This window comes from Shewanella sp. SM74, assembly GCF_025653725.1.
In the GTDB taxonomy this organism is placed as follows: Bacteria; Pseudomonadota; Gammaproteobacteria; order Enterobacterales; family Shewanellaceae; genus Shewanella; species Shewanella oncorhynchi.
In genome coordinates this window covers 57,672-173,014 of sequence record NZ_JAKKRZ010000001.1, presented here as the reverse complement: position 1 = coordinate 173,014, position 115,343 = coordinate 57,672, and the positions used below count along the sequence as shown (strand labels likewise).

The window sequence follows — 115,343 nt, the reverse complement described above, 5'->3', positions numbered from 1 at the left end:
CGATAATGATGCTGACTCACCTTGGGTTGGCGCGTTAGCGACATGCTCAAAGGTAGACCAAATCCATTGTGGTTCACCCGTGGTTTTGTGAGCAATGTGAAACCCCACTAGACCGACTTGTTCAAGCGCACACGCGGGCTTGACCCCGTGTTGCTCTTCGGGATTGTTATAAACAAGCGCGTAAGTTGTATAGTAATTCGTCGAATCAAACTTGCCGCCCATTTTTATCCATGAGGCTTTAAGCATGATAGAACCTACCTGCCCGGTTTTACTGTCGCTCGCGGTAAAGTCGACATCGGCATTAAACTGTTTCTGACCTTTTTTACTGTAGAGGTTATTGTCCAAAATAAAATTGAACATGGTTTCATTGGTTAATATTTCATAACGGGTATAAAGCCCGTTTTGATCAATCAATGGACCCGTTGTAAAAGGCTCACCACTTTCATCCAACACATTCGGGGTCTTCCCTACTTGCGTTAAATAAATAGTCCCTTCAGGAATGGACTTTGGATCAATACTTTTGCAAACATCCGGCACATTATTGGACTGATCCCACCCAGGTGGTTTTACGCCATCGGGTAAAAAAATCTCCCGGCTTTCCTTCCAATGCAGCCACACGACTGGCTGGTTAGTTTTTTGCCCAATGGTGGACATAGTATTGGGTGTGCCATCGGCATTTGCTGGCCAGTTAAGTGCAATAAACGATTGCCAAGAAAAATCATCAAAATCATGTTGCAGGCTTTCGAGTGAGAACGGGGGTTTTGCTGTAATTTCCAGCGGCATAACAGGGCTTAATGTGGGTAGCGTTATAGCTGCTTTTGTCTCTACTGGTGCTTCTGCATATACAGCAGCACTCATACACAAAAAAAGCGCTCTATAGCTAAAAATTTTGATAGACATGAAATTAACTCTCCTTGTTATTGGGACTTATTCAATGCTTAAAACGTTTACGACTCCACTTTCTTTAACGACTTAAAATCAGGGCTTTCACAACACCCGCCACTGCAGGCGTGATGTCACAATACAAATAGCGTACAAGACTTGACCTCAACCAAATCCAAATAAATGGGTTTCGATATTAAAATTGAAGTTTGCTGTTTTGATCGCAGTCTCTGGCTTACTGAGCCGGTCTGAACAGATTGATTGATACAGATAAATATTAACGTCTTTCATTGAAATTCCTTTTCATGATTGCGTTTTATCACGATACCTTGAGTCTAGATAATCCATTGAGGATCACCTCAAATGAAACCTAATTATCTCAATGGAAGGGTTAAACACTCCTGTGTTCCCGTAGTGAAAACAATTCTATGCTGCAGAAAGAAAAGTAACCTTCTGAAAATGTTCCATGTTAAAAGATTGTTTACGTTTCACTTATTGTCAAGCGTGAGGCTGGAGGTTTATTTTATTTGCAAAAAAGCCCGCCGCACGAGACGACGATAACAGCGATAACAGCATAATGTGATATCAAGAGTTCAACATTGATCTGAAGTCTGCGAGGGCCAAGCGTGGGCAGTGCTCCAACACTGACTAAGCGATCGTAAAATCGGTCGCAACTACGCACGGCCTATTCTTATTTGGTAGCCATTGATTCAACAATAACTGTCAAAGTTTGGAAGATTTCGACTCATTTTCATCATTAGATTCTGTAAAGAGTCACTCAGCATCTGATTATATGGCCCTGCTAATAACTTTATAAACACTTTGACTGAAACAGAACACAACTGGTTCTTACTGTTGAAACAGGAAATCCATTTTCTTGTACTGACTAAAATTCTAAGATTAAAAATGATGCCATTTGGGGATGCTTTGACCGACTTAGGTAGCCCTGTGAAATATGACCATGTCGTTCCACTTGCTTCCCTCAATTGAGCCGCAGAGTACCTTCACAAACTTGTTATTCACCGATGTTTGTGCCCATAACCAATACATTTATACCTTTATAATTCACTTGTTCTATAGGCTTAAACCCATGATGTAAGTACAAACCTCCAGTTAAATCTTCTGTTTGAAGATATAATTTTTTCACACCTATTTTATGTGCTAGCGATATTATCTCTTTCACAAGTTTTGAGGCGACCCCCTGTCCCCTAGCCTGCTGAGTGACGTAAACACCACCAAGCCAAAATTCAAATTCTGGGTATATGTCCATTTCTCGAATTTTTAGCTCTGCTGAACCAGCAAGAACACCATTTACTTTTCCAATGATCAGAATAGGCGCGGTATCTCGATTTATTGATGCAGAGACTTTTTCAACGACTTCCTCCTTGGTATAGCTACCATTGTCTTGGCACCATTCGTTGAAATACCAACTAGCTACCGTGTCTATCGCAGAGGGATTATCGGCAAGTAATGAAATTTCCATATATGTCCTTAGATGTACAACGATTTGATTTTCTTTATGAACAACATCTTACCAACTTAACCTTGTAAGGCAAGCAGCCCACAACCATTGATGTTTGTAGTCAAACTATACTGATATCTATTAATGACTTTATGATGATGTTTACTTTGCTGTGGCTTTATTGAAAGTTCGGACTGGCATGACTTCTAGGTTGAAAGTAACCTCATCACATTAGCTTTTTTATAGCCACAACTTTATTCGCCCTACTTGCATTTTAAACTTTGAAACAAGCTTTGGGGCATTTTAGAGTTAACCGATTTTAAGCACGCCACGCTTTAATCGCTTCTGTTGCTAAACCAGCTAGCTGTTTTGAAACTTCACGACCTTTGTAAATTGACGTTGTGTCTTTTGCGATTGGAACAGAATAATGAATATCGTGAGCAAGATTATTTAGATACTCGCGGCCACCACCTTCATAATTTTGCAGTTCCTGACCATTGAGCTGGATCATATAGCTATAGCCAAATGCACTCATGTTGCAATTTGCATTCAAGTACAAGCGACCTTCATGCTCCAAAAAGAACCATACTCGGTTTTCAGAATCCATTACTTTCATCGTCATCTCGCATAAGGGGATTTACCCGAACTTATCATAAAACCCAAACCGTAAATGGAAATACGCATCTCAACGGAACTTTTCGGTCAATTGATCTAATAAAGCTTCCATACTCTGCTCGAGGAGATCGAGCACTAGTTCAAAACCCTGTGCGCCGCCATAGTAAGGATCTGGTACTTCCGTTATTTGCGTATCAGCATAGGACAACATTAACTGTAACTTGTGTTGATACTCAACCGGACAACGGCTAAGCAGATCCGCCAAATTGGTATTATCCGCAGCTAGAATTAAATCAAAATGCTCAAAATCAGCATTCACCACCTGCCGCGCCCGCATGCCCTCGAAACTAAAACCCCGCTTTTTACCAGCCTCAATAGCGCGGCTATCGGGCTTATCCCCTTGGTGATAACCAATAGTACCCGCCGAATCCACCTCAATATTAAGCCTGCGCTCAGCAATCTTAAAACGACAAACCGCCTCTGCCGTCGGTGAGCGACAAATATTACCCATACAAACCATCAATATTCGCCGTACACTTTGATTTTTAACATGAATACCTCATAGCTTAGTATTATCAATAATTTATCTAATGTGCTTAAACCTAGATGTAAACTTAATATGATAAGCAGCTTAATACATTAATTATTTACCTATAAATACAAAATGTTAAACCTAGAAATACAAAATATTCTTACGCCAAACCATTATCAAAAATAAAATGCGCGCTACGATCCGAAAGTTAAGGGTGTCACCTCAGCTAAAATATTCCCCTTGAGCCATATACATACCAAGCACGCACAAAATTTAACCTAACCCGTAAAATATACGATAAACAGCACAGAAACAAATTAGCCTCCTTGCTAAGGATTTTTTATCGACTAGGTTTATATGTCAGAGTACGGTTTAAAATAAAACTGAATGTTCACCGCATACTCGCTCAAATAAAAAATACACCACAAAGTACAAGAAGAGGAAAAGTAAAATGGATTTTATTGAACGAATCGATGTTCTATCAAAACGCATCCCTCAAATTGCTAATAGCCTTCAAACTGAGGAAGCGACTAAGAATGCCTTAGTTATGCCATTTTTGCATACAGTTCTAGGATATGATGTTTTTAATCCTAGCGAAGTTGTCCCAGAATTTACGGCAGATACTATAGGTAAAAAAGGTGAGAAAGTTGACTACGCATTAATTAAGGAAGGTGAAGTGCAAATCCTTATTGAATGCAAAAAGTACAATGAAAAGCTGTCCATAAAGCATGCGTCACAACTATTTCGTTATTTTTCTGTCACAAACGCACGCTTAGCTATTCTTACAAACGGTACTGAATATCAATTTTATACCGATCTTGATGCTCCTAACAAAATGGATGAAAAACCATTTCTGATCTTAGATCTTGAAAATATTGATGAACACTTAATTCCTGAAGTTAAAAAGCTGACTAAAAACTCGTTCGACGTTAACTCAATAGTCAGCGCGGCAGGAGAACTAAAATACTTGAGTCAGATAAAACGTATTATTAGTGAGCAATTTAAAGAACCTGAAGAAGAGTTTATTCGCTTTTTTGCCTCAAGGGCTTATGATGGGGTTCTTACACCTAAAGTAAAACATCAATTTGCTGAAATTACTCATAAAGCACTAAGACAATTTCTCAACGACAGCATTAATGAACGTTTAAAATCCGCTATTGGCAATGATAAACCAACTGATGAAAACAAAAATTTAATCGATACCCCAATCCCATCCAATGATGAAAAAATTAAAGTAGTTACTACTGAAGAAGAAATTGACGGTTTCAATGTGATAAAAGCTATATTGAGGCAAAAAATAGAAGTTAATCGAATCATCGCAAGGGATACCCAAAGTTACTTTGGCATACTATTGGATGATAATAACCGAAAACCCTTATGCCGCTTACACTTCAATGCTAAACAAAAGTATCTCGGATTAGTGGATGAAAATAAAAATGAAACTCGTCATCCTATTAACTCTGTAGATGATATTTTTAATTTCAGTGAACAACTATTATCGACAGTCGCCTATTACGAATAACACTATCAAAATATCAATTGCGCATTACTCAGCGTAAAGACTAATGCGCAATTTGATTTACTAGGTACGGCTACTCAGTTTCAACATCGGTTCTTACCCGTAAAAAACTGGCAAACCGCGGTAAACCGTTAACGGTAAGACCAAGATATTTATAGGTAATGATAGTGCCCACTGCGGGGGGATGTTGGCGCTCTGCGAGACTAAAACCTGTGCCAATACTAAAAATTCGGCCGTCTGGCGTTTGCACTTTTAATGCGCCCATCTGCCCTGCAAATTGACCTTTACCAGGGATATAAGCGATAACAGTAGCTTCAGCATCATAATAGGGTTTTAGCTTCATCAAATGAGGATTGCGGCCACTGATATAAGTCGCAGAACTGCGATGCAGCATCAAGCCTTCGGCGCCTTTTGCAACTAAGGCATCGAGTTTTTGATACAGGGCTTCAAGGCTTTCTACTTGGAACTGCACTATGACTTCAAGATAATTCGATTTGCCACTCAGTTCAGTCAGCGCAAATTGATAGCGATGCTGAAAGTCGCCACTCGCCTTGGGGACATCGAACACCATAAATCGCACTTTGCGCCAATCATCATCCTTAGCTGAGGTTTGTCGAACTAAACTCGACATCGCTTCAAACTGACCTCGCCCAAGCCATAATTCACCATCGAGGGGATAATTCGGAAAATTCGCAGTAAACCAAATGGGTGTGGCGATGGCATTTCCCTGCCGAGTGAATAATTCCTTGCCATTCCAGTAACCTCGAACCCCGTCGAGTTTCTCACTAATCAAAAAATTTTGAATATTAATATCTTGCGAAGTTCGAGTCGCATCAAACTCGGTAGCAAGTTGTATAGCAGGTGGTGAGGTTTGTGCGTTAACCGAAAGAGTTAAACCGCAAAGTATGAGCAAGCTGAGCTTAAAAACACTAAAACGGATGAACTGATTAAATGTTAAATTTCGTAACGGGTTAGTATGAGTCATTCCCTTGCCCACGCTGCAATATATCCTTCATCAAGCTTAGGCCGCACGGCTAAAGTTGCACTAAAATAACCGCAAAAGTCACTAACTCCCTAAGTTAACAACGAATGTTGATGATCAAATTTGCTCAGTTAATTGTTTATGCACTTTTCATCTCAGGCTATACTGCGGCCAAATTTATGACTCAGTCAAATGTTAACAAAGACAACAGTAGGATTTATCCACCCTGTTTTGAATGAGCAGAACCTCAGCGCTTTGTCGCTAACGTCAATTGGAAACACTATGAAACCAGCCAATAATCACGGTATTAATCGCATATTCAGAGCGACGGGATTTTCGATGAAGGGCCTAAAGGCCGCTTGGATCCACGAAGCCGCCTTCAGACAGGAATTAATCTTGACGATAGTCATGTTACCCGTAGCCTTATGGGTTGATATCAGCACTATTGAACGCCTTATGCTGATTTTCACGTTGTTTATCGTGTTGATTGTTGAGCTATTAAACTCGGCGATTGAAGCTGTGGTTGACCGTGTCGGCAGTGAAATACACCCGTTAAGTGGCCAAGCCAAGGACATTGCCTCGGCTGCCGTCTTTATGAGTCTTGCACTTTGTGGATTAACTTGGCTGGTTGTATTAACGCCGCTAGTGCTTTAATTCTTAGTTTCTAAACCGTCGCATGAACAACCATTGAGCCATCGTCCCTTAAAAAGTCGATGGCTTGTTTGATCTGGGCTAAGCGGTCATTCTCAGCCCAATACGCAAGATACACATTTCGTGAAATGGCATTCGCGCCGCTGACGAGATGCAATTCGCCGCCGCGCAATGCATGTTGCACTAGATGCTCAGGTAAAAATGCGCAGCCGCCATTATTCAAGATGAAATCTAACGCAATACGTGCTGAACTCGTGTGCAGCGTTGGCACTGGCAGCGAGGCATATTCCTGCGCGTGAACAATATTGAACGCCGTACCCCAATCAACTTTTACATATTGCCCCGGCACAACCGCTTTTACCGTTTGACCTTTTAAGCTCGACACCAACAACAAATTAATTTGCCCCAGTTGTACTATCTCAAATTGATCAAGCTTTGGCGGATCGAATGAAATCGCAATATCTAAGGTGCGGTCCATTAGCTGACGCGTCATTGCATTCGCGGGTAGCACTTCGGTGCGCAACGCCACGCCTGGTAAACCGACATGCAATCCCTGTAAATAACCTTGCAAGTAAGCGTCCCAAATATTTGGCCCTGCACCAATGGCAAGCTGCGTTGTCTGTAACTGGCTGAGGGAAACATCTTGCTTAGCCCGCTCCCATGCTGTTAACACCGCTTCGGCATGACCAAGCATACGTTCGCCTGCTGGCGTGGGCTGAATATTATTACGTTGCCGTTCAAATAAGGCGACACCCAAAATGCTCTCAAGCTGTTTCACCCTAAAGCTCACTGCGCTTCGGGTGAGATAAAGATTCTCAGCCGCTTTACCAAAATGGCGAGTACGGGAGACTTCGAGAAAGGTTTTTAGTAAATCGGTATCCATAAAAATTCTTGACCAACATAGGCAAATTTTTTTGATTTATAAATCAATAATACTAGCCAATACTCCAGTTGCAAATCTTTGTATATCAAAAACTAGAGGGTATCTGCCATGTCTGAACAGTCTTTTTTTAACGCTAACAAGGGTTCTGAGACGTTTAACGGCTCAGTTGCTGCCAGTTTTGTCTCTCAAAAACGTTTCTACGACGACGCTAATTTCCCCAAAGGCTTTAAACGAAGCGGCGATTTTACCAATAAAGAAGCTGAACTCCTTGAATTGCATGGTCATGCGATGAAGAATTTAGCGGAAGGGAAAACGCTGCCTTGCACCTCTGATGAAGCCCAATTTGTGGAAGTCGCCAAAGGAAATATCGCCCCCAGTAGCTTGTTAGAGCAGATCTGGGTAAAGTATCGCAGGCTCGCCATGGGGAAACCCTTTTATGCCGTGGTTGGTACAGTGCATTTGCCTGCAACCAAGCCCGAGATAGAAATAGAGGCTGAGGCTGTATTTGATATTGAAGATGATGTTCAGGATGAACCTGAACCCGAGGATAAAGAATGAAGATTAAGGTTTGCTACTAAATGCGTGGTTGGATTTTATATAAAGAAACCGCGACTCAGCTAAAACCTGAATGGTATGAAATTGAGCGTCTACTGGCGGCAGCAAAAGCCGATAACATAGAGTTGGAAGTTTACGCACCTGATGAATTTGATCTGACTGTCACCAGAGAAGATAACAAGAGTATTTTATTGAATGGGCAAGCCGTCGAGCTGCCCGATTTTATCATTCCGCGAATGGGCTCAGGCACGACCTACTTTGCTTTAGCCATTATTCGTCACTTAGAAAGATTAGGGGTATATTGCCTCAATCCATCTAAAGCCATTGAAATCGTTAAAGACAAGTTATTCTCCCAACAATTGTTGGCCGAGAAGAATCTGCCTACGCCTAAAACCATGTTGGTTAAATTCCCCGTCGATATCGCCCTCGTAGAACGCCATCTCGGTTTTCCTGTGGTGATAAAAACACTTTCAGGCTCACAGGGCAGTGGTGTGTTTTTATCCCATAAGGCGCGTGAATTTGACGATTTAATGCAGTTGATTGAAGCGACCAATAAAAACGCTAACATCATTCTGCAAGAGTTTATCGCTAACAGTCATGGGCGCGATCTACGCGTATTCACTATTGGTGGTCGTGTGGCGGGTTGCTATGAAAGACGTGGTCAAGAAGACAGCTTCAAAGCCAATGTCAGTGCCGGTGGTTCAGCGCGTCCATTTCAGATCACTCCTGAAATTGAATGGCTTGCCACCCAAACAGCCAATATTCTCGATCTTGATGTTGCAGGTATCGATTTATTGTTTGATAACGGCCATTACAAAATTTGTGAGGCTAACTCATCTCCAGGGTTTGAGGGCTTAGAGTCCTGTTTGAATGTGGATATTGCCGCGCAAATTTTGCATTTTATTCGCATCCGTTTAGGCATGTTTAATAAAGATGAACCAAGTAGCCCAAAAATCGTAGCTGATAGCGTAGAGGCTGAGACTTCTACCCCGTCACTTCTATCGTCTGCGTCCTCTATCGAGACGAAATAGAAGCACTAGGACATATCAATATCTAGCGGAATCGTACCGCTAGATATTCTCAATATCGATGATTCTCCACCATGTTTGTGTCTATATCCATTTGTATCTTGCCCCATTAACAACGCAACAATCCTAAAGCCGTTCAGGAAGGAAATACTTGCCCTGAGTCTTTCAATCCACAATTGATGTGATCGCTCACTCAAATTTCATTCAACCTCACGAGAACCAGCCCTACTTTTGTTTTGAATCACAATTTTTTGCATTTTTTAAAACATTTTGTTCACATTGAAAAATTTGCTGTTAAACTCCAAATGTTGTTTTTTTATGGCACTAAATTCTGACCTTATCGCTAAACATAATAAGAATAATGCAGGAGTCACTCCTTAACATGTCGATACGCCTATTACCCCTAATCATAGCGTCACTGCTCAGCACTCAAGTGCAAGCCGATGATTTTACTATTCAGTTGGGCGGCTTTTATTCGCAATCAGACACCAATATGGAAGTCACTAACCCTATTTCGGGTAATAATTTCACTTTAGATTATGAGTCCGATCTACAACTTGCAGAAAACGAATTTTTACCCTTTATCGAGTTAAATTATCACTTTAACGAACGGCACAATATCTACCTAGACTGGAAACAGCTTCATCGTAACGCCGAAACCCAAGCCTTAACGAAACCCTTCCAGCTCGAGATTAACGACACCATTTATGATATCAAAGCAGGCGGTAATCTAAATTCAACCTTAAACATTGATGTACTGCGCTTCGGCTATGGCTATGATGTATTTCAAGGCAGTAACTATGATGTCGGTCTATCACTTGGTTTACATACTATGTTTATCAAGACAGGTTTTGAAGGGGTGATTGGTGTTTGCGCTTCATCGGAATTACTCAATAATGTCTGCGGTAGCCAAGCAATTCCGCGCATTGTTGACGAAAATGTCACTGCACCACTGCCCGATATTGGCATATATGGTCAGTATGAATTTGTTCCCGGTTGGCAAATCACCAGCCATGCACAGTATTTCTATATCAAACTCAATGATGTCAAAGGCGAACTGGTTGATATTAAAGTGGGGGTTAATGCACAAATCACCCCAAACTGGCGTATGAGCGTGGCCTATAACTACTATAAAGTTGACGTTGATATCGCCCAAAATTCGCCGAATAAAGATACTCAAATCGCCGATTACAACATCTATTACAATTTTATTGGCCCTATGCTTTCTATCAGCTATTCCTTTTAATTTTAATTCTATAAAAAATCTCTTCCCATATTGTATTAAACACCCCTTCTAGCTCAAACAGTTGCCCGAACCCTAGCCCAAATTAGTGCTAAAAAATAAGGGCGCCTACTGGACGCCCTCATGATCCAACCCATTAAACCTATTTACGGCCATCCTGCTCACGTTTGGCTTTAAAGTCTGATGATTCAAGCCAATGGGGCCAATCTGAACCATTCGCTAAGGTGGTTATCATACTGGCGATCAAATCTAGGTCTTGACTCACCCCCTCCAACGTCCAATTTGGATCATAATCATCGGCTCCTTGGTGATATTTATGCGCAATATAGTCAGGATCTGTATCCCCAAGACTCATAAATAACAATCCTGGTACACCTTGCTGGGCTAGCGCAAAATGGTCTGATCTAAACATCAATCCATTCTGTGGTCTTGGATCCGCTTTTACCGAACGGTCTTGGGCTTTGGCGGCTTTATCTAAGTATTGCTCCAACTCAGATACCCCTTCCCCATAGCGCAAAATGTAATCAACGCCTTTATTTACATTCATGCCATCGATATTTAAAAAGGCGACGATATTTTTGGTTGGCACACTGGGATGCTGAGCAAAATGCTGTGCACCAATCAGACCCGTTTCTTCTGCAGTAAAGGCACTGAAGAGCACCGAGCGATCCAGTGGCCCCGTGCTAGCTTGCTGTTTGAAGTAACGCGCTAACGCTAAAACCCCCGCCACACCGCTGGCATTATCGACAGCTCCGTTTAAAATCTCTGACTTACCGTCTTCAATCACAGTGCCAAGGTGATCCCAATGGGCATGCATCATCACCACTTCCTCGGGGCGCGTTTTACCGGGCAGTAAAGCCGCAACGTTATGGGACTCGGCGCGTTCAATTTTATTGTTTAACGTGAGCTGCGCGCTCAGCTTAAGTGGGATAGCCTTAAAGTTTGGCTTGGCTGCTTGCTGTTTTAAGGTATCAAAATCCAATCCCGCTTTGGCAAAGATTTTTTGTGCGGTTTCGTGCTGAACCCAGCCCATCACGCCCACTTGACCTTGGTTATTATTGGCATCGACCAGAGTAAACTTAGTGCCCGTGTTGGAGTTTTGCACCACTCCCCAGCCATAGGCGGCTGGCGCGGTTTCATGGACAATAAACACGGCCTCAGCGCCTTGACGCGCCGCTTCCTCATATTTATAAGTCCAGCGACCATAATAGGTCATAGCATTGCCTTTAAATATTGTTGGATCTTGGGTCGCAAAGCCGGGGTCATTCACGAGTACGATGACCGTTTTGCCTTTTACATCTAACCCTTGATAATCATTCCAGCCATATTCGGGTGCATTGATACCATAGCCAACAAATACCACATCGCTTTTATTCAGGCTCACGGTGTCAGCGATTCTTTGGGTTCTCGCGGTAAATTCACTGCCATTGGCAAATTTAAGTCCGCCAATATCAAGCTGCATGTTTTGATCGGCACTAATTTGCGCCAAAGGAACCGCCTGTAAATAGCTATCGCCAAATCCGGGTTTGAGACCCATATCTTTAAATGCTGTCACTAAATAGTCTAAAGTTAACGTTTCACCTTCAGACAAGGGCGCGCGTCCCCCAAAAGCATCACTCGCTAAGGTTTTCACATCGGTTCGGTATTGCACGAGATCGAGACTTTTCACAAATGCCGTTTCAGCAAAGGCTGGTAATGAGATAGTGGCCAACAGACTTGTGGTTATGATTAAATTTTTCACAACTTTCTCCCAAGTTATTATCATTATTTGGTTTTAAGGATAGACTTTACCATATCATCTTTAATTTATGATGGAAGTCTTAGCGCAAACGGAGTCGCTGCATCCAAGAGTAAACGGTAATCATGTCTCCATCTGACCGATATTCTTGTCGTTGACCTAAATCTGACTGCAACAGAATAAAAAATAGCGAAAATTTTAAAATATCCGTGTATTTTCATTGAGTAAGGTAACAATATGTCGCTAGAGTTATTACAAGCCGCTGCACTGAACCTCAAAAAAGCAGTGCCTCTGATGCTCAAACATAAAATTCCGACCACCCCCGTTAACTATGCGCTTTGGTACACTTATGTTGGTGAACAAAATCCGGAGTTAAATCAACAACTCGATACTGTTATTGCCCAATACAATACTTGCCCTCCTGTCAGTAGCGAAATCTTGTATCGCCAATATGTTGCCGACCCAGTTGAACTCGATGTCAGAGAAATGCGCCAAAATCTGGATGCTATGGTGACTGAGCTTTCCCAATCACTCAAAGATACCAATCTAGATGCCAATGACTTCCAGTCACGTATCGAAAGTAATTTTGAAAAGCTCAACCGCATCGAAGACGAAGGCTTTAGCGTTGAGCAAGTACTCGATCTGGTCCGCAGCTTAGTGAAAGAGTCGGACAATATTCGCTCGAGCACAGAGTTCTTTACCGGTCAGCTGCAGAAGGCTCAAACCGAAATAGACGCACTAAAGAAAAAACTTGAACAAACAGAAAAAGACGTTCTCTACGATGCACTGACGGGCTGCTTTAATCGCCGCGCCTTTGACACTGATTTTGCAGGAATGATAGCCCAAGCCCCCTTAGGCACTTGTGTGATCTTGGCCGATATCGACCATTTTAAAGTGTTTAACGACACCTATGGCCACCAGCTCGGCGACCAAGTGTTACGCGCCGTGGCGAAACGACTACAGGAATCCTGCCGCGATGGCACAAAACTGTATCGGTTTGGCGGTGAAGAATTTGCGATTATTGTCCCTAAAAGTCAGCTACGTATCGCAAGGCAACTGGCCGAAGCTATGCGCCGTGGACTCGAAAAACTCAGTTTAAAAGACAGACGCAAAGACGAACGCATCAATAATATCAGTGCTTCCTTTGGCGTCGCCCAATGGCAAGAAAAACAAACGGGTATGCAATTGATTGAAGCGGCAGACAAATTACTTTATGAAGCCAAACGCTTAGGACGAAATCGTGTGCTGCCTATCAGTAACTGATGGTTATAACTTAGCCTGAAGCCGATAATTCAGCTTCAGGCTAAGATGATTAACAAAGGAGCATTTTTTTGAAAGCTACATGAAGGATTTAAATTAGATTTCAGATTAATGTTTGAAACTGCGTGAAACAGTTCCAATATTCCCTTGCACGCCACTCCCTATTGAAACGGATGCATTCGTACCGTGTGTTTCCATCGACTCATTTTCGACGGGGATCGCCTGCACCACAAACCGCAGTTCAGCACCACCTTGAAGTGAATCGAAGGGATAACACGTAATTAACGTTAAGCGATTATCATCGGATGGTGCCATAAATTGAGTTTCGGTTTCATGTACGACCTGAGCCGCCACCACTTCATAAATAATGTGATTGCCTTTAAGCGTTTGTAACGATAATCGACGCCCCACCGCCATGCCATTGAGTATCGCAAAATGCGTATCCCTGTGGCCGGCAATCACAGTATTGCCTTTTTGCCCCGCTGGCGCACTGGACAACACCAGACTTGGACCAAAGGCCAAATTTCGCCCAGAAGCCCCCGCAAGAACGTATAAACTGTCATTAAGCTCTGCTTCAATATTGTTGTTCGCCGCCACTTGCTCACGATGAATAGACAGCTTTGCCACGGGATAAGTATCCGCCCATGACCAAGGCTTATGGGATTGACCATCAGCCAAGGTTTTAGTCCACGCCTGTTCAATCAAATACTGGGCAAAGTGTGCTTTAGCTTGCATATAGAGTCCCTTTCCTAACAATGTTGCGCCAATTAAAAATAATCCCACCACTAAAAATCGCTGTGTTCTGCGTTTGCTCATCGCGCTTAACTCGTCGCTCATCGTTCACTGGCAAGTGCCACCAAGGCCGTCTTCTCTTCACGTCTTTGTCGAAGAATCGATCCTGTAAGAATCAAAGCGAGTAGCAAGGTCAGCGCACCTAATAACATATCCAAACGGCTTGAAGTCGCGGTTTGCGGCAAGGCTCCAAAAGGTTGCCAACCTAAGGGCAAGTGCTGACGAACCACGGCATCACGGCTCATTGCAGTTGAATCAATTGGGGTTAAGTCCACCGCCACTAAGCTGGTATAGGCGCTGACTAAGTGATAATTCATTGATAAGGCCGTCACTTGCTGTTTGACCTTGTCATCATTCGCGCCATTTTTACTCAACTCCAATGCACCAATCTGTTTACGCGCCCACAGTAAGTCTAAACCTGCACCTTGATGGGTCATCAATCCTGCGGAGTTATCCTGCAGCGAGAGCGACTGTTGCCAGTTTTGATGCCCTTGGCGTCCTGAAATCACTAACTCCTGTGGCTCACGGGCGCTGCGCTTTAGACTCACGAGCACTGGCTCACCGCGGTACAGATCGGCAATCGGTGATGGCCAGTAATCGGGCACACTGCCATCATCAAAACGCACTTGAATATCGGTTAACACCGGATATTGAATTTTGCTGAGTAAGGCGCTGATCTTCTCATCGACTTCATCCACTTTGCCAATATAAGTAAAAGTGCCACGACCGAGTTCAGCCGCTCTTTGCATAAAGTGAGAATTAGGCGCCGAGCCTATGCCGACAGTAAATAGGCGGCTTTCACCTATTTGATAACGGATCAAATCAAATAACGCTTGTTCATTGCCCACAGAGCCGTCGGTCATAAAGATCACTTGGCGCAAAGGCTGCGTTGCATCAAGCGATACACTGCCCAAGGATTTTGGCAAAGCAGCGTCCAGTGCTAACGCCATTTCAGTGCCACCATCGGCCTGTAAACGGCTCACAAATTGACGGGCCCGTGACAAATTCGACGAAGTCGCCGGCAATGGCACTGCAGAGAACTGAGACAAACTGGAGTTAAATTCGATAATGTTAAAACTGTCCTCCGGCTTCAGTCCTTTTAACGCGTATAACAGTGCATTTTTAGCTTGAACGATAGAATCCCCCGCCATAGAGCCCGAAGTATCAATCACTAAAATTAATTCACGGGACAAACTCGGCTGAGTACTCTTTTCAACCTTAGGAGGCAACACCATGACGAGACTGTAACTATCATCATTTACGCCGCTAGTTTTACTTGTCTCAAGTGTATCCTGAGACAAATTTTCGCCATCGAGCTTATGGGTTTTACCTTGCTGATTAAACACCCAAGCCATTGGGCTCGTGCCCTGCTTTACTCGCCATTGCAGCACAAAATCACGATTAGCGGGCACACGTTGCGCCAGCGATACATCGACCGCGCCGCTGTTGTCTTGCTTGAGTTTGATGTCATGGTAAGGACTCTCAATGGACGCTTTATCAACCCCCTTTGCAAGTAAGACTTGAATGTCTGCCTTCAGCACAGGATCGCGTCCACTGGCGCCGTCCCGCACAGGTGCCACAATCCGGTCAGCATCAAACACCTGCGAACTTGTCACTCGGCTTGATTGGCGCACCTGTGCCATAGGATCATGTGAATCGCTAGCACTTGAATCCGATGTTAATCCCGGAATATAACGGGGCGCGACCACCAGCGGAAAACGTAAACTAAACAAACCATCTTCATATTTAATGGTCTCCTGATAGCTGATTTCTACAATCAGCTCCTCTTGAGGTGCTAGGTTTGCGACTTCGGTCGTAAACATATTAGGGCGCTCTTGGCTCACTAAGCTGGCACGTTTGCCTTCAGCTTTCGCTTGCTCAAAAATCTGCTTGGCATCGGCCTTAGGATGAATTTGCCCTTCGATCACTCTCTTGCCTATATGTAATCGCAACGAATCCACCGCAGCCTCATTGGGCAGCGGGAACAAATATTGCCCATTCAACACAAATTCAGTGTTGTTGCGAAAAACCTGTTTCACGCTCACGCGATTACTTAAGCCAGAGACTTGCATCGACACTTGTGTATCGAGCGGCAAAGATGGCACCCAAGCACCGCTCGGCTGGCGATAAAGCAACAGCCCCTGCGTAATATCATCGTAATTAATGATGTGTGACTCTGCCGTTCTGTGAGCACTATTTTGCCCGACCAATGCCGAAGCCATATTCTGTGGCACAGATAATGTGCCGGTACTATTCGGCGAAGCCAATGCCACAAAGGGAAAACCCCAACACACGGCGGCGCTGATCAGCAATACCGCTACCGCTTCACTCACTTCTTGTACCCTTTTCCCTGTGATCATCACAAAGGCTTCCTCTATTAACAAATATGAACTGATGTTGGTCGTCATTAATATGAACGACGTAAAATGGACTACTTAAATTGACCGCTAGTCAGCAGCATGCCTGGCCGTCAAGGCCAAATGAGGCTGTAGTGTTAATGTCACGCGGCGGTCGAACACATCCGATTCTCTGTCTTGGTCGGCTTTCAAAGGCGATAAAGCACCAAAGGCTTGAGTGGTCATACGCTCGGCAGTGACGCCTTGCTTAATCAGGTAGCCACGCACCTCCAGTAGACGCTGCTCAGAAAGGGCTTGGTTGTAACTCTCATCACCACGGCGGTCGGCATAACCCTTCAGCTCAAGATTGAGTTCTGGTGACAAATTCATCACCTCAGCCACATCATCTAATTGGGGCAAAAAATGCGATTCAACCTCAGAGGAACCGGTACGAAACTGTACGCTAAGCCCCAAAGCAAGTTCACTGAGCAATTGACGTTGCGCTGACAGCAACTCATCAAGCTCTTGCTGCGCCTTGGTATATTCGCTCGCCCGTTTTTCGGCGGCTTGCTGTTTTACACTCCACTCGGATAACTGGGACTCTTGCAAATGGATCTGTCTTTGCTGAACATGCAATGTGTCTGTATCGCTGACCGATTTGCCAATTAAGGTGCCTGTGAACGCACCAATAATGGCCCCCACTGGACCACCGACTAACGCCCCTACTAAGGCTCCACCACCGAGGCCAATTAGGGCTTCGGGTTGTTCATCCTCGCTTGCGTATTCGTCATCCATCGCGATACCGCTTGCATAGGCATCATTTTCTAGGGTGAGGTCTTGTCCTATCACTTGATTTTGCAGTGAAACCCGCGCCGACACACTGGCTACAGGTGCGCTTAATAAACTCAAAACCAATAGATTAATTAGTGTCTTTTTCATCATCTCATTCCTTTTTGATTATTAGCTGAGCTTGGACTCGTACCTGAAGCAATCCACTCAACACCACATCAGGTCAAACGGGTACAAAACTGAATGGGGCTATTAAACACAAGTGGAATGGCATGAGCAGGGATGGAAAATGGCAATACAACTATCAATTGTGGCAACAAAATGGCAATTGCATTTGTGGCCTTTTTTCTCGGGTAAAATCCTGTATAGTCACGAAAACTTACTCCCCCAAGTCAATAGGAATACGGCTCTATGAAGCGTATCGCCATAGTGGAAGATGAAGCGGCCATTCGCGAGAATTACAAGGACGTGCTGCAACAACACGGTTACAGCGTGCAAACCTACGCCGACAGACCATCGGCCATGCTAGCCTTTAATACCCGTTTACCAGATTTAGCCATTATCGACATCGGCTTAGGTAATGAAATTGACGGCGGCTTTATGCTATGTCAGTCATTGCGCGCCATGTCGAGCACGCTGCCGATCATCTTTTTAACCGCCCGTGACAGTGACTTTGATACTGTGTGTGGCCTGCGTTTAGGCGCCGATGATTACTTGAGTAAAGAAGTGAGTTTTCCCCATTTAACCGCACGCTTAGCCGCATTGTTTCGACGATCTGAACTTGCGGCCAGCCAAACGGCGCAGGAAAATCTGCTCGAACGTGGCCCACTGACCATTGATGCCAACCGCATGCAAGTCTATTGGAACCAGTTACCAATCGAGCTTACCGTGACCGAATTTTGGATGGTGCATGCGTTAGCCAAACATCCAGGCCATGTACGCAGTCGCCATGAATTAATGCAAGAGGCTAAAATCTTTGTCGATGACAGCACTATCACCTCCCATGTGAAACGTATTCGCAAAAAGTTTATCGCTACCGCGCCAGAGTTTGATTGTATTGATACTGTCTATGGTATGGGTTATCGCTGGGACAGCTTAGCCTGATCTATGGCTTAACCAACCTTTAAGCGCGCGGCGTTGAACCAGATAACCTTGGATGAATGAACTTTTAAACCCATTAATGCTGATCCCTAACTTATGACACGTTTCCCCTTTGGTCTACGCACTAAAGTCATCGGCCTTAGCCTGTTCTTGCTCTGCCTACCTTGGCTGGGGTACCAATATGTGTGGGAAATGGAAAAATATCTTCGCCACGGCCAAGAACGCACCTTAGAAGGCACCACTCAAGCACTGGCCACCGCGCTGCACGAGCGGCCGAAATTGTTCGATGGGCAAGCAAGTTTTTTAAAGCAAGTGGAAAAAAGCCGCGATCTATACGCCTATCCACTGGCGGGGGCGATTTTGCTCGACGGCAAACTCAACGAATGGCAGGAATATCAGCACAGATTTATCCAATACGGTGAGGCGCACCAAATTATGCGTGCCGATCCGAACGCCCCCCTGACCTTAAGCTTTACCCACATGGTCGGACAATACGATGGTTATCTGTATGCTTTTTTTCAAGTCATTGATCCAACAGTGGTACTGCGGGGTAAAAATGCCCTAAGTGTCGATAGAAACGATCATCTCTCGATTGCGACACTCGCGCCCGACAATAAATTCAAACGCTATATCGTTGCCACGACTCAACCCGGCTGGATCAGCGCCTTCGAATTACCCGCTAATCCTAAGCAAACTGTGCCCGTCACACCAGAGGTGCGCATCCAAGGACAATGGGCGACGACAGATGTGGGCTACAATGTCGAGCTGCGTATTCCCTTAGACATGGTCGGCAGCAAACTCGGATTTGCCATTGCCGATGTCAACGACAGCAAATACCGTGATGTCGCTGCAGTTGTCGGCACCTCAGCTTTAGATACGGTCGACAATCTCGGCACTGTGCTGGTACCATCACCGGAAATTGAAAGTATTATCAAAGGCATGAGCCACTATAGCTCACGTATTTGGGTGGTCGATAAACACGGTCGCGTACTGGCAAAATCCGGCGACATTCGCGCTAATGACAGTGTATGGACCCGCACCTTAGAAGATGAAAAGAGCACCGCGCTGTGGGATACCTTCAAGCGTGATTATCTGCATCCGCTGTACTATAAAATTCTCACAAAACCGCCCAAAGACTTTATTGATTCCTTGCAAGATTCCACCGAGCTTGACGGCAGTCATATCCAAAAAGCCCTCGCGGGTCAGCAAAGTTCGACTTGGCGGTTAACCCCAGACAACAAAGCTGTGGTACTCGCCGCTGCGAGCCCCATTTGGATTGATAACAATGTGATGGGTGCCGTCGTCGCCGAAGAAACCACCCACGGTATTCGAACTCTACGTAACCGAGCGCTAGAAAAGCTCTTTAACGTGATTTTGACCATAATGAGTATGGGCACCTTGGCGCTGTTCTTCTTCGCCTCGAGTATTTCTAACCGCATCCGTAAATTGCGCGATGAAGCCGAAAACGCCATCGATAGCCAAGGCCGTGTGCGTAATCACCTCAAACCGTCGAAGGCTCGGGATGAAATTGGCGATCTGTCCCGTAGCTTCTCTAGCATTGTGGGGCGACTGGGTCAGTACACTCACTATCTAGAAAACATGTCGTCGCGCCTGTCCCATGAGTTGCGTACGCCCGTGGCTGTGGTGCGTTCATCCCTTGAGCATTTAAACCTGCAGACCTTAGATAAAGACACGCAAAAATATGTCGACCGCGCCCAAGAAGGTGTCAGCCGCTTAAGCATGATTTTAAATAACATGAGCGAGGCAACACGCTTAGAACAGAGTTTAACGCAGGCCGATATCACTAAATTCCCACTCTCACAAGTGGTCAGCGGTTGTATGCAAGGTTATCAAATGACCTATCCAGAACAAGGCTTTAGTGTGAAAGTGCCCGAGCAACCACTGATGATGCAAGGGGTGCCAGAATATATCGCCCAGTTAATGGACAAACTTATCGCCAACGCCATTGAGTTTTGCCATAAAGACAGTGCTATCGAAGTCACGCTCACCCAAGTGGGTAAGCAAGCAACTCTGCTTATCAGTAACTTAGGGCCTGAACTGCCCATTGATATGTCGGAGCAGATTTTCGATTCCATGGTGTCGGTGCGGATAAATCAAGCCCAAGATAAACCCCACCTAGGCTTAGGTCTGTATATCGCGCGATTGGTCGCCGAGTTCCACCAAGGACAAATCCTTGCCCGTAATCGCAGCGAACATAATGGTGTGGATATCCTTGTCACCTTACCTTTAAATTAAGCGTGTTACAGCTTTTAAGCCCTACGTCATAATCTCAATAGCTAAAATACAGGAGGCCAATAACATGAGCCAAACTCATCACGCGCCTCCTGTCATTTATGCGGGTAGATGCTAAGATGACCGCCATAACAATCGATAAGAAACGCCAATTATTCTCCCAAATTGTTCAACCTCTTCGTTCAACCTAAATGCCAAGGTAATGATCCAATGACAGATAAACATCATCAAGCCACCCAAATCGTCAGCTTAGGTCGAGACAAAAAATGGACCAAAGGCGTGATCAATCCGCCCGTCTTTCGCGCTTCGACTATCGTCTTCGAAACCATGGATGAAATGCGCCACGCCGCGAAAAATAAAACCAATGGCGAGATGTTTTATGGCCGCCGTGGCACCCCAACCCATTTTGCCTTTCAGGCCGCGATTGCCGAACTAGAAGGTGGCGTCGGTACGGCGCTGTATCCTTCTGGCGCTGCGGCGATCAGTGCGGCGCTACTGTCATTTTTAAAAACGGGCGATCATCTGTTAATGGTTGATAGCGTGTATGAGCCAACGCGGGATCTGTGCACCCATATTCTCGGCGGTTTTGGTATCGAAACCACTTACTACGATCCGCTGATTGGCGCAGGCATTCGCGACCTCATTCGCCCCAATACTAAGGTACTGTTTTTAGAGTCTCCGGGCTCCATCACCATGGAAGTGCAAGATGTACCGACCTTGTGCCGCATCGCCCACGAGCATGGGCTGATCACTATGCTGGACAATACTTGGGCCTCGCCCATCAATAGCAAACCCTTTGAAATGGGTGTAGATATCTCAATTCAAGCGGCGACCAAATATATCGTCGGTCACTCGGATGTGATGATAGGCACGGCCACGGCCAACGAAAAATACTGGCCACAATTACGTGAACACAGTTATTTAATGGGACAAACCACATCGCCAGACGATGTGTACCTTGCTGCCCGCGGCCTACGTACCTTAGGCGTGCGTATGGCGCAGCATGAAAAAAATGCACTGCAAGTAGCCAACTGGTTGAAAACCCGGCCAGAAGTCGATCATCTGCGTCACCCCGCGTTCGAGACATGCCCTGGGCACGAATTCTTTAAACGCGACTTTAGTGCCTCCAACGGCTTGTTCTCCTTTATCTTAAAACAGGGCGATGCCGATGCCGTCACCGCACTGGTTGAAAATATGAGTCACTTTAAGATGGGCTTTTCTTGGGGCGGCTACGAGAGTTTAATCCTCGGCATTTTCGGTATTGAAAAAATCCGCTCAGCAACTCAATGGGATGCGAGCAAACCTTTGATCCGTTTACATATTGGTTTAGAGGATCCCGCTGATTTAATCGCCGATCTCAGTGCTGGGTTTGAACGTTTTAACGCTGTATTGGCGGCCAAAGCTAAGTAACGATATTTAATGTGCTAAGTGCTAGCTGAATATAAAGAAGGGGCGGAATAAATATTCCGCCCCTTCTCTTATCGATACTGACACAAATACGAATGTTTACTGCAATATCATTATGCTTATCGCAAATAAACCGCTAAACCATAAACTCTACAGCGATTAATTCGCTTTCGTTCCAATACTTAATGCAGGATCGACCCAAGCCGCAGAGCCATAAAGCGGCACTGTTGAGAGCGCATGTTTATGGCTGCCATTGGTCTCTTTCGTCGAATAGGACAAATACAACAGAGTCTGATTTTGCGCATCGTAAATTCTACGCACTTTTAATGACTTAAATAAAATACTCAGGGATTCAGTGAAAATCACTTCGCCGTGTTTTCCCATGTCTATCTTCGCCAGATCGGCCGCAGTAATTGGCCCAGTTTGACGGCAACTGATCCCCATATCGGACGGATCAGCAAAATCTAAATTGGCTTCGATACGACTGATATGGCAAGTCACCCCAGGTATTTTAGGATCGTTTTTAGCATCAATAATCACATCTTTAGTGGTAAAAAGCCCTAAGCTCACCTTACCCACATCGTCACCACAACCCGCAAGCAATAAACCTACAGAGGCCGCAAACGCACACTTCAACAGAGTTTTCATTCATACATCCTTTTACATTAGTGCTTATATGTTAGCGCTTATATATTAATGCGTAGCGAATAGCTTTTGTGCCCAGCGGGTTAATCCGGCTGTCACTGAGCCAAAGTGATCGCCGACCACGACCGGAATATCGGGATAAATACCAGCGATTTTTGCATAAATCGCAGGGCTTCGTGCCGTCCCCCCCGTCACGTAAATCACATCGGGTTTGCACTCTGCTTCAGCGGATAAATCCTCTGTTGCTGAGCGGTTTACCGCGACATTTGTTGCTGCCAAAGTTTTTGCCGCTTGCGCGAGCGCTTGGTGCATCAGGGCTTCCACTTTCGTCAGCGACGGCTCAATGGCATTTTCAAACAATTCACGACTCACACCCGCGTGCAGCGCAGCTTCGATGAAATCCAGATTAACATCAGTATTATCGGTATCTGACAGTGCAATTTTCGCACGCTCGGCTTGGCGAACCAGTTGATAACTTAACTGCTGCTGTTGCACCTTTAACAATCGCTTCAGTAACTGTGGCTGCTCGGCTTCTTTAACCAATTCATCAATCAATTTACGGCTACTTAAGGTACTGAATTCTCGCTGGGCGCTAATATCATTCACTGCAACCGCATTCCAAAAGGTTTTACTGGGCATAGGTTTGCCATTGATCATCAAGGAACCTAAACCAAAGTGCGGCATAAAGGCATTCATTGCAAGGGCGATATCAAGATCGTTACCGCCGATCCGCTGGCCGCTGTGACCGAGGAAATCTTCACTGCGATCCGCTTTTTGTTTATGGGCGGGTCCCATTTTTACCACGGAGCAGTCCGTTGTACCGCCGCCAACGTCGACGACCAATACCGTTTTGTTGTCGGTCAAGGTCGCTTCATAATCCATCCCCGCCGCTAACGGCTCGAACAGAAAATCAACGTCGATGAAACCCGCGCGTTTTGCCGCTAAGGTCAAAATAGCTTCGGCCTGACGGTTACTCTCTTCACCGCCTATGCCTTGAAAGTTCACCGGACGACCAATAATCGCATGGGTGATCATCGCAGTGCTACCCTGTTTCACAAGGTCTTTTTCAACTAACACAGATTCGGCGCGCACTTTAATGTGCTGCATCATCAAGGTAACAATATCTTCAAACAGGGCCACTTGTTCGGGTCTAAGCCCTGTCGCGCCTAAAAAGGATTTTGGCGAACGGACATAGAATCCCTCCTCCGGCATTTCTAAATACGCGCTCACCGCCTGCTCGCCAACAAATACAGCCTGAACATCGGCATCGAGATCTAACTCATGGCGCACCATACGGGCGCGACTCAATTGCGCGGCGCGCTTTTTGGCGTAATCGGCTTTTAATTCAGTGGGAAGGCCACGATAAACCGCCTCGGCGATCAGTTCCCTGTCCATCGCGTATAAGGTCGAAGGCAAATAAGCTGATTGCTCTGATAACGCCAATAACTGCACACCATCATCCAGCATGATCCCTACGGCGCAGTTAGCACTACCATAATCAAATCCAACAAACATACCTTTTACTCCCGCGATAAAAAAGCCGAGCAAGATAACATAGTTTGCGATAATGCCCAAGGAGTTAACACTGACGGATTTATCCTCCAGTAAGCCGCGCTTGCACAGTTTCTCAAGACTTAAATCGCAGTAACGCGAACAGAATTTAAGCTCAATCCAAGATGATCATCATAAGGTCATATTTCTGTCACACTCGTCATCAAGTTGACATATTTCCCTCGTATCTTTATCCCAGATAAATCCCAGACTGATTTTGGCGTGTACGCAATATTTATCATTGAAATTCCTTCACTTGTCGGCAGTAAATCTGATTGCACAACGACGGATGAATGCTATTGTATATTGCGCCATGACGCTTGCTTAAAGGAGCTGTGCAGTGTCCCCGAATACCGATAAACTTTCGATTGATAAAGAACTCTCTTGGTTGTCTTTTAATGAGCGGGTATTGCAAGAAGCCTGCGATCACAATGTTCCCTTAGTGGAGCGAGTGCGCTTTTTAGGGATATTTTCCAATAACATGGATGAGTTTTTTAGGGTGCGTGTGGCTGCGGTCAGACGCTCCATTTTGCTGTCATCCCTGCAGGAAGGTCGCAGTAATAGCCGCCATTTAATGGCCAAGATCCAATCGAAAGTGATGGCATTGCAAGAAAGGTTCGATGGCATATACACGGATTTAATGCGCGAACTTGTGCGTCGTAATATTTTGTTAATCAATGAGAAACAATTAAGTGAGTTCCACAGCGACTGGCTGAAAAAGCATTTTAGAGACCATTTCAAACGCCATATCGCGCCGCTTATGGTCAATAATAATCGCGATCTGATCAAGCAAATCAACGACGACGCCACCTATTTGTGTGTGTGTTTGTTCACTAAAGCTCGCCGCCAATACGCCTTAGTCGAAGTGCCGACTAAAAATGTACCGCGATTTATCGAACTCCCAGCCGAAAAGAGTAAAGCGAAAAAATATCTGATTTTATTAGATAATATTATTCGCCACTGCGTAGATGAACTCTTTGGTCCCTTCTTCGAGTACGATGCTATCGAAGTGTATTCGATGAAGTTAACCCGCGATGCCGATTTTGATATCACTGACGAGCTTGAACAAACCCAGCTTGAGAAAATGACCAAGGGATTGAAAAAACGTCTTACTGCAGAGCCTGTGCGCTTAGTGTATGACAAAGAAATGCCTGAACACATGTTGGTGATGCTCAAAGAAAACCTGAACATCAGCTCGACCGAATGTTTGATCCCAGGCGGGCGTTACCACAGCTTTAAAGACTTTATCGCCTTCCCCAACCCGAGCCGCGACTACCTCGAAAACGAAAAACTACCGGCGCTCAATAGTGCAGGTTTTGGCCGCAGTGCCAACAGTTTCGATGCGATTCGGATGGGCGATATCATGCTCAACTATCCGTACCATAAGTTTTCCCACTTTACCGAAATGGTGCGCCAAGCGGCCTACGATCCGGCGGTGCGCTTTATTCGAATTAATTTATATCGAGTGGCGAAAAAATCCCATGTAATGCAATCGCTTATCGATGCAGTGAAAAACGGCAAACAAGTCACCGCCGTCATTGAACTCAGGGCCAGATTCGATGAGCAATCCAACATCGAATGGACCCGCATCTTGGCCGAAGCGGGCGTCAAAGTTCACCACGGTATCACCAGCTTAAAAGTGCATTCCAAGTTGTGTTTAATTGGCCGTGAGGAACAAGGGGAAATCAAACTCTATTGTCACGTCGGCTCAGGCAACTTTAACGAAGGCACGGCGCGGGTCTACACCGACTTGTCGCTATTCACCGCTAATCAAGAAATTGCCCGTGAAGTGGAGCAAGTGTTTGACTTAATTGAGCATCCGTATCGCCGCGATAATTTCCAGCATTTAATTGTGTCGCCCTACGATGCCAGACAAAAACTGAGTCACTTGATTGATAATGAAATCGTCAATGCCCAAAGCCATATGAAGGCGGCGATTACCCTAAAACTAAATAACTTACTCGATGAATCTTTGGTCCAAAAACTCTATGAGGCTTCAGCCGCTGGGGTCAAAATTAAGTTACTCATTCGCGGCATGTGCTCACTTATTCCGCAAATACCCGGGATCAGCGACAACATCGAAGTCTACAGTATCGTCGACCGATTCCTAGAGCACTCGCGGGTAATGCTGTTCCACGCGGGCGGTGAGAACAAACTCTTTATCTGCTCCGCCGACTGGATGAGCCGCAACATAGATAATCGCGTCGAAGTGAGTGTGCCGATTTATGATCTGCGCCTAAAACAGATGATAATGGATATTTTATCCTTACAATTCAATGACAACACTAAAGCGCGTGTCATCAACAAGGAACAAAGTAATCCTTATCGAAATCGCGGTAACAAACGAAAAGTGCGTTCTCAAATTGCCATTTATCAATATCTGATTAATTATGAGAAGCGCCAACTGCAAGAATTTAATGCCTTACGTATGTCCACCCATGAGGGTGACGCTGAGCGAGAAGTGAAAACTCAGCCTGACATAACACCTGAGTTACGGGCCAAAGCCAGCTAATCGCTGGCTTTATATCGCTTTGATTGCCTAAGGATAATCCGATTGGTAACCACATATTCGCACACACAGTCACACGCTACGCCCAGCAATGTACTCGCAAACTCTAAATCGCGCCACTTTGTCGCCATCGATATGGGGTCGAACAGTTTTCATCTGGTCATTGCCCGCGAGCAAGATGGCAGTTTGCAGATTTTACATAAAGAAAAACAACAGGTTCAGCTCGCCACTGGGCTCAATGCGCAAAATATTCTCGACAATGACGCCATAGAACGTGGGCTCAATTGCCTACGGGATTTTAACCAACGATTTTCCAATCTCGACCAAGCTCAAGTACGATTAGTCGCCACCCACACTCTGAGAATTGCCAAAAACCGCGATCAATTTATCGAGGCTGCACTCGCCATCATGCCCTATCCGGTGGAGGTCATTTCGGGCCATGAAGAAGCGCGTTTGATTTATAACGGTATTGCACAAAGCCAAGTGCTAGGGAAAAGTAATTTAGTCATCGACATCGGTGGTGGTTCTACCGAAGTGGTGATCGGCCAGAAAAATACCCCAACTCAATTATCTAGCCTGCGCTGCGGTTGTGTGAGTTTTAATGAGCGTTTCTTTATTGATGGGCTCATCACCCCTGCCTCATTTCGCGATGCCCAAAGTGCCGCCGATAAGCAGTTCGCATCGCTCTCAAAGGAATATTTCGCGGGCGGCTGGGAACTCACCTTGGGTAGCTCAGGCACAGTGAAAGCCATCTGCGAAGCAATTCAAGAAGAGCACGGCGATGAAACCATCACGCTGCCACGACTCAAACAGCTCAAAATCAAGTTGATCAAATGTGGCCATATTAGCCAAATCCAATTTGCCAACGTCGATGATAAACGCATTCCCTTAGTGCCCGCCGGACTTGCCATTTTGATCAGCTTTTTTAGGCGCTTACCAATTCAAAAACTTGAGTTTAGCCCAGGCGCACTGCGTGAAGGCGTACTCTATGAACTGGCAAAGATTGGTCAATATCAGGATATTCGCCACCGCACCGTCGACAGTATTGCCCAGCTTTATCATATCGATATGGCCCACGCCGCTAAGGTACGCGACACTGCGATGGCCTTGTTTGAACAGGTCGCCGACGAATGGCAATTAAGGCCCCATGCGCGCTTGCTCGCCTATAGCGCGACTTTACATGAAATCGGATTACACATTAATTCAAAATCCCTGCACAAACACGGCGGTTACATTATCAGTAACAGTGACTTACCTGGGTTTAGCGAAGCCTTGCAGCTGGATTTAGCACGACTTATCACCAACCACAGAAAAAAGCCTAACGAATTAATGCTCGCTGAACTCGATCCCAACCATAAGCTCACGCTCAATCGCCTACTCAGCCTGCTTAGGCTCGCTGTCTTGCTCAATCTTGGCCGTATCGCTAAGACGCTGACCTTAGATCATATTAAAGTGATCCCCGATGGACTCATGCTAGTACTACCAAGCCATAAGCGGAAAATCAGCTTGTTTATGAAAGATTTACAGCGAGAACAAAAACAAATGCTCACCCTTGGAATGAACCTGCGTTTAGTGTCTAGTCTGACTTAGCGGTTACGGCGTTAACTCAGCCGAACGTGCCTGAAGCGAGTGTGGGTTAGCTCTGTGTGAGTGAGTTTAGCGAGGATTCGGCACTGTTCGGCGCTAAAATATTGCCCTTAATCGAGGGCCATTATCTCGCCTAAAAACAAGGTTAAGTTAGCTGTCAATCTGGCGAGGTAACCGGATTTCAACAGCATAGCGGTAGACTTAATCCATGCGCCACAACAGATTAAAGTTTAAAGGATTTTTAACCCTTCACTAAAGCACAAATTCCTGCTCGCGCGTTTGCCGCTGAGTGGGGATTTCTGCTATCATCCACGGCTGACTAATCATAATTCCACGAATTTAAAGATAATCAGAGTCAAACCCTTTTTATCTCGCGATATCAGCCCCATCGCCTGCAGGTACAAGTATGATTAACCACTTTAGTGTGCTTGGTATAAAACCCAGTGCCAAAGAAGACGACATTAAAAAAGCCTATCGACGGCTGTCAAACAAATATCATCCCGACAAGTTGTTAGGCGCCTCGGAAGAGGAAAAGCAGCAAGCCGCCGTACAACTTGAACGCGTTAAAAATGCTTATGATGTGTTGTCCGATCCTAAGCGACGTAACGCGTTTATCAAAGATTTCAATAACGTCATAGTGACCGATCCCGCGAGCGCCATGCGCGAGCTGTGGGATCAATTTTATCCTTGAGCGTTTTCTAGAGTAGTGTCAAATGGTCAAAAAACTGAATATCTCACGCATTAATGAGCTTAAAAATAATGCCTACGACAATATCGAGTCCTACGACGATCCCGATACACCTAAAGCGCTAGAGCAATTTACTAGCCAAATCAAAAAGGTGTTAGAAGCCGATCCTAAGATGCTCGATACTGTGCCTGAGTACCTGCCTGTCGCGCTTTACGGTCGAATTAAATTTCCCGCCGAAGCCAAACTCAAGTGGGCACATTGGATAAACACGGCTACTCAACCCGAGTGGGATGAGTTTAAAGTCACGATTGGCTTTAACAATGCTGATTTACCTTTAGTGTTAGCCGTGCGTGGTTACTCGGAAACCTTACTGATTGAAAGCTGCGCCGTACTGTATTTACTTGAAACTCAAGGTAAAGCAACGCCAGCAGCGAAGCATCACGACGATGAAGATGATGACAACGATTATGTTGGCACCTCAGATAACGACGACGATGATGAAGGCGAAGAGGAAGATGGCTACTACGATCACTACGATGATGAGGACCGCTAATGAACACTAGTCTCATTGAGATTACCGTCGCCGAAATTAAAGAGTTGGCGGACGTAGAGCCAAAACAAGCGAGCAAACGCTTTGAAATCATTGCAAATACCATGAGCGATGAGCAATTAGTCGAAGTTATCGAACACATGGATATCGTCACGCTGACCCAAATCAACAGTCATCATGATATCTCTTGTCCTTCGATCATGTCTGAACTCATGACCCCAGAACAAATTCGCGACATCGTCTGTCAGCAACCTTTGTACTGGGAAGAAAAAATCAAAAACAATGCCGAAGAACTTATTCAGCATACCTTTGATTTTTTAACCTATTTAATTCGCATCCAAGATAGCGAAGAAAAGCAAACTGCGATTTTAGAATGTATCGCCGAAGATCCAGCGGGCCTCTTCTACCTGTCGATCCCTTTCATCGAAATGATGTTAGGCGAAAAACATGAAGATGAAGACGGCTACACAGATCTCTACGATGACGAAGAAGACACTGAAACCATCGGCTATGACAGCCGCGTCGCTAGTGAAGATGCACACAGCCTCAGCATAGACGACCCACGCAGCCTAATGGCCTTGATCCACGAGCTCGCGCCCGATGTTGAAAAAGCCATTAAGAGTCTGCTGCGAAACGAAAGCTCAGGTTGGGAAATGATCATCAGCAAGTTTGTCAACGAGCTGGTTATTCAAGCCAAAGAGAAAAACCAAGTGACGGATGAATACGCTGAAGTCGATGATATGTTTAGCTTTTTGGATTAAGGAATTATTTGATGCAACTGGTACTGCGTGATGTAGATCAAGGACCCTACCTGAGCAAGGTATTGATCCAAGGCCAAGCAGACGAAACGCTGAGCGGTGAACAGCTGTCACAAATCAAATCCAAAGCCATTTTGATGAGCCTCAAACTGGCCGATAAGTTTTACAACAAGTATAAAATGCACCTGCTCGAACAAGCGGCGCACGATGTCATTGGTGTGGTGAGTCTTGGTTTGATGGAATTATCAAACCAAAACCCACAGCAGGCGATACGCCTGTTGATCACCGCCGATGGCGTAGTCAAATGCTTTCAAAAAGGCTGGAGCATGCTCAGCACTGTCAGCAAGCATAAACTCATCAACGGCAAGTCACTGTACGGTGATGTCGACAAGTTCTTGCTCGAACAAGTGTCCAGCCCGCCCGATGCGGAAGAATGGTTAGGCTATGAAGCCTATCAAGATGCCCTGCTTGAACACCAACGCCAACAGTCGATTGCGGCCCTATTGGCACAGTTTTACGCGCAATCGAGCTATGATCCGCTAGATTTTCTCAATCTAGAGAGTGTATTAGCCGAAGCGGTACTGTATCGATTGTTGTTTGATGGCGCCAAAGTCAGACAGGATTTGAAAAAGCGTATCGGCAAAATCACCTTAAAAGAGGAATGGTTTACCCGTGAGCATATCGAATTGGAAACCCAGAAAGCGTTAGCAGAATTACCCGCAGAACTCGCTGAAACCATCAGTAAAGATCTCGGCAAAAACTTTGCCCCCGCCCTACTGCGTACCCTGCACTTTGCGAAAAGCTACCGCGAACTATTACTCAGCGACGCTTCACCCGAACGCTTAGAAAGATTCGAACACAAGGAAGGTCTCGTCGGCCTCCTCGGCTGGCCACTCTACATAGTACTTTGATCGGTACTCTAATCGGTACTTTGATCAATAGTGCGTTCAGTAGGTTAACGAGGGCTTGAGTCGCTTTAAAATGAGTGCTTTATTGAAAAATAAAGCACTTTTTTATTGTCTTGTTTCTCTATGTCCAATCCCAACAATCAGTATTTCGGTCTCAGTTTTGAGTGATTTTAGCTTGAAAATAAGTAACTTACAGAGATAAAACTCTTCAGTTAGATAAATTCTGGAGATTCATCCCTCCTCAGATAACCCCAAATCCGAAACATACCATTTTCTATCGAATAAGGAATTGAATATTGGGCTAATTGTGCGCTTACAACATCAGAAAAGTCCGTCACTCGATCCGCCACTAATCTGCCTAGCCATTCTCTTTTGAATGGATCAACTTCTAACCACTCAATGGTTTCTGCTATTTCAAGTAACTCGTGCCACCACACGGCAGTAAAACCTGCATTAGGGTTTTCATCATAAATCAATTTGTATCGCACATAGGGAATAAAGTCTTCAGATCCATTTAATGCCTTTTCAAGCTCGCACCACTTTGTTTTATTCATTACAGACGAAAGCTGATGCTCGTTTACATACTTCAAAACTTCAGAATTCATTTTTTAGTGTCTCAAGCGACTAAGTGAAAAACTAAATGATATAGCTTTAATAGATATATATTGCCAATAAAAACTAATTAAAATGACCGATAAAAAATGATGGGCAATAAATTAGGCCAGCCATTTTAAATCGTGGAGCGCATATTGGTTTGACCTACTCATATAAGCTTGCCATCGTATTGCTCGTCGACAGGGTGAATAGAAGCCTAGGGATTCTAAGTTTATGAACGAGAGCCATGGAGGGCGAACTGTCGTATCGCAAATCACCACGGCTCACCTTTCGAGCATTCGCGTAACCTGTAGGTTTAAAAGGCATACGTAACATACTTTTGGACAAAACCTTGTTAGATAATTCACTCTGCTTAGTCAGATTCGGATTAGCTATTCTATTAGTAACGTCTCTGTTGACTGTAAATTAATCAACTCTCGATATTACTAGTCGGAATAGGCATAACAGGGACATTAATCAATTCTATAAAGATTTGATTCATCTCAAGGGAAAAAAGCGCCCCAGAATAGCTGCAAACGGGGCATTGGGGATATCGTGAATCAGTCTGATGTAGAGTGATTCACGGGCACGATTTTTAGTAAAACAACCATGAGGAAATTTATGGCTAATGCTCGACTCACCGAGCAGATTTAGTTGGTCGCTCTTTAGACGTGTTTTTTGCACTAAAGCTGACAACTATTATGCTTTTGAATTTATCAATCAACAAATATAGATTCTTCTGAAGAATCAACATCAGGTAACATTTGAGCAAGGACTTTATCTACCCTTTTACCGTCCATATCCATAATTTCGAGTCGCCAACCTGCAACTTCAACAATATCTGTGGTTTGAGGTATTTTCCCTAATTCATACATTAAAAATCCATTTAGCGTTTGATAACGCCCATCCTCTTCATTTGGCAGTTGCTTTATACCTAAAGCGTCTTTTAGGTCAAAAATAGGGATTAGACCATCCAGTAATAATGAGCCATCTTCCCTTTTTATCACCATCTGATCATTCACATCTTCCTGAAAAAACTCACCAGTCAGTGCATCCATCATATCTTGAAGCGTTACCAGCCCTTTCAAATCACCATATTCATCAACAACAAACACCATCTGCGAGCCTGTAGTACGAAAATGCTCAAGTAGCTCCATTCCAGATAAGCTGTTGGGTACAAAGTTACAATTCTTAACGAGATCCACCAGTTCTAAACGTTCACCCGCGATAGACTGTGAAAGGAGTTGTTTAGCTGAAATAATACCCACCATATCATCAACATTGTTACGACAAACAGGAAATCGTGAGTGAGGAGACTGCATAACAGTTCGCAGATTTGCATCAAGAGGCAGGTTTAAGTCGAGAAATACAATATCAGACCGTGGCACCATCAATGAAGAAATAGTACGTTCATCTAATCGAAAAACGTTTTTAACCATCGCATGTTCATTGTGCTCAATCACCCCAGAAGATGAGCCTTCCTGCAACATTGCCTGAATATCTTCCTGAGTTACATTGTCGTCAAGTCTATGCGAAAATCCCATTAGACGCATAAGAGCATGAGTTGAACCGGATAACATCCATACAAATGGTTTGGTTGCTATTGCTAGAAATACCATTGGTTTAGCCATTAGACAGGCAATCCTTTCCGCACTAACTTGACCAATTCGCTTGGGAACTAACTCACCAATGACAATTGACACATAAGTGACAATGATAACCACTAGAACGGTTGAAAAGATGTTGGTTAAATCTGGACTTAGACCAAAAGTCTGAAGCCAAAGTGACAAAGGTTCGGCGAGGATGGATTCACCAAATATTCCGTTTAAGATCCCTATTGATGTTATGCCTATCTGAACAGTTGACAAGAATTGCGTTGGATCTTCTGCCAGTTTGAGTGCTGCTTTAGCAGTGCTGCTACCGCCATGAGCAAGGGCAGTTAGCCGTGACTTGCGAGCAGTCACAATGGCGATTTCCGACATAGCAAATAAGCCATTTAACACAATCAAACCAATAAGAATAAAAATTTCCATAGTCGTGGCTCTGGGTTCCGCTTTAAGTTGAACAAGAAAAAATGAATAGACAATTGATACTGAAACTCAATGAGCTCAGCTAAATATCGAAAGATAGCTTAGATACAACTCATGAAATAATCTTCTTAAAAAACAAAAGAATATAACGAAAGGACCTTTCCCAGAACGGGCTTGGGGTATGATTTGAAATTCTCAGAACAAACCATCTACTACCTGCTATCAACTTTTTGATTAGCCGTGTATTTGATTGTGTAGATACTTGTCTTAACTCATTGAAATAAATGGAAAGACAATGCTTATTGATAATGGCTGCAACAAATGAAGTTACAGCGTATCGTCGGTGAGGGTCCATAATCCTACATAAAAAAGTGATTGTAATTCGCATATTAAACGAAAAGAGAGAGTTGTAAAGTATTAGTAATTAACATAATTAGTACGAATACTTAAGCTCTGATATTAAAAAATTATAGCTTAAGTGTATGAGTAGTGAAGACTACTTAGGTCATCAGTTGTATGGAGCACTTACGTTTTTACCTTACTTAAGCACACTAAGGTTAACAAAAATTTAAGAAAAACACCTAAATTTTAATGAAGCTCTAGTTGATTAGAATAAAACCAAAAGGCATAGTGCGCACATAGATTTTAACCGTTATCACATTGAAGTGAATTTTTGCAAAGTGTCCTTATCCTATCTCCAATAACAGTGGCGCTGAGTGAATGATCCATTTTGTGAGAGTGTAAAAATGCTATACATAAAAATTTTGGGCAATGGATGCACAAAATGCACAAGTACAGCAGCGTTAATCACTACTATAGCGACTAATCGTGGCATCAGTATTAACTTGATTATGGAATCAAATCCAGAAGTGATGATGGACTATAGAGTGGTGAGCTCACCAGCAGTTGTTATTAACGAAAGATTAATGCATTGGGGCTCTACTCCCCAACCATACATGGTTGAATCATGGCTAAACATTTTACGCTGAATTGTTGCATTATCACTGCTCAATAAATCAACAGATTACTTTCTTGTTTTACCGTCACCTCAGATCCCAATTAACGTTCTATACATATAGAAAACAAAGAAAAATCACACATTATTATTTGTTGATTTGTTACCTTATTTTTCCCAAATAGCTGTAAGCACAACAATACTCATTAACAAAGGTCAGTCAATATCCAAGCTTGATACGACGAGTCTACTGGTTTCAATTAAGAATGGGGCAGAAGCGCTTTAACCCAAAGCTAACGCCAAATACTAGATTTTGCTCCCGAGAATCACTTCAAAGTCTGATCAACTGTAACGGTTTATGAAATCCCTGATGGTCAGGCCTTACTTTTTGGTAGTCATTACTTTATGTATCTCAAATTATCAGACAACAAATGGCTGAACTTCAAGCTGTGGTAAACTTTGGGGCAATAGCTTTTTAGCTAAACGAACAGCAGAAGAGTTAGTTAAGATTGGCATTGTTGCACCTGTAACCTTCTAAAACAGGGATATTTTGTTAGAGCCCTCAGGGAGGCTTCTTGTTAAATAAAGAGGTGATGAGTCACTGGGGAAACAATGAAAATTGATGCGTCACAACTGACAACAACTTTATTTTGCTTTTGGGCAAAAAGAAAAGCCCGCGGCTGCGGGCTTGGCGTCACTTAAAATCAACGGAATACAAGGACTGACTTAACGATACGTCAACGTTGTGGTATCCGTTAACTTGTCGTTATCTTTAACGGTCAGTTCAACTGTGTGTTGTCCACGGCGGGCAAGGCGTAATACCACTTGACCGTTAGCGCGGGTGCCGTTGTCGAACGTCCATTTATGTTGCTTGATTACGCCATCTGTATCGTAGCTAGTCGAGATAAACATATCGACGAACAGTAAATTGATACGCTGAATTTGCGCAACGGGTGATTGTTTCACGTTATCAGCAACCACTGTCACCATTTGCGACGTGCTATGGGTTAGGCCGTCGTTATCAGTCACAGTTAGCGTGACCAGATACTCACCACTTTGGCTGTAACTGTGAGTCACTACCTCACCCACTGCCACAGTGTTATCACCAAAGCTCCACTCGGCAGACACGATTTGTCCATCGCTGTCGGTTGAAGTGGATGTCAGTTGCACTGCAGCACCATTCACCACTTGAGTGAAACTGGCCACTGGCGCGACTTTTTCCGCTTCGAGCAAGAGTGAAATCACTACAGGATCGTGATCCGATGAGCGATACGCATCAGTAGCGAATAAGTCTTGGATTTGAGCAGGCGTCTTAAACTCTTCGTTGTAATCCAATACACGTGGTTCGTCGGTATTGATATGCCACTCAGTCACATCCACCACTTTATCTAACAAGGCAGCGTTTGCTAAAGCATGATCCAACTGACCCGATTCAGCCGAGAATACATAGGAATAAGGGTTCGGTTTTTCAAGTTTGGCAAACAGCTCACTAAAGCCTGCATTACCTAAGGCCGTTAATGGATCTTCCTTCGCATAGGCGTTCAAATCACCAATCAACAATACACCTTGATCTGGATATTGCTCGCTAATCCATTGACCTGCAGCCGTCGCCGCACGAGTACGAGTGATATTACAGTTGCCTTGACCGTCATTGAGATCAGGATCGCCCGCACATTCACTGCCCTTAGATTTAAGGTGATTAACCGCAACAACCACGCCCTCTTCACTGCCGTTCACGCTAAAGGCTTGGGTCAGCATTGGACGGTTTTTACTGTCGTCAAATAGGGGCTTTTGATCGCTATCTAATGGCGAATTGGCACTGGATAGAATGCGTGCAGCGCCCTGCGGCGTGACTTTATCGCTACGATAAATCAAGCCAACTGTGATGGCATCGGTGCCAATCGCATTCATGCCTGTTGGCGCGATATAAGCGTAACGCGCTTCACCCACAGCGGCATTCAAACCTGCGACTAAATCAGCAATGGCTGAGTTAGCGCCAAAGCCATCGTTCTCGATTTCCATCAAGCCAAATACGTCGGCACTAATGCCCACCATGGCACTGACAATCTTCGCCTTTTGACGCTCAAACTCGCTTAGGGTATTGGCACCACGCGCGGTTGGGAAACCTGCACCTTGGCCATCGCCATTGAAGTAGTTAAGTACGTTAAAGCTAGCGACTTTTAGATTACCGCCATCATTCAATGTTGGTGCGATTGGACGTGGGTTTTCCGCTACAAAGTTCACCGTCTCGATTGGCATAATACGATATAAATTAAAGCCATAGTGCATTACACCCGTAAGCGATGTGGCTTTATCGCCTACACGCACAGTGTTTGACGCGCTCAAACCAGGAGCGGGGAATTGCACAGGATCAGGATTCTGCGCCGTTAACCCATCATCCAATAAAATACTGTCACGTTGGTTAGCCGCGCTCACTGCCAGCGCATCCGCGCCCGGCGCAGCCACTTGCGTACCAATAAAGTGGCGCTGACTGCCTAATGAAATCTCGCCGTAACGCCCTAGGTTATAGACTTCGTTCACCACTAAATCTTGGCTGAAACGAACACGCATGCCCTCAAATGGCTCAAAATCATCACTGCTGTTAACCGGTAAGGTCACCACAGCCGCCGTTGGCAATGCTTGACCTGTGGCACACAACTTATGATCTGATACCGTCGTTAGTTCAGTTAAGCCTTGGTATTCAGTGACTTTGGCTTTTAAACGAATACGATCGCCCGCCACATACGCGGTAGGCGCAGTGCCGGTATACACAAACACCCCTTCCGAGGTTTGTGGATCGCTATCGGCTTCGTTATCAGCCATTTGTACAAAAATGCCCTTAAGACCGGCTTCTTGATTACTGACGACAACCGCTTCAACCACTAAGGTTTGACCATTAAGAGGACTGGCAGCGCCCGCGCCTTGCAGCGCATGAATTGCTGTGGCTTCTTCGCCGCACACTAAAGAACTCGGTGGCGGGTCAACGGGATCGGTTGGCGTGCCAGCGCTGAATTTACCGAGATCAGAAATATCATCCTTCGCAAAACCTAACCAAGTGCTAAAGCTGACCGCATCGTCACTGATGGGATCGGCAATTAGCTGTTCAGGATTACGGCGCAGGGTGTTGTCTTGAGTGGATAAATCACCACTACCCCACTCGGCACCGGGATCGACACCAACTTGACCTAAACTATCAATCACTTGATTTTGATAAGTCAGTTCAATCGCATCGTCGCCGTTAAAGAAGCTGGCGGTACTTTGTTGATTGGTCAGTGCAAGAATATCAGCAGACGCGTCGTTATCGGCAACTACATACGTCGCCCCCGCGGCTAATGAGCCAGTAAGCGTAATGGTCGTACCAACGTTGGTGCTGCCATTAAAATAGAAACGCAATTGGTATTGGCTTAAATCAATCACGCCCGCAGTTGGGTTATACAGTTCGATGGCTTTATTGTTGCTGCTGCCTTCGACGTATTCTGAAATGATCAAATTATCCGCGCCATGGGCAAGCCCACAAACGCTGCTGATGGCTAACGCCAGCACAGTTTTAGTGTTAAACATTGAGACCCCTAAATGTATTGTTTTATATTTTGTATTGAATTGCGATTTAATTGATGTGCTTAGATGCTTCAAGATGATGTCACCTCGAACACTGACGATACTATAGGCGACCAAGGTTACAAATTAGTTGCACCAAAGTTGCAACTTAAGGTTGATATTATTGGTGCGATTTAGCGATCAGAACTAGGAAGAAAGCAGTACGGGGAATGCTGGCCGCTCATTACAAATGCGGCCAGAAATAATCAATGTGATGGGGATAAATCGCTCTTAACAGAATAAGCAGAGCCAATGGATGAAAGCCCCGACGCAGGGCTATAAGGGCTCAAGTTTTTCATCGAGTAAATTGACCAGCAGTAACTCACCTTGGGCGTTCACCCTAAACTCGCCGTATTTAGCCGCACTGAAATGATCGGCCTGCCCTTCTTCAAAGAAAAAGCTGTTCGATGCGAGCTTGATTTGATTACCACGAACACGAAATTGCACCCGCAGTTGATCTTTACCCAACGCTTGGTCAGTATAAAAATCCATAAAACGCGCCACTTTTTGCCCATCTAGTGCCAGCAACAACTGACCCTGCATTTGTTGCGGCGCTAAGGCGCTACGCACATCGCGAGCAATGGCATATTCCAGCGCCATGTAATCCCCCTGCATTAACGAGCGCGGATCGACTGGCGCTAATGCAAAGCGCACCACTTGACCGTGATTAAGCAGTTGTTCGAATTTGAAAATCCGCCAATTCACGCCAGCGAGAATCGCAACAGTCGTGAACAGTACTATGCCCAGCGCCCATTTATGTGAAGCCGCCAGTTTTCCCATCACATTGCCCATCACATAGTCTCCTTGGCATTTTCATTGGCAGGAAATAACCGCCACATCAGCATCCTTGCCACCAGCAACAGCGCGCCTAAACCCATCAAATAAGCAGATTTCAGCAGTAGTGTTGTTTCTAAGGAATAATAATATCCACTGACAAACAGTAGCGCCGACACAATTCCCATACCTTTCAACCAAGACTCGTTGCAATAATGGCCAAGCAAGATCAATAGAATAGCCGTTGATAAACCCTGCATAGGTAAGGATAAACCGCTAACGATGACTAAACCGATAACACACCCTAGCGCCGCTGGTGAGCTTAGTGATTGCTGGCGCTCGCGCAAGATTGTCACCAATAAAAATCCGCAAATAGCGAAAATAATCAACAGATGAGTCAGTGTCAGCCACAGGCTTTGCTGCCAAGGGCTAAATAAGGCTTCAAAAATACTGTCCATACTAAAAGCGTGCATCAACTGCAACGAAAGCAACGCGAGTGCGAAACCATAGATGAGCATCCGAGACCTGCGATAATGACGCCCGAACTGATTGATATTTAATAACACTAGACTAATGACTACGGCAAAAAGGCTCGGGCTAAAATTGAGCAGTTCAAATTTTGCCATCAGGCCAATCACGCACCAACTTAAGCAAAAAGCGAATACAAACTGGGCTAGCCCATGGGCAATCAAGCCCCACAATAACAATGTAATACCCGCCATACAGAGATACCATGTGAGGCTAAAATCATTGTTAATTAAATCAAATAATCCCCATGCCACACTGATCAAACCACTCAAACAGGCGGCAAAAGCAAATTGTTCAATAAAAATCTGTTGCCGCGGTAAAAAATACAGCCCAATCCCCAAGGCTAAATAAGTTAAGCCAATAAATAAAATGACATCTTCTTCAACATGCTCAAAAATGGCACCAAACACTGCCATCATGAAGCTCAATAAAAACAACGCCGCTATCCAAGCAGCAAACGCCTGCATAATGGCAATATACCAAGGGATATCATGGTCTTCTGGCATTTGAGCTGCACTAACATTGCCTTCGGCATACAAAGCTTGCCAGTGTTTGATTAGACTTAATTCACTCGAAGCGTCGATTGACGTAACACTATCAGTGCAGGGTCGAGTGATCATTTCGCTATCCTGTAAACCATTATTGTTGCTCATGAACATCTCCCACGCCCACGCTCCCTTGGGTGGCGATTCTTACAAACTGTGGTTTAAGTTTCCGGCTTAGCTCCCTCAACCAAATACTCAAACCTGTGCTTGCCAAAATGATATAAAGCCCAATAAACAAAAATCCACCTATGGGGTCATTATCCTCAAACATCAGCTTTATCAGTAACGCGGCGCCTACGGCAATCAGGCTAAAACCGCCCAAGGCCAAGGGATATATGCGTGGTAATCTATAACGAAAAATAACGAATCCGAATATCAGATGGGCAAAATAACCACAGAAAATCCCAGTGCTGAAGCTATCACGTTCAAGGAAATCGTCGAAAATAAGCCAAGTGATTAACCAAGTAAAACAGCCCATAGCAAACAATGAACAGGCATATTCAAGGATTGGCGCATGCCAGCGCCCCGCGACTTTGTGATCTAAAAGTACAAAAGCATAATAGATAACTAAATTCAAACAGATAAAGATCAGCAATTGTCCTTGAGCGCCCCAAAATAATCCCCAGAAATGGGAAAAGGAATCCAGAAATATCCCTATGCTGAGGTTTAGCAATCCCACCAGCAACAGCCACAAACCATCAAATCCCGCCACCCAAGCAAAGGGTAAGATAACGAATGCCCATAGCGCGAATAACTGCCAAGGATCGGCGCCCGTTTGATAGGTTTGCCCAACTAACGCTAATAAGCCACCGACTAACACACTTGCGGCCAGTAGCACGCCATTGGCGGTCGTCGCACCAAAAGTGCTGTCTTTACGATAAGGGCTAACAGGGGAATAAATGTTGGCACGATAATAGAGCCAAGCAAATGCGCTGATAGCAAGTATTATCGCCACTTCAATCAGTCCAAATTTGGCAAATCGCCCCAAAGATTGCCAATTATAAGCAAAGAAAAAAATCACCCCACAGGCAAAACTTAACGCACCGAACCAGAGTAATAAATGAGCGATTAAGCGACGCCAACTCGACCCATCCGGCAAGACTGTCACCTGTCGATAAAGCTTATTCGCCTGCTCTTGCGTGATATGTCCCTGTTCAACCCAACCACACACTTGAGATTTTATCTTGCTCAATGTGAAATCTCCCTCATCCTGTTTGCGCTAGCTTACTATGACAGATTTAAAATTCGCACTTTATCGACAGCATTGAACAAATTAAATTGTGTATACTTGTAAAAAATCATTCATGCTAAAAATAACAAGGGGTGACTATGATATTGAGCCAGTTGTGTCGTCTACTCTTTTGTTTAGCCTTAAGCATTAGCGCATTTACCGCGGCTATCGCCCAAGATAAAGTTCAGTCGCCAGCGATTCCCAAGTCAATTCCGACAATTCATGTCGGTGGTTATCAATTTGCTCCCTATGTCCATCAACAACAAGACGGCCGTTACACAGGTCTCACACTCGATATCATTAATGCATTAAATCAAGTACAACAAGAAGTGGTCTTTAAATTTGCCGTCACCAGTATTGAGCACAGATATAAAGCCTATTCCTTAGGTCGCTTCGACATGATGCTCTTTGAGAATCCCGCTTGGGGATGGCAAAAAATAGCGACTCAGTTTATTCCGCTACATATGATAGATGGTGAAGTCTTTATTGCACTTAAAACTAAAGCTCATAACCAAAGCTATTTCAAAAACTTAACCAACAAGTCAATTGCGTTCATCAAAGGATATCACTACCAGTTTGCCCACTTTGAAACCGATGCGAATACGCTGGCAAAGCAATTTCGTCCCTTGTTCGTCAGTCACAATAACGCCTCTATCGAAAGCATTCTACGTGAACGCGCCGACATAGCACCCGTGACTAACTCTTACCTGCAGTATTATTTAAAGGTTCATCCAGAAGATAGAAAATTACTTTTAATATCAGATAAATGGGATCGAAAATACGCTAATGGCATTTTACTTAACCCCAGTTCACAGCTCGATAGCAAAAGGCTCTCACACTGGATTGAACTGCTCATCAATAATGGTAAACTCGCTGAACTCGCCGCCCAATACGGTATTCAATTAACCCCATAATTCGCTGTTTGTTTTTCAAACTCTGATGCTTCAATCGCGATGATTTATCAAGTTCTCATGAGCAATTTACGCGGCAGACAAAAGTGGCCCTAGCATAGCCAAAATACCAATGAGCAAGAAAATCAGCGCTTGCACTATGAGCATCTGGCCACTATTTGGTGGACTCAGAGTGGCAATGTAAAACTGCCAAATCGCAAAGATCCCGTAGTTCATCCCGAGGAATAACAACAGGCTAAAGGCATACATCCCAGGGATAACCTTAAGTGCACAGGCTAAAAGTGCAGCCGTTGAAACCACAAAAAATACCGATTGGCAGTGAAATAAGCACAGTAGCATTTGCTTGCTTTGCTGTGACACATTTGCCTTCAAGAGTGGCGCCAATAAAACCCGCTTACCATAGATTAAATGGTACCCACAGACTCCAGCACTCAAAACAGTCGCTGCCATTATTGTTAATACCATAGTGCTCCCATTTAGTACTCATATTTGATTATCTTTGAATATCGTAAACTGAACTAAGAATTTAAAACTGGGGAGAATTTAAAACCAAGGCTTAAATACTTGACCATGTAACTAGGACCCTAAAAACTGCGGTTGAGTTTCAGCCGAGCGAAAATAAGCAACTAGGTTCTCAGCCCCTAAGCCAAACAGGGCGAAAATCTATGGTGGAAACCGAATCAATATGAATGCCCCCATCAGCTCCTTAGTGCTTGTGCTTTAAGCAAAAAGGAGCCATCAGGCTCCTTTTCTTCACAATCCGTAAACGATTACCCTGACTAAAACCTACGATTACATAGTCGCCATAGTCCAATAATTTAAACGCTTTTGTGGATCGGCTAACAGGTTTTTACATTCTTCTTTATATTTACCCATTAACGCACCTAAGTTGCTTGACCCACCTAAGCTTTCGATTTGACGGGCTTTAGCATCGGCAACCGCTTGAGTGACCTCTGCTTCAGAGCTGTATTTCTTAGCTAAATTCTCAGACTCAATTTTAGAACTTTTTAAACGCTCACCCACGGCCTGCATTTGCGGTGCATTCATCGCGCCAATGGCTTCTGAGCTAATTTGATAGTAAGCGGCACATTCAATGGCTTCTTTACTAAACGCTTTTTCTGCTTCATCAGCCCAAACTGCAGTACTGGCACTTAAGACTAAACCACCTAATACTAACGTTTTTACCTGAGTTAACATGTTACTTTTCCTTTTAATCGCCATAAATAAACCTACTCAAGCCCTCGGTGGAGCTCAAGTTCGTAGATATAAAAATCTTGGTTACGCACAAAGCCTAAACCTTCATACAAGCCCTGCGCGCGCTGGTTTTTTTGCTGTGTTTCTAACATCAAATAACTCATATTATGCGCTTTGGCATAACTGGCGGCCTGTAGCACTAATGCCCGCCCAATACCGACACATCGGGCATGTTGAGTCACATACACATCATTGAGGATCAACATAGGGGCCAAACGTAACGATGAAAAACTGGGATACATTTGAATAAAACCTAATCCAAGCCCTTGATTATCTTTAGCTATAAATATCACCGATGAGCCATCTGACACTCTTGAATAAATAAACTGCTCCGCAGCCGCGAGATCATCCCTACGCCCATAAAACTGTCGGTACTCATTGAATAACACTGCAACCTCATGGACATGAGTCACATCTACTCGAGTTATGATGCTTGCCATGGGCTTTTCCTATTTATCATTAGAGTGTTGACGGTCGTTGTCGCAATCGAAATTGCAGACTGTTTTTCACCGTTGGCCACTCGGTATCAATAATGGAATACACCACGGTATCGCGGATCGTACCGTCCTTAAGAATCTTATGATTTCGCAATACACCATCTTGCTTAGCGCCCAGTCTTGCAATGGCTTGTCTCGAAGCTTGATTATGCCAGTGAGTACGGAACTCAACGGCAATGGCGTCTAAGGTTTCAAAAGCAAAGGTCAATAACAGCAGTTTAGCTTCAGTATTAATCCCAGTGCGCTGGGCACGTTTAGCATACCAAGTGTATCCAATCTCAAGACGGCGATTATCAGACTCCCAGTTGCAAATTCGCGTGCATCCGACGATTTCCCCTGACACTCTATCCCGCACCGCAAAGGGAAAACTCTGGCCTCGCGCTTTTTCTTCGAGTGCTTTAGCCACATAGAGCTTCATCTCAGTTGGCTCAGGGACACTGGTAAACCATAAACGCCAAAGTTGACCATCTGTCACGGCTAAACTCAATGCCGCCACATGGGACAAAGATAAGGGCTCAAGTACAATATGCTCACCACTTAAACAACCTAAGTTATCTTCACAGCCCACAGTATCGCCTCCGTTAGATGATAGAAAAGTGTGTTGTAGCGCACGTTTTTATCTAGCCTAACATTAAACGAGAATAAAAAAACACCCTATTTTCAGCATGATTGGACAAATTCATTCCATTTTCGGCGGCTTAGATAACCTAAAGCTTAAGAGTGTAAAAAAAATTGAAAAAATGAGTAGAAGGTAGTTAAAACAGGTTGGAATAAATACTGCTGCGGAAGAACACGCCGTGATGGCCAATCAATATCCGAGAAATAGCCAATGACATTGCGCAGTCGCGATAAGTGATTGGTGATTGGTGATTGGTGATTGATGATTGATGATTGATGATTGATGATGACTATGACCAAAAGCGACAATCAAGAGCAAAAACACCTAAACCTGTGGGCAGTATTTAGGCGTTTGTTATCAGGTGAAGTTAAAAGCTAAAGTTAAAAGCCATGCACGCTGTTACTGACCCTAAACCAGCCCGCAATGCTATTACGCTGGGCCAAGGTTTTGGTCACTTCATGGGGAAAACGCTCACTGAGGAAAATCACAAAATGGCCCATTTTAGGCGCGATGCGCTCAATCTCAATATCGGCTTCATCATAGATAATCAACTCACCACAATCTGCCGCTTTCCAGTCAGGATTTAAGAAAAACACTGTGGTTAAAATACGATTTTGGCTGCCCTTAAGTGCATCAACATGTTTTTTATAAAAGGCCCCAGGCTGATATACCGCATAGTGGCTTTCATAATCGAATAAGCCCATAAACAAGCGACGATTCAAGCCATTTTTGAGTTGTGTCATCAACTCAAGATACTGGGCATCGGGCTCATTTTGCTCTTCTAGCCACTGTATTCTGTCACGGCGAATGTCTGGATTTAAGTGCTGTTCAGAACCTCGACCGATAGAGGCAGCTTTTAATTCATATATTTCAGTTGATTGAATTTTTTCCAATAGTACTTGGCTAATACAGGAAGGAACTAAGTCAGATAAAAAGATATAGCCTTTGTCTACCAAGGCATCAGCGATCACGTCCAGCATTGCTTCACTTAATTGCGAAACCATTATGCTACATCCAAAAAAGGGCTACGCTTTTGCTGTACTCAAGGGCTCAAGGAGGGATTAAGTGAGCCTGATTTTCGAGGGGCGTCGATAAGAGATATGATTGCCATATCTCAACGATAAATTTTGCGAAATTCTAGAATAAAGAAGACGGAATTACAATAAAATAAAAACCTATATAAACAACACGTTAACATTAACCAAACAGTTCAACAGGCGCATCATGATCACTAAGCTGCAAACAACGCTCAAAGTGTAATCCAAGTTTGTTCAGCAAAGCTTTTGAAGCACTATTATGACTGCTAACAATCGCGACAATACGCTCAATACCTAAACTTTTACCTAAGTCAAAAGCGGCTTTAGCCGCTTCGAATGCATAGCCCTTGCCCCAATATTGCGGCAAAAAAGCATAGCCTATATCGACATTGTCCAGTGTCGGCCGTTTGATTAAACCGCAGATGCCAATGGTGAATCCATTCTCGGCGAGCACTACAGCATAAAAACCAAAACCGCACTCGGCATAACTTTTCATCGGTCCATTGACGATATAATCCTTAGCCTGCACAAGTGTGCGTACTCCTCTATCCCCGATATTCTCTATAAAGCCTTGGCTGTTGAGCAAGACTAACATAAAAGAAGCGTCGGCTGGGGTTAACTGCCGCAGGATGAGTCTAGGAGTACGCGCAACTTGCATAGAATTTCTCCACTAAAAAAGAGGGCGGATTTATAAATAACGGACGTACTGACTGCCGTCCTTTTGCGGTTTCTTAGGAGCAGTAACCGCTGGCGTACCCACATACAAAAAGCCGACGATTTGATCGTGTGGCTCAAGACCTAAAGCAACATTCACATTCGAATCAAAGGCAAAATCCCCTGTACGCCACACGGCACCTAAACCTAAGGCGAAGGCAGTCTGCTGCATCGCCATGGTCGCGCAGCCCGCTGCAATGAGCTGTTCAAGCACGGGGACTTTAGGATGTTGCTGCGTTTTTGCCACGACAGTAATCACCATAGGCGCACGCATTGGCATACCCTTAGCTTTATTGACAAAATCCTCATCGGCGCCGCTCGCTTTCGCTGCCTCAACAAAGATATCAGCCAAGGTATCTAACCCTTTTCCTACGGCAATAATAAATTCCCATGGCGCTAGGGCGCCATGATCTGGCACACGAATGGCAGCATCTAAGATGATTTTTAATTGACTCGCATCTGGAGCAGGAGCAGTTAATCGCGGGGTTGATTGGCGAGTGAGTAAAAGTTCAATAGCGTCCAAGTTCTTATCCTAGTTCGATATAAATTGCGCTCAAGCATAACAAATTGCTGACAAAGAGGCATAAAAAAATCCCACCGCTTGAGTGGGATTTAACTTGTTGAGTGCACTTACCATCGAGTGTGCTTAAAAATTAAATGCGCTTGAAAATCCGATGCAGTTAACAATTGGGCCCGCTTCAGAAAGACTTACTTAATCCCACCGCGCTTAGCGATGAAATAATCTAGGCTAGTGTAACGACCACCGCCTAAGGTAAAAAGCGCCAGCAACATAATAAAATAGGTGATTGCAAACTCAATCCCATTATTAAGCACAGCTAAGTTACCTGAGCTAGTCAGCCAGTCATAGTTACCGTGCTCCTGCAATATTTCTTTGGCTTTCGCCAGTTTATCCCCTGCCTCAAGCACTCTGTCGTTGGCTAGCCAAGAGCTACCATCGGCAATCGCTAACCAACCATTTGGCCAATGCACAGTCAATGCGGCGACCAACATAGTGACCATTAAAGGGATAGAAATCAGTCGCGTCGCGAGCCCAAGCAGTAACAAGATAGCGCCAAAGAACTCAGTTCCCGCCGCCAATCCTGCCATTAACGCCGGCATTGGCAGACCTAAGCCCCAATCGGGATTGGCAAACCAAGCAACCGTATCTTCAAAGTGAGCGAGCTTGTTATAGCCTGCTTGCATTAACACAGGTGCAAGGTAAATCCTAAGGGCTAATGGTGCTAAGCCTTCGAAATAGCGGCTCATATTGAGCAGTTTCTGGTAAAGGGATACGAGTGGCATAAGGTCTCTATTTAGTCGTTAGTAGGCTGATTTATTGGCTTGCAGAAATAGACCCTAGCAAGGCAATAAATCTTTCATGACCTAGGCTTCTTTTTCAATCGCTTCCTGATTCAGTTCCTTGAGATCTTGAATGAGCCCACCTAACTTTTTATAAAAATGCTTAGACTGCTGCTCCGATAAGCTCGCATTCATCGCCAACAACAAAGTCCCAAATGCCTCAGTATTTTTACGTAAAAACACTTTATGTTGCTCTGACTTAAGCTCATCGGGCTGCGTCATCAGCAAGGTCAAACGCTCGGTTAATAATGTTTTATCAGCGCGCTGACCTAGTGCAACCTCAAACTGGCGTAACCATTCGTGCCTGTACTCAAGCCACATATCTAAGGTGGATAAACGCTGTTGATTATATTGGTGAATAAGCACTTTTTGCTCCGCAGTTACACTTCCAAGCCAATCATCAAATTGGGTTTGAAGGTTTTCATCGGCATCTTTTTGTAATTGTTCAGGGGTTTTACCCGCAAATTCTTTAACGAGCTCCTGCTCTTCCTCCCGTAATTTTGTGAGGATCTGCTTCACCTGTTCATCGGACAAAGACATTATGATAGGTAGAAGCTCGGGCAAGGCGAACTCAAACAATCGAAACCAATGCCGCTTAGCAATATTCACATGATCTGCCCATAGCACTGGCGTTAACGTATTGGTTTTTATGAGGCCTTCGACTTCGGTCAATTGCACCACATAATGAGCTAACTCTTTGGATTGATGCCAAATGACAAATTTTTCAATGAGGGAATCGAATGCCTTTTGCTGAGATTTATCTAAGGTAACATAATCCTCTTGCTCCCAGCCGATGGCCCAGTCGAGGAAATGGTAACTGAATTTAGTGGAGCAGGCGCTTAAGCCTAAGAGACACACAAGTAGCATCACGCCTTTTTTCATACTGAATAATCCATCCTAGAATTGTTGCTAATAAGACGCTTGAGACTATATAAAGTTGCTTTTTATATCAAACAAGTTTGTCTAATAAAGGTTTTCAGTATGTTCTACCCGCATGTCCCACCAATCGCGCGGTCAATGCCATAAGGGAATGAACCATTATCATCAGATGGAAACTAAGCACACGCAATAATGACTATTTGGGGGTGATCAGCGGCCAGAAGCAATCAAACCAAGCAAGGTAGTCGGCGCTACGACTGGGTTCTGTTTGCGCTGCCATCAATAATGCCCAGTAGCAAGCAAATACCCAATACATGTCAATGGCAGCAGGCACTGCCGTTACGGCTTGTGCAGTAACATAAGGATGTCCACTCAGATACTGTTTCACCAACACACTTTGCTGATAGGGCGTTAACGCATGTGTCGCTAACACTACAGCCAACTCACACAGTGGATGCGACGCCGTCGCATACTCAAAATCGATACAACACAAGCGGTTACTTTTGAGTAACAAATTATGGGGATTAAGATCGCGATGGCAAAACTGCGGCTTGATTATGCAGGCTGCTAACTCATCACACCAATGTTTGATTTCAATTTGAATTGCAAGCAGCTTAGCCACCCGCTCATTCCAATCGTGAGTATTGCTATCACCAATATCACTACCCTGCTTCAATGGCACAGGTCGCCTTAATACTGACTCACTAAATGTTGCAGAAGTCTGATAGGCAAGCATTTGCTGGTGATATTCCTGCCACTGCTCAGTGATGCTAATAGCATAAGGCCCTGTAGGCAGATCGCGTAATTGCAGCAATAACGCCAATAACAAACAATGGGCTTGGTTAGGGTGCGTTTCTTGTTCTGCTGCCGGATACTGTAAATAATTAAACGTCGATTGCCCCAGCACAAAATCAGCAGCACTCGTTTGGCGCTCTAACGCTGGCCAGTGGATTAAGACCTCGTTTTCAATATCGTCACTTTCAATATAATCACTTTCAATAAAATCACTTTCAATAAAATCACTGAGGTAATAACGCTCATCTTCGCTCACCCACAACAGTTCAGGAGCAAGTTTAGCTTGAGCCAATTGCTGCCAGTAAAAACGCTCCTGCTGACGGTTGCAAAAACTGTCCGCCGCATCGGCATTCACCCGCAACACATAACTGCCTGTGGGCGTAGTGATTTTATAGTTGTGATTACTTAAGCCGCCCGCAAGCTCATGAATACTTAACACGTTAACTAGCCCTGCACTTTTGAGTATGGGGTAAAGTGCTTTGAATGGCTCGCCTGCTAAGCGTTGCATCGAGGCGTTTATATCGAGCATTAACTGAGTAACTTCAAGGCATTAGCTTCACGGGCGTCGGCTAACGCGGTTCGCCACAGGAAATACCCCACGACCGCCAGACCCACATAAAGCACGAATAACAAGGATGTCAGCATCAAGCCTTTGCTGAGATAAAGGTAAATCGACACTATGTCGATAACTACCCAATAAAGCCAATTCTCAAGTACCTTTTTTGCCACTAAATAAGTCGTCATCACGGCGAAACAGGTTGTCGCCGCATCTAGATACGGGAATGCGGCTTGGGTATACGTCGCCATACCGTGACCAACCAAAAGCGAAATCACGCCCGTCGCTGCGATCAACTTTAAATGGGTTTTCAATGGCCAAGTGGTCACTTTTACGCCTTGATGCTTATCACCACCTTGGGTCCAGAGCCAATATCCATAGAGCGCCATAGCCATGTAATAGACGTTAAGCACAGACTCCATCAGTAGCGACACCTTCCAAAACAACACACTGTAAATGGCGGTACTGGCAAAGGCCGCCGCCCAGCACCACACACTGGCCTTCATCGCCAGCAGTAAATATGCCATCGCCAACAATACCGCGAGGGCTTCCCATACGGTCATCACATGGACTTCACCAAAGGCCGTATTAACGCTCTCGACCAAGGTTAACCATAAATCTGTCATAGTGTTGTTCTCATTGCCTATTTGTCGCTTACATGGCGGTCAATCATTATTCGCTGTGGGCTAAATTCAGCTCACCACCGATAAACTTACACACAAATACCGCCTTGCCCCACTTCTCATGGGCCGCTTGCATCTCGGTCGCTAGCATAGTCATCACATCTAAATAATCGCCGCACACTTGAGTTGCCATCGCATTAGTCACGCGCTCGATATTGGGATAGCTATCCACGCGGCCAATAAACCACTTGATAGGATCGAGGTAATTTTCATTAAAGGGATACATGCTAATTTCTGCGGTCAGTTTCATTTTAATTCCTTGATATTCTGAAGTAAGGCTGTAGCCCAAATACTGGGCTACAGTTCAGTTAACACTTAAATGATTATGCTCATTTTAAAATGAGCTATTACATAAACTTAACGTTAAAGGTTACGCCAATCTGACGCGGATCGCCGTAACGAATATATTGCTTTTCCGCCCAACCGTTATCTGGCTCATTGCCAAAATAGAAGCCACGCACACCGTATTCTTCATTAAACAGATTGCGTCCCCATAAATATGCCGACCAGGCGCTCGCCTCATAACCCACGCGGGCATTGACGATAGTGTAGGGTTCAGAGCGGGATTCATTGCTGTCTGAATAATAGAATTCACTCTTACCGCTAAGATTCAGGTTCGCAAACCAACCCGAATTAGCACGATAAGTCCCGCCAAGGCTGTAGGTAAGATGTGGAGAATGGGCTAGATCGCGGCCAGTTAAATCCACCTCAGTGCCATATTTGTCCTGATACTGGTAGTCACCGTAGGCCGTTTCTAACCAACCTAAGCTTGAGTAAACTTGCAGATTATCCGTGGCATACCAGGTTGCATCTAACTCAGCGCCATAGTTATTCGAACTGCCTGCATTTTCAGTGAACAAGATAAAACGCTGTGGTTTATCGGGATCTTGCTGTGATGCAGCCACCTGTTGATCTTGTCTGTCCATATAGAACAGCGCCAAATTAGTATCGATAAGTCCCGCTAACCAATGGGATTTAAGGCCGATTTCATAGTTATAGAGCGTCTCAGTACTAAACTCTTTTTTATCGTTCAATTCGACGGGCAAAGTCATGTTGAAACCGCCCGCCTTGTAGCCGCGTGCGACTCGGACATAAGCATTGTGTGAGTCGTTCAGCACTTTACTCACAGCAATATGACCACCCCACATGGTTTCGCTCGGGTCGAAATTATCGTTATTCGTATCAGAGTAATGGCTGTTGCGGCGCTCTAAACGTAGCCCCACAGATAAAGCATAATTTGAGCCCAAATCCGTATCAAGCTGGCCAAACAGTGCATAGTTTGTCGCTTCATACTCTGAGTCTAAGACTTCATCCGGCCAAGTATTGTATTCAGAATACAATTGGTTATCTTCTTTCAGATTCATGGCATACACACCAAGCAACCAATCAGTACTCTCTGCAAAAATACGGCCCTGCTCGGTAGAAGTTAGGCGAAACTCCTGCGACGCGGTTTTACGCTGACCCGTTTTATCCCAAAAATAATCGTATTGGCACGGCGCCAGATTGCCATTGTCATCATTACATTGCTTAGAGGCCCAATATTCTGAGTTAGCCCAATCGCCATCGTAACTGTAATGGTGATCGGTATTGGCAAAAGAGGTTAACGAAGTTAATTCGAAGTTTTCTGCGCCAGAATAGGTCGCTTTAAAACCCGCGCCTGTGGTGCGCTGACTATCAACACCCGGTTGATCCGATGTTGTCTGAGTTGGTGAATTGGTTAAACTCCACACATCATAGCCATTATCAAAATCGGCATGCAGCACAGTTAAATCAAACTGCAAATCATCTGTCGCATACCAGCGCAGCTTAGCGCGGCCGCTGAATTCATCGCGACCATTGGTATCATCACGGCCTAAATACAGGTTATCGTGGTAACCATTTTGCTGATGTTGCTGCATTGACACACGATAAAGCAGCTTGCCAGAATCAGTTAATGGGCCAGAACTGAAACCGCTAAAAGTGCGTAAATCATCATCGCCTAACGACACTTCGCCGCCATGCTCAAACACATCAGTTGGATCGTTACTCTTCAGATAAATCAATCCCGCTAAGGCATTCGCGCCGTAACGCGTCCCCTGCGGTCCACGAAGCACTTCGACCTGCTGTAGATCGTACATGCTCGACACCATACCAATACCGGATAAATCGATATCATCTATGATGTAACCCACGGAAGAATTAGGTGCGCCTTGGTATTGTTCCTGCTCTCCTACACCGCGAATTTGAAAATATTTCGGCCGCGAGCTTCCACCTGACCAGTTAAAATTGGCGATAGAATTAAGCAGATCTTCAAAGTGTTGCGCACTTTCATCTTGAATTTTTTGACTGTCGATAACGGTAATGCTGGAGGGCATTTTTTCTAAGCTTGAACTGCGAAAATCCGCCGTCACCACCATGACTTCCATCTCAGTGCTGGGATCGGGTTTATCGATAGCGTCGGTTTGTGCAAAAACAGGGGTGCTCAGCGCTGCGGCGATGGCTAACGCCAGCGGCGCTCGGGCTAAAAATAAGCTTGGCGATACGGTTGAGAATGGAGATTGATGGTTTGACGTTTTACGGTTTAACATAGGACCTCAAATATAATGTTTGAGATCCGGCAACGAATAAGCGATTCAGAAGTGTGCTGTTGATTGGCCCATTCCTACGCCGGTATTAGCCGGATCAGGTTCTAAGGGTTCGTCAGATGACATCTCAGTTTGCAGCCGTTAACGTTAAAATCAGAGTAACATTAATGCACAACAAACACCCCTTGGCGGCGCCTAGTATACATGACGGAAATAAAAAGTGGGCACTCTTATCTCTGCGATTCAATTAAATGTCGCGAAAACCACTGCCCTTCAGTTCGTATGATGAAAATATCTTTAGTAGCCGCCTAAATCCTTTCGTCCATTTGACCGCCTATCATGATAATGCTATAGAAGGTCGCAATTTCGAACACAGTAAGAGGATCATAGTCGATGCAGCTAAAACCTTTATCGAAAGGACGTTATAGCCAGCGATGGGAGCAAGACTATCCACTTATTGAAGCGGTTGTACTTAGCTGTATCAGCGAAATAAAAATGCTCAAAAAAGGCGCTCACCTCATGATGCAGGGGGAAGCGATGGCATCACTTGTATTGGTGAAGCAAGGTCGCGTATCACTCGGCCATACCGCGAGAAATGGTCGGTGTTTTCAATTAGGTACTATTGATTGTGATTCACAGCTGTTTGGCGAAATGGAGTTCTTCACCCAGTACCATTGTCAACTAGACATTATTGCCAGTGAACCCTTAGAAATCATGTTGATTAGCGCTGAAAAACTACAACATTGCCTAGGTCAGCATCCTCAACTCGCGCTATTTTTCGCTAGTGCAATTGCGATTGACTACCAAGACACAGTGGATATTTTTACTCGGCGACTGCTCTATCCCATCAGTTATAACGTGGCATTTGATATTTATCATGAATACTTAAATGACTTGCCCGTAGATGGCTTTAGTAAACGCTATTTAGAGGCTGAACGATTTGGTACTACCGACCGAGTCTACCGTCGGGCACTACAAAATCTTGAGGAACGAGGCTTAATTGAGCGGAAAAAAGATGGCATTCGGATTTGTGATCTCAACGCACTCAAGAAATTTGTTGAAGCAGGTATATAACCGCTTTCAACATAACCCACACTCGACTTAATTTAACAACCGAGTGTGGGATGCATGCACAGGTAAATTAACTTACCGATGGCGAGTGTTGTTCCATAGCCGATTTCATCCGACTTGAAACGATCAATAGCATAAATATCGCTGCGTAAAGCAGAGGTATCACATACATCACTGTTTGTAATCCGATAATACGTTCAAAGAAAGAACTGATGGCTGGGCTAAACATCGCCCCTGCACTTCCACTAATAAGAATATATGACACATTTTTGCTACTGGCTTTTTTTACAAAAGACACGCCATAAGCAATAAATGCATTATAAAGAGCAGCACACACAAAACCGTAACCATAGGTTAAATAAGCTATCCAATTAAGATTATTGGTACTGACAATGGCAGCGGTGATCACCATAGCTAAAGCAATAATACCAACTAAGAAATGGTGAATCTTTACACGAGTCACAATCACAGTCGAAATTAACGCCCCAATTAGCGCAGCGGACCAATACTGGGTAATAATATTACCGGCATCTTCAAACGGAATATCAAATTTTTGTTTTACAAATAAAGGTGCCCAAGTTAAAAAAGTATATAAAGCCAGCATTCCTAAAAATAAACCAATACCTCCACTAATAATACCGAGATTCCATTCAGACTGTTGTTTCTCTTGTGTTGTAGAAGATTGCTCGCAAATAGAGAAATGAGTGAACAAGGTAATAATGACTGTAACGAACGCCACTAAACCTACGGCTAAATAGCTATAACTCCATGATAATGAACTTGTTAATGCATAAGTCGTTATCAATGGAAAAATAACGCCTGCAATATTAAACGTCGCATCTTGCACCACTAACATTGTGCTTTGTAATTTCTCTTGCCACACAGACACCACAATCGTACCAGCAATACATAGACCGATACCGCCACAAAAACCAATTAAGGTCATTGCTACCATCACAACTTGTAGGGAACTGGTTAGATGTAAAGCCAGAGCAGAAAGAGCAACCAGACTGTAACTTATCAAGGTCATTCTTTTGATACCCATTTTTTCAATAAAGAAAAATGCTGCAATCGTCCCCGCGAGTGCACCACCATTGAGCAATGAAAAGATTGATGCAACTTCGTTAACATTAGCGGCAAATTTTTCAGCTATGGGTTCAATCAACATCCCAAATTGGGTCGCAAAGCCCGCCATAATAAAATTGGCGAGAAAACTGATGGCTGTTAAAGTAATTTTATTATTCATTATGTCATTCCATAAGTGAAATGCTAAGGGTTCAAAGGAAGGCTTTAAACCTAATTGAGGGCGGTTTCTAACGCGAGCTCGATCATATTATTAAAAGAGAGTTGGCGTTCTTCGGCCGTTGTTTCTTCACCGGTTAAACAATGATCCGATACCGTTAAAATGGCTAATGATTCGATACCTTGCTGGTGTGACAATCCATAAAGCCCCGCCACTTCCATATCAATACCTAATACCCCGAAACGCTCAAGTGCGGGGATCATATCTTCGTCAGGATCATAATAAAGATCACCACTAAATATATTGCCAACTTTTACACTAATACCTTTCTCATTCGCTGTTGTATAAGCTTTATGCAATAAAGAAAAGGTCGCAGAAGTTGCCATTTGGTAGCCGCTACTACGCTTAGCGTTAGTAGGTGAATCCGTGCCTGCGGCTTGGGCTAAAATGACATCTCGCATTTGTACATGTTTTTGTGTTGCACCTAAGCTGCCAATACGAATAATGCGTTTCACGCCAAAATAATTAATCAGCTCATGGCCATAGAGCACCATAGATGAAATACCCATACCATGACCCATAACGGAAATACGCTGTCCTTGGTAAAAGCCCGTGTAACCAAGCATATTGCGAACATTCGTGACTTCTACGGCATCGGTGAGATAGGTTTCAGCGATATATTTAGCACGGAGTGGATCACCCGGCATAATAACAGTTTCAGCAAAATCAGTAGGTTGAGCATTAATATGAGCAGTCATCTTTCTATCCTCATGTGGTAATATGCTGATAGTAGTGCTCAATCACTGAATGTATTTAGGACTAAAGTCCGGATTTCACCTTGCCGTAAACCTTTTTGCTTAAAAATGGGTAATTTATCGCAACTTTCAAGGTCAAAAAGACGAAAGCTTATAACATTTGAATGACCTTAAGATCACTAAAAGTTGATGTAAAACGAATAAAAAGGCTTACTCCTTAAAAGAAGTAAGCCTTTTTAGAACGGGTTTAATATCAAAAAATCAATTAAACACGGAATAAACTAAACAGAAGTAAACTCAAGCTTAGTTTGAAAAGGTTTCACGCACGTATACATCAAATTTAACCACTTGGGCATTAGGTGCAACAGCGCCGACTTGCAATTGCTGTTTGCCGTGTAATTTTACCGATTTCCAGCTGGTCGCTTCATCTTCGATAGTAAAGCCGCTGGCATCGTACCAAGTGAATTTATATTGCACACGCATATCGGAAGAGGATTTGCTAACAATCAACGCTGAGCCCTGCACTAAATCACCGACTCGGCGTGCATCCACACTCTGTACCGCAATGTCTCTGGCAAAGCTGGAATTATCGACGCGGGTTTCACCCAGTGAGCTCACTGAAATCCCTGCGGTATGTGAGGCACAAGCACCTAAGGTAAGCGCTGCGGCCAGTAATAACCCTGTATAAACTTGTTTCATATATTTCTCCTAGTCACGCCACAAAATACGCAGCTAGCGCATCATTTCCTATTAAACGACAAACTAATCGAACAGTGCTGAACTCATGCTTAATAACATAGGCTAAATAAAGCATTCTCAATCTAAAATAGTGAATCAGTCATGCTTCATCAATCTAAACTTAATCAGATTAATCAATCAAAAAATGTGCCCGTGCCGTAGCAATAAGCTGCTTACGATTGGTTTGCCAACAATCAATATTCACGTTAGCGACTCGTCGACCCTGACGGGTAATACGACACTCAGCAAAACTATCCTTGTGCAGACCTGCACGTAAATAGTCGATTGAAAAATCAACGACTTTAGGCACCTTTGCTGTTTGCATAAATACCATTAACTGCACTATCGCTGACATTTCCATAAAGCCCGCAATCACGCCACCATGAATAGCGGGCAACACAGGATTACCGATATTGTCGTCTTTAGCGGGCAATTTAAAAATCAGTTCATCACCAAAACGCTCCACCTTCATGCCAATAAATTTGGCATAGGGAACGTGCTCAAGTAAATGGCCAAAATCATTAAGTTCAGTGGCGCGTTTAACTATCCCTTGCACATCAATAGGCGCTTTAACCTGTGCGTTTTGAGTTGTACTGGCTGCATCTAGTATCGAATTATTTGCGCTCATCACTCTCTCCTATCGCAGGCACGGCTTCACCCATTAACGCTTGCCTAAAGGCATCACCGACCATTTCAGGGCTTATCCGCATAAAAGAGCCGACGGCATGGGCGATGGGATCGTCGATACTGTCTTGGTAAGCAATTGCACGGGTAAAGGCAATATTAGAAGACAACTTGTAGCATTCCGCAAATCCAAACACTGGCTTATGGGGCTGAGCGGGCTTCATGTAGTCCACCCGTAAATCGAGCGTAGGTGATATTTCTAATAATTTGAATTTATGGAAAATAGCGCTCACGACTGCACTACCACACGCGGTATCCATTAAAGTAGTGATCACCCCACCATGGATAACGCCCGTATCGGGATACCCAATTAATTCAGTGCTGTAGGGCAACTCAATCAACACATGGTGCTCACTCGCCTCCAATACGGTTAAACCGAGACGGCGACACTGAGCGAGTTGATCCACAAACCGCTGCGCCATTTGGGTCAGTGGGAAAAAATCCGAATTGACCTTCATTTTCCTTGGCTCAACATGGGCCCCAGAGGCTCCCCGCCCACAAGGTGGAAATGAATGTGATAGACTTCTTGTCCACCATGTTGATTGCAGTTCATGATCAGTCGGTAGCCATCTTTAGCGATACCCGCTTCCGCCGCCAATTTCGCCGCAACTGTCATCATACGGCCAAGCACGGGCTCATCAGAGGCTTTCATGTCGTTAGCCGTTGGGATCAAGTGATTCGGCACAATCAAAATATGAGTTGGCGCCTTAGGGGAAATGTCTCTAAAGGCAGTCACAAGTTCATCTTGATACAGAATATCCGCGGGAATTTCGCGACGAATAATTTTGCTGAAAATCGTTTCTTCGGCCATGGGGCGTCCTCCTTGGGTTAGTTGGCATAGTATACTAGCAATTCAATACTTTGTGTCTGCAGATATTTTGCTTTTCATTTGCCAGTTGCAGGCATTTTTGGCAGCATGGCCACCATTAAAACACTCAGGTTTTGCAGGATAAATATGATCCATTACCAGATAATCCCCGTCGATCCGAAAGCCCATTTATTCGCTGTCACTATGACATTATCACAACCCAAGCCAGTGCAGGTCTTTAGCCTACCCGCTTGGCTGCCAGGCAGTTATATGGTGCGCGACTTTGCCAAAAATATCATTGAACTCAAGGCACAAGATGCACAAGGCCAAACGCTTAAGCTCACCCAACTAGATAAGCAAACTTGGTCGGTTGACAATAATAGCAGCGAAATTATTCTGACTTATCAAGTGTATGCTTGGGATCTGTCGGTGCGCACCGCGCATTTGGACACGACCCACGGCTTCTTTAATGGCAGTAGCGTGTTTTTATCCGCCCATGGTTTCGAAGACTCTTTACACACCGTCTCTATAGAGCCACCAACAGAGCCAACATTAAGTGACTGGCGCCTTGCTACCAGCATGACTCGCACCAATGGTGACGATTTTGCCTTCGGCCAATTTTCAGCTAAAAGCTATGACGAGCTCATCGATCATCCGGTGGAAATGGGCTTATTCACCTTAGGGAGTTTTGATGCCTGTGGCGTGCGGCATGATATCGTACTCAATGGTCGCCACCGTGCTTGCATGCCAAGGCTCTGCCAAGATTTAAAGACCATTTGTGAGTATCAGATTAACTTCTTTGGTACGCCTGCACCGTTTAAGCGTTATTTGTTTATGACCACAATATTAGACAATGGCTTTGGCGGTTTAGAGCACAGAGCTTCTACTGCATTAATGTGTTCACGCAAAGACTTACCACTGTCGCTCGATGCGCCAATCAATAATGACTATCGCACTTATTTATCCCTGTGCAGCCACGAGTATTTCCACAGCTGGAACGTTAAGCGCATTAAGCCTGAATGCTTTTTACCCTATAAACTTGATGCAGAAACCTATACGCCACAATTATGGGCCTATGAAGGCATCACCTCCTATTACGATGACTTTCTTACCTATCGTGCAGGTCTGGTAGATGAACAAAGCTATTTAGATATGCTGAGTGAAACCTTCACCCGTGTCTATCGCAGCCAGGGACGCTTTAAACAAAGTGTTAAGGACTCAAGCTTTAATGCTTGGACTAAGTTCTACAAGCAGGATGAAAACGCACAAAATGCCATCATCAGTTATTACACTAAAGGGGCTCTGTTTGCGCTGTATTTAGATTTAACCCTGCGCAGCGAAACCCAGGGCAAATATAATCTCGACCATGTTATGCAGATTTTATGGCAGGAATATGCTCTGCAAGATAAAGGCACCACAGATACTTGCCATCAAGCCATCGTGGAACGACTCCTTGGTCGTGATTGCCAAGATCTGTTTGCCTACTTAGATAGTACGGACGATATTCCGTTAGCGGCTTTACTCGCCGAATTTGGGGTCAACTGGAGTCTTCGATCCAGTCAAGGTGCGCAAGATGTGGGCGGCGGGCAAGCGAAAGGTTATGAGATTGCATTCGGCGCGAAAACCCAAGCAGCACCTGTTGGATTAAAAATCGTGACTGTCACCCAAGGCAGCCCTGCACACCTTGCAGGGTTAAGTGCAGGTGATGTGTTAATTGCCGCGGATAACCTACAAGTCTCAGGACAATTTGAGGCGCAGCTACAGCAGTATCCGCTGGGTGAATCGTTGAATTTACATTGGTTTAGACGGGATGAATTGATGACAGGTGAGTTAACTATTGCTGCCGCGCCTAAGGATACTGTCGCCCTATCCATTCGTGACAAAAGCAAAATAGCGGCTTGGCTTAGACGTTAATAGGCTTTCGGCTTAAGAACAACTTTTGAGAAATAATAAAAGGGGCTTTAGCCCCTTTTATCTGAGATAAGACTTAACTTAAACGTAGATCCGTTTGTATATCAATACTGATATCGACTTAAACCACCACATCGTGCAAATAGGTTTGTGCCCACGCAATCGCTTGACCACGGCTAGACACTCCAATTTTACGGAATACTCGGTACAAATGGGTTTTTATCGTGCTTTCACTGACAAACAACTGATTGGCGATATCTAAATTAGTACTTCCCGTCAACAATGCTTGTAATACTTCACGCTCACGGATAGTTAACGGTTCAGTGTCTTCGAACAATCCAAAATCATCATTTACCCCATTAATGAGTTGAATTGGGATGACCCTATGACCTCGTAAAATATTCGAGAGTCCCAGGCTTATCTCAGTTAAACCTGCATCGAGATAAAACACCCCTGCAGTTGTGGCAGCTTGCATTAAGAAACGTGCATCCACTTGTTTAGGGAACTGTAAATAGACAACTCGCACACTCGGTTGCTCACGGGCAAGTAAACGTTGAAATTGATGGGCTTTTTGAAGATCAACAGTCGCTAAATCGATCACGACCATGGAGGCATTATTATCTTTGATTTTCTCACACATCTCATCAGGGCTGACTTGGGTCAACTTAACGAGAAACTCCTGCGGCCAACGTCCTGCGAGCAATTCCATCAATACTTGCGATCGTGACACTACAATCCAATGTAATATTTTGAACATCCTGCTCACTCCCTGTCTGGTTAACGATTATTCACTTTAAGGATCTAAGATCCTCCAAATACGACTTCAACATCCGTTCAATAGACTTCCAAGTCTACCGTGGTCACGATATTAGCATTAGATAAAACAGATTAAAAAGACTTACGTAAAAAATATTTACCGTACGCAAATCAAAAACTTCTAACACTTTCGTTGACTACACTATCAATCAGAAGTCTTAATTGAAACTGAAAAAAGTTACTGAAATTTTAGGATAAAAGCGTAAGATCATACCAACACAAAAAATAAGGAAATTCCATGTCCAGCAGTAACCCCACCGCTTTTGAAATAAAATCCTATCCTGTGTGGGACAAACCGACGCGATTATTTCATTGGATTAATGTCATTCTTGTACTCGCACTCATCTTAGTCGGTGGCATCATGATGTATCGCACTGAGCTAGGCATATCTGAGTTAACAGGTAAAATTGGCTTGAAAACTTTACACGTGTGCATAGGATATGCGTTCGCAATAAACCTCATCGTCCGCCTTGTGTGGGGTTTTATCGGTAACAAATATGCGCGTTTCAGCCACATGTTTCCCAATGCTAATAGCAAAAGCGAATTAATAGCTTATAAGACTGAATTAGCCGCGGGGAAAAATCCGCAGTATTTAGGTCATAACCCTAAAGGTAAATTTGCCGTGCTGGCCATCATGTTGCTATTAGTGACCATAATGATCACTGGACTTTTGCGTGCAGGCACAGATATTTATTATCCGCCGCTAGGTAGTGCTGTACAAAGCTATCTTGCCGATACCAATGTCGAACCTACAAGCATAAAACCCTATGATGCAACGGGTGTGAACGCAGAAAAAGCGGATGCACTTAAACCAATGAAAGGATTGGCAGGTCAAGTGCACGTCTATGCGGTTTATGTGTTGTTACTGCTGATGTTATTACATGTATTCGCGGTGATTTATACTGAAGTAAAACGTCAACCAGGGATTATTTCAGCCATGTTTTCGGGTAAAAAAATCATCCAAGGCCAACCAAAAGACGAGTAATCGGTTAGTAAACGGATAAAAATAACGCCAGCTATTCGCTGGCGTTATTTATTTAGACATGAAGGTATATACCAACTTTTCTAAACGTATTTTTGAGATTATTTTTTCAGAACAGTTGCTGGGGTACGACCATCATCATGGCAACTTTCACAGGTAGGTTTTTGACCGACATTCATATCATGTACCGCATGACAATCTGCACAGACTAAATTACCGTCATGTGGCTTATGCACAGCGTCCATTTCAGCATAGGTACCATGACAACTTTGGCACTGTGCAAATTCAAAGGCACCATCCGCAGAAGGTGTACCATCTTTATGACAGCTTTCGCATCCACCTGACTCAGCATGGAAATCAGACAATTTTTGATCTGCAGCAAATGCGGTTGGCGACAGCGCTAACGCTGCAAGACTTGCCCCGAAAAGCGCACTTAATAGTTTTTTGCTCACAATAGTATCCTCCAATGGCGATTGTCAGTGGAAATTCTTGTCAGGGTGACTTCCATCTCTCAACCAAAATAAATAGCACGACTCGATATAACTTAGCTAAGGATGAACGAATAAGCAAACCCAAACTAAGCGACACAACTTTATCAACATACTCAAGGGTAAAATGTGCGCTGCATCATGTAACCACATGCTTATATAAGAGTTTTACATCTACCTAACCTAGAGGCTACATAATGTAAATCCCTAAACTGGCAAGCGACAGAATAAATCCCCCTTAATCTAAAACTAAAAGCTCGATTCATGATGATACTTAAGACAAAGTGATAATAAAAAGGAATGACAATAAGTGAATGGGTACAGAGTACTAGACGAGGATGCTTTAAATAGTGAAGGCACAACATTCAACCAAAACGCCTCTGGCACTTAATTCAAATGCCAGAAGGAATTAGCGATAACGGTTAACTCGTCTACTGTAACCAATGATACAAATGGCGGTTAGACAGGTAGGCATCAACTCGCATCAAGTTTATTGTCAGCCTCAAGCTCTGTTTTAGGCCAAGCGTTAATCACGGCTTTGACTAACGATGCCAATGGAATGGCAAAGAATACTCCCCATACACCCCATAAACCGCCAAAGACTAAAACGGCCGCTATGATGATCACCGGATGTAAATCCACCGCATCGGAGAACAAAATAGGCACGAGTAAATTACCGTCGAGCGCCTGAAGAATACCGTAACCCAACATTAAATAGCCAAATTCAGAACTAAAACCCCACTGAAAAAATGCCACTAGGGCGATAGGTAATGTAACTAAGGTTGCACCGACATAAGGGATCAATACCGATAACCCCGTTAACACACCAAGCAACGCCGAATATCGCAGTCCCATCAAGGCAAACAAAATATAAGTTGCGACACCAACAACCACGATTTCGATCACTTTGCCACGAATGTAATTAAAAATCTGTTGGTGCATTTCAAACCACACTTTACGGGCTAACTGGCGATTTACGGGAAAAAATCGCTTACTGCCGCTAATCAGTTGGTCTTTATCTTTTAAAAAGAAAAACACCAGTAAGGGCACTAAAATCGCGTACACCATCAAGACGAGTAAAGAAGCTGAATAACCGATTAATTGCTTAGCAATATCCAACACATGTTGAGTATCGAGCAGTTTTTTAAGCTCACCCACCATCAGATCTAACTGCTCTGGATTGATAAATCGTGGATATTGATTGATCAGCGTTTGTATTGTCAGCAGGCCTTTATCTATCATGCTAGGCAAGTCGGCAATTAAGCTAACACCTTGACGCCACACACTCGGAATTAAGCCAAATATCAGTAAAACCACGATTCCCAAAAACAACACAATAACCAAGGACGCACCAGCGGTGCGATTAATCCCCAATTTAAGCATTTGCGCCACAGGCCATTCCAATAGAAATGCCAACACAAGAGCGACCAACAGCGGAGCAAGTAAACCTGCCGCAAAATAAATCACTAGCGCGAGCCCGACAAGAATAGCCATTAAGGTCACAGCTTGTGGATCACTAAAGCGCTCTTGATACCAACGAGAAAAAACAGTAAACATGGATCATTCCAATAGTGATGGTTGGCGATGCTTCCCAAACGCTCAGGAAAGTTTATTTATCATGATGTTATTCGAGACTTTACTCAGTTAGACTTTCGCTTCTACACGTCAGCTAAATCAAAAAATCAACTGATAGGAGTAAACAACTTAGCCTGAGCGGCACTCTGGCTCAGAATTAGGCGCTTGATGCTAGTCTAAGAGGATTTAAACATAAAAATCCTCAATTTATCCCTGAGATAGATCAACTTTGGTGACCATCAAGGCTAACAGACCTGCATCATTACGCAACTCTTGCACGACATGCCCTTGTTTTTTTAAATATTGGGGAACATCTCGCCGCGAACCAGAGTCTGAGAGTAAGATATGCAACTGCTCACCCTCTCGCATTGGCTTCAATGCAAGCTTCACTTTCACTAAGGGTACTGGACAACGAAAGAGCGTTAAATCAATAAAAATCATAATGAACTTGCTATAGACGAACTTGGGCCATTATCCTAAGTTGCACCTCAAACTACAAGCTAAGTGCAGTATCTGCCTTTAGTTGAGATAATTAGAAATAAAAGGATCCGCTTGCGTAACTTGACTTTTTTGACTCGATTCAAACCTTTTGTTGCAGGCGCACTCTCCTTGATGCTGCTAACCTTCGCCGCCAAAAGCTTTGCCAACAATGACTTACCGGATTTAGGTACGGCCGCAGTTAACACCTTCAGCCTTGAAAAAGAAATGGTTTACGGTGATGCTTATATGCGCATCATTCGCTCATCGGCACCTATGCTAAATGACCCCGTGTTGAGTCAATATCTTACCGAGCTTGGCAATAAACTGGTCGCCCATGCCACAGGCGTAAAAACGCCGTTTTATTTTTTCCTATTACAAAATGATGAAATCAACGCCTTCGCCTTCTTTGGCGGCCATGTTGCCGTGCACACAGGCTTATTTCTCAATGCCGACAATGAAAGCGAACTGGCTTCAGTATTAGGCCACGAAGTGACTCACGTTACTCAACGTCACCTTGCGCGTTCGCTTGAAGCACAGCAAAAAAGTAATCCTGCAACAATTGCCGGTTTACTCGGCGCCATTTTGTTAACTATTGCAGTACCACAAGCAGGTATGGCGGCACTTGCGACAACCCAAGCTATGGCGACACAATCGAAAATCAACTACACCCGTTTGCATGAAAAGGAAGCCGATCGCATCGGAATGCAAATTCTAGTGGATGCAGGCTTTAATCCTAATGCTGCAGCGGATTTCTTTGGTAAATTAGCCAGTCGTTATCGCTTTACCACAACACCACCACAAATGTTATTAACTCACCCATTACCTGAATCGCGGATCACTGAAGCCCGTAACCGTGCCGAGCAATACCCTAAACGTTATATCCCTGATAATCTTAATTTTCAGCTAGCAAAAGCTCGTATTCAAGTCCGTTTTTCCAGCTATAGCGACGAAGCAGTATTAAGCATGTTTGATCGGCAGCTCAACAAACAGACCTATACCTTCAAAGAGGCAGCACTTTATGGCAAAGCGCTGGCTTTATATAGATTGAAGAAGTTTAATGAATCAGAAAAAATCGTCGATGAACTGTTAAAAATCGATAATAACAACCTGTTTTATATAGACACTAAATCTGATTTACTGATCGAACGTAAGGACTATGCAAAAGCGATTACTATGCTCGAAGCCCAGCGTAAAATGAAACCAACGTCTCAAGTGATCAATGCCAACTTAGCCAATATATATATCGAAGCCGATCAAGCCCCCAAAGCAATTCCTTTGCTGGAGGATATGATTTTCCTCGATAAACAAAATGAACTGCCCTATCAATTGTTGACTATGGTGTATAAAAAAACCGGCAACCAAGCATTGGAATATTTTTCCACCGCAGAGCTGATGGCCTTAGGTGCTAACTATAAGGGCGCAATCGATCAACTTAACTTTGCCTACCGTGCATCCGAAAATAATCCATTACAGCTTGCACGTATTGAAGCACGTATTCGCCAGTTTAAAATGGCTGATAAAGAAATGGATGCGCTTAAGTAATAAGTTGTTTTACAAATAGATTAAAGACAATAACCCATTTATGCGCCCCGAACACACTGACGGGGCGCGGTTTTTTCTGTTATTATCCGCGCCATTGTTATTTCAGCCCGTATTGAGCCTCTAGTACTATGACCCAAGCGACGATTTACCATAACCCACGTTGTTCAAAAAGCCGTGAAACCTTAGCTTTACTCGAGCAACAAGGCTGCGACATTACCCTAGTGGAATACTTAAAAAATCCCCCTACGGCTAAAGACATCGGCGACATTCTGGCTAAACTAGGCATAAGTGCTCGCGAATTAATGCGCACCAAGGAAGCAGAATATCAAGCCTTGGGACTTGCAGACTCATCACTAACAGAATTGCAGTTGATTGAGGCTATGGTCAACACTCCTAAACTCATCGAACGGCCAATTGTGCTCGCCAATCAAAGCGCAGCCATCGGCCGTCCTCCTGAGAATGTGCTCACTATTCTTTAATCCATGATTTTTAAACCAAAATGGCTTTTATTTTCAACCCTTAGGTAGACTTATGACGTCCAACACCTTATTTATCCTTAGCCGTTTAGGCTACTTTGCGCTAGTGCTGCTATTAGGCGGTTGGTTTGTTGGCCAAGGGATTAGCGGTGAATACACCCTGCTATTTAGTCTCTTATGGATAGTGCCGTTATTACTACCCGCAAAGGGTGTTTTCCAAGGTAATCCATACACTTACGCTTGGGCAAGTTTTATTCTGTGCTTATATATGTTACATGGGCTCACCCTGCTTTATGTCACCAATGACGCCTTCGCTTTTGCCTTAATCGAAGTATTATTGATTGGCGTACTGCTAATCGCTTTCCCATTTTATGCCCGCATACGTGGTCGTGAACTGGGATTAGGCCTGAAGAAAAAATCTAAAGAATAGTCAGTTCAATGTATTTTCAGTGCCGTTTAACCTTGCTGGGTATGGCGGCATTTTTTATATTAGAAGGCCAAACCTTGGCTCAAATATCCCTTATGATCTCAGTCTGAATATCCATTTCAACCTTAGTTTCAACCTCTGTTCCGACGTCAATTCCCATCACGACAAAATTAACACTTATTATACTTACACTGACTTTTTGCAACTAAGTACCCGTGCTATAGTCAGTTTCTCACAGTATAAGCGTCCCATGACGCCACAAAAGTCTAAATAGCACAGCAGAGTTAGCAAGGGAGAATGGTGTAATGGGAATGTCGATACCACTGAAATTTTTCGGATTTATGGCTTGCTCTGGCCTACTTGCGGCATGCGGGGGTGGTGGTGATAGTAAACCAGATGATAGTGTAGTCACGCCCCCCTCCACCTCACTAGCACGCTGCACAGATAGCATTTCGCCACTCATTACCACCACGTCATCCTCAATTCGCTTTCAAACCGAGCAAAATTATGTGGCGGGTCAATCTAGTACTATCATTGCCAATATCCTAAATCGTGACAGCCAAGACTTAACCTTCCGTTGGCAGCAAATCGATGGCCCTAACATAGCACTCGTCAGTCAAAACAGCCCGGTATTAGCCCTTGATACTCCCACCACAGGCGGCTACCGTTTTAGCTTGCATGTGACGGGCAGTAATCTAGATGTCTCCGGAGAAATTGGTATTAATGTCGATCCCGCATCGACGGGTATGCTAAACGTCCGTCAAGATCACCAAGTGGTTGAAGGCAATAATGTGAGTTTAAGACTCGGGCAACAATCGGAATTAAGCGCAGCAAATATCTCTTGGTGTGTAGCATCTGGCCCAGATTTAATGGTCGATGTGAGCGATCCGTTTAGACCCTTGTTTACCGCGCCAACGGTCACTCAGGATACAATCACTCGCCTCAAAGTGAATGCCAACGTCAATGGCAATCAGCTTAGCGATGATGTCTTTGTGCTAACAACCTCAGCGCCAGCGATCAGTTCGCCATACTTCGATACCCCAGTTGCGCGCACCCATGCCTATCGTCCGACTTCACCTTACGCCAATGTGCTAGCAAACTGTGTTTACTCCAATCAGCTTAATGATAGCTGCACTATCAATACCTTACCTTTGATAGGTCAAACCTCAAGCGATCTAAATCGTGAGACCATTCTAAATCGTGTACTGGTTTCACACGACTGGATGGGCGATAACTTTGCCGCTTTCTTAGCCCAGATGGACCCCAACAGCGATTTTGCTCGCCTATTACAATCCGTCACGGCCGTGGTGATTAGCTATGATGTACGCCCTTCTTTTTATTGGGTAGTCACAGGGGCGATTTATCTCGATCCCAATGATTTATGGCTTACGCCAAGCCAACGCGACACTATTAATGAAGCGCCGGATTACCGCAGTAATTTTGGAAATGATCTTAACTTTGTGATGCCTTGGCGTTATGTAAAAGATAACCAATATGCCTCCCTTGGCGTGCCTATCACCGTCAGAGCAAACCGCACATTAGCGCAAATCAACCCCGATCTGGCCTCCTTGTTGTATCACGAACTCGCCCATGCCAATGACTTTTTTCCACGCAGCGTGCATGCCACACTCACAGGGCCAAGACTGTTAGATGACTACAGCCGCCGCAATGCCAACAAGAGTCTAATTTCAGATCAAGTCAGCAAAACCTACCCATTAACGAGCACTGAAATGATGGGACTTGCCAATGTTAGTTTCCTCGGCGCAGCGGCGAGTAATGTGCAAAAGGCCTATCAAGCATCGGATGTCAGTACTTTCTTTTCTACCGATATCGCCAGCGACTTCTATGCATATTCCAGTACCCGTGAAGACACGGCCATGTTATTTGAGGAAGCCATGATGAGTTATCGCTATCAAATATTGCGTGATGTCGCCGTCACCAATAAACCTGCGATTTTAACTGCGGATTCGCTGATTATTGACTGGGGACAAAGGGGACGAATTGCGCAAGACAGTCTAGAAAATCGCGCTGCGTTGGTGATTGATGAAATGCTGCCAGAGCTTAATGGGATCAGTCTGGTCGAAAGCCTACCCGAGCCAATTAATATGGTGCAAGGTCAAAGCTGGCGTCAAACATTAGCAATATCGCCTGCGAATACGCAGCTCAAAGGCCAAAGCAATGCAACTGCAATTAATGCCGAGTCTCGTTTTGAAGCCGAACTTCGCTTAAGTGGTGACCGTCACCAACATCCACAACAATAGCGTTTTAAATTTTAGATAAACAAAAGCCCGTATGTATTCAACATGACGGGCTTTACTCTTTTTGGCTTTAATGCCAGTAGGTTTTGTATCTTCAGAACGAACACAAGCCATGCTGTATCTAAAGGTGTAGCATCTCTTTAGCAAACGGAATCGTGAGCTTACGCTGATGCACTAATGAGGCCTTATCTAACTTATCCAATACATCAAACAAGGTACGCAAATCCCGCGCCATACGGTTCAGTAAAAAACGCCCGACATCTTCCGGTAATTGCAGGCCACGCATAGCGGCGCGGCGTTGCAGTGCGGCAAGTTTTTCATCATCTGCCATGGGTTGCAGTTGGTAATTCAACCCCCATTGCATACGTGAAACAAGATCTGGCAAGAGGAACCCAGCATCCGCAGGAGACGAGCTGCCGCTGACCACTAAGGCGCAATTCTTATTTTCTGCGACGCGATTGTAGAGATCAAAAATCGCCTCTTCCCAAACGGGGTGGCCGGCGATGGCATCGACATCATCGATACAAACCAAATCCAACTGTTCTAGGCCTTCAAGCAATGCGGTCGAAATACTCGCATGTATGCCTAAGGGAATATAAAAGCTGCGACGCTCCACTTCATTAGCGTGCGCGCAAGCAGCGTGCATTAAATGGGTTCGACCCGATTTAACTGGGCCCCACAAATAGATGGCGGCTTCACCATGCCCTTCGGCATTCGCTCTCAATTTTTGAATAAGTTCATCATTACCCGCGGCGGGGTAATAACTATTAAAGGTTTCGTCATCTGGCAAATGCACAGGTAGCGAGAGTTGCAAAGGTGAGTTTAAGGGCACTCGGTCTTCTCAATATTAAATAAAAACAATGCCGTGCTTAACTAAGCACGGCCGATAACATCTTAATGTAAACGCCATTCATACACAGGTTTGCCAGTTTGATTAGAGACAGGGCTAAATTCACCTGCACTCACAGGTGCGACCACAGAAATACGCGGCTCTAAGCTTAATAAGCGTTGTAAATCCGTCTCTGAGCCAAATAAATCTAACGAGAAAGTCACAGTATTACCTTGAATATGCGTTAACGTGGCATTTTTAATCGCGCTGAGTTGCTTCAAATATTTTTCAACTTCAACTAATTGCGCCATTTTTTGGATATTAACGAAGGTAACACTCGCACCAAGCTGAGTACCAGTATCGGCAATCGCATACTTAGTAAAATAGTATTCACCTAACGCCGCCATCATAGCGGTAATCGCTTGGGCCGAATTTTCAGCAGTACCGTTGTAACTGAATAACGGTGGCGTCAAAGAATCAATGGTAGCCTTAGTATAAAGATTTAAACGATAACGAACCTGATTCCCGGCGGCATCAATTGCCACTAGCGCCAAAAAGTCAGCTTGATAGCGGCCAGACACACTCGCCACGATGTCGGCAAACATCCCTTTAATATCGTTAGGATTTATACCCATCAACTCATCAAGATCTAAGATAGGCAAGAGTACAGGTATACCGCGGGCATAGGAAAAATCGCTAAAAATCTTACGTTCGGCTAACGCAGATGAGTCACCCAATATCATAGTGTCGCCATCACCAGGCATAGCAACCCAAAATAAGGTCAGCGGGCGTTGAGTTCCCCAAACAGGCAATTGTGCCTGACGCAGTAACGCCACTATGCGGCGGTGCTCAAAACTCGCGGTCAACAGCAATTGGCCATTTTGCTCGATATAACCATACTGGCTCAGCAAGGTATCAGGATTACTGAGCTGAGATTGGATTAGGCTGTTATCGAGGGATCGCGCAGTCCCAGTGTTCTTGATAATGACTTGCTCAAGTGCACTTTTTAAGGCTTTGTCGCGTTCAGCAACTGCGCGCGAAGACACAGGCACATTGGCCTCATCTAATTTACTCACCTCAACAGCATTGACGCTATTAATCGTGAACAGACAATATAGAAATGCAATTAAGCTCGGCTTCAATAGGAATTTCAGCATCTTTGAGTAGTTGAAGTAGCGTCAGATGAGGCAAATTGTACCATAGTTAGCGCCTTAAGCGAGTCTTGCCAAAATTTAGCCCCATTTCCGTGCCTGCCATAGCACAGAAAACCCAAACAGTGATCAACGTCGGCAAAACAGGCGATTTTCTCCTGCTCAAAATCCAACAAACTGTTATCATTTGGCGGTTTACCCTAAATTAACGAGAATAATAAATGAGACGACTCGCTATCCCCCTACAGGGCGCGCAAATGCTATTTGTGGCCTTCGGTGCCCTAGTACTAATGCCGCTACTTACAGGGCTCGACACCAGTGTGGCATTGTTTACCGCAGGTATCGGTACCCTACTCTTCCAATTGATTACTAAACGCCAAGTGCCTATCTTCCTCGCATCTTCCTTCGCCTTTATTGCCCCCATACTTTATGGCGTGCAGACTTGGGGAATTCCATCCACAATGGGCGGCATTATGGCCGCGGGCGTGGTCTACGTCATGCTCGGCGCCTTGGTTAAAGTGCGCGGTACTGACTTTATTCACAGACTATTGCCCCCAGTCGTAGTGGGACCTGTGATCATTATTATCGGCCTTGGCTTAGCCCCCGTGGCAGTGAATATGGCATTAGGCAAGAGTGGTGATGGTAGCTTGACTTTAGTCGCTACAAATACGGCGTTATTTATTTCGCTCGCATCACTTGGTACCACTATCGCGGTGGCGATTTTCGCAAAGGGCCTACTCAAAGTGATGCCGATTTTAGCAGGTATTATAGTAGGTTACAGTTTAAGCCTAGCCTTTGGTATTGTTGATTTTGCAGTCGTGACCGCTGCAAGCTGGATTGCTATTCCTAAATTTGTCGCGCCAGAATTAAACTGGTATGCCATTGCATTTATGATCCCAGTGGCAATCGCCCCTGCGGTAGAACACATAGGTGATATTCTGGCGATATCCAACGTCACGGGTAAAGATTTTATGAAAAAACCCGGCCTGCATCGCACGCTAACGGGTGACGGGATTGCCACAATTGCAGCCGCAGCCTTTGGTGGTCCACCGAACACGACTTACTCAGAAGTGACAGGTGCAGTAACCTTAACCCGAAATTTTGATCCTAAGATCATGACTTGGACTGCCATTACCGCCATCACTTTAGCCTTCGTTGGCAAACTAGGTGCGCTGATGCAAACTATTCCCGTCCCAGTGATGGGCGGTATTATGTGTTTGCTATTTGGTTCCATTGCCGCAGTTGGCCTCAACACCCTTATTCGTAATCATGTGGATTTATCTGAGCCACGTAATTTAAGTATTGTCGGTGTTACCTTAGTCTTTGGTATCGGCGGCATGGCATTTGGCATAGGTTCATTCAGTCTTACTGGTATTAGCTTGTGCGGTATTGTCGCTATTACCATGAACTTACTATTACCCGCGACTAAGCCACACAATAAACACCATGAGTCTGATGTGACGCCTCATTAATTACGGCTTGAAAACACGATCAATTTCGAAGTATGTCATTGAAAAATAACCACTTTATAAAATTGATCGTTTCTTAAGAAACCACCATAAAAAAGCCGCCGTGATATCAATCACGGCGGCTTTTTTATGAAGCAATATTTTTATGAAGTAAGAATTAACTCTTACTCTTCAGTCTTGATCTTAGCGGCAGCCGCTTTGATCAAAGGTTGTAATTCGCCTTTTTGGAACATGTCCACTACGATATCACACCCACCGATCAACTCGCCTTCAATCCACAATTGTGGGAAAGTCGGCCAGTTAGCAAACTTAGGTAATTCTGCGCGAATGTCTGGATGCTGAAGAATATCCACGAATGCAAACTGCTCGCCGCAGTTAATCATGATCTGAGCTACCTGTGACGAGAAGCCACAGCTTGGTAACTTAGGAGAGCCTTTCATATAAACAATGATAGGGTTTTCCGTGATCTGCTGCTTAATTTTCTCTACTGTTTCCATTTTGATTCCTAAGTAGGATGACGTTGACTCAATGCGACTATTGTACGTCAGCTAGACGCAGAACAAAATCCCACAGTTTGTAAGGTTATGTCGACATTTGATTTTTCGATGGCGTCTATCTAGTCAATTAGCTAAACAATGATTCACATCACAAATTTTATCGGTACAATAGTCCCAAGTGAGCACGTTTAAGAAACGATAACCTAAGACCATGGAGAGATACTAATGGCTTTCGAATTACCCGCATTACCATATGCAAAGAACGCACTAGAACCACACATTTCTCAAGAAACCATAGAATACCACTACGGCAAGCACCACAACACTTATGTTGTGAAGCTAAACGGCTTAATCGAAGGAACTGATTTCGCTGGCAAATCTTTAGAAGATATCATCAAAACTTCTACGGGTGGCGTGTTTAACAACGCAGCTCAAGTGTGGAACCACACTTTCTACTGGAACTGCTTAGCCCCTAATGCTGGCGGCGAACCAACAGGCCCAGTTGCTGATGCAATCAATGCCGCTTTCGGTTCATTCGACGCATTCAAAGCGCAATTTACTGATTCAGCAGTAAACAACTTCGGTAGCGCTTGGACATGGTTAGTGAAAAAAGCCGATGGCACTCTTGCTATCGTTAACACTAGCAATGCAGCGACGCCACTGACTGACAGCACAGTAACACCAATCATGACAGTTGACGTGTGGGAACACGCTTACTACATCGATTACCGTAACGTGCGTCCTGACTATCTTGCCCACTTCTGGCAATTAGTTAACTGGGACTTCGTTAACCAAAACTTCGCAGGTTAATTCATTTAACCTAACGTTGTTTACTGCCGAATGAGCAGTGGGTTAATCCCAGTAAAAAGAGCCCTAGTGGCTCTTTTTTTATGCCCCTCGTTTGCCGCCCATCCCTCATCCTACCGATTTATCCTCCGCTAACTACAAGTGCAATAATTGCGTTTGCAACTATTTGTTATTGTTTTTATTTGATATTTTTTTGACACAGATAGTGAGTTTGTGTCTAAGATTAGAGTAGGAGGCTGGCTAGCCAGTTATCCGTTCCATGACATCACTGGCGTTTCAGGGGGTTTATATGGGCATTTTCGAGCATTACCAAAAGCGCTACGAACAAAAACTCGATGAAGAATATTCTTTGCAGGAGTTTCTGGACATCTGCAAGGGAGATCGCAGCGCTTACATGTCAGCATCAGAGCGACTACTGCTTGCAATTGGTGAAGCAGAAGTCATTGATACCGCAAAAAATCCAACACTTAGCCGTATTTTTTCGAATCGACTTATTTCACGCTATCCCGCATTTAAAGATTTCTTCGGCATGGAAGACGCCATAGAGCAAATTGTGGCTTACCTAAAGCACTCGGCTCAAGGATTAGAAGAATCCAAACAAATTCTATACCTACTGGGCCCAGTGGGCGGCGGTAAGTCATCACTCGCCGAAAAACTCAAAGCCCTAATGCAAAAAGTGCCCATTTACATTCTGAGCGCGAATGGAGTCCGCAGCCCAGTCAACGATCACCCCTTCTGCCTGTTTGATGTGGAAGAAGATGGACAGCTGTTAAAAGATGAATTCAACATTCCCAACCGTTATCTGAAAACTATCATGTCGCCTTGGGCGGTAAAACGTCTGCATGAGTTTGGTGGCGATATCTCCAAATTTCGCGTGGTAAAAGTCTTTCCATCCATTCTGGACCAAGTGGCAATAGCGAAAACTGAACCTGGTGATGAAAACAACCAAGATATTTCGTCCCTTGTCGGTAAAGTCGATATTCGGCAACTCGAACATTTCTCCCAAGATGATCCCGATGCTTACGCCTATTCAGGCGCATTGTGCCGTGCAAACCAAGGGGTGATGGAATTCGTCGAGATGTTTAAGGCACCCATTAAAGTGCTGCATCCACTACTGACTGCGACGCAAGAAGGTAACTATAACGGCACAGAAGGCTTATCGGCCTTGCCCTATAGCGGGATTATTCTGGCTCACTCAAACGAGTCCGAGTGGTCAACCTTCAAAAACAACAAAAACAACGAAGCCTTCCTCGACCGTGTTTACATAGTCAAAGTGCCCTACTGTTTACGGGTCTCAGAAGAGCTGCAAATCTATCAAAAACTGCTAATCAACTCTGAGTTATCGAAAGCGCCCTGCGCTCCCGGCACCTTAGAAACCTTAGCGCAATTTAGTGTGTTGTCACGCATCAAGCCGCCTGAAAACTCCTCCATCTACTCTAAGATGCGGGTATATGACGGTGAAAGCCTGAAAGATACCGATCCTAAGGCTAAGTCTTACCAAGAATACCGTGATTACGCAGGTGTCGATGAAGGCATGAATGGACTATCCACCCGTTTCGCCTTTAAGATTTTGTCGCGGGTATTTAACTTCGACCATTCAGAGATCGCCGCCAACCCAGTACATTTATTCTATGTCCTCGAACGACAAATTGAACAAGAACAGTTCCCCGGCGATACCGCCGAACGTTATCTTGAATTCCTAAAAGGTTATTTGATCCCTAAATATGTGGAGTTTATCGGTAAAGAGATTCAAACCGCTTACTTAGAGTCTTACTCTGAATACGGCCAAAATATCTTCGACCGCTATGTTACCTACGCCGATTTTTGGATCCAAGATCAAGAATACCGCGATCCAGAAACAGGTCAGCTATTCGACCGCGCCGCCCTCAATGCTGAACTTGAAAAGATTGAGAAGCCCGCGGGGATCAGCAATCCTAAAGATTTCCGTAATGAAATCGTTAACTTTGTGCTGCGCGCCCGCGCGAACCATGAGGGTAACAATCCGCTCTGGACCAGCTACGAGAAACTTCGCACTGTGATCGAGAAGAAAATGTTCTCCAACACAGAAGATTTACTGCCTGTTATTTCCTTTAACGCCAAAACGTCGAACGACGATCAACGCAAACACGATGATTTCGTCAATCGCATGATGGAGAAAGGCTATACCAAAAAACAAGTCCGACTCTTGTCTGAGTGGTATTTACGAGTTCGTAAATCTTCTTAAACTTGCGCTAACTAAGTACAGGGCTTTGGTGTTGCCAAAGCCTTCGCTGGGTTTTGGGAGGTGCGTATGGCGAACTTTATCGATAGACGGTTGAATGCGAAAGGAAAAAGCACAGTCAACCGCCAACGCTTTATCAATAGATATAAGCAACAAATTAAAAAAGCCGTCAGCGATGCAGTGACTCGTCGCAGCGTAACGGATGTAGATAAAGGCGAAAAAATCAGTATCCCAACACGGGATATCAGTGAACCAATGTTTCACCAAGGCAAAGGCGGTGTCAGGGATAGAGTGCATCCCGGTAATGACCAATTTACCCGTGGCGATAAAATTGACCGACCACCTGGTGGTTCAGGCGGCGGTTCGGGCAAAGGTGAGGCCTCAAACTCGGGTGAAGGCGACGATGACTTTGTGTTCGAAATCTCTAAAGACGAGTATCTAGAGTTATTGTTTGAGGACTTAGAACTCCCCAATCTACAAAAAAATCGCCTCAATAAACTGGTAGAATACCAAATCTACCGTGCTGGGTTCACCAATGATGGCGTCCCCGCTAACATCAATATTGTCCGTTCATTACGTTCATCCCTTGCTCGTCGCATTGCGATGTCGGCCAGTAAAAAGAAACTATTAAAAGAGTTAGAACAAGAACTTGCTGAACTGGAAAATATTCCAGGCACTAGGGCTGAGTTGATTTTGGATTTAAAAGCTCAAATTGAGGAATTAAAACAAAAGATTGCTAGAGTGCCGTTTATCGATACTTTCGATCTGCGCTTTAATAATTATGCGAAACGAGAAATCCCCTCTAGCCAAGCTGTGATGTTCTGTTTAATGGATGTGTCTGGTTCTATGGATCAGGCAACTAAAGATATGGCAAAACGCTTCTATATCTTGCTGTATCTGTTCCTCACTCGTACCTATAAAAATTTAGAAGTGGTTTACATTCGCCACCATACCCAAGCCAAAGAAGTCGATGAACACGAGTTCTTTTACTCCCAAGAAACGGGCGGCACCATAGTGTCCAGTGCATTGAAATTAATGCATGAAATTCAACAAGCACGCTACCCCGCCGATGAATGGAATATCTATGCGGCACAAGCATCCGACGGGGATAACTGGGCCGACGATTCACCTACCTGTAGGCAATTATTAGAACAAAAAATATTGCCACTGGTGCGCTACTACAGCTATATCGAAATCACCAATCGCGCCCATCAAACCCTGTGGCGCGAATATGAATCCCTGCAACAGCATTACGACAACATCGCCGTGCAGCATATACGTCAAGCCGAAGATATTTACCCTGTCTTTAGGGAGCTATTCAAGAAACAAGCGGTTTAAGGGGGCACTATGGGGATAACTAAATCAACATCTTGGACACCACTGAGCGATGGTCCCGACTGGAGCTTCGAGCTACTTCAGGACTACCTCAAGGAAATTGAGCGGGTGGCAGCGCTCTATAAACTCAGCACTTACCCAAATCAAATTGAAGTCATCACAGCAGAACAGATGATGGATGCGTATGCTGGCATAGGCATGCCCATAGGTTACACCCATTGGTCTTTCGGCAAACGTTTTATCGAAACCGAGCAAGGTTACAAACGTGGCCAAATGGGGCTCGCCTATGAAATTGTGATTAACTCTAACCCCTGCATCGCTTACTTAATGGAAGAAAACACCATCACAATGCAGGCGCTGGTGATAGCTCACGCCTGTTTCGGACATAACAGCTTTTTTAAAAACAATTACTTATTTAAGACATGGACAGATGCGAGCTCGATTATTGACTACCTTGTCTTTGCTAAAAACTACATCAGTGACTGCGAGCAAAAATATGGTGTAGAACAAGTCGAAAGCGTCATAGACTCCTGTCATGCGCTAATGAACTATGGTGTCGATCGTTATAAACGTCCCTCTGAAATCTCATTCAGGGAAGAACAAGCAAGACAAAAGGATCGCGAGGCTTACCTTCAAAGCCAAGTAAATGATTTATGGCGCACCATTCCAACCCATCAACATGAGCAGTCTCAATCGAAAAAACGTCGTTTCCCCGCCGAACCGCAGGAAAATATTTTATATTTCATCGAGAAAAACGCTCCTTTGCTTGAACCATGGCAAAGGGAAATAATCCGTATTGTGCGTAAAATGGCGCAATATTTTTATCCGCAAAAACAAACTCAAGTGATGAATGAAGGCTGGGCAACCTTCTGGCATTACACTATCTTGAATCACTTGTACGACGATGGCGTGGTCACTGACCGCTTCATGATCGAGTTTTTGCAAAGCCATACAGGCGTTGTGGCCCAACCCGATTACAACAGTCGTTATTACAGTGGCATCAACCCATACGCCTTAGGTTTTGCTATGTTCACCGATATTCGGCGTATTTGTGAAAATCCAACCGATGAAGATAAAGCTTGGTTTCCCGACATTGCTGGCAGCGATTGGATTGAAACCTTACACTTTGCGATGCAAAACTTTAAAGATGAAAGTTTTATTAGCCAATATCTTTCACCTAAAGTTATCCGCCAATTTAAATTGTTCGGTATCCATGATGATGAGAAACGCAATTATCTTTCGGTATCCGCGATCCACGATGAACGGGGCTATCAAGATATTCGCCAGTTACTATCACGACAATATAACCTGTCTAATATTGAGCCAAATATCCAAGTACATAATGTGGAAATCAACGGTGATCGATCCTTAACCTTACATTATGTGCCAAATAACGATATTCCCTTAGCCAATAGCCATAAAGAAGTATTAAAGCATTTACATCGATTATGGGGTTTCACTGTCACCTTAGAGCAAAAAAATGCAGATGCGAGTATTAGCGTCTTAGCATCCTGCCCTGAAGCCAATAAACCAGAATAATAAGCACAATAAAAAGGCCGTTTCCAATTGAAACGGCCTTTTTGTTTATTTAGCGCTATCTTAACACGATATCACTCACAGAGATTAATGATCTTGAGCAATAGAAGCTGGCATATCTTCGCGTAATTGTAACCACATCTTACCGCTATTCATGCCATAGGTACGCATTAGCGCAGAGACATCGAGGTAATTTTTCGCCTGAGCCAACAGTTCTAATTCTTTGTAAAAGTTCAATGCTAATAAACGCGCATCTGAGCTGGTAAAGTAATAACGACCAACTCGACTATACAAACCTTTAAATCCGTTTAATATCAAAACGTAAAGTGGATTTCCAGACGAAAACGCTAAGGTGTGATGCAGTAAGTAGTCAAATTCAGCATAGGATTCAGCCGTATCTTCAAGCTGGTGAATCTTTGCAAGTACCTCCACAGCGGTATCCGGGTTATAACGCAAAGCACCGCGAAAATAGATAGCACTGACGTTCGTTCTAGCTGACAAGAGTTGGTCAACCAATACCGGAAAACCCTCGGGATTCAAATCAGCAATAGTCTCAAGGATGTTTAAGCCTGAGGTTTCCCAAAAGTTGTTAACCCGTGTTGGTTTGCCATGCTGAATCTTCAACCAACCGTCACGCGCCAAGCGCTGTAGCACCTCACGCAGAGTGGTGCGAGTCACACCAATCAATTCTGAAAGCTCACGTTCAGCCGGTAAAATGGACCCTGGAGGAAATTTGTTTTCCCAAATTGATCTCACAATATACTTCTCTGCAAAACTTGCAGGTCCTTTGGCATTGATAATCATCAGCCCACTTATCCAGTTGTTGTGCGTCGTAATGGTCACTGATCATACCAGAGCGGTAAAAAATGGAAACCATTCACTTAAAATCACTGTGTTATCGCCGTGTAAATGTCACAGAATCGTTCAAAAAAACGACCAAGGTCAATACAGGATGGGCCAATTTTGCCGCTTAGCTCCGCTTTTTGAAATGTCGGTATCAGTAACTCATTACATTAGCTTTCTCTTTAGGCTAGACTCATTTAACTAACGCAGGTATTGATAATAATCACGTGCAATTTTTAACATAATTAGAAGAGAGGCTGCCATGCCGGCGACAATGAGTCAGGCGTTTATTGGGAACTTCTTAGGAAATTCTCCTAAGTGGTACAAAACCGCAATACTGTCATTTTTAATTATCAATCCAATACTCTTTTTCTATGTCGACCCCTTTGTGGCTGGTTGGGTATTGGTTCTTGAATTTATTTTTACCTTAGCAATGGCATTAAAATGCTATCCATTACAGCCTGGCGGATTATTGGCAATTGAAGCCGTCGCGATCGGAATGACATCGGCAAGCCAAGTCTTACATGAAATAGAAGCCAACCTCGAAGTATTATTACTCTTGGTGTTTATGGTCGCTGGTATATATTTCATGAAGCAATTGCTGCTATTTGGCTTCACAAAAATCATTACTAAAGTGCGCTCTAAAATTTTAGTGTCATTAATGTTTTGTTTGGCTTCAGCCTTTTTATCAGCCTTCTTAGATGCGTTAACGGTTATTGCCGTCATTATCGCGGTCGCTGTGGGTTTCTATTCTATTTACCACAAGGTCGCTTCTGGAAAAGATTTCGGCGCCGATCACGATCATACCTCTGAAGGTAAAAATGATGATGGTGAAGATCAGTTAAACGAAGAAGAACTCAGTGCATTCCGTGGTTTCCTACGTAATCTGTTAATGCATGCGGGTGTGGGTACTGCGCTGGGCGGCGTGTGTACTATGGTGGGTGAACCACAAAACCTTATTATCGCCGCGCAAGCAAATTGGCAATTTGGTGAATTCGCCGTGCGTATGTCACCCGTTACTGTTCCAGTATTAATCTCGGGTATCTTAACTTGTTACTTAGTTGAAAAATTTGGCATTTTTGGTTATGGTGCTAAGTTGCCAACGGCCGTTCATCGGATCTTATGTGAATATGCCGCCCATGAAGATGCGCGCCGTACCAATAAAGACAACATGAAGTTAATCGTCCAAGCCTTAGTAGGTGTCTGGTTGATCGCAGGACTTGCATTGCACTTGGCCTCAGTGGGCTTAATTGGTCTTTCTGTGATTATTTTAACCACAGCCTTTAACGGCGTTACCGATGAGCATGCCCTCGGTAAAGCTTTCGAAGAAGCACTGCCTTTTACCGCGTTATTAGCTGTCTTCTTTGCGGTTGTTGGCGTGATTATCGACCAGCACTTATTCGCACCAGTGATCCAATGGGCACTGAGTTATCAAGGCAATACTCAGTTGGTGATTTTCTACATCGCCAACGGATTGCTGTCTATGGTGAGTGATAACGTGTTCGTCGGCACTGTGTACATTAACGAAGTGAAAGCGGCATTGATTAACGGTCAAATCAGCCGTGATCAATTCGACTTGCTGGCCGTTGCGATTAATACTGGAACTAACTTACCTTCGGTTGCCACGCCCAATGGTCAAGCGGCGTTCTTATTCCTACTAACCTCAGCCCTAGCACCACTTATCCGCTTATCCTATGGCAGAATGGTATGGATGGCATTACCTTACACTATCGTGCTCTCTATCGTAGGTGTCATGGCGATTCAAACGGGTTTCTTGGAACAAGCTACCCAATATTTCTATGATTCCCAGATAATCATCCATCACAGCGCTAGTGAAGTTTTAGAGCCGATGACTGGACATTAATCTTCTTTATTGACTGAACTTTATTTAATAAGTAGAGTCCAAAAAACGCCCCATGTCTGAGGGCGTTTTTTGTTGATATGGAGCTCACTTTGACTGTAATGACTCGCTTTGCCCATTCCCGTTCATCTTGGTTTATTCTCGCAGGCACAGCCCTTGGGTTAGAAGCAGCCGCCCTGTATTTTCAATATGTTATGAAACTGGAACCCTGTGTCATGTGTATTTACCAAAGACTCGCTATTTTTGGTTTATTGGCGGCAGGTCTCATTGGCATGACAGCACCCAAATATCGAATAGTCAGGATCTTAGCTGCCGTGCTCTGGGCCATCAGTGCAACTTGGGGATTAAAACTAGCCTTATCGCTCGTAGATATGCAAGCCAACCCATCCCCTTTTTCAACCTGTTCATTCTTACCTGAATTTCCTGCTTGGATGCCATTACACGAATGGTTCCCTGCCATTATGATGCCTACTGGCATGTGTACTGATGTACCTTGGGTCTTTATGGGTGTAACGATGCCCGAATGGATGGTAGTGGCCTTCAGTGGCTTCTTAGTCGCTTGGTTACTCTTTATTGTGCCTGTCCTAAGTGGTTCAAATAAACCATCTCTTTATAAATAACGAGTTTGAGATAAGGCAGGCATAAAACCTGCCTTTTTATTGACGATTGTATTCCACTTATCCTATTCAATCCTCGCAACTTAAACATATGCCAATAGCAAAACAGTGAGAAAGCGCTACACTGGCTCAATGAAAAGTGGTGATTTGGAAACTGGGGATTATGGGAAAAAGTTCGACATCTGAGCCACACACGCCATTAACCCAATGGCAAAACAGTTTGCCATTCAAATTTAGCCTTATTCAGCTCGTCATTGCCGCTATTTTGATTTGTAGTACAGCTTGGGTGATGCTAAGCATTCAACGCCAACAAGTTCTTGATCAGCAAGCCGTGTTAAACCAAAACTATGGCCAGTTGATTATCGCCAAACTGCAAGAAATGACTTCACAGGTTGAAACCGTAGTCGACTCTATTTCCAGTATTGCCAAACTTTACCGCTATGATCATGAGCAACTGGTGAAAACTATTCCCACGTTACTGAAACTCGATAGTCAACAACGCATCATCTCTGGCGGCGGCGTCTGGCCAGAACCCGGCGCGTTTAATCAGCAAAAATTTCGAGATAGCCTGTTTTGGGCACACAATGTAAACGATGAATTAGTCGCCATTGATTCCTATAACAAAGACACGTTCCCAAGCTACCACACCGAAGAATGGTATCGCCCGACGCGCTATTTTCCTGCAGGTAAAATTTTCTGGTCAAAATCTTATTTCGATCCGACAACCCATGAGTCAATGATCACAGCCTCAGGCGCTATGTGGATGGACCATCAGTTTATTGGTGCCGCCACTGTGGATATCAGTTTAGAAAAGCTCAATGTGCTATTACGCAATACTATGATTAATGTCAGAGGCTATGTCATAGCCTTAGATCATCAAAACCAAGTACTCGCCTATCCAGATGCCAATAACGATCTTAAGCATCAAACCAATACCAATCATTCTTTCGTCACCTTCAATCATCTCGCCAGCCAACAGCCAGATTTCAGCCCCGTCGAAGTCGCATTACAGAGTGCAGATAAAGCCTTTATAGAAGCGGCGATTGCCGAGCGCGTTTTTACCCAAGAACAGATGCAGCATCTAACGAGACTAAGTCATCAAAATGAGCGTGACATGTTAGCGGCCATCGTAAATAACAATGCCTTAAATCATTTTACTGCCCCGAAATTACTGACGTCGGTAACTTTGACCCATGATCCAATCCTTAAAACGGCATCCCTCGTTTCGGTATTTCTCATGCCAAATACCTATTGGAAGGTACTTGTCGTCACCCCAATTTCACCGCTGCAAGATACCGCTAAACATTTAATCGAAAAGGTCGGCGTTTATTTAGTCTGTATTCAACTATTAGGCTTAATTCTATTATTCTTACTCCAGCACCGACTATTTATCACCCCCATTATTGAAATCGTCCAAGCCTTAAAACGTAATGATTCCGCCTCTATCGAACTCAAAGCCAATAACAGCCATGACGAAATTGGCTTATTGGCAAAAACATTCCTGTCGCGTACTCGACAGCTTGAAGTGGCAATGGCGAGCTTAGATGCGAGTAATCTGGCACTAGAACAGCAATTGCAGAGCCAAAACCTGTTTCAACTGGAGTTAAAGCGCCATAAAGAACAATTGAGGGCTTTACTTAAATTTTCTCAAAATCTCATCTATATCAAAGATCTTCACGGTAAATATATTCTCGTCAATGACAAATATTGTGAAATCTTAGGTATAGAACGCAGACGCATTATTGGCACCTCTGATTTTGAGATATTTCCCAGCCAATTTGCCCACGAGTATCAACAAAATGATCGACGTGTTCTGCATAATCATGAAGCCATAAACTTCGAAGAAGCTATTCCATCGCCCCTAGGCAATCTTATTTATATCGTGACTAAATTTAAGATCAAAGATGATGACGATACCGTTATTGCAGTCGGTGCTATCGCCTTTGATATCACCTTACAAAAAATTAAAGAGCAAGAACAAGAAAAGTTACTTTTAGGGCAAGTCGAGGCGCTTAATCACCTACAAGAACAAGTTCGCCTCAGTAATCAACATAACCATGAACTCCATCTGCTCCAAGACAAATCAACCCAATTACTTGAGAAGCATCATCAACTCAATCTCAGTCGTGAACAAAGCCAACAGCTAATGCAAAATTTTCTAGCTGAAATGATGACGCAAATTATGCATGAGCAAGATCAGCTACTCGCCAAAGTGTGCCAACTTCAGCCAATAGATAATGCTAACGACCAAAATCAGATTACCGAAATCATGGTGACTCAGGCAGATAAATTGCGACATATTGCCCAGTTATTAACGAATCATCAAAATGACATTCGGCCACTGCATCTCGCACAATTTATGCGCCATCTCTTAGGGTTGCTAAAGGTACAACTAGCTAAAACAAATGTGGAAATAGCGTTAAATTGCGAAGAAAATATCATCATTGATGGCCCTTCTTGGCAATATTTGCAGCTGTTTTATCGTCTAATCACCAACACGTTGAATCATGCATTTAAAGCTCACAATGAACAGCGTGAAATAACCATTAATATCGACAAGTCGAGTGAAGAGTTACACATCAGTATTATCGATAATGGGATAGGTATGACAGAGCCGCAACTCGCACAGTTACGGCAAGAACTAGCGCAAGAACTCTGCCTTGGAACGCTGACCTGTATAAATCTGTGGCTTAAAAATGATCTCAATGGCAGCCTTAGCATCAGTAGCCACTTGAACCAAGGCACACACATTCAATGTCGTTGGCCACTGAGTACAGGTTGAGAACCGCAATAAACAAAGGTGCGTTATTGATCTAACCATGCCTTGGCTTGGCTATGTTCATCGGCGGTAAATACCTTTACCGGACATGGCAGCATGCAGGCTAGCGCATTAACCATAGCATTTGTTTGAGTGGCATTGGCAATCATCACAACCCTTGAAAAATCACTTAAATGAAATAAACCTAATACCGCATCATCCCACAGGGCCCCAACGGATATACCTTCAAATTCAGGGGAAAACTCGTACCAAAGGCGAATACTGGCGTGGTCTTGCAGCTTGGCTTCTATGGCGGGAACCAAATAGCCTTCAACATCCCCATGGTTAACACGGCCAGATGCGACCACAGCCAATATATCATCAGCATGACCCGAAGAAATCGTTAGCATTGAACACTCCTTATCAATACATGAAGGGAAAAATAGTTAAAGCTCATACACTAAAGATACACAGACAATGACATAAATGCGGGAAAGATGGGCTTTTTATTTTAAGCTAACACCATTTAATACATACACATCAGCAATGCAAATAACACTAAAAGGAGCTAATCCACAGCGATGACTCGCATAACCCAGCAACAAAACTTAGTCGCAGAACTCGATGAAAAATGGTGACCATACGAAATAACATGAGGTGAAGCAAAGAGCAGATATTTACCTGACACTCAAGGCTACGACTGCTCGAGCTTAACAATAAGAGTGAGGAAACACATGGTACTCAAACGATGATGATTTACGCCGCTAAAAATTAGTATTAGTCGTGACTTACCTGAAATCACGCATTAATAGATAATCTAATTGCTATTCTGACTAAGCACTCACTTGAAGTTTAGCGATTTCTTGATCGAACAAATTCTTAATCAAACTAGAAAACTCGGTAATAAATAAAGTCTGTGCGGGAGTCGCTTTATGGTTGGCAACTGAAGCTAAAATCTCTTCTAAATCATACACAATTGCATCCACTTCACGGATAATCACATTACGTTGCGTAAAAGACAACGATGGATTTTGGCCACACACCATAATGATCTGTGCCGACAATTGCTCTTCAAATAACTCCATCACAGTATCGTCTGAAACAACCTCTGAACTTGGTGTTTCAAATAAGCCAAGATGTTCAGTTAAATACTGGACCAAATGCATGTAACCATCTTTATCTGTGACCATTTTTTACCCTTTAAACTCATTAACTTAATATCTATTGTGATGCTATTAATAGCACATCAGAAAATATCAAAGAAGCCAAAGGCTCGGCTTCTTATCAAGATCTAGCATACGCCACTTATTTAACTCTAGCCTATCTTCGATAACAGACGTATTGATCTATACCAATCTTATTGAAGTTACTGAGTTAAGGTTAGTATAAATGACACAGGAACAGCTTGACTAATGCTCGATAAACCCGCAATTTCACGTAATTTATCAATCCCAGCAACAAGATCAAACTCATTGGCATTAACAATTACCGGTTGAAAACTGTTCACTAAAAGTTTGTTATCAGAAACTTTAGTGATAATCACCGAAAAAGCCTTAGTTTGCGATTTACCGTGTAACGCAATTTTTCCATCAATATCAAAAACTTTACTCTCACCAACGCCAAGATTTTTTAGTATCTGAGGGTCTACTTGTGATGACAGTTTCAGCTCTGGATACAAAGACACTTCAAATAACAAATTTTGCATCCGCTCATCGCGGACATCAATACCCGTTGCCACACCGATTAGTGGAATTGTTAATTCAAATAGACCGTTATCTTTTAGCGTACCTTTGAGTTGTTTAAAGTGATGGACTTCACCTATATCACCTTTCTTTACCGAAATAAAACTGACTCGCGAATCTTGTTCCATCACTTGCCATTGCGCGGCACAGCTAAAACTGGCCATAGCAGATAAGGCGACAATTCCCATCCATTTTTTCATCGTATCCGTCCTTAAAGAGTGAGTTTAAAGCCATGCCGTAAAGAAAATCGACATCCGCAACAGACTAAAATCCTGCCCAGTTAAACGTGATCAACATCACCTAACTTAAGCTAAAGATACTCTGTTTATCCATTAGCGACCAGTAAACTATGATTCATACGCGCACTAACCATTTATCTAAGCTATTGGCAAAAGCCTGTTTATCTGCTTGAGAAAACGAATCAGGCCCGCCAGTGTGCACGCCAGAACCGCGCAAATCCTCCATAAAATCGCGCATCGTCAGCTTTTGTTTTATGTTATCGACGGTATAAAGCTCGCCACGGGGATTGAGCGCCAAGGCGCCCTTTTCAATGATTAAAGCCGCTAAGGGAATATCCGCGGTGATCACTAAATGCGTCGGTTCAACATGATCGACAATATATTGATCGGCCACATCAAATCCCGCACCGACTCGAATTTGGCTGATATAGGGAGATGGTGGTACGCGGATCATTTGATTAGCCACCAGCACCAGCGGCAGGGCTTTGCGCTCCGCCGCCCGAAACAGGATTTCTTTGATAGGATTGGGACACGCGTCCGCATCAACCCAAATTTTATAATCACTCAATGTCTTTTAACTCTGTAATTAGGTTCACAAGCTCAGTTTTATGCCGAGCTATCGAACTATGCACCGTACTAAGGCGCTAAACGATCGATTTCCCACTCTGCATCATGGCGAGAATAAATAAAACGATCATGCAGCCTATGTTCTCCACCCTGCCAAAATTCGATACTCGAAGGTCTCACTAAGTAACCGCCCCAAAAACTGGGTAAAGGCACATCGCCCTTGGCGAACTTAGCTTTCATTTCGAAGAATTTGCCTTCAAGTACTTGTCTAGCGCTGAGTTTACTCGACTGCTGCGATACCCAAGCAGCAATTTGGCTGTCCTTAGGACGGGTCATAAAGTATTTAAGCACTTCAGCGGTGGACAGTGCCTGCGCTTCACCGAGCACCGATACTTGACGCTCTAGAGGATGCCAAGGGAAATGCAAACTGACTTTATTATTAGCAGCAATTTGCTGTGCTTTGCGGCTGCCAAGGTTAGTAAAAAATACGAAACCTGTGTCATCAAAACGCTTAAGTAATACTATACGTTGAAAAGGTTGGCCGTGCTCATCCACAGTCGCCACACACATAGCGGTGGGATCGCTAAGCTCTGCATCCCTCGCCTGCGTCATCCACAGTTCAAACAAATCCATCGGGTTTTGCGGTAAGTCGGCACGTCTTAAGCCGCCTTTGGCATACTCGCGGCGGATATCACTGAGATCTGTCATAGGGTTTCCTTAAGCAAACGCCAAAAATTCACATGAGTTCAGGGATCAGCACTTCAGCCTGAAGCTGCTGATAGTGGCTAAAACCAATGTTATAACCTTGCTCGGTCGTTAATGAACACCGCCCTAAGCATAAATGGGCAGGAAATCCCTGCGTTGAGTCGTCGGTATTAAAGCGGATTGTGTCCCAACTGACAGGAGCAAACAAGGTTAATAGACGCGCTAATAGATCTTGCGGATACTGCGCTAAATCCAGATTCGTTTCAAAGCTCACATAGGAGCTAGCGCACGCATTGTCGCTTTGAGGCGTAATATGCAAAGTAACATAATATTTGCCCCAGAGACCGTTCATCGAAAAGCCTGACGGATCAAATAAATGGGCGTCAATCTCAAATTCAGGGAGTAAATCGTTAAGTTCGAGTGCAGCGCAAATCTCATCGTTACTCTGCGAGCCGCCATTAAGATAGTCGGCAAATTCGCCACGAATGTGATACATCAACAGCTCACTAGTTTGATCATCCTTTGGTGCTCGATAATCACTGTCAGAGCAGAAAAAATAGTGATGATGGCTGTCGAGATGACCCACTCGAAAGGCTTTACCGGCGATACGTTGGCGCAGTTTGCCAATATCCTCGGCAAAACTCGTGGTTTGCAGATGGGCTTGGTATTCGTTTTTACGCTGATAACTCACCAAGGCCATGGCAGGCACGCCAAGCGCGTCGATAAAATAACAAGCGGCGTCCACTAAGGTACTGTTACCACAGGTGAGCATGACAAATCTGTCATGCCATACAAACAAGCTGGATTCGCTCAAAAGATAGGCATCACAGTCCGCATTACTTAACTGCGACAGTATCTCGGCGTGGGCACAGTTGACTAAGGCAGACCAAAAACTCACATCGAGTTCTCGTAAATTCGGCGCAGACGCCGTCACGATAATCTCGAGTTTTTTTTCTGAACCTTCAAAAAACATCAACCCTTTGACCTCATGATCGTCACTCATCCTTTACTTGATCCTAGAACAACGCGATTTTACACGACTAAAACGGCAATAAAAGTGAAAAATCTGTCCTTATAAAAACAAAAATCAGCCGAGGTTACCCAAGGCTGATTTATTTTAACACGCTAGAAATTAAGAAAAATCTTCTAAATAGGTATAGCCTTTCAGCCCTAGTTGCAATTCTTCTAAAATTTGTGCGCGTTCACCTTCGGCGATATGCAGATTCACTAACTCTTCATAAGTGCGCATAAAGGCCACCGCATCTAAGTTAACGTAACGCAATACGTCAGCAACCGTGTCACCCGCCAATACAGATTCGATGTTAGTCACACCATTATCTTCGATGCGAACCACTGCTGAGTTTGTATCACCAAACAGGTTATGCATATCACCCAAGATTTCTTGGTATGCACCCACAAGGAAGAAACCAATCAGGTATGGGCTATCCGCACTCCATGCTGGCACTGGCAGCGTGGTTTCAATCCCTTGACCATCAACGTATTGATCGACAATACCGTCAGAGTCACAGGTGATATCGAGCATGACAGCACGGCGCTCAGGGGCTTTATCTAGGCCCGATAACGGCAATACTGGGAACACTTGGTCAATACCCCAAGCATCCGGTAATGACTGGAATAATGAGAAGTTAACAAAGAACTTATCGGCTAACTTTTCATTGAGTTCATCAATGATAGGTCTGTGATAACGGTTTTTCGCACTCAATAGCCCTTGCACTTCATGACACACGCGCAGGTTAGCTTGCTCAGCCCACGCACGCTCCGCTAAGGTCAATTGACCTAAAGCGAATAGCGAATGCGCTTCTTGTAAGTCACTTTGGCTATCGTGGTAAATCTCAATCAAAGCACGTTGATCGGCGCGGCCGCTGATCTCAGACCATGAATGCCACATGTTATGCAATAACTGTGGTGAATCTTCCGCTGGCGGTTGAATATCTTCAGGCTGATAAGCTTCAGTACCGATAACATCGGTGATAAGCACAGCATGGTGCGCCGTTAAGTAACGACCCGATTCTGAAATAATACGTGGCATAGGTTGCTCGTATTCATTACAGATGTCAGTCAATACGTTAACTATGTTGTTGGCGTATTCGGTCAGGCCATAGTTCATCGAGTTATTACTTTGGCTACGAGTGCCATCGTAATCCACCGCTAAACCACCACCGACGTCGAAGCAGTTAACGCTTGCGCCTAATTCACGTAATTCACAGTAGAAACGACCCGCTTCACTCACACCTTGGCGAATATCACGGATATTAGCGATTTGCGAACCTAAGTGGAAATGCAGCAATTGCAGCGAATCCAGCATATCGTGTTGCTTAAGTTGCTCTACAACCAACAAAATTTGCGCAGCAGATAAACCGAACTTAGATTTTTCACCGCCGCTCGCCTGCCACTTGCCTTTGCCTTGGAACGCTAAACGTGCACGTAGACCTAAACGCGGTGTCACACCCAGACGTTTAGATTCAGCTAACACCATTTTCAGTTCAGACAGTTTTTCTAAAACGATGTAAACCTTGTGGCCTAACTTTTCACCAATCAGTGCTAAACGGATATATTCATTATCTTTATAACCATTACATACAATGACTGAACTGGCTTTTTGCGCCATGGCTAACACAGCCATCAGCTCAGGCTTACTGCCTGCTTCTAAACCCAGTTGTGGTACTTCTTTTGATGCCTGACTCGCCAGGATCTCTTCCACCACAGTTTGCTGTTGGTTTACTTTAATCGGGTAAACCAGCAAATAGTCCGCCTGATACTCGTACTTCTGTATCGCTTGGTCGAATGCTTGGCACAAACTGTTCACTCTGTGGTGCAGGATCTGCGGAAAACGAACTAGTACAGGTAAAGCGACTCCCGCCTTAACCATGTCTTTGGCTAGCTCATTTAAGCCAATCTTGTAATCAGGATTTTTGGGGTCCGGTGACACAGTCACCTCACCTTGATCGCTAATCCCATAAAAACCTTGGCTCCAGTGAGTAACATTGTACCCAGCACGAGCATCATCAATAGACCAATCATTCATTATTATTTAGCCCGTCTATTAAAAAATGGGTTAAACGGTTATGGCTTAATAGCACAACCGCCCGTTCGACAAACCCAGGCAAAGGGACACCTTACCTGACATACACGAAGGTAGATTTTACCTTCTCCTTAATGCCGCAACGTCACGCTAGTGTAAGTGACATTGCTGCGATTTTCATTAATGGCGCAAGAGACAACGCATCTTAGCGCAATACATCGTATCATATTGAAGGGAAAGCTTATTCCCTTACCTCAGTAAAGCTATCTTTACTTGCCTCGCTTGCATTTATCCTCAGGCTAAAGGGCGCAAATACCGCCAAAAAGCCAAATAAGATCCTGAGTCACATCCTTAAAACATCAAGCTAATAAGTAGCTTAAAGACGTTTGAAAGAGGTTAAGACCTTCAGAAACAGATAACACAAGTAGAAAACGAAAACCGATAACACTGAACTAGCGAAAACGCCAAACCAGCTTATCGCTAGGCAAGATTATTTTAACAGGGGACTATTGGCTTCTTCGCGGCCAGAATTGATGCGGATCAACGTGAGATGCTTAAGGCCAGTATCATCGTATGGTACGACAATCGAGCGTTGGCATTGTGACACTTTTAGGCAAAGTGCAAAAAATGGATGCTTGTGCATTAGCTAATAAAAACCCTCTTAACCCCATGTAATTCGATATGTTGTCAATTACACGGTTAATGACTGGTGAACCATAAAACCTTTATTACTCACGTAATATTTGTAATGTCTGCAACGAGCGGAATCGTTGAACGGCGCAATTAAACCGCGCAATGTCACAGAATGCAAGCAAGAATCTCATTTAATCTTTTACATTAAAATATAATAAACACCTGCTTAACAATCACCCGCCACCCATTGGTTTTAAATAGAGTAATATTAGTTAGTTAACCCATAAACGTCGTACAAGTCTGTTCAATATTTTTTATATCACCTTTGTCACTTTTATTGACATTTACCCCTGCAAATATCCCTGATTTTTGTGTGTCACTCAAGTGATGCACATTTGCCAATATTAAGTGAAGCCAAACAACCAATTATCACGGCGCCAAACCCGCCACAAATCAGTGGTTCCTCCGAGACACAATACGTGGTCAAGCCTGCGCTAAGTGACGACTCACACACGCTAAAATAAAGCTCAAAGACAATAATGCTGCAGTTTCAGCACCGAAGTGTATAATCGCAACCGAATCACATTCCATTATGCACAGAGAGATCCATGGTACAGATAGGTAAAACCTGCAAACTTGAGGTTGTAAAACAAGTCAGCTTTGGCGTGTATTTAAACGCCCACGAATTAGGGCAAGTACTGCTGCCAAACAAAGTCACCCCAAAAGACTGCCAAGTCGGTGATCTGCTTGACGTGTTTCTGTATCTAGATTCTGAAGATATCGTGATTGCTACCACGCGCCGTCCATTGGCACAGGTAGGCGAATTTGCCTATTTAAAAGCCGTTACAACCGGCCCTTATGGCGCCTTTTTAGACTGGGGCTTAGATAAAGATTTATTACTGCCCTTCGGTGAGCAACATAAGCCTATCGAAGAAGGCCGCTCATATCTGGTCTATGTACACGCTAACCGCGCCGATGAACGCATCATGGCCTCATCAAAAATCGATAAGTTCCTCGATAAGACAGAGCCAGGGTACACAGTCGGTGAGCAGGTCGATTTATATATCGGCGGCACCACAGATTTAGGCTACAAAGCCATTATTAATCATGCCCATTGGGGCGTGATTTACGAAAACGAAGTGTTCCAAAAACTGCGTTTCGGCCAAAGACTCAAAGGTTTCATCAAACAAGTGCGCCGCGACGGCAAAATCGATCTTGTGCTGCAACAAGGCAGTAAACAAGAATTAGATAAGCATGCCCACATCATTCTGATCAAACTCAAACAGGCTGGCGGCTTCTTAGCCCTGACCGATAAAACCGATGCTGAAATCATTTACGATCAGCTTGGTATGAGTAAAAAAGCCTTCAAAAAAGCCATAGGTGGCTTATTTAAGAATGGCCAACTGAGCATAGATAATGATGGTTTGCGTTTAACTGAAACAGCAGAATAATCAACTCTATTCAGGACTTAGCGTTAAAATTGTACAGTTTACCGCCACTAAGGCAGAGTTTGACTGACAACTCCTAGGATATTAAGCATGGCTCTGTTATAAACAAAGCCATGCTTTTTTCTTTGGAGCTTATATGGAACTCACGTTACACGAAGCCAGAGTCATCGGATGCCTGCTTGAGAAAGAAATCACCACCCCCGAGCAATATCCACTCTCGCTAAACTCATTGACCTTAGCCTGCAATCAAAAAACCAGCCGCGAGCCCGTACTCGAACTCAGTGAAACCCAAGTGCAAATCGCCGTTGATTCCCTAAATCGGAAACGTTTGATCAGCGAACAGTCGGGATTCGGCAGCCGCGTCGTTAAATACAAGCACAGATTCTGCAATACCGAATTCAGCGAACTTCAACTGTCCCCCGCCGCACTCGCCATCGTCTGTTTGTTGCTATTACGTGGCCCACAAACACCGGGAGAACTTCGGACCCGCAGCAACCGCCTACACGAATTTAAAGACGTGATCGACGTGGAAGATTGCATCCGCCAATTAATGAGCCGTGAAAAGCCCTTCTTAAAACAATTACCCAGAGAAGCTGGTCGCCGTGAATCCCGTTATGTGGAATTATTCTCTGCAGCGTCATCGCACGAAAGTGCTAGTCAATCCCATAGCACAAGTCATCCCTTAGCCCATGTCGCTGTATCTGTAGACGCAGAGCCGCTTGAATTAGTGAACAGAGTGACAGAGCTTGAACAACAAGTCGCCGAACTGACGCAAAAGCTCGATGAATTAATCGCCTCATTGAGCTAATTAGCGATAGATAATGACTGATAAATACCGATGGATAATAAGTGCTATGTGAGCAACATGGCACTTATGGACCAATCCACTGTCTACCCAAGGGTGAGAAACTTAACCGCGCCAAGCACCATAGCCCCTGAACCTAGCGCAAAAAAGAATAGAGACAGCACATGACCAATAATCCACCCAGCAGTTTCAACAACATGTTTATTATCGCCATGTTTGAACTGCGCAAATTTTTATTTAATACCCGCGGGATCATCGCCTTGGTCGCCTTTGGTTTAGTTTGGGGTGTACTTCTGCTTTACCCCATTCAAAGTGCATCGGCCATGTTATTGCAGCCCAATGTAAAAGATATCATCGACAGCTTATTTGGTGCCAATACCCTCAATGTGCTCTTTGAGTGGCCCGTGGCCGAAATGGCAGTGTTTTGGTGTTTTGCGCTGTATTTGTTTCCACTGTTCAGTATTCTTATCGCCGCCGATCAGTTCTCATCGGATAAAACCCGCGGCACGCTGCGCTTTTTAACCATACGCACTAGCCGTGACAGCTTATTGTTCGGCCGTTTTCTCGGCCAAATTCTGATCCAAGGTTTACTGATCCTATTAACGATTATCGCCACTGTCGCCCTCGCGCTCAGCCGCGACAGCCAACTGATTTTATCTGCGTTAACGTCTGGCGCCTTAGTGGGCCTTAACCTCATCATAGTGATCTTGCCCTACACGGCTGTGATGACTTTATTGTCCCTGTATGCGCGCACGGCACGCCAAGCTATGGTGTTTGCCACCATTTTATGGACGGTGATTTCCATCACTATCGTGGTGTTAGCGAATCAATCTAGCCTACTAGCACAACTCCAGTGGGTATTACCCGGTGCTCAACTGTCGGACATGCTCAATACCAATGGACTCAATAGCTTAGTCTATGCCCCTATTCCACTGTTACAAACCGCTGTGGCCCTCTTGCTCGGCAGAATTTATATGCAAAGGAGCTCGCTATGAGTCTGATCCAATGCCAAGGGCTGTCGAAGCTTTACGGCAGCAAAAAGGCGCTGAATGATGTGAGTTTCAGTCTTGAAGCGGGTGCCCCCATCGCCCTTGTCGGTCCCAATGGCGCGGGTAAAACCACGCTTTTTAGCCTGTTATGCGGCTATTTATCACCCAGCTCTGGAACCATAACCCTACTCGGTGAAGCCCCCAATAGCCCTAAACTCTTAGGCAAGATTGCCGCTTTACCCCAAGATGCAGTGCTCGATCCCAACTTGACGATTGTCAGCCAGTTAATATTTTTCGCTCGCCTGCAGGGCATGAACCTAGAGCAAGCAAAGCAAGAGGCACTGCGCGTGTTGGCCTTGGTCGATCTAATTGATGTTGCCGAGCAAAAACCGCCTAGCCTTAGCCACGGTATGAGTAAACGTGTATCGATTGCGCAGGCGCTGATTGGCTCGCCAGAATTAATATTATTAGATGAACCGACAGCGGGACTCGACCCTGCCAATGCAAAAAAAGTCCGTGAACTGGTTAAAGCCTTATCACCCACCACAACTTTTATGATCAGCTCCCATAATCTCGATGAGCTCGAAAAGCTGTGCGATCAAGTGTTGTATTTAGATAAAGGCCAACTGAGTCAAGCGGTGTCAATGCATGCGTCGACCGACAGCGATTACCTGACGTTAACCATGCAAAACTGTGACAGCGATGCATTCCAAGCGGAAGTGGCAAAACTGGCGGGAGTGGTGAACATCAGCTCAAAACAAAGCAATGTGTTTATTATCCAGCTAGACACAAATACAGAAAAAGCGCACAACAGTGATATTGAGATGCGCCTATTCGCCCTCTTCAATCAGCATCAATGGCAATACAAGATGCTGCTGAAAGGTCGCACTCTGGAAGAAACACTCTTTTCATAGGCAAGCGTTAAAAGGGATTTCTCATCACCCAACGGTTGAATAGTGTTCAATCCATAGCCTAAGCGCAATACGCCTTGCGCTTAGGCCTTTTAACTAAGGTTTTAAACTAAGGCTTTCAATAAGCCTTTAAATTAAGTCAGTCACTTCGCCCAGTAAAATCAGCCCACCACTCAATCCGACAAACTTGTACTTACTTTAGCAACACACAATCACCAAAAGCTTCACAAGCCTGTCAATAAAACACCAATCAACCGCGCTGAGCTTGCTATGGCTTTCAATCTCGGGACGAGCTTGTTATAACTCCCCTTCGATTGAACCTAAGCTGACTTCAGAGGTTTCTATGAACAAAGCACAACTTATCCAACGTATTGCCGCCGAGCTCAATGCATCGCAAGCGAGCACTAAACCTGTGGTTGAGCAGATACTGCAACAGATCCACGTCGCATTGAGCGAAGGCGAGAAAATTTTCCTGCCACAATTTGGCACCTTTGAACTCAGATACCATGTCGCTAAAACAGGGCGTAATCCACAAACGGGCGAAGCCATAGAAATCGACGGTTACAATCAGCCCAGCTTTAAAGCCTCAACCGCATTGAAGCAGCAAATCAATCGCTGATATCGCCTAAAACTCACCAGAACTTACCGTAATAAGGAAACAAAGCCCAATTCGTAACCTGATCGCTTGCAAAGAACGATCAATCACTGCGGACTTGGGCGTGAATTATTTAGAGGCTGTTTTCGTGTGTATCAATGGTTTTTCAGACTTTTAGCCCGCCGAAGGGAAACGGCTTATTTCCGCAGTTCTTAAGCCCGAAATTATGCTAAAACGGCTACAAACAACTTTAATGATAACGTAAAAAGAGGCAAAGAATACCTTGACAAAAACAGTATTTAATTAACTAAAGAATATTTCTCAGAGTAAATTCAAATCACCATAACTACGTGAGTTTTATTGTAGATTTTATCCCCAAATTAGTTACTTATATTACCAATCTAAAAAGCCATAATGATGCAAATCTGAGATGAATCACCAATGATTCTGTACAAAAATAATCCTACTGTATATTAATCCCTAGAAAATATTTAAATTATATTTAGGTAAATAATACTTTGAGTGTAATTTTTTTGTGATCGGCTAGGTAGTTTTAATCAATGCCTTAAGGAATAATGACGGCCATATCTAAGTGCGACATTTTTCTGTGACTCGAGTTACATTCAATTTTTTGACACCTATGTCCAACTCACTAATTCAGTATTCTTCACAAATAAATTAAGAGTACACCCTTTTTAATAAGGAAAAGCTAATGCAAATAATGGTTATGACTGAGGGATTTTTAGTTACGGTCGCCACCCTATGTTACTACCCAGTAAAACTCGGATTAGTCGCAATGGTACTCTACGTGGTTTTACTGGCCGGTAATCTACTCCGAGAATATCTAAATCGTAGGCAAGGTGAACACCCTCTGATTGAAACTTTCCGTCATAAATTAGGCCATGTCATCCAAGACACTCAACAAAAATATTTAGATCTAGAACTCGAAAAATTAATACAACAAACAGAACATTTAGCAAATACGAATATTGAACGTCTTCGTTTTATCGTACGTGCCGCACCAGGGATTGGACTGATGGGAACACTTATTCCTATGGGAATAGCGCTCGCTGCCCTTGCACAGGGGAATATGCCTGAAATGGCCGGAATGATGGTTAACGCATTTAATTCTGCCATTGTTGGATTAGGAACAGGCGTCATTGCTTTTGCGCTAGCGTTAGTCAAAGAACGCTGGATAAATAACGACAAGAATGAAATACGTTACCTTGCAGAACTAGCATCGATCGACCACACATCAATTTGTTCACAAACGCCCCTCACTTCAAATCCAATCAACGAAACGCATGCAATAGAGGGCTCACTATGAGTCTGAAATTTATGCGAAAGAACATGTTAACTTCACACCGTGAAGATATAGACCCCTTAGCAGGTATCGCTAACTTATTTGATGCCAGTATTGTTGTGATTGTCAGCATGATGATCGCACTCTTTACCACTTTTAATTTACTTGGGCTAATGGATGAAAAATCCCAAGTCACTATTACGACTAAAAATGCCCAAGGAGAAATGCAAATTGTCAGCAAACAAGGGGCTGAGATAAAAGTACAAAAAGTAACCAAAACGGAGTTGAGTGGTGAAGGTGTAAGGCTAGGTACAGCCTTTCAATTAGATGATGGCCGAGTGGTATATGTTCCAGACTAAATTTCATAGAACGTCATTCACCTTATTCCTTTGTGTATTTTTGCTATCAGTCACTCACCTTGCATGGGGTAAAACAACGCGTGTCAGTTTATTGCTGGGTGATAGTTCACTACGACAATCCACCTCAGTTGTAAAAGATATTTACTCAGAATTTGATGTAATGACGGATACTGATATTCGTATTTACTCGAGTACTAAGTTAAGCGAGCAAGATTTAAGTCATCTTCGCCAGTCAGATTTAATTATCATACAAACGATTGGAAGAAATCTAATAAACCATGTGCAACTCGATCTACAACAGGCTATGAAAAATGGTGCCAAAGTATATGCGTTTGGCTCTAGTATTAATGAAACCGATAAAAATGCTGGAATTATTGAGGATCCCCAAATCCAGCAGTATTTTGTTAATGCTGGAGCAAATAATATCCGTAATGGATTGCTTTACGCACTTAACCAAATAGGGATTAATCTGCCCTATCAGCCACCTGAAACTGTACCTGAAATAGGTTTATATCATGCAGGAACGGGGACTGTTTATGCTGATTTTGATCGTTTTAAGCAAGATTATCATCAATACAAACCTGGTAAACCTTGGATTGGATTCGTGGTTTATCAAAGTAATATTATTGCAGGCAGTACATCCCATATTGATGCAGTAATTAACGCTCTGGAGAGTCGGGACCTAAACGTGATGACGGTATTTGGTTATCCTGCACAGGTTCCCATCGAGCGCTATTTTTTCGACGACCAAGGCCATTCAAGGGTAGAAGTCATTATTGCTGCAAGCATAAAAATTGGCGTCACTCCAGAGATACTGACACCATTATTTGAACGCCTCAATGTTCCAGTGATTAATGCCATTTCATTGTTTTCAACATCAATCGAGGACTGGGAGGCTTCATCGGTTGGGATGGATATTACCGAACGCTCTTGGCAATTAGCCATGCCAGAAATGGCGGGGTTAATACAACCTACCGTATATGCTGCTAAACAGATGATACAAGATCCTCAATCTGGCATGACTTATATAGAAGAGCAGCCCATACCAGAACGCGTTGCCATGTTGGCAAACAGAGTCAAACGATGGGTAACCTTGCGTCAAAAACCTAATTCAGAAAAGCGCATTTTTCTGCAGTATTTTAATTTTCCTCCTGGACGAGACAATGTTGGCGCCGCATACCTTAATGTGTTGCCGCAAAGCATTTGGCAAGTGGTTAAACGCCTCGAGCAAGAAGGATATAACATCCAAAACCTTCCTAAGGAGCCTTCACTATTACGCCAAGATATTCTCAAATATGGTGCCAATATCCCCAGTTGGGAGCAATCACAAATTGATACTCTCGCCGTCTCAGGCGAGCCCGTACTTTTACCAATATCGACCTATCAACAGTGGTTTTTAGCATTGCCACAGTCAGCACAGGAAATGGTGACAAATACTTGGGGAAGTCCAGAAGAAAGTAACGCTATGACCTATAAAGACAGTGCAGGAATTGCATACTTTGTTTTACCTGTACGCCGCTATGGTAATGTCCTACTTGGACCACAGCCCTCCAGAGGAAAAACTGAAAATCCTGAAAAACTCTATCACGACCTAAAATTTCCACCATCACATCAATATATTGCGTTTTACCTTTGGCTCCACAAAGTCTTTAAAGCTGATGCGATGTTCCAATTTGGCACACACGGCACCCATGAGTGGCTGCCAGGCCGAGAGGCTGGTATGAATATCACAGATGCACCTGAATATCTCATTCGAGATCTGCCAAACTTTTATAGTTTTATCATGGATAATGCAGGAGAAGGTACAATTGCAATGCGTCGTGGTATGGGCATTATGATCACCCATTTAACCCCACCCATGGATCGCACCTCCTTAAACCCTGAACTACAAACCCTGAAAGGACTGATCGAAAGTTACCAGCGCGCGCGGCAACAAAACCCACAATTAGCAGAATCACAGATTAAAGAAATTGAGCTACAGGCAGAAAAACTCGGGATTTTACAAGATTTGGGTAAAGCCCCCACTGCAATTGATGCAAAGGCATCAACTTTAATCACTCAGGATAATGAGTCATCCCATCAACTCATTGAGGATATTCATCATTATCTTGAAGAAATTTCAGACCGTATTAATCCGATGGGACTGCACAGCTTTGGTGTCTCTCCAACTGCTGACCAAATCCAAAAAACAGCGCAAGCGATTCTATCAATTGAACCCACTTTAGATAAACAGCAGTACAAACAACGCATAGAACAATTATCTTCAGCCATTTCAGCTAGCGCTAAACAAGAACTCGATGCTCTTATTGCTGGTTTTTCAGGCCAGTACATTCCAGCAGGCGTAGGGGGGGATCCACTGCGTAATCCAGATGCGTTACCCACTGGACACAATTTTTACTCCTTTGACCCACGCCGAATTCCAGCTAAATCAACCTATGAAATAGGTAAAAAGCTCGCAAATCAGCTCATTGAGGACTATCGACAACGCCATAACGAATACCCTAAAAAGTTAACCTTTACCCTTTGGGGCGTTGAAACTATGCGTAATGAAGGAGTTCAAGAAGCGCAGATCATGTATTTGCTCGGCATACGCCCTAGCTACGATGAAAGAGGTATAGTGCGTGGCGTTGAAGCCATACCGCGTGAAGAATTAGGCAGACCTCGAATTGATGTCACTGTGATCCCATCCGGATTACATCGGGATCTCTTTGCTAATGTGGTTACCCTACTAGATCAAGCATTTACTCTTGCCCAAGCACAGGATGAGCAGGATAACCAACTACGTATCAATACGATAAAAACACAAGCTATGCTTGAAGCCAAAGGAGTTGAAACCACCTTAGCCACCAGAATGGCCGCGGTTAGGCTATTTTCCGTTCCCTCTGGAGCCTATGGCACAAACTTGGAAAGCGCGATAGATCGTTCTGATACTTGGGATAACGAGCAGACGCTGACAGAGATGTACTTTAATCGAATGAGCCATCTCTATGGACAAGGCTTTTGGGGAGAATCTGGAGATACGGCTGAAACAGGTAAATCCTCCCAAGTTGGGCAAATGCTACTCAAAAATGCCTTATCGGGAACCGCCATCACTGTTCATGCTCGCTCAAGTCATGTATTTCAAGTCCTTGATGGTGATGATCCCTTTGCATCCTTTGGTGGTGTATCCATGGCCGTCAGAGCCGTAGATGGCACAAGTCCAGAGGTGATGATAAGTAACCTTGCTGATCCAAATCAAGCCCAACAAGAAACCCTAGAACGATTTATGGGACGCGAATTACGCTCTCGCTACCTTAATCCTGAATGGATAAAAGCAATGCAAACAGAGGGCTATGCTGGCGCTAAGTTCATTAATAGTGTGATTCAGAATATGTGGGGATGGCAGGTCACAGTGCCAGAAGCTGTCGATGCAAGTAAATGGAATGATATGTACCAAACCTATGTACAGGATCGCTATCAATTAGACATGGAAGAGTTTTTCCGTGAATCTGAAAATTTAGGGGCATACAAAATGATGATGTCCCGCATGCTTGAAGCCGTTCGAAAAGGTTATTGGCAAGCCGATGCTGAAACCGTTAAAGATCTGAGTGAGCGCATCACCAAGCTGGCAGAAGAACAAGGTGTTCTTTGTGATAGCCAAGGATGTGAAGATCCCATTTTAGAAAAACTGATCCAGGCAAAATTAGTGTCAGCCCCTAAATTAACGCCACAGCCAATGATGCCTGCGCCACCAATGCAGTCAAGCAAAGCATCACCTGAAGCGCTCAAAAAGCCGAATGAGGCAACAAAAGCCATCCAAGGATATGCAATCGAAGAAGTCAATTTGACGCATCCAACTGAACAGCAAAGTACCTCAGTTTGGCTACATTGGCTTAGCTACCTGTTGTTGTGCTTAGCCTTTATCTTTGGTTTCAACCGATACCCTAAAATAATGACCCCTTAAAAATTATAATATTTCAAGGAGATATTAATGTATCAAGGCCACATAGCTCATATTCCTTATCCTTTAACTGTACTAGCACTCTTTCTTGCTTCTGCGGGTATACAAGCACAAGCATCAACCCCAAAAGAGACCGATGAAATGGAGATCATCGTAGTTTCAGCAACACGTACTGCACAGGATATTAAATCCTCCCCTTCCGCCATCAATGTGATCACGGAAGAAGATATCCAAGGAATGACACTCTTTACCATTGATGAAGCCTTAGGAAAAACCGCAGGTGTAATGGACCGACGTACTAAAGGATTTATGGAAACCACTCCGTCACTCACGATACGGGGATTAAGTAATGCACGGGATACATTAGTGTTAGTCGATGGTGTTCCCCAAAATGATTCCCGCAATGGGCAAGTCAACTGGACGATGATCGACAGTGAAAATGTGCAGCAAATTGAAGTTGTACGCGGACCATTTTCTAGCCTTTATGGAGGCAACGCCATAGGCGGTGTCGTCAATATTTTTACCAAAGTCCCCGACGAAAACAGTTTTTCAATGAAGCTGGGGATAGGTGGTTCAGCTGATAGTATCGCCCCTGAAAATTTTCACGATCAAGCCTTACAAGGTACCTTAAAAATACTGGATTCCGTCGCATTAGGCGCAAACTACCGCAAGCGTGAAACCGATGGTTATCCAACGACCCACGTTAATGCTTCAGATGCTGTTATTGATAAACTTCCCGAAGGCGTTACAGGTTGGCTCCCCTACACAACCAACATCGGTGGAAAAAGTAATCTTATTGGTGATATGGGGGATAACTGGTTCAATGATGAAACCTACGGCCTTCGATTAACTTACACCCCATCAGATGATACTCGTCTAAACCTTAGCTACGCTAACTCAGACTCAGTATATGGTTATGATCAGCCCCATAGCCTACTACGCACCACCGAAGTCACAGAATCAGGCAAGGTCGATAGCATTCCAACCTATGGCAATATCCCCATGACTACTTGGCTAAATGGCGCATTGTTTGCTCGGGGGGGGAGTACAACACAAACTAATACAGGATTGAATTTGAGTACAAGCTGGGATCAAATCAATTTACACATCTCAGCTGGGCATATTAGTAAAGAGACTACGACAATTATTGCAGGACTCACAACCGCCAGTGCCGGACATGCACCTATGAATCCGGTCACCTTTGAGGGTGGAGATGGTCGGCTAGCACCTGCAACTGAAAGCACCAGAAAAAGCATTGATGTTCAGCTAGATATGCCCCTAGGCGATAACCATACACTAGTGCTCGGGGTTGCGACAAACGAAGGTGATGTCACTGAAGAGCGTTGGAGCTTAAGCAATTGGACAGACCCAACGTCCAAAGTATTTATGTCTGCGGACACCACAGCCAAAGACCAAATACGTTCTTTTTATATCCAAGATGCTTGGCAACTGAATAATGAGTTCACTGTCTATATCGGTGCCAGACAAGATTGGTGGGAAATGCGCGGTGGAGAATCTCACTCCTACACTCAAGCAGGTGGAACGGGCAGTATTACCTATGACAAGGTAACAGACTCCCCTATCAGTCCTAAAATATCAATGGTTTATAAACCCAGTACCGATACCAGTTACCGCGCCTCTCTAGGCAAAGCTTTTCGAGCGCCCAATTTGTACGAGTTTTTTGGTACCGCAAGTCTAGGAGGAAATATCTATGTCGGTAACCCTGATTTAAAACCAGAGACATTGGTGTCATGGGAGTTGGGTGTTGACCACAGTTTTCAAAATAATATCAATGCGATAGCGACGATTTACCGTTCCGAGATTAATGATCGAATTGCAACTCAAACGGTTGATGGTATCAGTATGCCTCAAAACGTCGCAGAGGCAGAAATTCAAGGAATCGAGTTAGAACTCAAAGGCACATGGCACTACGGTTTAGGTTGGTCAGCCAACTACACTTATACGGACAGTGAAGTCACCCAAGACCCCAATCTGAATGTTGTCGGTAAAGCACTCCCCCATACCCCAAAAAATATGTACAACTTGAACCTGAATTGGCGCCAAGGCAGTTGGTATATTACTGCAAATCATAGCTATCAAAGTAAGAGATTTACGAATGTAACCAATACTGATGTCGTGACTCATGTGCCAGGTTCAACAGACTCTTTTATGTTAACCGATGTAAAAACCACTTATTTTGTTTCCGACAACATCACAGCTTCATTAGGGATCAATAATTTATTCAATGAACAATACAACCAGTTTTATCTCAGTCCGGGACGTTTTTGGTTTGCAGAATTACGGCTAAGTTATTAGGCTTATCTTAATTTTCATACTGTTAGCAAAAGGTCAGGTATGACCTTTTGCTAAATACAACTCGCATAACACTAACAGCAACATGCCAAGCCACTCCCGTTAATGAGCTTCAGGGATAACCCGTTTTAGTAATGCTTCACAATGTAAAAAATTCGCGGCATTATCAGCCGAGGGATCCTCGAGAAATGGCACACAACCGAGGAAAGGTGCCGTCATCATCTCTTTAAGGCTCGTCAGATTCTCCTCAAACATACTCATATTCGGGTCGACACGATTAGCAACCCAGCCTGCAATCTTAAGCCCATCGGCCAATATCGCCTCTTGAGTCAGCAATGCATGATTTAAGCAGCCAAGTTTCATGCCAACCACGAGGATCACTGGCAGTTCTAATCTCTGTACGACTTCCGAAAGATACCTGCCATCACCTAAGGGTAAACGCCAGCCTCCCGCGCCCTCAATCAAGCAAAAATCCGCTTGAGCAAATGCCACTAAATCTAAACTTTCAATAATAGCTTCAGGCGCTAAACTCACGCCCACTTGGGCGGCGGCAATGTGCGGTGCAATCGCAGGTTCGAAGGAAAAAGGATTGATGAGTGGATAAACCAATTTTAACGATGATGACGTCATCAGCTGTAACGCATCGGCATTACGCAATCCTTCAGAGGTTTGCGCGCAGCCCGAGGCGATGGGCTTAACACCTAAAGTCAACATAGTGTTAGCCGCAAGAATACTCACAGCAGAGTCAGCATTGGCTATGAGCCCTAAACGATTCACAGCGGTTAATAATGCCGCCGAAACCAAAGTCTTACCGCTATCGGTATCTGTACCTGTTACAAAATACATATTAGATCCTTATCTGTTGCTATGAGTTGTGCTTTGTTAAGCCCACTCTCCATAAGCTAAATGTCCATATAGCTAACGATCTCTATACGTAATGTTAAAAATCCAACGTTTTCTAGATATTAGTGCTAATTGATAATGCCATGACTAAAGGCATAATATGTAAACTTTAAAATCTGCGCCGAGCCCGTATTTGAACTATCTGGTAAGTTAAAGGCAAACCTTGGGGTAAACGTAGCGATTCGGCTTTGGCCTGCATGGCCTGCCAATCTTGACGACCACGCAGCCGTGGAGTGAATTCTGAAGCACTCATTGTTGAACCTGAAACCCGAGTTGTTGAACTGGCGACATGTACAGAAGCCCCCACACCTTTAATTGAATAGAGTAGTGCCTTAAGAGTGTCAAAATACACTGTCATAGGGACGAGTTGCACTTCAAGTAATTCCCATGTATCGAGTTTAAATGCAGCCTTGAGTGCTTGCATCGTCAAAAAGTCATTCACTCTTAACCCTAATTCAGCTAATTGATTCAAACTCCCCTGCGCTACTAGGCTCAAATGACACTCGCCGTTAGGCTTAAGTACCCGCGCTATTTCGGCTACCGCAGCGGGAAAATCAGCACACCATTGCAGGGCTAGATTAGAGTAAATAACATCCATGCAGCCATTGGTAAAAGGTAAACACTGCGCATCGGCACATACGCCGTGATAATCGGGATAAGACTGTTTTAGCTTTTGTAGCATGCCAAGGGCAATATCCACGGCAAATACTGTTGTGGATGAATTTTGCGTTGAGAGATCCGCTGGTTGAGACACACTGTGGTACGCAGAAAAATCCGTCCCAGGGCCAGCCCCTATGTCTAACAGATAACCTGCTGCCAAAAACTCACTGAGTAAACTGGCAGCGCTCAGGCGTTGTAATTGATTATGATCTTGGTAACTATGGGCCGCTGCGGAAAAACGTTCAGCAATTTGAGTCCCGTGCACATTGGACACAGTCCCCGCGAGAACGCCCCCATAAGAAACGCCCGCATTAAGCTCACTCAGCTTAAGATCGCAAGCTATAAACTTGTTTGACTCATGAGCAGACGCACTACAGCTTGGATCACTAGACTTTATCAGGCTTGGCATTTTAACTAACACTCAACCATAAAAACTTAACATTCAATAAAATAACGCGATCTATAGGGTACATTTATCTGTACTCATCGGCAGATTCTCGTTCACTGAAAAGCGGAATACCAACACGACGGAGCACTTGGGCTAATTGCTCAACACAAGCAGCGATATCTTCAGCGGTATGGGTCGCCGCTAAGGTAATGCGTAACCGCGCCGACCCTACAGGCACCGTCGGCGGGCGAATCGCCCCAACCCAAATGCCCGCGGCTCTTAACGCTTCGGCGACTTGCAGGGTTTGCTGCGCATCGCCAATGATCAACGGCTGAATTGCGGTATCCGAACCTAAAAGGGGCACGGCAGCATCGAGGCATAACTGTTTGAATAGCGAAATATTCTCAAGCAGTTTCTGCTGTAACTCAGGATGTGCAGTGCAGTACCGAGTCGCGGCCAACGCTAATGCGGCATTGGCGGGCGATAAGGCGGTCGAATAAATATATTCGCGGGCATTACTGACCAAAAAGTCGATCAGCGCCTGACTCCCCAAAACCGCTGCGCCTTGGCAACCTAATGCCTTACCAAAGGTCACTACTTGCACATCGATAAGCTTGGCGGCTTTATCTCTTGCATCACTATTTTGATAGCCATCGAGCACCGCAAAACCATGGGCATCATCAACAATCAACCAAGTATTCTGTTGACGACAAAGCGCCGATAACTGCACGATCGGCGCACAATCCCCGTCCATGCTAAACACGCTTTCTGTGATTAACGCCGATACGTGATTTCGAGTCAGAAGCCGCTCAGCGCTCTCAAGCGAATTGTGTAAAAAACGTTTAAGCTGCGCACCGCTGTCCTGCAAACCATCGATAATTGAGGCGTGCACAAGTTTATCGGCAATCACAGTATCTTGCTGATCAAACAAGGTTTTCATTAACGCCGTATTGGCACTAAAGCCCGAGCAGAATAGTAATCCCGCTTCATGCCCCGTTAAGGCGCAGAGTTCACGTTCAAGTGTGACATGCGCATCACTGTACCCTGTCACTAAGGGCGATGCGCCGCTACCCACACCGTAGGTCTGCGCGCCAAGGTGCAGCGCTTCAACCAACTCAGGAACGCGGGATAAGCCTAAATAATCATTACTGCTAAAATTAACATAGGATCGCCCTTCGAACACAAAGCGCGGGCTCGAAGTGGGTGCGTTAACATCAAAGCTGTGATCAACACTCAGCATTTTACGTTGCCGTAATAAACCTTGCTCACGTAAGGCTTGCTGACGGGCGGCAATTTTCATCTCGAGCAGAGAACTCATCGATTTAGCCTCAAGAATGATTGTCTTAAAAATGCTGCTTGAAAAATGGAGTGCGGCCAATAAAGCTATCGGCCGCAATCAAAATAGGCTGCAGCCAACAAGGTTTACAGGCTATTCGACCTGTTTGTCGGACAACATGCGCTCAGCAGTATTACAAAGCAGCCGCGTCATAGAATTGTGCCGATGACTTATCTTGATAGGCCGCCGCTTTGGCTAAAACAGCACTTTCTTCTTCCAGTTTTGCCGCTGCGCCCTGCTCGGGACGTAAGCCTAAACGTCGAAATAGCCCCATATCATCGCTTTCTTCTGGGTTTGGTGTGGTCAGCAATTTACAACCATAGAAAATCGAGTTAGCGCCAGCAAAGAAACACATGGCCTGCAGCTCATCACTCATATTTTCGCGGCCTGCCGATAACCGCACGCGGGAAAGCGGCATTAAGATACGCGCTACGGCGATAGTACGCACAAATTCGAGTGGGTCGAGGTCGTCAAGCTTCTCAAACGGCGTGCCCGCCACTTTAACTAACATATTGATCGGCACTGAATCAGGATGCTGCGGTAAATTAGCCAGCTGTTGTAGTAAGCCTGCACGATCCGTCGCCTTTTCACCCATGCCAACAATCCCGCCCGAGCACACTTTCATGCCAGAAGCGCGCACATGTGTCAGTGTATCTAAACGATTTTGATAGGTACGTGTCGTGATCACATCGCCGTAATATTCAGGCGAAGTATCTAAATTATGGTTGTAATAATCTAAGCCAGCACTGGCTAAATCATTCGCTTGATCTTCAGAAAGCATGCCAAGCGTCATACAGGTTTCCATACCTAAGGCTTTAACTTCTTGCACCATTTGTTTAAGGTACGGCATGTCTTTTTCTTTTGGATTACGCCAAGCTGCGCCCATACAGAAACGAGAAGCCCCCGCGGCCTTAGCGCTGCGCGCTTCGGTCAGCACAGTTTCCATTGCCAGCAAACGCTCTTTTTCTAGACCTGTGTCATAACGGGCGCTCTGTGGGCAATATTTACAATCCTCAGGGCAAGCACCGGTTTTAATCGATAACAAGCGGCTAATTTGCACTTCATTAGGATCGTACACTTCACGGTGAATGCTGTGGGCTTTAAATAACAAATCATTCATCGGCAGCGCAAATAAGGCTTCGATTTCTTCCCGCTTCCAATCATGACGAACTTGCAACTGCGACATTGAACACCCTTTTTATTCTGTTTTTTATCTTGGCTAGGATAACCTCAGCCCTTAAACTGTCAACGCCAACCAGTGAACCCAGTTTACTAATGGCTACTTTATCACCAAAAAAGTGAGCATTTATGCGCAATTTACTCGATTTTGACTTTGATAGCGCCCATATTTGGCATCCTTACACCTCAATGACCCGATCTCTTCCTGTTTTTGGTGTACACAGCGCCAAAGGCTGTGAATTGGAATTAGTTGATGGCCGCAAGTTGGTCGATGGCACTAGCTCGTGGTGGGCCTGTGTGCACGGCTATGCACATCCCGAGATATTAACCGCGATGGAAAAACAGTTGCATCAACTGAGCCATGTGATGTTTGGCGGTATCACCCATGAACCCGCCATTGAACTGTGCAAAAAACTTATCGCTATGACCTGCGAACCGCTGACAAAGGTCTTTTTGTGCGACTCTGGATCTATCTCAGTCGAAGTGGCAATTAAAATGGCGCTGCAATATTGGCAAGGTCAGAGTTGGCAAGGGCAAAGTGTACATGGAGAAGAGCGACCGCTAAAACAACGCATTCTTACCGTTAAGAAGGGTTACCACGGCGATACCTTTGCCGCGATGAGCGTATGCGATCCCGAAGGCGGCATGCACACTATGTTTGGCGATGCAGTAACCAAGCAATCATTTGTGCCCGCGCCACAAACCGCCTTTGGCGAAGCCTTACAAGCCGATGATTTAACCGCAATGCGCGACATATTAAGCATTAATCACCATGAGATTGCCGCTGTGATTATAGAGCCGATAATGCAAGGCGCTGGCGGTATGCGTTTCTACAGCGCAGATTATTTAACGGGTCTTCGTGCCCTATGTGATGAATTTGATGTCCTGCTGATCTTAGATGAAATAGCCACTGGCTTTGGTCGGACAGGCAAGCTTTTTGCTTATGAACACGCCAATATTACCCCTGATATCTTATGTTTAGGCAAAGCGCTAACTGGCGGTTATATAAGCCTAGCGGCAACGCTATGTACCGATAAAGTTGCCCAAGGCATAAGCCAATCTCCCGCGGGCGTGTTTATGCATGGCCCTACTTTTATGGGTAACCCGCTAGCCTGCGCCGCGGCGTGTGCAAGCTTAGACATAATTAACCGTAATGAATGGCAAGCGCAAGTGGCTGCTATCGAACAGCAAATGCGCGTTGAACTTAACGATGCGATTGACTTACCCAGTGTTAAAGACGTGCGAGTGCTCGGCGCAGTGGGCGTGTTAGAGATGCACGAACCCGTCAATACCGCTGATTTACAGCAGCAATTTGTCGATTTAGGCGTCTGGGTGCGTCCCTTCGCCAACCTTATCTATATCATGCCGCCCTATATCATTAGCTCAGCACAATTAAGCCAACTCACCAGTGCGATGAAGCAAGTCGCAGCAGGTATTAGCGCAGTATCAAAAAATCTTGAGCCGCAGCTTATCAGCCACGGTTAATGCTTTAACACTTGACCATCTTTTAGTTTAACGCTCTTTCAACTCAATAAGCCTTTAACGTCGAATAAACGAACCCCTGCGCACTGTGCGCTAGGGGTTCGAACTGCTTGGCTTATCTCAGACTCAGCAGCCCTTCCCTTGTTCGAATCTCGCATCCTCTCGATAGATAAACGCGCTAAGGTTGCAATTGCAATATTGCTCACAATTTCCATTAAAACTCTGTAATTTAGTGCATTTATTTAATCCGCCAACTGGAAATTTTATCAAAGCCAACGATGCTTATATCACTCACTTTACACAACATATCTTTCGCCAAAAGCTGACAACAACTTGAGCAGAGGGAATGGCTTAAATCGCTACACAAAGAAAAGGAGATCATATGTTCAAACTCGCTGACATCCCCGTTAATCGAAAACTCGCACTACAGCTCATTATCGCCCTCGCAGGTGCCTTAATTTTACTCACTATTTCCGTCACAGCCCTAAAGCACAACCTGATGGCAGAGCGTGAAGCACGACTTAATGCCGTATTGTCCCTCGCCAGCAGCCGTATCCAAGCGTTGTCGCAATCGCTCCCCCTAGAGCAAGCACAGCAAGCCGCTAAAGACATGTTAAACGACATGCGTTTTGATGGTGATAACTACTTGTTTGTGATTGATGAATCGAGGCACGTTATCGTTCATCCCATCAAAAAAGAACTGGTTGGCCAACAAATGGGTAATCGAGGCGAAGAGAATTATTGGTTCGAAATGGTCGAACTCGGCCGTGATGGCAAACAAGGATTAGTCGAATACCGCTGGACGACGGCGAATGGCAAATCAGCGCAAAAAATCTCACTTGTCATGGGATTTAAAACTTGGGGCTGGATCTTAGGCTCAGGTATGTTACTCCAAGATATCGAAGCTACCATTTGGAATGAATACCTCACCATGGGAGGCATTACATTTGTCATTATTGTGCTTATGGCTTGGCTAGGTTATGCCATTAGCCGCTCTATTACTCAGCCATTGGATGATGTGAATCTGGCTATGCTCGCCATCACAAAAGGTGATTTAACGACTCAGCTAAAAATCTATGGTAAAGATGAACTTGGCATCTTAGCCCACAATATAAACCAAAGCATAGACTCCATTCGTAGCACTTTACTTCAAGCGAGTCATAGCGCTGACAATGTTGCACAGGCCTCGGCTCGTATCGCCTCAACTGCAGAGGAAACTAATCAAGCGGTAAATAATCAGCGGGATCAACTCGCCCAACTTGCCACAGCCATGAATGAAATGAGCGCCACTATCGCCGATGTCGCGAATAATGCGGAGAGCACAGCCAAAGATACCAAAGAAGCCACTTGGGAAGCAGGCCTTGGCGACCAAGATGTTCACGCCAGCGTAGATGGTATTCATGCTCTTGCCAAAGAAGTGGAGCAAGCGACGGATCAAGTGAATATGCTTAAAGAGGAAGTCATGCAGATCAGCGAGGTCACCTCTGTTATCAGCGCGATTTCAGACCAAACCAACTTGCTGGCACTGAATGCGGCAATCGAAGCCGCCCGCGCTGGCGAACAAGGGCGAGGGTTCGCTGTAGTCGCCGATGAAGTGAGGCAACTTGCCAGTCGCACTAGGCAATCGACCGAAGAAATTCAAAACACGATTTCATTATTGCAACAACGGGCCGTGAGCGCCGCTAAGGCAATGGATGCAAGCCGAGCTTTGGCAGAAAACAGTGTGAGTCAATCGGCAAAAGCGGGGAAGGATTTATCGCTTATCGTTGCTCATATAAAACATGTAAGTGACATGGCAACCCATATCGCCACCGCCGCAGAAGAACAAAGTGTGGTCGCAGAAGACATGAACAGAAACGTGTGCGGGATTAATAACTCAGCGCTCGAAGTCTCTGAATCAGCAACTTATTTGGCTCAAGAAAGTGAAAGTTTGGCCGAATTATCACTGAATTTAAACAATAAACTGGCCGTATTCAAACTCTAGTCATGTATTTAGTTACACCCACAAACCTGTGCCAAACCGTTTAGCCAAGATAAGCCGCATAAAACTGCGCGATTATCTTGGCATTTCGTTAAACGTGCCGACGTCACTAAACTCATGTTACCGAACACGTATACCAAGCTTATTTTACCAAGCTAGAAATCAAAGCACGTAGCGCGGCAGGTTTTATCATTTTCGCCATATAGTGATAGCCGCGGCGTTGCACATCTTCCACCAGCTCTTTGCGGGTATTGGCGGTAATCAAAATACCGGGTAAGTCTTTGCCATATAGGGCACGAATACCGTCCATCGCATCGACGCCATTTTGGCCATCATCTAAATGGTAATCCGCGAGCACAATATCAGGCGCGACGCCTTTCAGTCCTAGTTTAATGCGTGCATCGGATAAATCTTTTGCACAGATAACCTCACACTGCCAGCGGCTTAATAGGCTTTCTAATCCAGCTAAAATGGCCTCTTCGTTGTCGATACACAACACTTTGATACCCGACAACGGCTGCAGCAGCGACGGCAACGCTTTCACTTGTGGCTGACGCACAGTTTCTCCAAGCGGAACACAAATGGAGAAGACCGAGCCGCGCCCTAAATGGGATGAAACCTGAATACCGTGTTCTAACACTTTACTAATGCGATCAGCAATCGCCAGACCTAAGCCCAAGCCGCTAACATTGTTGCTCTTAGGATTATTCAGCCGCTTAAATTCTTTGAAAATTTCTTGGGTTTCTTTTTCATCAATACCACAACCCGTGTCTAACACTTGGATTTCAAGGTAATGACCTCGATGACGGCAACCAAATAACACTCTGCCACCGCGAGCATAACGGTAGGCATTGGTTAAAAAGTTTTGCAGGACACGCCGTAACAGCGAAGGATCAGAATTAACGCTTGCGCTGCATGGGACCATCTTAAAACGAATTTGGTTATCCGCTGCCATCGCTTCAAATTCAACGGATAAGCCATTGATTAGTTCTGAAATCGCAAAGTCACGGCGATTTACATCCACCATACCTGAGTCGAGTTTAGAAATATCCAATAGGTCGGTGAGCAATTCGCCGGCAATTTTTAGCGAGCTATTCACATGGGATAAGGTGGTTCTGGCCTCACGATCTAGATTGGGATACTGAGATAACGACGCAGTGAACAGTCGCGCAGCATTAAGTGGCTGCATTAAATCATGGCCGACGGCGGCCAAGAAGCGACTCTTAGAAGCGTTGGCGATTTCTTCCTGCGCTTTAGCTTCCAGTAACTCACTGTTCAACATGGCTAATTCATAGGTACGTTCGTTAACGCGGCTTTCTAAGGTTTCATTGGCCTCGAGCAGCGCGCGCTCCTGTTCGCGATACTGAGTAATGTCGGTAAAGGTCATCACAAAGCCGCCATCTGGCATAGGATTGCCTTGAATTTTTATCACTTTACCGTCCCTGCGATGGCGCTCAGAAGTGTGCGGCGTGCCATTACGCATATGCTGCACCCGCTGCTCAACCTGCTGTTCTATTTCCCCTTCACCACAATAACCCCGCGCCGCATTAAAGCGGATCACTTCACTGATGGGCATGCCCTGCTGCAAAAATCCATCGGGATATTGATACAACTCCACATATTTGTAATTCCATGCCACAAGATTGAGATCGTTATCGATAACACTCATGCCTTCATAGGCGTGTTCAATCGCGCCGCGCAACATGTCTTGGCTGAGCATGATTTTCGATGAGGCTTCATCGACCAGACTAAAGACTTCATCCAGCGCTAAATCGCGCCCTTGCAGCACGGAATCCATCACTAGCGCTGCGCTTGAAGCGCCAAGCACCCCCGCCAATAAACGTTCAGTGTGGGAAATCAGCTCAGGCGGCGCCGCTTTATGCCAACTATCACTTTTTACCGCATCAATCGAGAAACGGCTAAAACTCTCGTAGGCGCGTGTTGGGCTAACGAAGCGACTCGCCAGTATCAGTAAATCTTGCTGTGAAATCGGACCATTTTTCTTATTGGCACTGTTTTTCAATTTGCCAGGGCTCACAAAAGCACTGGCCTGAATACGCTCAGCCACACCGGCTCTAAACCAAATAGAACCCAAAATATAACAGGCGATATTGGCAAAAAGAGCCGTCAGCGCATCACGCACATTGGGCGTTATCGCATCTAGCAGGCCTTTCTCGCTCGCGACACTAGACAAGAACGCCGATGAGCTTTGCACATCTGTCATGCCCTGCAACATGATGTAGAACCACAACGTAAAGCCCACGCCGAGCCCTAAAAATACCCCAGCACGATTGCCGT

At 44.4% G+C, this 115,343-nt stretch carries 101 protein-coding genes and 1 riboswitch (2 of these 102 cut by a window edge); of the genes, 43 read left to right on the top strand and 58 right to left on the bottom strand.

What is annotated here, in order from left to right:
- The 4 genes from L5M49_RS00790 to L5M49_RS00775 all read right to left on the bottom strand — a co-directional run.
- Positions 1 to 900, bottom strand: the 5' portion of a protein-coding gene (locus L5M49_RS00790) for a hypothetical protein (protein ID WP_263255678.1). The gene continues 417 nt to the left of window position 1, outside the view; the window shows 900 of its 1,317 coding nt (coding positions 1-900); it begins with the start codon at positions 898 to 900; its stop codon lies off the left edge, out of view.
- A gap of 997 nt (positions 901 to 1,897) precedes the next feature.
- Positions 1,898 to 2,365 carry a GNAT family N-acetyltransferase gene (locus L5M49_RS00785; protein ID WP_028760209.1) on the bottom strand — a complete coding sequence of 156 codons (468 nt, stop codon included), beginning with the start codon at positions 2,363 to 2,365 and terminating at the stop codon, positions 1,898 to 1,900.
- A 298-nt stretch (positions 2,366 to 2,663) separates the two neighbouring features.
- Entirely contained in the window at positions 2,664 to 2,960 is a 297-nt protein-coding gene (locus L5M49_RS00780) for a hypothetical protein (RefSeq protein ID WP_251068840.1), read from the bottom strand.
- Positions 2,961 to 3,029: 69 nt separating this feature from the next.
- Positions 3,030 to 3,479, bottom strand: coding sequence for a low molecular weight protein-tyrosine-phosphatase (locus L5M49_RS00775; protein ID WP_263265258.1), 450 nt, complete (start codon positions 3,477 to 3,479; stop codon positions 3,030 to 3,032).
- A 463-nt stretch (positions 3,480 to 3,942) separates the two neighbouring features.
- Between L5M49_RS00775 and L5M49_RS00770 the strand changes: the two genes are divergently transcribed.
- The gene (locus L5M49_RS00770) at positions 3,943 to 5,013 is read left to right on the top strand and encodes a type I restriction endonuclease (RefSeq protein ID WP_131525545.1); all 1,071 of its coding nucleotides are present in this window, start codon (positions 3,943 to 3,945) and stop codon (positions 5,011 to 5,013) included.
- Positions 5,014 to 5,083: 70 nt separating this feature from the next.
- On the opposite strand, the gene L5M49_RS00765 is transcribed toward L5M49_RS00770, so the two are convergent.
- On the bottom strand, positions 5,084 to 5,995 hold the full coding sequence (locus tag L5M49_RS00765; RefSeq protein ID WP_219233725.1) for a DNA ligase: 912 nt from the start codon (positions 5,993 to 5,995) through the stop codon (positions 5,084 to 5,086).
- 279 nt (positions 5,996 to 6,274) lie between these two features.
- On the opposite strand from L5M49_RS00765, the gene L5M49_RS00760 reads away from it, so the two are divergent.
- Complete coding sequence (locus L5M49_RS00760; RefSeq protein WP_263265257.1) at positions 6,275 to 6,646, top strand: diacylglycerol kinase; 372 nt, start codon at positions 6,275 to 6,277, stop codon at positions 6,644 to 6,646.
- Between the two features lie 10 nt (positions 6,647 to 6,656).
- Here L5M49_RS00760 and hdfR read toward each other — a convergent pair whose 3' ends face one another.
- Complete coding sequence (hdfR, locus tag L5M49_RS00755) at positions 6,657 to 7,526, bottom strand: HTH-type transcriptional regulator HdfR (protein WP_212599819.1); 870 nt, start codon at positions 7,524 to 7,526, stop codon at positions 6,657 to 6,659.
- 108 nt (positions 7,527 to 7,634) lie between these two features.
- On the opposite strand from hdfR, the gene L5M49_RS00750 reads away from it, so the two are divergent.
- The 3 genes from L5M49_RS00750 to L5M49_RS00740 all read left to right on the top strand — a co-directional run bounded on the left by L5M49_RS00750 (position 7,635) and on the right by L5M49_RS00740 (position 10,355).
- Positions 7,635 to 8,084 (top strand): DUF413 domain-containing protein, encoded by a 450-nt coding sequence (locus L5M49_RS00750; protein ID WP_028760261.1) that lies wholly within the window; start codon positions 7,635 to 7,637, stop codon positions 8,082 to 8,084.
- 20 nt (positions 8,085 to 8,104) lie between these two features.
- Positions 8,105 to 9,112, top strand: coding sequence for a RimK family alpha-L-glutamate ligase (locus tag L5M49_RS00745; protein ID WP_105252744.1), 1,008 nt, complete (start codon positions 8,105 to 8,107; stop codon positions 9,110 to 9,112).
- Between the two features lie 379 nt (positions 9,113 to 9,491).
- Positions 9,492 to 10,355 (top strand): hypothetical protein, encoded by an 864-nt coding sequence (locus L5M49_RS00740; protein WP_028760263.1) that lies wholly within the window; start codon positions 9,492 to 9,494, stop codon positions 10,353 to 10,355.
- A 139-nt stretch (positions 10,356 to 10,494) separates the two neighbouring features.
- On the opposite strand, the gene L5M49_RS00735 is transcribed toward L5M49_RS00740, so the two are convergent.
- On the bottom strand, positions 10,495 to 12,117 hold the full coding sequence (locus L5M49_RS00735) for a M28 family metallopeptidase (RefSeq protein WP_263265256.1): 1,623 nt from the start codon (positions 12,115 to 12,117) through the stop codon (positions 10,495 to 10,497).
- Between the two features lie 210 nt (positions 12,118 to 12,327).
- Between L5M49_RS00735 and L5M49_RS00730 the strand changes: the two genes are divergently transcribed.
- Complete coding sequence (locus L5M49_RS00730; protein ID WP_028760265.1) at positions 12,328 to 13,353, top strand: GGDEF domain-containing protein; 1,026 nt, start codon at positions 12,328 to 12,330, stop codon at positions 13,351 to 13,353.
- A gap of 105 nt (positions 13,354 to 13,458) precedes the next feature.
- On the opposite strand, the gene L5M49_RS00725 is transcribed toward L5M49_RS00730, so the two are convergent.
- The 3 genes from L5M49_RS00725 to pdsO all read right to left on the bottom strand — a co-directional run bounded on the left by L5M49_RS00725 (position 13,459) and on the right by pdsO (position 17,420).
- Complete coding sequence (locus L5M49_RS00725; protein ID WP_263265255.1) at positions 13,459 to 14,166, bottom strand: class GN sortase; 708 nt, start codon at positions 14,164 to 14,166, stop codon at positions 13,459 to 13,461.
- Between the two features lie 17 nt (positions 14,167 to 14,183).
- Positions 14,184 to 16,502, bottom strand: a complete 2,319-nt coding sequence (locus L5M49_RS00720) for a marine proteobacterial sortase target protein (protein WP_263265254.1) — start codon at positions 16,500 to 16,502, stop codon at positions 14,184 to 14,186.
- Positions 16,503 to 16,589: 87 nt separating this feature from the next.
- Positions 16,590 to 17,420, bottom strand: a complete 831-nt coding sequence (pdsO, locus tag L5M49_RS00715) for a sortase-associated OmpA-like protein PdsO (RefSeq protein ID WP_198572715.1) — start codon at positions 17,418 to 17,420, stop codon at positions 16,590 to 16,592.
- Positions 17,421 to 17,678: 258 nt separating this feature from the next.
- Here pdsO and pdsR point away from each other — a divergent pair, with 258 nt between their 5' ends.
- The 3 genes from pdsR (at position 17,679) to L5M49_RS00700 (ending at position 22,031) form a co-directional block, all read left to right on the top strand.
- Complete coding sequence (pdsR, locus tag L5M49_RS00710) at positions 17,679 to 18,371, top strand: proteobacterial dedicated sortase system response regulator (protein WP_006081337.1); 693 nt, start codon at positions 17,679 to 17,681, stop codon at positions 18,369 to 18,371.
- A gap of 93 nt (positions 18,372 to 18,464) precedes the next feature.
- Complete coding sequence (pdsS, locus tag L5M49_RS00705; RefSeq protein ID WP_028760269.1) at positions 18,465 to 20,624, top strand: proteobacterial dedicated sortase system histidine kinase; 2,160 nt, start codon at positions 18,465 to 18,467, stop codon at positions 20,622 to 20,624.
- 207 nt (positions 20,625 to 20,831) lie between these two features.
- Positions 20,832 to 22,031: a cystathionine beta-lyase gene (locus L5M49_RS00700; protein ID WP_105252748.1), complete on the top strand. Its 1,200-nt coding sequence runs from the start codon at positions 20,832 to 20,834 to the stop codon at positions 22,029 to 22,031.
- Between the two features lie 156 nt (positions 22,032 to 22,187).
- Here L5M49_RS00700 and L5M49_RS00695 read toward each other — a convergent pair whose 3' ends face one another.
- Both L5M49_RS00695 and yegD read right to left on the bottom strand, forming a co-directional pair.
- Positions 22,188 to 22,676 (bottom strand): CreA family protein, encoded by a 489-nt coding sequence (locus L5M49_RS00695; RefSeq protein ID WP_131525552.1) that lies wholly within the window; start codon positions 22,674 to 22,676, stop codon positions 22,188 to 22,190.
- Positions 22,677 to 22,721: 45 nt separating this feature from the next.
- Positions 22,722 to 24,188 (bottom strand): molecular chaperone, encoded by a 1,467-nt coding sequence (gene yegD / locus L5M49_RS00690; RefSeq protein WP_168823987.1) that lies wholly within the window; start codon positions 24,186 to 24,188, stop codon positions 22,722 to 22,724.
- A gap of 376 nt (positions 24,189 to 24,564) precedes the next feature.
- On the opposite strand from yegD, the gene ppk1 reads away from it, so the two are divergent.
- The 6 genes from ppk1 to atcC all read left to right on the top strand — a co-directional run bounded on the left by ppk1 (position 24,565) and on the right by atcC (position 31,227).
- Positions 24,565 to 26,736, top strand: coding sequence for a polyphosphate kinase 1 (gene ppk1, locus L5M49_RS00685; protein WP_028760273.1), 2,172 nt, complete (start codon positions 24,565 to 24,567; stop codon positions 26,734 to 26,736).
- Positions 26,737 to 26,778: 42 nt separating this feature from the next.
- Entirely contained in the window at positions 26,779 to 28,323 is a 1,545-nt protein-coding gene (ppx, locus tag L5M49_RS00680; RefSeq protein ID WP_173496575.1) for an exopolyphosphatase, read from the top strand.
- Positions 28,324 to 28,726: 403 nt separating this feature from the next.
- Complete coding sequence (locus L5M49_RS00675) at positions 28,727 to 29,011, top strand: J domain-containing protein (protein ID WP_006081330.1); 285 nt, start codon at positions 28,727 to 28,729, stop codon at positions 29,009 to 29,011.
- A 22-nt stretch (positions 29,012 to 29,033) separates the two neighbouring features.
- Complete coding sequence (gene atcA / locus L5M49_RS00670) at positions 29,034 to 29,561, top strand: cold adaptation protein AtcA (protein WP_115015148.1); 528 nt, start codon at positions 29,034 to 29,036, stop codon at positions 29,559 to 29,561.
- Positions 29,561 to 30,319, top strand: a complete 759-nt coding sequence (atcB, locus tag L5M49_RS00665; RefSeq protein ID WP_006086363.1) for a cold adaptation protein AtcB — start codon at positions 29,561 to 29,563, stop codon at positions 30,317 to 30,319. The genes atcA and atcB overlap by 1 nt, the downstream gene beginning before the upstream one ends.
- 11 nt (positions 30,320 to 30,330) lie before the next feature.
- Positions 30,331 to 31,227 (top strand): cold adaptation protein AtcC, encoded by an 897-nt coding sequence (gene atcC, locus L5M49_RS00660; protein ID WP_263265253.1) that lies wholly within the window; start codon positions 30,331 to 30,333, stop codon positions 31,225 to 31,227.
- 209 nt (positions 31,228 to 31,436) lie between these two features.
- Here atcC and L5M49_RS00655 read toward each other — a convergent pair whose 3' ends face one another.
- Together L5M49_RS00655 and L5M49_RS00650 are read right to left on the bottom strand one after the other, a co-directional pair.
- Positions 31,437 to 31,829, bottom strand: a complete 393-nt coding sequence (locus tag L5M49_RS00655; RefSeq protein ID WP_028760278.1) for a DUF6678 family protein — start codon at positions 31,827 to 31,829, stop codon at positions 31,437 to 31,439.
- Positions 31,830 to 32,534: 705 nt separating this feature from the next.
- Positions 32,535 to 33,851, bottom strand: coding sequence for a hemolysin family protein (locus tag L5M49_RS00650; RefSeq protein WP_263265252.1), 1,317 nt, complete (start codon positions 33,849 to 33,851; stop codon positions 32,535 to 32,537).
- 743 nt (positions 33,852 to 34,594) lie between these two features.
- Here L5M49_RS00650 and L5M49_RS00645 point away from each other — a divergent pair.
- A complete protein-coding gene (locus L5M49_RS00645) occupies positions 34,595 to 34,837 on the top strand; it encodes a thioredoxin family protein (protein WP_028760280.1) in 243 nt (80 codons plus the stop codon).
- 692 nt (positions 34,838 to 35,529) lie between these two features.
- Here L5M49_RS00645 and L5M49_RS00640 read toward each other — a convergent pair.
- The 4 genes from L5M49_RS00640 to L5M49_RS00625 all read right to left on the bottom strand — a co-directional run bounded on the left by L5M49_RS00640 (position 35,530) and on the right by L5M49_RS00625 (position 41,439).
- A complete protein-coding gene (locus tag L5M49_RS00640; RefSeq protein ID WP_263265251.1) occupies positions 35,530 to 38,364 on the bottom strand; it encodes an ExeM/NucH family extracellular endonuclease in 2,835 nt (944 codons plus the stop codon).
- Between the two features lie 312 nt (positions 38,365 to 38,676).
- Positions 38,677 to 39,192: a GDYXXLXY domain-containing protein gene (locus L5M49_RS00635; protein WP_126492131.1), complete on the bottom strand. Its 516-nt coding sequence runs from the start codon at positions 39,190 to 39,192 to the stop codon at positions 38,677 to 38,679.
- Positions 39,192 to 40,355: a DUF4401 domain-containing protein gene (locus tag L5M49_RS00630; protein ID WP_263265250.1), complete on the bottom strand. Its 1,164-nt coding sequence runs from the start codon at positions 40,353 to 40,355 to the stop codon at positions 39,192 to 39,194. Before L5M49_RS00630 ends, L5M49_RS00635 begins: the two co-directional genes overlap by 1 nt.
- On the bottom strand, positions 40,342 to 41,439 hold the full coding sequence (locus L5M49_RS00625) for a DUF2157 domain-containing protein (protein WP_263265249.1): 1,098 nt from the start codon (positions 41,437 to 41,439) through the stop codon (positions 40,342 to 40,344). Before L5M49_RS00625 ends, L5M49_RS00630 begins: the two co-directional genes overlap by 14 nt.
- Positions 41,440 to 41,576: 137 nt before the next feature.
- Here L5M49_RS00625 and L5M49_RS00620 point away from each other — a divergent pair, with 137 nt between their 5' ends.
- Positions 41,577 to 42,392 carry a substrate-binding periplasmic protein gene (locus tag L5M49_RS00620; protein ID WP_263265248.1) on the top strand — a complete coding sequence of 272 codons (816 nt, stop codon included), beginning with the start codon at positions 41,577 to 41,579 and terminating at the stop codon, positions 42,390 to 42,392.
- Between the two features lie 66 nt (positions 42,393 to 42,458).
- Here the strand turns inward: L5M49_RS00620 and L5M49_RS00615 are convergent, their stop codons facing one another.
- The 13 genes from L5M49_RS00615 to L5M49_RS00555 form a co-directional block, all read right to left on the bottom strand.
- Positions 42,459 to 42,854, bottom strand: a complete 396-nt coding sequence (locus L5M49_RS00615) for a hypothetical protein (RefSeq protein WP_168823966.1) — start codon at positions 42,852 to 42,854, stop codon at positions 42,459 to 42,461.
- A gap of 327 nt (positions 42,855 to 43,181) precedes the next feature.
- Entirely contained in the window at positions 43,182 to 43,586 is a 405-nt protein-coding gene (locus L5M49_RS00610; RefSeq protein ID WP_105252762.1) for a hypothetical protein, read from the bottom strand.
- Between the two features lie 32 nt (positions 43,587 to 43,618).
- Complete coding sequence (locus L5M49_RS00605; RefSeq protein WP_173245345.1) at positions 43,619 to 44,083, bottom strand: GNAT family N-acetyltransferase; 465 nt, start codon at positions 44,081 to 44,083, stop codon at positions 43,619 to 43,621.
- Between the two features lie 19 nt (positions 44,084 to 44,102).
- Positions 44,103 to 44,708, bottom strand: a complete 606-nt coding sequence (locus L5M49_RS00600) for a GNAT family N-acetyltransferase (protein ID WP_173245348.1) — start codon at positions 44,706 to 44,708, stop codon at positions 44,103 to 44,105.
- Between the two features lie 431 nt (positions 44,709 to 45,139).
- Positions 45,140 to 45,763 carry a 2OG-Fe(II) oxygenase gene (locus L5M49_RS00595; RefSeq protein WP_028760290.1) on the bottom strand — a complete coding sequence of 208 codons (624 nt, stop codon included), beginning with the start codon at positions 45,761 to 45,763 and terminating at the stop codon, positions 45,140 to 45,142.
- 193 nt (positions 45,764 to 45,956) lie between these two features.
- Positions 45,957 to 46,454, bottom strand: coding sequence for a GNAT family N-acetyltransferase (locus L5M49_RS00590; protein WP_131525839.1), 498 nt, complete (start codon positions 46,452 to 46,454; stop codon positions 45,957 to 45,959).
- 30 nt (positions 46,455 to 46,484) lie between these two features.
- Positions 46,485 to 47,033, bottom strand: coding sequence for an NAD(P)H nitroreductase (locus tag L5M49_RS00585; RefSeq protein ID WP_263265247.1), 549 nt, complete (start codon positions 47,031 to 47,033; stop codon positions 46,485 to 46,487).
- 185 nt (positions 47,034 to 47,218) lie between these two features.
- Positions 47,219 to 47,812, bottom strand: a complete 594-nt coding sequence (locus L5M49_RS00580) for a DoxX family protein (RefSeq protein ID WP_173245356.1) — start codon at positions 47,810 to 47,812, stop codon at positions 47,219 to 47,221.
- An 81-nt stretch (positions 47,813 to 47,893) separates the two neighbouring features.
- Positions 47,894 to 48,751 (bottom strand): DUF6279 family lipoprotein, encoded by an 858-nt coding sequence (locus L5M49_RS00575; RefSeq protein WP_263265246.1) that lies wholly within the window; start codon positions 48,749 to 48,751, stop codon positions 47,894 to 47,896.
- A gap of 193 nt (positions 48,752 to 48,944) precedes the next feature.
- A complete protein-coding gene (locus L5M49_RS00570) occupies positions 48,945 to 50,072 on the bottom strand; it encodes a phosphotransferase (RefSeq protein ID WP_263265245.1) in 1,128 nt (375 codons plus the stop codon).
- Entirely contained in the window at positions 50,072 to 50,725 is a 654-nt protein-coding gene (gene pnuC / locus L5M49_RS00565; protein ID WP_263265244.1) for a nicotinamide riboside transporter PnuC, read from the bottom strand. The genes L5M49_RS00570 and pnuC overlap by 1 nt, the downstream gene beginning before the upstream one ends.
- Positions 50,726 to 50,771: 46 nt before the next feature.
- Positions 50,772 to 51,032, bottom strand: coding sequence for a hypothetical protein (locus tag L5M49_RS00560; RefSeq protein ID WP_028760297.1), 261 nt, complete (start codon positions 51,030 to 51,032; stop codon positions 50,772 to 50,774).
- Between the two features lie 97 nt (positions 51,033 to 51,129).
- Positions 51,130 to 53,349 carry a TonB-dependent receptor gene (locus tag L5M49_RS00555; protein ID WP_263265243.1) on the bottom strand — a complete coding sequence of 740 codons (2,220 nt, stop codon included), beginning with the start codon at positions 53,347 to 53,349 and terminating at the stop codon, positions 51,130 to 51,132.
- A 54-nt stretch (positions 53,350 to 53,403) separates the two neighbouring features.
- Positions 53,404 to 53,542, bottom strand: a riboswitch (TPP riboswitch).
- Positions 53,543 to 53,739: 197 nt separating this feature from the next.
- On the opposite strand from L5M49_RS00555, the gene L5M49_RS00550 reads away from it, so the two are divergent.
- Complete coding sequence (locus tag L5M49_RS00550) at positions 53,740 to 54,420, top strand: Crp/Fnr family transcriptional regulator (protein ID WP_263265242.1); 681 nt, start codon at positions 53,740 to 53,742, stop codon at positions 54,418 to 54,420.
- A gap of 67 nt (positions 54,421 to 54,487) precedes the next feature.
- Here the strand turns inward: L5M49_RS00550 and tsgA are convergent, their stop codons facing one another.
- The 6 genes from tsgA to hinT form a co-directional block, all read right to left on the bottom strand.
- Entirely contained in the window at positions 54,488 to 55,663 is a 1,176-nt protein-coding gene (gene tsgA / locus L5M49_RS00545; RefSeq protein ID WP_028760299.1) for an MFS transporter TsgA, read from the bottom strand.
- Between the two features lie 50 nt (positions 55,664 to 55,713).
- Positions 55,714 to 56,418: a purine-nucleoside phosphorylase gene (deoD, locus tag L5M49_RS00540; RefSeq protein ID WP_012196924.1), complete on the bottom strand. Its 705-nt coding sequence runs from the start codon at positions 56,416 to 56,418 to the stop codon at positions 55,714 to 55,716.
- A gap of 300 nt (positions 56,419 to 56,718) precedes the next feature.
- Complete coding sequence (locus L5M49_RS00535; RefSeq protein WP_028760301.1) at positions 56,719 to 57,114, bottom strand: YcfL family protein; 396 nt, start codon at positions 57,112 to 57,114, stop codon at positions 56,719 to 56,721.
- Between the two features lie 169 nt (positions 57,115 to 57,283).
- Positions 57,284 to 57,781 carry a PaaI family thioesterase gene (locus L5M49_RS00530; protein WP_168823948.1) on the bottom strand — a complete coding sequence of 166 codons (498 nt, stop codon included), beginning with the start codon at positions 57,779 to 57,781 and terminating at the stop codon, positions 57,284 to 57,286.
- Entirely contained in the window at positions 57,768 to 58,295 is a 528-nt protein-coding gene (locus L5M49_RS00525; protein WP_028760303.1) for a PaaI family thioesterase, read from the bottom strand. Before L5M49_RS00525 ends, L5M49_RS00530 begins: the two co-directional genes overlap by 14 nt.
- The gene (hinT, locus tag L5M49_RS00520; protein ID WP_006081303.1) at positions 58,292 to 58,648 is read right to left on the bottom strand and encodes a purine nucleoside phosphoramidase; all 357 of its coding nucleotides are present in this window, start codon (positions 58,646 to 58,648) and stop codon (positions 58,292 to 58,294) included. The genes L5M49_RS00525 and hinT overlap by 4 nt, the downstream gene beginning before the upstream one ends.
- A 144-nt stretch (positions 58,649 to 58,792) precedes the next feature.
- Between hinT and L5M49_RS00515 the strand changes: the two genes are divergently transcribed.
- The gene (locus L5M49_RS00515; RefSeq protein ID WP_263265241.1) at positions 58,793 to 60,559 is read left to right on the top strand and encodes a M61 family metallopeptidase; all 1,767 of its coding nucleotides are present in this window, start codon (positions 58,793 to 58,795) and stop codon (positions 60,557 to 60,559) included.
- Between the two features lie 118 nt (positions 60,560 to 60,677).
- Here the strand turns inward: L5M49_RS00515 and L5M49_RS00510 are convergent, their stop codons facing one another.
- Positions 60,678 to 61,313 carry a LuxR C-terminal-related transcriptional regulator gene (locus L5M49_RS00510; RefSeq protein ID WP_028760305.1) on the bottom strand — a complete coding sequence of 212 codons (636 nt, stop codon included), beginning with the start codon at positions 61,311 to 61,313 and terminating at the stop codon, positions 60,678 to 60,680.
- A 297-nt stretch (positions 61,314 to 61,610) separates the two neighbouring features.
- Between L5M49_RS00510 and L5M49_RS00505 the strand changes: the two genes are divergently transcribed.
- Positions 61,611 to 62,357 carry a cytochrome b/b6 domain-containing protein gene (locus L5M49_RS00505; protein ID WP_263138246.1) on the top strand — a complete coding sequence of 249 codons (747 nt, stop codon included), beginning with the start codon at positions 61,611 to 61,613 and terminating at the stop codon, positions 62,355 to 62,357.
- Between the two features lie 98 nt (positions 62,358 to 62,455).
- On the opposite strand, the gene cctA is transcribed toward L5M49_RS00505, so the two are convergent.
- From cctA to L5M49_RS00490, 3 genes are all read right to left on the bottom strand, one after another.
- Positions 62,456 to 62,806 (bottom strand): tetraheme c-type cytochrome CctA, encoded by a 351-nt coding sequence (gene cctA / locus L5M49_RS00500; RefSeq protein ID WP_105252823.1) that lies wholly within the window; start codon positions 62,804 to 62,806, stop codon positions 62,456 to 62,458.
- Between the two features lie 510 nt (positions 62,807 to 63,316).
- Positions 63,317 to 64,399 (bottom strand): AI-2E family transporter, encoded by a 1,083-nt coding sequence (locus tag L5M49_RS00495; protein ID WP_263138245.1) that lies wholly within the window; start codon positions 64,397 to 64,399, stop codon positions 63,317 to 63,319.
- A 225-nt stretch (positions 64,400 to 64,624) separates the two neighbouring features.
- The gene (locus tag L5M49_RS00490; protein WP_131523892.1) at positions 64,625 to 64,858 is read right to left on the bottom strand and encodes a sulfurtransferase TusA family protein; all 234 of its coding nucleotides are present in this window, start codon (positions 64,856 to 64,858) and stop codon (positions 64,625 to 64,627) included.
- Between the two features lie 111 nt (positions 64,859 to 64,969).
- Here L5M49_RS00490 and L5M49_RS00485 point away from each other — a divergent pair, with 111 nt between their 5' ends.
- From L5M49_RS00485 to L5M49_RS00470, 4 genes are all read left to right on the top strand, one after another.
- Positions 64,970 to 66,439: a M48 family metalloprotease gene (locus L5M49_RS00485; RefSeq protein WP_173496555.1), complete on the top strand. Its 1,470-nt coding sequence runs from the start codon at positions 64,970 to 64,972 to the stop codon at positions 66,437 to 66,439.
- Between the two features lie 128 nt (positions 66,440 to 66,567).
- The gene (gene arsC / locus L5M49_RS00480; protein WP_105252827.1) at positions 66,568 to 66,918 is read left to right on the top strand and encodes an arsenate reductase (glutaredoxin); all 351 of its coding nucleotides are present in this window, start codon (positions 66,568 to 66,570) and stop codon (positions 66,916 to 66,918) included.
- Between the two features lie 52 nt (positions 66,919 to 66,970).
- A complete protein-coding gene (locus tag L5M49_RS00475) occupies positions 66,971 to 67,345 on the top strand; it encodes a DUF2069 domain-containing protein (protein WP_028760312.1) in 375 nt (124 codons plus the stop codon).
- A gap of 302 nt (positions 67,346 to 67,647) precedes the next feature.
- Complete coding sequence (locus L5M49_RS00470; RefSeq protein WP_263138244.1) at positions 67,648 to 69,603, top strand: hypothetical protein; 1,956 nt, start codon at positions 67,648 to 67,650, stop codon at positions 69,601 to 69,603.
- 118 nt (positions 69,604 to 69,721) lie between these two features.
- Here L5M49_RS00470 and hda read toward each other — a convergent pair whose 3' ends face one another.
- Complete coding sequence (hda, locus tag L5M49_RS00465) at positions 69,722 to 70,432, bottom strand: DnaA inactivator Hda (RefSeq protein ID WP_168823935.1); 711 nt, start codon at positions 70,430 to 70,432, stop codon at positions 69,722 to 69,724.
- 62 nt (positions 70,433 to 70,494) lie between these two features.
- Complete coding sequence (locus L5M49_RS00460) at positions 70,495 to 71,586, bottom strand: DUF2066 domain-containing protein (protein WP_105252829.1); 1,092 nt, start codon at positions 71,584 to 71,586, stop codon at positions 70,495 to 70,497.
- 215 nt (positions 71,587 to 71,801) lie between these two features.
- Between L5M49_RS00460 and L5M49_RS00455 the strand changes: the two genes are divergently transcribed.
- The gene (locus tag L5M49_RS00455; protein ID WP_028760316.1) at positions 71,802 to 73,052 is read left to right on the top strand and encodes a uracil-xanthine permease family protein; all 1,251 of its coding nucleotides are present in this window, start codon (positions 71,802 to 71,804) and stop codon (positions 73,050 to 73,052) included.
- Between the two features lie 161 nt (positions 73,053 to 73,213).
- Here L5M49_RS00455 and grxD read toward each other — a convergent pair whose 3' ends face one another.
- Positions 73,214 to 73,546, bottom strand: a complete 333-nt coding sequence (grxD, locus tag L5M49_RS00450; RefSeq protein WP_011846572.1) for a Grx4 family monothiol glutaredoxin — start codon at positions 73,544 to 73,546, stop codon at positions 73,214 to 73,216.
- Positions 73,547 to 73,771: 225 nt separating this feature from the next.
- On the opposite strand from grxD, the gene sodB reads away from it, so the two are divergent.
- The 4 genes from sodB to L5M49_RS00430 all read left to right on the top strand — a co-directional run bounded on the left by sodB (position 73,772) and on the right by L5M49_RS00430 (position 79,448).
- Positions 73,772 to 74,356 carry a superoxide dismutase [Fe] gene (gene sodB, locus L5M49_RS00445; protein ID WP_028760317.1) on the top strand — a complete coding sequence of 195 codons (585 nt, stop codon included), beginning with the start codon at positions 73,772 to 73,774 and terminating at the stop codon, positions 74,354 to 74,356.
- Positions 74,357 to 74,642: 286 nt separating this feature from the next.
- On the top strand, positions 74,643 to 76,577 hold the full coding sequence (locus L5M49_RS00440) for a PrkA family serine protein kinase (protein ID WP_131523897.1): 1,935 nt from the start codon (positions 74,643 to 74,645) through the stop codon (positions 76,575 to 76,577).
- A 66-nt stretch (positions 76,578 to 76,643) separates the two neighbouring features.
- On the top strand, positions 76,644 to 77,912 hold the full coding sequence (locus tag L5M49_RS00435; protein ID WP_263265240.1) for a YeaH/YhbH family protein: 1,269 nt from the start codon (positions 76,644 to 76,646) through the stop codon (positions 77,910 to 77,912).
- 9 nt (positions 77,913 to 77,921) lie between these two features.
- On the top strand, positions 77,922 to 79,448 hold the full coding sequence (locus tag L5M49_RS00430; protein WP_263235434.1) for a SpoVR family protein: 1,527 nt from the start codon (positions 77,922 to 77,924) through the stop codon (positions 79,446 to 79,448).
- A gap of 84 nt (positions 79,449 to 79,532) precedes the next feature.
- On the opposite strand, the gene fadR is transcribed toward L5M49_RS00430, so the two are convergent.
- Positions 79,533 to 80,249: a fatty acid metabolism transcriptional regulator FadR gene (gene fadR / locus L5M49_RS00425; RefSeq protein ID WP_028760321.1), complete on the bottom strand. Its 717-nt coding sequence runs from the start codon at positions 80,247 to 80,249 to the stop codon at positions 79,533 to 79,535.
- A gap of 301 nt (positions 80,250 to 80,550) precedes the next feature.
- On the opposite strand from fadR, the gene nhaB reads away from it, so the two are divergent.
- The 3 genes from nhaB to L5M49_RS00410 all read left to right on the top strand — a co-directional run bounded on the left by nhaB (position 80,551) and on the right by L5M49_RS00410 (position 85,548).
- Positions 80,551 to 82,152, top strand: coding sequence for a sodium/proton antiporter NhaB (nhaB, locus tag L5M49_RS00420; protein WP_028760322.1), 1,602 nt, complete (start codon positions 80,551 to 80,553; stop codon positions 82,150 to 82,152).
- A gap of 89 nt (positions 82,153 to 82,241) precedes the next feature.
- The gene (dsbB, locus tag L5M49_RS00415) at positions 82,242 to 82,769 is read left to right on the top strand and encodes a disulfide bond formation protein DsbB (protein WP_263265239.1); all 528 of its coding nucleotides are present in this window, start codon (positions 82,242 to 82,244) and stop codon (positions 82,767 to 82,769) included.
- Positions 82,770 to 82,929: 160 nt separating this feature from the next.
- Positions 82,930 to 85,548: a PAS domain-containing protein gene (locus L5M49_RS00410; RefSeq protein ID WP_263265238.1), complete on the top strand. Its 2,619-nt coding sequence runs from the start codon at positions 82,930 to 82,932 to the stop codon at positions 85,546 to 85,548.
- A gap of 23 nt (positions 85,549 to 85,571) precedes the next feature.
- On the opposite strand, the gene L5M49_RS00405 is transcribed toward L5M49_RS00410, so the two are convergent.
- The 8 genes from L5M49_RS00405 to L5M49_RS00370 all read right to left on the bottom strand — a co-directional run bounded on the left by L5M49_RS00405 (position 85,572) and on the right by L5M49_RS00370 (position 92,463).
- Positions 85,572 to 85,934 (bottom strand): STAS/SEC14 domain-containing protein, encoded by a 363-nt coding sequence (locus tag L5M49_RS00405; RefSeq protein WP_028760325.1) that lies wholly within the window; start codon positions 85,932 to 85,934, stop codon positions 85,572 to 85,574.
- A 423-nt stretch (positions 85,935 to 86,357) separates the two neighbouring features.
- On the bottom strand, positions 86,358 to 86,714 hold the full coding sequence (locus L5M49_RS00400) for a DUF3802 family protein (RefSeq protein ID WP_113938764.1): 357 nt from the start codon (positions 86,712 to 86,714) through the stop codon (positions 86,358 to 86,360).
- Positions 86,715 to 86,890: 176 nt separating this feature from the next.
- Entirely contained in the window at positions 86,891 to 87,466 is a 576-nt protein-coding gene (locus L5M49_RS00395) for a YceI family protein (protein ID WP_263235441.1), read from the bottom strand.
- A 154-nt stretch (positions 87,467 to 87,620) separates the two neighbouring features.
- Positions 87,621 to 88,073: a YaiI/YqxD family protein gene (locus L5M49_RS00390; protein ID WP_006081277.1), complete on the bottom strand. Its 453-nt coding sequence runs from the start codon at positions 88,071 to 88,073 to the stop codon at positions 87,621 to 87,623.
- Between the two features lie 68 nt (positions 88,074 to 88,141).
- Positions 88,142 to 88,780 (bottom strand): pyridoxamine 5'-phosphate oxidase, encoded by a 639-nt coding sequence (gene pdxH / locus L5M49_RS00385; RefSeq protein ID WP_131523902.1) that lies wholly within the window; start codon positions 88,778 to 88,780, stop codon positions 88,142 to 88,144.
- A 28-nt stretch (positions 88,781 to 88,808) separates the two neighbouring features.
- Positions 88,809 to 89,750 (bottom strand): S-adenosylmethionine decarboxylase proenzyme, encoded by a 942-nt coding sequence (locus L5M49_RS00380; protein ID WP_263235651.1) that lies wholly within the window; start codon positions 89,748 to 89,750, stop codon positions 88,809 to 88,811.
- 159 nt (positions 89,751 to 89,909) lie between these two features.
- Positions 89,910 to 91,823, bottom strand: coding sequence for a biosynthetic arginine decarboxylase (gene speA, locus L5M49_RS00375; protein WP_028760330.1), 1,914 nt, complete (start codon positions 91,821 to 91,823; stop codon positions 89,910 to 89,912).
- Positions 91,824 to 92,310: 487 nt separating this feature from the next.
- On the bottom strand, positions 92,311 to 92,463 hold the full coding sequence (locus L5M49_RS00370) for a hypothetical protein (RefSeq protein ID WP_011846564.1): 153 nt from the start codon (positions 92,461 to 92,463) through the stop codon (positions 92,311 to 92,313).
- A 598-nt stretch (positions 92,464 to 93,061) separates the two neighbouring features.
- Here L5M49_RS00370 and L5M49_RS00365 point away from each other — a divergent pair.
- The 9 genes from L5M49_RS00365 (at position 93,062) to L5M49_RS00325 (ending at position 105,119) form a co-directional block, all read left to right on the top strand.
- The gene (locus tag L5M49_RS00365) at positions 93,062 to 93,904 is read left to right on the top strand and encodes a S1 RNA-binding domain-containing protein (RefSeq protein WP_263235443.1); all 843 of its coding nucleotides are present in this window, start codon (positions 93,062 to 93,064) and stop codon (positions 93,902 to 93,904) included.
- Positions 93,905 to 94,037: 133 nt separating this feature from the next.
- Positions 94,038 to 94,709 carry a YceH family protein gene (locus L5M49_RS00360; RefSeq protein WP_263138240.1) on the top strand — a complete coding sequence of 224 codons (672 nt, stop codon included), beginning with the start codon at positions 94,038 to 94,040 and terminating at the stop codon, positions 94,707 to 94,709.
- A gap of 161 nt (positions 94,710 to 94,870) precedes the next feature.
- Complete coding sequence (locus L5M49_RS00355; protein ID WP_263138239.1) at positions 94,871 to 95,701, top strand: ABC transporter permease subunit; 831 nt, start codon at positions 94,871 to 94,873, stop codon at positions 95,699 to 95,701.
- On the top strand, positions 95,698 to 96,609 hold the full coding sequence (locus L5M49_RS00350; protein WP_263265237.1) for an ABC transporter ATP-binding protein: 912 nt from the start codon (positions 95,698 to 95,700) through the stop codon (positions 96,607 to 96,609). Before L5M49_RS00355 ends, L5M49_RS00350 begins: the two co-directional genes overlap by 4 nt.
- Before the next feature lie 340 nt (positions 96,610 to 96,949).
- Positions 96,950 to 97,225, top strand: coding sequence for an HU family DNA-binding protein (locus tag L5M49_RS00345; RefSeq protein WP_006086318.1), 276 nt, complete (start codon positions 96,950 to 96,952; stop codon positions 97,223 to 97,225).
- 688 nt (positions 97,226 to 97,913) lie between these two features.
- Complete coding sequence (locus tag L5M49_RS00340; RefSeq protein WP_263138238.1) at positions 97,914 to 98,528, top strand: MotA/TolQ/ExbB proton channel family protein; 615 nt, start codon at positions 97,914 to 97,916, stop codon at positions 98,526 to 98,528.
- On the top strand, positions 98,525 to 98,863 hold the full coding sequence (locus L5M49_RS00335; protein ID WP_263138237.1) for a DUF2149 domain-containing protein: 339 nt from the start codon (positions 98,525 to 98,527) through the stop codon (positions 98,861 to 98,863). Before L5M49_RS00340 ends, L5M49_RS00335 begins: the two co-directional genes overlap by 4 nt.
- Positions 98,850 to 102,806, top strand: coding sequence for a cobaltochelatase subunit CobN (locus L5M49_RS00330; RefSeq protein ID WP_263265236.1), 3,957 nt, complete (start codon positions 98,850 to 98,852; stop codon positions 102,804 to 102,806). The genes L5M49_RS00335 and L5M49_RS00330 overlap by 14 nt, the downstream gene beginning before the upstream one ends.
- 27 nt (positions 102,807 to 102,833) lie before the next feature.
- Positions 102,834 to 105,119: a TonB-dependent receptor gene (locus L5M49_RS00325; RefSeq protein ID WP_263138235.1), complete on the top strand. Its 2,286-nt coding sequence runs from the start codon at positions 102,834 to 102,836 to the stop codon at positions 105,117 to 105,119.
- A 99-nt stretch (positions 105,120 to 105,218) separates the two neighbouring features.
- Here the strand turns inward: L5M49_RS00325 and bioD are convergent, their stop codons facing one another.
- From bioD to bioB, 4 genes are all read right to left on the bottom strand, one after another.
- A complete protein-coding gene (gene bioD / locus L5M49_RS00320) occupies positions 105,219 to 105,962 on the bottom strand; it encodes a dethiobiotin synthase (protein ID WP_263265235.1) in 744 nt (247 codons plus the stop codon).
- Between the two features lie 166 nt (positions 105,963 to 106,128).
- Positions 106,129 to 107,088, bottom strand: a complete 960-nt coding sequence (locus L5M49_RS00315) for a methyltransferase domain-containing protein (RefSeq protein WP_263265234.1) — start codon at positions 107,086 to 107,088, stop codon at positions 106,129 to 106,131.
- Between the two features lie 64 nt (positions 107,089 to 107,152).
- On the bottom strand, positions 107,153 to 108,385 hold the full coding sequence (locus L5M49_RS00310; RefSeq protein WP_263265233.1) for an aminotransferase class I/II-fold pyridoxal phosphate-dependent enzyme: 1,233 nt from the start codon (positions 108,383 to 108,385) through the stop codon (positions 107,153 to 107,155).
- Between the two features lie 151 nt (positions 108,386 to 108,536).
- Positions 108,537 to 109,589: a biotin synthase BioB gene (gene bioB, locus L5M49_RS00305; RefSeq protein WP_212599785.1), complete on the bottom strand. Its 1,053-nt coding sequence runs from the start codon at positions 109,587 to 109,589 to the stop codon at positions 108,537 to 108,539.
- A 122-nt stretch (positions 109,590 to 109,711) separates the two neighbouring features.
- Here bioB and bioA point away from each other — a divergent pair, with 122 nt between their 5' ends.
- Together bioA and L5M49_RS00295 are read left to right on the top strand one after the other, a co-directional pair.
- Positions 109,712 to 111,067, top strand: a complete 1,356-nt coding sequence (bioA, locus tag L5M49_RS00300; protein ID WP_263265232.1) for an adenosylmethionine--8-amino-7-oxononanoate transaminase — start codon at positions 109,712 to 109,714, stop codon at positions 111,065 to 111,067.
- 379 nt (positions 111,068 to 111,446) lie between these two features.
- Positions 111,447 to 113,048 carry a methyl-accepting chemotaxis protein gene (locus tag L5M49_RS00295; RefSeq protein ID WP_263265231.1) on the top strand — a complete coding sequence of 534 codons (1,602 nt, stop codon included), beginning with the start codon at positions 111,447 to 111,449 and terminating at the stop codon, positions 113,046 to 113,048.
- A 139-nt stretch (positions 113,049 to 113,187) separates the two neighbouring features.
- Here the strand turns inward: L5M49_RS00295 and L5M49_RS00290 are convergent, their stop codons facing one another.
- Positions 113,188 to 115,343 carry the 3' portion of a PAS domain-containing hybrid sensor histidine kinase/response regulator gene (locus L5M49_RS00290; protein ID WP_263265230.1) on the bottom strand. Its footprint extends 1,285 nt past the window's final position, so 2,156 of the gene's 3,441 nt are visible here — the last part of the coding sequence; its start codon lies beyond the right edge, outside the window — the gene reads right to left on this strand; its stop codon occupies positions 113,188 to 113,190.

Coding starts and splice junctions, on each gene's coding strand:
- L5M49_RS00335 (WP_263138237.1), top strand. CDS start 98,525: ATGAGTCTGAAATTTATGCGAAAGAACATGTTAACTTCACACCGTGAA.
- L5M49_RS00495 (WP_263138245.1), bottom strand. CDS start 64,399: ATGTTTACTGTTTTTTCTCGTTGGTATCAAGAGCGCTTTAGTGATCCA.
- L5M49_RS00730 (WP_028760265.1), top strand. CDS start 12,328: ATGTCGCTAGAGTTATTACAAGCCGCTGCACTGAACCTCAAAAAAGCA.
- L5M49_RS00750 (WP_028760261.1), top strand. CDS start 7,635: ATGTCTGAACAGTCTTTTTTTAACGCTAACAAGGGTTCTGAGACGTTT.
- L5M49_RS00325 (WP_263138235.1), top strand. CDS start 102,834: ATGTATCAAGGCCACATAGCTCATATTCCTTATCCTTTAACTGTACTA.
- pnuC (WP_263265244.1), bottom strand. CDS start 50,725: ATGACAGATTTATGGTTAACCTTGGTCGAGAGCGTTAATACGGCCTTT.
- L5M49_RS00590 (WP_131525839.1), bottom strand. CDS start 46,454: ATGCAAGTTGCGCGTACTCCTAGACTCATCCTGCGGCAGTTAACCCCA.
- L5M49_RS00505 (WP_263138246.1), top strand. CDS start 61,611: ATGTCCAGCAGTAACCCCACCGCTTTTGAAATAAAATCCTATCCTGTG.
- L5M49_RS00510 (WP_028760305.1), bottom strand. CDS start 61,313: ATGTTCAAAATATTACATTGGATTGTAGTGTCACGATCGCAAGTATTG.
- L5M49_RS00675 (WP_006081330.1), top strand. CDS start 28,727: ATGATTAACCACTTTAGTGTGCTTGGTATAAAACCCAGTGCCAAAGAA.
- L5M49_RS00405 (WP_028760325.1), bottom strand. CDS start 85,934: ATGCTAACGATTTCTTCGGGTCATGCTGATGATATATTGGCTGTGGTC.
- L5M49_RS00620 (WP_263265248.1), top strand. CDS start 41,577: ATGATATTGAGCCAGTTGTGTCGTCTACTCTTTTGTTTAGCCTTAAGC.
- atcA (WP_115015148.1), top strand. CDS start 29,034: ATGGTCAAAAAACTGAATATCTCACGCATTAATGAGCTTAAAAATAAT.
- L5M49_RS00515 (WP_263265241.1), top strand. CDS start 58,793: ATGATCCATTACCAGATAATCCCCGTCGATCCGAAAGCCCATTTATTC.
- arsC (WP_105252827.1), top strand. CDS start 66,568: ATGACCCAAGCGACGATTTACCATAACCCACGTTGTTCAAAAAGCCGT.
- L5M49_RS00775 (WP_263265258.1), bottom strand. CDS start 3,479: ATGGTTTGTATGGGTAATATTTGTCGCTCACCGACGGCAGAGGCGGTT.
- bioB (WP_212599785.1), bottom strand. CDS start 109,589: ATGTCGCAGTTGCAAGTTCGTCATGATTGGAAGCGGGAAGAAATCGAA.
- L5M49_RS00340 (WP_263138238.1), top strand. CDS start 97,914: ATGCAAATAATGGTTATGACTGAGGGATTTTTAGTTACGGTCGCCACC.
- L5M49_RS00640 (WP_263265251.1), bottom strand. CDS start 38,364: ATGTTTAACACTAAAACTGTGCTGGCGTTAGCCATCAGCAGCGTTTGT.
- L5M49_RS00345 (WP_006086318.1), top strand. CDS start 96,950: ATGAACAAAGCACAACTTATCCAACGTATTGCCGCCGAGCTCAATGCA.
- L5M49_RS00395 (WP_263235441.1), bottom strand. CDS start 87,466: ATGAAAAAATGGATGGGAATTGTCGCCTTATCTGCTATGGCCAGTTTT.
- fadR (WP_028760321.1), bottom strand. CDS start 80,249: ATGATTATCAATGCCAAAGGACCTGCAAGTTTTGCAGAGAAGTATATT.
- L5M49_RS00440 (WP_131523897.1), top strand. CDS start 74,643: ATGGGCATTTTCGAGCATTACCAAAAGCGCTACGAACAAAAACTCGAT.
- L5M49_RS00740 (WP_028760263.1), top strand. CDS start 9,492: ATGTCGATACGCCTATTACCCCTAATCATAGCGTCACTGCTCAGCACT.
- deoD (WP_012196924.1), bottom strand. CDS start 56,418: ATGACTGCTCATATTAATGCTCAACCTACTGATTTTGCTGAAACTGTT.
- bioA (WP_263265232.1), top strand. CDS start 109,712: ATGCGCAATTTACTCGATTTTGACTTTGATAGCGCCCATATTTGGCAT.
- L5M49_RS00635 (WP_126492131.1), bottom strand. CDS start 39,192: ATGGGCAATGTGATGGGAAAACTGGCGGCTTCACATAAATGGGCGCTG.
- L5M49_RS00360 (WP_263138240.1), top strand. CDS start 94,038: ATGGAACTCACGTTACACGAAGCCAGAGTCATCGGATGCCTGCTTGAG.
- yegD (WP_168823987.1), bottom strand. CDS start 24,188: ATGTTTGTTGGATTTGATTATGGTAGTGCTAACTGCGCCGTAGGGATC.
- grxD (WP_011846572.1), bottom strand. CDS start 73,546: ATGGAAACAGTAGAGAAAATTAAGCAGCAGATCACGGAAAACCCTATC.
- L5M49_RS00410 (WP_263265238.1), top strand. CDS start 82,930: ATGGGAAAAAGTTCGACATCTGAGCCACACACGCCATTAACCCAATGG.
- L5M49_RS00380 (WP_263235651.1), bottom strand. CDS start 89,750: ATGTTTTTTGAAGGTTCAGAAAAAAAACTCGAGATTATCGTGACGGCG.
- atcB (WP_006086363.1), top strand. CDS start 29,561: ATGAACACTAGTCTCATTGAGATTACCGTCGCCGAAATTAAAGAGTTG.
- L5M49_RS00470 (WP_263138244.1), top strand. CDS start 67,648: ATGGGAATGTCGATACCACTGAAATTTTTCGGATTTATGGCTTGCTCT.
- L5M49_RS00615 (WP_168823966.1), bottom strand. CDS start 42,854: ATGGTATTAACAATAATGGCAGCGACTGTTTTGAGTGCTGGAGTCTGT.
- L5M49_RS00455 (WP_028760316.1), top strand. CDS start 71,802: ATGAGACGACTCGCTATCCCCCTACAGGGCGCGCAAATGCTATTTGTG.
- L5M49_RS00650 (WP_263265252.1), bottom strand. CDS start 33,851: ATGGAAATTTTTATTCTTATTGGTTTGATTGTGTTAAATGGCTTATTT.
- pdsO (WP_198572715.1), bottom strand. CDS start 17,420: ATGATGAAAAAGACACTAATTAATCTATTGGTTTTGAGTTTATTAAGC.
- L5M49_RS00645 (WP_028760280.1), top strand. CDS start 34,595: ATGCTATACATAAAAATTTTGGGCAATGGATGCACAAAATGCACAAGT.
- L5M49_RS00770 (WP_131525545.1), top strand. CDS start 3,943: ATGGATTTTATTGAACGAATCGATGTTCTATCAAAACGCATCCCTCAA.
- L5M49_RS00745 (WP_105252744.1), top strand. CDS start 8,105: ATGCGTGGTTGGATTTTATATAAAGAAACCGCGACTCAGCTAAAACCT.
- speA (WP_028760330.1), bottom strand. CDS start 91,823: ATGAATGATTGGTCTATTGATGATGCTCGTGCTGGGTACAATGTTACT.
- L5M49_RS00295 (WP_263265231.1), top strand. CDS start 111,447: ATGTTCAAACTCGCTGACATCCCCGTTAATCGAAAACTCGCACTACAG.
- L5M49_RS00630 (WP_263265250.1), bottom strand. CDS start 40,355: ATGAGCAACAATAATGGTTTACAGGATAGCGAAATGATCACTCGACCC.
- hinT (WP_006081303.1), bottom strand. CDS start 58,648: ATGGCCGAAGAAACGATTTTCAGCAAAATTATTCGTCGCGAAATTCCC.
- pdxH (WP_131523902.1), bottom strand. CDS start 88,780: ATGACAGATCTCAGTGATATCCGCCGCGAGTATGCCAAAGGCGGCTTA.
- L5M49_RS00350 (WP_263265237.1), top strand. CDS start 95,698: ATGAGTCTGATCCAATGCCAAGGGCTGTCGAAGCTTTACGGCAGCAAA.
- L5M49_RS00580 (WP_173245356.1), bottom strand. CDS start 47,812: ATGCCACTCGTATCCCTTTACCAGAAACTGCTCAATATGAGCCGCTAT.
- L5M49_RS00330 (WP_263265236.1), top strand. CDS start 98,850: ATGTTCCAGACTAAATTTCATAGAACGTCATTCACCTTATTCCTTTGT.
- nhaB (WP_028760322.1), top strand. CDS start 80,551: ATGCCGGCGACAATGAGTCAGGCGTTTATTGGGAACTTCTTAGGAAAT.
- tsgA (WP_028760299.1), bottom strand. CDS start 55,663: ATGAATAATAAAATTACTTTAACAGCCATCAGTTTTCTCGCCAATTTT.
- L5M49_RS00735 (WP_263265256.1), bottom strand. CDS start 12,117: ATGATAATAACTTGGGAGAAAGTTGTGAAAAATTTAATCATAACCACA.
- L5M49_RS00435 (WP_263265240.1), top strand. CDS start 76,644: ATGGCGAACTTTATCGATAGACGGTTGAATGCGAAAGGAAAAAGCACA.
- L5M49_RS00605 (WP_173245345.1), bottom strand. CDS start 44,083: ATGGCAAGCATCATAACTCGAGTAGATGTGACTCATGTCCATGAGGTT.
- L5M49_RS00535 (WP_028760301.1), bottom strand. CDS start 57,114: ATGAAACAAGTTTATACAGGGTTATTACTGGCCGCAGCGCTTACCTTA.
- pdsS (WP_028760269.1), top strand. CDS start 18,465: ATGACACGTTTCCCCTTTGGTCTACGCACTAAAGTCATCGGCCTTAGC.
- L5M49_RS00315 (WP_263265234.1), bottom strand. CDS start 107,088: ATGCCAAGCCTGATAAAGTCTAGTGATCCAAGCTGTAGTGCGTCTGCT.
- hdfR (WP_212599819.1), bottom strand. CDS start 7,526: ATGGATACCGATTTACTAAAAACCTTTCTCGAAGTCTCCCGTACTCGC.
- L5M49_RS00550 (WP_263265242.1), top strand. CDS start 53,740: ATGCAGCTAAAACCTTTATCGAAAGGACGTTATAGCCAGCGATGGGAG.
- L5M49_RS00610 (WP_105252762.1), bottom strand. CDS start 43,586: ATGTTAACTCAGGTAAAAACGTTAGTATTAGGTGGTTTAGTCTTAAGT.
- L5M49_RS00370 (WP_011846564.1), bottom strand. CDS start 92,463: ATGCACAAGCATCCATTTTTTGCACTTTGCCTAAAAGTGTCACAATGC.
- L5M49_RS00355 (WP_263138239.1), top strand. CDS start 94,871: ATGACCAATAATCCACCCAGCAGTTTCAACAACATGTTTATTATCGCC.
- L5M49_RS00575 (WP_263265246.1), bottom strand. CDS start 48,751: ATGAAAAAAGGCGTGATGCTACTTGTGTGTCTCTTAGGCTTAAGCGCC.
- L5M49_RS00560 (WP_028760297.1), bottom strand. CDS start 51,032: ATGAAACTGACCGCAGAAATTAGCATGTATCCCTTTAATGAAAATTAC.
- bioD (WP_263265235.1), bottom strand. CDS start 105,962: ATGTATTTTGTAACAGGTACAGATACCGATAGCGGTAAGACTTTGGTT.
- pdsR (WP_006081337.1), top strand. CDS start 17,679: ATGAAGCGTATCGCCATAGTGGAAGATGAAGCGGCCATTCGCGAGAAT.
- L5M49_RS00765 (WP_219233725.1), bottom strand. CDS start 5,995: ATGACTCATACTAACCCGTTACGAAATTTAACATTTAATCAGTTCATC.
- L5M49_RS00530 (WP_168823948.1), bottom strand. CDS start 57,781: ATGAGCGCAAATAATTCGATACTAGATGCAGCCAGTACAACTCAAAAC.
- L5M49_RS00780 (WP_251068840.1), bottom strand. CDS start 2,960: ATGAAAGTAATGGATTCTGAAAACCGAGTATGGTTCTTTTTGGAGCAT.
- L5M49_RS00400 (WP_113938764.1), bottom strand. CDS start 86,714: ATGGTCACAGATAAAGATGGTTACATGCATTTGGTCCAGTATTTAACT.
- L5M49_RS00555 (WP_263265243.1), bottom strand. CDS start 53,349: ATGTTAAACCGTAAAACGTCAAACCATCAATCTCCATTCTCAACCGTA.
- L5M49_RS00785 (WP_028760209.1), bottom strand. CDS start 2,365: ATGGAAATTTCATTACTTGCCGATAATCCCTCTGCGATAGACACGGTA.
- L5M49_RS00430 (WP_263235434.1), top strand. CDS start 77,922: ATGGGGATAACTAAATCAACATCTTGGACACCACTGAGCGATGGTCCC.
- L5M49_RS00655 (WP_028760278.1), bottom strand. CDS start 31,829: ATGAATTCTGAAGTTTTGAAGTATGTAAACGAGCATCAGCTTTCGTCT.
- L5M49_RS00695 (WP_131525552.1), bottom strand. CDS start 22,676: ATGAAAACTCTGTTGAAGTGTGCGTTTGCGGCCTCTGTAGGTTTATTG.
- L5M49_RS00595 (WP_028760290.1), bottom strand. CDS start 45,763: ATGGTTTCGCAATTAAGTGAAGCAATGCTGGACGTGATCGCTGATGCC.
- L5M49_RS00725 (WP_263265255.1), bottom strand. CDS start 14,166: ATGAGCAAACGCAGAACACAGCGATTTTTAGTGGTGGGATTATTTTTA.
- L5M49_RS00720 (WP_263265254.1), bottom strand. CDS start 16,502: ATGATCACAGGGAAAAGGGTACAAGAAGTGAGTGAAGCGGTAGCGGTA.
- L5M49_RS00760 (WP_263265257.1), top strand. CDS start 6,275: ATGAAACCAGCCAATAATCACGGTATTAATCGCATATTCAGAGCGACG.
- L5M49_RS00490 (WP_131523892.1), bottom strand. CDS start 64,858: ATGATTTTTATTGATTTAACGCTCTTTCGTTGTCCAGTACCCTTAGTG.
- atcC (WP_263265253.1), top strand. CDS start 30,331: ATGCAACTGGTACTGCGTGATGTAGATCAAGGACCCTACCTGAGCAAG.
- sodB (WP_028760317.1), top strand. CDS start 73,772: ATGGCTTTCGAATTACCCGCATTACCATATGCAAAGAACGCACTAGAA.
- L5M49_RS00525 (WP_028760303.1), bottom strand. CDS start 58,295: ATGAAGGTCAATTCGGATTTTTTCCCACTGACCCAAATGGCGCAGCGG.
- L5M49_RS00700 (WP_105252748.1), top strand. CDS start 20,832: ATGACAGATAAACATCATCAAGCCACCCAAATCGTCAGCTTAGGTCGA.
- L5M49_RS00460 (WP_105252829.1), bottom strand. CDS start 71,586: ATGCTGAAATTCCTATTGAAGCCGAGCTTAATTGCATTTCTATATTGT.
- L5M49_RS00310 (WP_263265233.1), bottom strand. CDS start 108,385: ATGAGTTCTCTGCTCGAGATGAAAATTGCCGCCCGTCAGCAAGCCTTA.
- L5M49_RS00570 (WP_263265245.1), bottom strand. CDS start 50,072: ATGCTCGATATAAACGCCTCGATGCAACGCTTAGCAGGCGAGCCATTC.
- L5M49_RS00365 (WP_263235443.1), top strand. CDS start 93,062: ATGGTACAGATAGGTAAAACCTGCAAACTTGAGGTTGTAAAACAAGTC.
- L5M49_RS00475 (WP_028760312.1), top strand. CDS start 66,971: ATGACGTCCAACACCTTATTTATCCTTAGCCGTTTAGGCTACTTTGCG.